This window comes from Bacillus sp. GM2 (assembly GCF_056155945.1).
On record NZ_JBRKSZ010000007.1, the window covers coordinates 1,842,395 to 1,957,737 of the forward strand.

108 protein-coding genes, 1 pseudogene, 1 riboswitch and 1 other annotated feature (2 of these 111 running past the window's edge) are annotated in these 115,343 nt (G+C 48.5%); of the genes and pseudogenes, 2 read left to right on the plus strand and 107 right to left on the minus strand.

Annotation, left to right across the window (positions count from 1 at the left end; genetic code table 11):
* From flgB to ACVC9U_RS10515, 35 genes and pseudogenes are all read right to left on the minus strand, one after another.
* A protein-coding gene (gene flgB, locus ACVC9U_RS10345; RefSeq protein WP_003181758.1) for a flagellar basal body rod protein FlgB crosses the window boundary here: on the minus strand, positions 1-208 show its 5' portion. The gene continues 182 nt to the left of window position 1, outside the view; only the first 208 of its 390 coding nucleotides appear in the window; it begins with the start codon at positions 206-208; its stop codon lies off the left edge, out of view.
* Positions 209-561: 353 nt separating this feature from the next.
* On the minus strand, positions 562-1,341 hold the full coding sequence (gene codY / locus ACVC9U_RS10350; protein ID WP_003181756.1) for a GTP-sensing pleiotropic transcriptional regulator CodY: 780 nt from the start codon (positions 1,339-1,341) through the stop codon (positions 562-564).
* 38 nt (positions 1,342-1,379) lie between these two features.
* Positions 1,380-2,783 carry an HslU--HslV peptidase ATPase subunit gene (gene hslU, locus ACVC9U_RS10355; protein ID WP_020451385.1) on the minus strand — a complete coding sequence of 468 codons (1,404 nt, stop codon included), beginning with the start codon at positions 2,781-2,783 and terminating at the stop codon, positions 1,380-1,382.
* Positions 2,784-2,799: 16 nt separating this feature from the next.
* Positions 2,800-3,345 (minus strand): ATP-dependent protease subunit HslV, encoded by a 546-nt coding sequence (gene hslV, locus ACVC9U_RS10360; RefSeq protein WP_020451384.1) that lies wholly within the window; start codon positions 3,343-3,345, stop codon positions 2,800-2,802.
* A 13-nt stretch (positions 3,346-3,358) separates the two neighbouring features.
* A complete protein-coding gene (gene xerC / locus ACVC9U_RS10365) occupies positions 3,359-4,273 on the minus strand; it encodes a tyrosine recombinase XerC (protein WP_020451383.1) in 915 nt (304 codons plus the stop codon).
* A gap of 66 nt (positions 4,274-4,339) precedes the next feature.
* The gene (gene trmFO, locus ACVC9U_RS10370) at positions 4,340-5,644 is read right to left on the minus strand and encodes an FADH(2)-oxidizing methylenetetrahydrofolate--tRNA-(uracil(54)-C(5))-methyltransferase TrmFO (protein WP_075752845.1); all 1,305 of its coding nucleotides are present in this window, start codon (positions 5,642-5,644) and stop codon (positions 4,340-4,342) included.
* Positions 5,645-5,719: 75 nt separating this feature from the next.
* On the minus strand, positions 5,720-7,795 hold the full coding sequence (topA, locus tag ACVC9U_RS10375) for a type I DNA topoisomerase (protein WP_441390772.1): 2,076 nt from the start codon (positions 7,793-7,795) through the stop codon (positions 5,720-5,722).
* A gap of 204 nt (positions 7,796-7,999) precedes the next feature.
* The gene (dprA, locus tag ACVC9U_RS10380; RefSeq protein ID WP_075752847.1) at positions 8,000-8,902 is read right to left on the minus strand and encodes a DNA-processing protein DprA; all 903 of its coding nucleotides are present in this window, start codon (positions 8,900-8,902) and stop codon (positions 8,000-8,002) included.
* Between the two features lie 112 nt (positions 8,903-9,014).
* On the minus strand, positions 9,015-9,917 hold the full coding sequence (gene sucD / locus ACVC9U_RS10385; protein WP_020451379.1) for a succinate--CoA ligase subunit alpha: 903 nt from the start codon (positions 9,915-9,917) through the stop codon (positions 9,015-9,017).
* 18 nt (positions 9,918-9,935) lie between these two features.
* Positions 9,936-11,096, minus strand: coding sequence for an ADP-forming succinate--CoA ligase subunit beta (sucC, locus tag ACVC9U_RS10390; RefSeq protein WP_075752849.1), 1,161 nt, complete (start codon positions 11,094-11,096; stop codon positions 9,936-9,938).
* A 175-nt stretch (positions 11,097-11,271) separates the two neighbouring features.
* Positions 11,272-11,556 (minus strand): FlhB-like flagellar biosynthesis protein, encoded by a 285-nt coding sequence (locus ACVC9U_RS10395; protein WP_025811381.1) that lies wholly within the window; start codon positions 11,554-11,556, stop codon positions 11,272-11,274.
* Positions 11,553-13,250, minus strand: coding sequence for a hypothetical protein (locus ACVC9U_RS10400; RefSeq protein ID WP_075752851.1), 1,698 nt, complete (start codon positions 13,248-13,250; stop codon positions 11,553-11,555). The genes ACVC9U_RS10395 and ACVC9U_RS10400 overlap by 4 nt, the downstream gene beginning before the upstream one ends.
* A 24-nt stretch (positions 13,251-13,274) precedes the next feature.
* Positions 13,275-14,042 (minus strand): ribonuclease HII, encoded by a 768-nt coding sequence (locus tag ACVC9U_RS10405; RefSeq protein WP_075752853.1) that lies wholly within the window; start codon positions 14,040-14,042, stop codon positions 13,275-13,277.
* A 77-nt stretch (positions 14,043-14,119) separates the two neighbouring features.
* Positions 14,120-14,971 carry a ribosome biogenesis GTPase YlqF gene (gene ylqF, locus ACVC9U_RS10410; protein ID WP_020451374.1) on the minus strand — a complete coding sequence of 284 codons (852 nt, stop codon included), beginning with the start codon at positions 14,969-14,971 and terminating at the stop codon, positions 14,120-14,122.
* A 114-nt stretch (positions 14,972-15,085) separates the two neighbouring features.
* Positions 15,086-15,433, minus strand: a complete 348-nt coding sequence (gene rplS / locus ACVC9U_RS10415) for a 50S ribosomal protein L19 (RefSeq protein WP_003181728.1) — start codon at positions 15,431-15,433, stop codon at positions 15,086-15,088.
* A gap of 138 nt (positions 15,434-15,571) precedes the next feature.
* Complete coding sequence (trmD, locus tag ACVC9U_RS10420) at positions 15,572-16,303, minus strand: tRNA (guanosine(37)-N1)-methyltransferase TrmD (RefSeq protein WP_075752855.1); 732 nt, start codon at positions 16,301-16,303, stop codon at positions 15,572-15,574.
* Positions 16,300-16,824 (minus strand): ribosome maturation factor RimM, encoded by a 525-nt coding sequence (rimM, locus tag ACVC9U_RS10425; RefSeq protein WP_075752857.1) that lies wholly within the window; start codon positions 16,822-16,824, stop codon positions 16,300-16,302. The genes trmD and rimM overlap by 4 nt, the downstream gene beginning before the upstream one ends.
* Before the next feature lie 4 nt (positions 16,825-16,828).
* On the minus strand, positions 16,829-17,215 hold the full coding sequence (locus ACVC9U_RS10430) for a YlqD family protein (RefSeq protein WP_075752859.1): 387 nt from the start codon (positions 17,213-17,215) through the stop codon (positions 16,829-16,831).
* A gap of 137 nt (positions 17,216-17,352) precedes the next feature.
* Complete coding sequence (locus tag ACVC9U_RS10435) at positions 17,353-17,598, minus strand: KH domain-containing protein (RefSeq protein WP_003181721.1); 246 nt, start codon at positions 17,596-17,598, stop codon at positions 17,353-17,355.
* Complete coding sequence (rpsP, locus tag ACVC9U_RS10440; protein ID WP_003181719.1) at positions 17,598-17,870, minus strand: 30S ribosomal protein S16; 273 nt, start codon at positions 17,868-17,870, stop codon at positions 17,598-17,600. Before rpsP ends, ACVC9U_RS10435 begins: the two co-directional genes overlap by 1 nt.
* A gap of 107 nt (positions 17,871-17,977) precedes the next feature.
* A complete protein-coding gene (ffh, locus tag ACVC9U_RS10445) occupies positions 17,978-19,318 on the minus strand; it encodes a signal recognition particle protein (protein ID WP_061576675.1) in 1,341 nt (446 codons plus the stop codon).
* A gap of 15 nt (positions 19,319-19,333) precedes the next feature.
* Positions 19,334-19,657 carry a putative DNA-binding protein gene (locus ACVC9U_RS10450; protein WP_003181715.1) on the minus strand — a complete coding sequence of 108 codons (324 nt, stop codon included), beginning with the start codon at positions 19,655-19,657 and terminating at the stop codon, positions 19,334-19,336.
* Between the two features lie 133 nt (positions 19,658-19,790).
* On the minus strand, positions 19,791-20,777 hold the full coding sequence (gene ftsY, locus ACVC9U_RS10455; RefSeq protein ID WP_003181713.1) for a signal recognition particle-docking protein FtsY: 987 nt from the start codon (positions 20,775-20,777) through the stop codon (positions 19,791-19,793).
* 16 nt (positions 20,778-20,793) lie between these two features.
* A pseudogene (gene smc / locus ACVC9U_RS10460) lies at positions 20,794-24,353 on the minus strand (chromosome segregation protein SMC).
* Positions 24,354-24,452: 99 nt separating this feature from the next.
* Positions 24,453-25,202, minus strand: coding sequence for a ribonuclease III (gene rnc, locus ACVC9U_RS10465; protein ID WP_075752863.1), 750 nt, complete (start codon positions 25,200-25,202; stop codon positions 24,453-24,455).
* 141 nt (positions 25,203-25,343) lie between these two features.
* A complete protein-coding gene (acpP, locus tag ACVC9U_RS10470; RefSeq protein ID WP_003181706.1) occupies positions 25,344-25,577 on the minus strand; it encodes an acyl carrier protein in 234 nt (77 codons plus the stop codon).
* Between the two features lie 76 nt (positions 25,578-25,653).
* Positions 25,654-26,397: a 3-oxoacyl-[acyl-carrier-protein] reductase gene (gene fabG / locus ACVC9U_RS10475; protein WP_023857217.1), complete on the minus strand. Its 744-nt coding sequence runs from the start codon at positions 26,395-26,397 to the stop codon at positions 25,654-25,656.
* Entirely contained in the window at positions 26,384-27,343 is a 960-nt protein-coding gene (gene fabD / locus ACVC9U_RS10480; RefSeq protein ID WP_441390781.1) for an ACP S-malonyltransferase, read from the minus strand. Before fabD ends, fabG begins: the two co-directional genes overlap by 14 nt.
* A 17-nt stretch (positions 27,344-27,360) precedes the next feature.
* Positions 27,361-28,353 (minus strand): phosphate acyltransferase PlsX, encoded by a 993-nt coding sequence (plsX, locus tag ACVC9U_RS10485; RefSeq protein ID WP_003181700.1) that lies wholly within the window; start codon positions 28,351-28,353, stop codon positions 27,361-27,363.
* A gap of 17 nt (positions 28,354-28,370) precedes the next feature.
* A complete protein-coding gene (fapR, locus tag ACVC9U_RS10490) occupies positions 28,371-28,937 on the minus strand; it encodes a transcription factor FapR (RefSeq protein WP_020451360.1) in 567 nt (188 codons plus the stop codon).
* Positions 28,938-29,054: 117 nt separating this feature from the next.
* The gene (recG, locus tag ACVC9U_RS10495; protein ID WP_020451359.1) at positions 29,055-31,103 is read right to left on the minus strand and encodes an ATP-dependent DNA helicase RecG; all 2,049 of its coding nucleotides are present in this window, start codon (positions 31,101-31,103) and stop codon (positions 29,055-29,057) included.
* Positions 31,081-31,983 (minus strand): L-serine ammonia-lyase, iron-sulfur-dependent, subunit alpha, encoded by a 903-nt coding sequence (gene sdaAA / locus ACVC9U_RS10500; protein WP_065644114.1) that lies wholly within the window; start codon positions 31,981-31,983, stop codon positions 31,081-31,083. Before sdaAA ends, recG begins: the two co-directional genes overlap by 23 nt.
* Positions 31,984-32,000: 17 nt before the next feature.
* A complete protein-coding gene (sdaAB, locus tag ACVC9U_RS10505) occupies positions 32,001-32,663 on the minus strand; it encodes an L-serine ammonia-lyase, iron-sulfur-dependent subunit beta (protein WP_080131364.1) in 663 nt (220 codons plus the stop codon).
* Between the two features lie 179 nt (positions 32,664-32,842).
* Positions 32,843-34,516, minus strand: coding sequence for a DAK2 domain-containing protein (locus ACVC9U_RS10510; RefSeq protein ID WP_080131363.1), 1,674 nt, complete (start codon positions 34,514-34,516; stop codon positions 32,843-32,845).
* 17 nt (positions 34,517-34,533) lie between these two features.
* On the minus strand, positions 34,534-34,896 hold the full coding sequence (locus ACVC9U_RS10515; RefSeq protein ID WP_003181687.1) for an Asp23/Gls24 family envelope stress response protein: 363 nt from the start codon (positions 34,894-34,896) through the stop codon (positions 34,534-34,536).
* Between the two features lie 286 nt (positions 34,897-35,182).
* On the opposite strand from ACVC9U_RS10515, the gene rpmB reads away from it, so the two are divergent.
* A complete protein-coding gene (gene rpmB, locus ACVC9U_RS10520; protein ID WP_003181685.1) occupies positions 35,183-35,371 on the plus strand; it encodes a 50S ribosomal protein L28 in 189 nt (62 codons plus the stop codon).
* 122 nt (positions 35,372-35,493) lie between these two features.
* Here rpmB and spoVM read toward each other — a convergent pair whose 3' ends face one another.
* The 17 genes from spoVM to ACVC9U_RS10605 all read right to left on the minus strand — a co-directional run bounded on the left by spoVM (position 35,494) and on the right by ACVC9U_RS10605 (position 53,105).
* Positions 35,494-35,574, minus strand: coding sequence for a stage V sporulation protein SpoVM (spoVM, locus tag ACVC9U_RS10525; protein WP_003221545.1), 81 nt, complete (start codon positions 35,572-35,574; stop codon positions 35,494-35,496).
* 85 nt (positions 35,575-35,659) lie between these two features.
* Positions 35,660-36,304: a thiamine diphosphokinase gene (locus ACVC9U_RS10530; RefSeq protein WP_096748457.1), complete on the minus strand. Its 645-nt coding sequence runs from the start codon at positions 36,302-36,304 to the stop codon at positions 35,660-35,662.
* A gap of 75 nt (positions 36,305-36,379) precedes the next feature.
* Positions 36,380-37,036 (minus strand): ribulose-phosphate 3-epimerase, encoded by a 657-nt coding sequence (gene rpe, locus ACVC9U_RS10535; protein ID WP_039072720.1) that lies wholly within the window; start codon positions 37,034-37,036, stop codon positions 36,380-36,382.
* Between the two features lie 3 nt (positions 37,037-37,039).
* Positions 37,040-37,924: a ribosome small subunit-dependent GTPase A gene (rsgA, locus tag ACVC9U_RS10540; RefSeq protein WP_096748089.1), complete on the minus strand. Its 885-nt coding sequence runs from the start codon at positions 37,922-37,924 to the stop codon at positions 37,040-37,042.
* A gap of 12 nt (positions 37,925-37,936) precedes the next feature.
* On the minus strand, positions 37,937-39,910 hold the full coding sequence (gene pknB, locus ACVC9U_RS10545) for a Stk1 family PASTA domain-containing Ser/Thr kinase (protein ID WP_096748088.1): 1,974 nt from the start codon (positions 39,908-39,910) through the stop codon (positions 37,937-37,939).
* Positions 39,904-40,668, minus strand: a complete 765-nt coding sequence (locus ACVC9U_RS10550; RefSeq protein ID WP_096748456.1) for a Stp1/IreP family PP2C-type Ser/Thr phosphatase — start codon at positions 40,666-40,668, stop codon at positions 39,904-39,906. Before ACVC9U_RS10550 ends, pknB begins: the two co-directional genes overlap by 7 nt.
* 7 nt (positions 40,669-40,675) lie before the next feature.
* Positions 40,676-41,761, minus strand: a complete 1,086-nt coding sequence (rlmN, locus tag ACVC9U_RS10555) for a dual-specificity RNA methyltransferase RlmN (protein WP_217626288.1) — start codon at positions 41,759-41,761, stop codon at positions 40,676-40,678.
* The gene (gene rsmB, locus ACVC9U_RS10560; protein WP_145645631.1) at positions 41,761-43,107 is read right to left on the minus strand and encodes a 16S rRNA (cytosine(967)-C(5))-methyltransferase RsmB; all 1,347 of its coding nucleotides are present in this window, start codon (positions 43,105-43,107) and stop codon (positions 41,761-41,763) included. The genes rlmN and rsmB overlap by 1 nt, the downstream gene beginning before the upstream one ends.
* Complete coding sequence (gene fmt / locus ACVC9U_RS10565; protein ID WP_441390792.1) at positions 43,097-44,047, minus strand: methionyl-tRNA formyltransferase; 951 nt, start codon at positions 44,045-44,047, stop codon at positions 43,097-43,099. The genes rsmB and fmt overlap by 11 nt, the downstream gene beginning before the upstream one ends.
* Before the next feature lie 4 nt (positions 44,048-44,051).
* Positions 44,052-44,534, minus strand: a complete 483-nt coding sequence (gene def / locus ACVC9U_RS10570; RefSeq protein WP_009328532.1) for a peptide deformylase — start codon at positions 44,532-44,534, stop codon at positions 44,052-44,054.
* A 29-nt stretch (positions 44,535-44,563) separates the two neighbouring features.
* Positions 44,564-46,981, minus strand: coding sequence for a primosomal protein N' (gene priA / locus ACVC9U_RS10575; RefSeq protein WP_011197970.1), 2,418 nt, complete (start codon positions 46,979-46,981; stop codon positions 44,564-44,566).
* The gene (gene coaBC / locus ACVC9U_RS10580) at positions 46,978-48,195 is read right to left on the minus strand and encodes a bifunctional phosphopantothenoylcysteine decarboxylase/phosphopantothenate--cysteine ligase CoaBC (RefSeq protein WP_003181663.1); all 1,218 of its coding nucleotides are present in this window, start codon (positions 48,193-48,195) and stop codon (positions 46,978-46,980) included. Before coaBC ends, priA begins: the two co-directional genes overlap by 4 nt.
* An 81-nt stretch (positions 48,196-48,276) precedes the next feature.
* Positions 48,277-48,477, minus strand: coding sequence for a DNA-directed RNA polymerase subunit omega (gene rpoZ / locus ACVC9U_RS10585; protein ID WP_003181661.1), 201 nt, complete (start codon positions 48,475-48,477; stop codon positions 48,277-48,279).
* 2 nt (positions 48,478-48,479) lie between these two features.
* Positions 48,480-49,094, minus strand: a complete 615-nt coding sequence (gmk, locus tag ACVC9U_RS10590; protein WP_003181659.1) for a guanylate kinase — start codon at positions 49,092-49,094, stop codon at positions 48,480-48,482.
* A 7-nt stretch (positions 49,095-49,101) separates the two neighbouring features.
* On the minus strand, positions 49,102-49,371 hold the full coding sequence (gene remA, locus ACVC9U_RS10595; protein ID WP_003181657.1) for an extracellular matrix/biofilm regulator RemA: 270 nt from the start codon (positions 49,369-49,371) through the stop codon (positions 49,102-49,104).
* Between the two features lie 75 nt (positions 49,372-49,446).
* Positions 49,447-50,322 (minus strand): YicC/YloC family endoribonuclease, encoded by an 876-nt coding sequence (locus ACVC9U_RS10600; protein ID WP_003181655.1) that lies wholly within the window; start codon positions 50,320-50,322, stop codon positions 49,447-49,449.
* Between the two features lie 110 nt (positions 50,323-50,432).
* Complete coding sequence (locus ACVC9U_RS10605) at positions 50,433-53,105, minus strand: calcium-translocating P-type ATPase, SERCA-type (protein ID WP_003181653.1); 2,673 nt, start codon at positions 53,103-53,105, stop codon at positions 50,433-50,435.
* Between the two features lie 146 nt (positions 53,106-53,251).
* Here ACVC9U_RS10605 and ACVC9U_RS10610 point away from each other — a divergent pair, with 146 nt between their 5' ends.
* Entirely contained in the window at positions 53,252-54,964 is a 1,713-nt protein-coding gene (locus tag ACVC9U_RS10610) for an Rqc2 family fibronectin-binding protein (RefSeq protein ID WP_009328535.1), read from the plus strand.
* 20 nt (positions 54,965-54,984) lie between these two features.
* Here the strand turns inward: ACVC9U_RS10610 and ACVC9U_RS10615 are convergent, their stop codons facing one another.
* From ACVC9U_RS10615 to ACVC9U_RS10885, 55 genes are all read right to left on the minus strand, one after another.
* Positions 54,985-55,479, minus strand: a complete 495-nt coding sequence (locus ACVC9U_RS10615) for a precorrin-2 dehydrogenase/sirohydrochlorin ferrochelatase family protein (RefSeq protein ID WP_003181648.1) — start codon at positions 55,477-55,479, stop codon at positions 54,985-54,987.
* Positions 55,460-56,245 (minus strand): sirohydrochlorin chelatase, encoded by a 786-nt coding sequence (locus tag ACVC9U_RS10620; protein ID WP_003181646.1) that lies wholly within the window; start codon positions 56,243-56,245, stop codon positions 55,460-55,462. Before ACVC9U_RS10620 ends, ACVC9U_RS10615 begins: the two co-directional genes overlap by 20 nt.
* Position 56,246: 1 nt before the next feature.
* Positions 56,247-57,020 (minus strand): uroporphyrinogen-III C-methyltransferase, encoded by a 774-nt coding sequence (gene cobA, locus ACVC9U_RS10625; protein ID WP_003181644.1) that lies wholly within the window; start codon positions 57,018-57,020, stop codon positions 56,247-56,249.
* Between the two features lie 149 nt (positions 57,021-57,169).
* The gene (gene cysC, locus ACVC9U_RS10630) at positions 57,170-57,763 is read right to left on the minus strand and encodes an adenylyl-sulfate kinase (protein ID WP_441390799.1); all 594 of its coding nucleotides are present in this window, start codon (positions 57,761-57,763) and stop codon (positions 57,170-57,172) included.
* Positions 57,764-57,776: 13 nt separating this feature from the next.
* Entirely contained in the window at positions 57,777-58,913 is a 1,137-nt protein-coding gene (gene sat / locus ACVC9U_RS10635; RefSeq protein ID WP_441390801.1) for a sulfate adenylyltransferase, read from the minus strand.
* A gap of 25 nt (positions 58,914-58,938) precedes the next feature.
* The gene (locus ACVC9U_RS10640; RefSeq protein ID WP_441390803.1) at positions 58,939-60,003 is read right to left on the minus strand and encodes an inorganic phosphate transporter; all 1,065 of its coding nucleotides are present in this window, start codon (positions 60,001-60,003) and stop codon (positions 58,939-58,941) included.
* Between the two features lie 11 nt (positions 60,004-60,014).
* A complete protein-coding gene (locus ACVC9U_RS10645; protein WP_075752904.1) occupies positions 60,015-60,716 on the minus strand; it encodes a phosphoadenylyl-sulfate reductase in 702 nt (233 codons plus the stop codon).
* A gap of 85 nt (positions 60,717-60,801) precedes the next feature.
* Complete coding sequence (locus ACVC9U_RS10650; RefSeq protein ID WP_369878884.1) at positions 60,802-60,918, minus strand: YezD family protein; 117 nt, start codon at positions 60,916-60,918, stop codon at positions 60,802-60,804.
* Between the two features lie 102 nt (positions 60,919-61,020).
* Positions 61,021-61,127, minus strand: a riboswitch (SAM riboswitch).
* A 162-nt stretch (positions 61,128-61,289) separates the two neighbouring features.
* Positions 61,290-61,919, minus strand: coding sequence for an orotate phosphoribosyltransferase (gene pyrE / locus ACVC9U_RS10655; RefSeq protein ID WP_075752906.1), 630 nt, complete (start codon positions 61,917-61,919; stop codon positions 61,290-61,292).
* Positions 61,916-62,635 carry an orotidine-5'-phosphate decarboxylase gene (gene pyrF, locus ACVC9U_RS10660; protein ID WP_145654027.1) on the minus strand — a complete coding sequence of 240 codons (720 nt, stop codon included), beginning with the start codon at positions 62,633-62,635 and terminating at the stop codon, positions 61,916-61,918. Before pyrF ends, pyrE begins: the two co-directional genes overlap by 4 nt.
* Complete coding sequence (locus tag ACVC9U_RS10665) at positions 62,604-63,539, minus strand: dihydroorotate dehydrogenase (RefSeq protein WP_145654035.1); 936 nt, start codon at positions 63,537-63,539, stop codon at positions 62,604-62,606. Before ACVC9U_RS10665 ends, pyrF begins: the two co-directional genes overlap by 32 nt.
* Positions 63,539-64,309: a dihydroorotate dehydrogenase electron transfer subunit gene (locus ACVC9U_RS10670; protein ID WP_441390806.1), complete on the minus strand. Its 771-nt coding sequence runs from the start codon at positions 64,307-64,309 to the stop codon at positions 63,539-63,541. Before ACVC9U_RS10670 ends, ACVC9U_RS10665 begins: the two co-directional genes overlap by 1 nt.
* Positions 64,306-67,518 carry a carbamoyl-phosphate synthase large subunit gene (gene carB, locus ACVC9U_RS10675; protein ID WP_441390808.1) on the minus strand — a complete coding sequence of 1,071 codons (3,213 nt, stop codon included), beginning with the start codon at positions 67,516-67,518 and terminating at the stop codon, positions 64,306-64,308. The genes ACVC9U_RS10670 and carB overlap by 4 nt, the downstream gene beginning before the upstream one ends.
* Positions 67,503-68,597 (minus strand): carbamoyl phosphate synthase small subunit, encoded by a 1,095-nt coding sequence (locus ACVC9U_RS10680; protein WP_075752914.1) that lies wholly within the window; start codon positions 68,595-68,597, stop codon positions 67,503-67,505. The genes carB and ACVC9U_RS10680 overlap by 16 nt, the downstream gene beginning before the upstream one ends.
* A complete protein-coding gene (locus ACVC9U_RS10685) occupies positions 68,594-69,880 on the minus strand; it encodes a dihydroorotase (RefSeq protein ID WP_075752916.1) in 1,287 nt (428 codons plus the stop codon). Before ACVC9U_RS10685 ends, ACVC9U_RS10680 begins: the two co-directional genes overlap by 4 nt.
* Positions 69,864-70,784, minus strand: a complete 921-nt coding sequence (locus ACVC9U_RS10690) for an aspartate carbamoyltransferase catalytic subunit (RefSeq protein ID WP_441390811.1) — start codon at positions 70,782-70,784, stop codon at positions 69,864-69,866. The genes ACVC9U_RS10685 and ACVC9U_RS10690 overlap by 17 nt, the downstream gene beginning before the upstream one ends.
* 144 nt (positions 70,785-70,928) lie before the next feature.
* A complete protein-coding gene (pyrP, locus tag ACVC9U_RS10695; RefSeq protein ID WP_075752920.1) occupies positions 70,929-72,233 on the minus strand; it encodes a uracil permease PyrP in 1,305 nt (434 codons plus the stop codon).
* 195 nt (positions 72,234-72,428) lie between these two features.
* Entirely contained in the window at positions 72,429-72,977 is a 549-nt protein-coding gene (pyrR, locus tag ACVC9U_RS10700) for a bifunctional pyr operon transcriptional regulator/uracil phosphoribosyltransferase PyrR (protein WP_441390813.1), read from the minus strand.
* 176 nt (positions 72,978-73,153) lie between these two features.
* Positions 73,154-74,068: an RluA family pseudouridine synthase gene (locus tag ACVC9U_RS10705; protein ID WP_075752922.1), complete on the minus strand. Its 915-nt coding sequence runs from the start codon at positions 74,066-74,068 to the stop codon at positions 73,154-73,156.
* Between the two features lies 1 nt (position 74,069).
* A complete protein-coding gene (gene lspA, locus ACVC9U_RS10710; protein ID WP_223254792.1) occupies positions 74,070-74,609 on the minus strand; it encodes a signal peptidase II in 540 nt (179 codons plus the stop codon).
* Positions 74,610-74,653: 44 nt separating this feature from the next.
* Positions 74,654-75,019, minus strand: coding sequence for a TraR/DksA family transcriptional regulator (locus ACVC9U_RS10715; protein WP_075752924.1), 366 nt, complete (start codon positions 75,017-75,019; stop codon positions 74,654-74,656).
* A 275-nt stretch (positions 75,020-75,294) separates the two neighbouring features.
* Entirely contained in the window at positions 75,295-78,063 is a 2,769-nt protein-coding gene (ileS, locus tag ACVC9U_RS10720; RefSeq protein WP_075752926.1) for an isoleucine--tRNA ligase, read from the minus strand.
* Between the two features lie 51 nt (positions 78,064-78,114).
* Positions 78,115-78,344: a binding site (T-box leader), on the minus strand.
* A 62-nt stretch (positions 78,345-78,406) separates the two neighbouring features.
* Positions 78,407-78,901 carry a DivIVA domain-containing protein gene (locus tag ACVC9U_RS10725; RefSeq protein WP_020451319.1) on the minus strand — a complete coding sequence of 165 codons (495 nt, stop codon included), beginning with the start codon at positions 78,899-78,901 and terminating at the stop codon, positions 78,407-78,409.
* A 96-nt stretch (positions 78,902-78,997) separates the two neighbouring features.
* On the minus strand, positions 78,998-79,774 hold the full coding sequence (locus ACVC9U_RS10730) for a YlmH family RNA-binding protein (protein WP_075752928.1): 777 nt from the start codon (positions 79,772-79,774) through the stop codon (positions 78,998-79,000).
* Positions 79,775-79,908: 134 nt separating this feature from the next.
* Positions 79,909-80,175 carry a YggT family protein gene (locus tag ACVC9U_RS10735; protein ID WP_252606919.1) on the minus strand — a complete coding sequence of 89 codons (267 nt, stop codon included), beginning with the start codon at positions 80,173-80,175 and terminating at the stop codon, positions 79,909-79,911.
* Between the two features lie 10 nt (positions 80,176-80,185).
* Positions 80,186-80,638 (minus strand): cell division protein SepF, encoded by a 453-nt coding sequence (sepF, locus tag ACVC9U_RS10740; RefSeq protein WP_003181594.1) that lies wholly within the window; start codon positions 80,636-80,638, stop codon positions 80,186-80,188.
* Positions 80,635-81,330 (minus strand): YggS family pyridoxal phosphate-dependent enzyme, encoded by a 696-nt coding sequence (locus ACVC9U_RS10745; protein WP_075752932.1) that lies wholly within the window; start codon positions 81,328-81,330, stop codon positions 80,635-80,637. Before ACVC9U_RS10745 ends, sepF begins: the two co-directional genes overlap by 4 nt.
* A gap of 7 nt (positions 81,331-81,337) precedes the next feature.
* Entirely contained in the window at positions 81,338-82,177 is an 840-nt protein-coding gene (gene pgeF / locus ACVC9U_RS10750) for a peptidoglycan editing factor PgeF (RefSeq protein ID WP_441390818.1), read from the minus strand.
* A gap of 222 nt (positions 82,178-82,399) precedes the next feature.
* Complete coding sequence (locus tag ACVC9U_RS10755; RefSeq protein WP_011197962.1) at positions 82,400-82,633, minus strand: YlmC/YmxH family sporulation protein; 234 nt, start codon at positions 82,631-82,633, stop codon at positions 82,400-82,402.
* Between the two features lie 84 nt (positions 82,634-82,717).
* A complete protein-coding gene (locus tag ACVC9U_RS10760) occupies positions 82,718-83,602 on the minus strand; it encodes a putative RNA methyltransferase (protein WP_231128209.1) in 885 nt (294 codons plus the stop codon).
* Between the two features lie 269 nt (positions 83,603-83,871).
* Positions 83,872-84,669: an ABC transporter ATP-binding protein gene (locus ACVC9U_RS10765; RefSeq protein ID WP_441390821.1), complete on the minus strand. Its 798-nt coding sequence runs from the start codon at positions 84,667-84,669 to the stop codon at positions 83,872-83,874.
* A 133-nt stretch (positions 84,670-84,802) separates the two neighbouring features.
* Positions 84,803-85,582, minus strand: a complete 780-nt coding sequence (sigG, locus tag ACVC9U_RS10770; protein ID WP_075752936.1) for an RNA polymerase sporulation sigma factor SigG — start codon at positions 85,580-85,582, stop codon at positions 84,803-84,805.
* 139 nt (positions 85,583-85,721) lie between these two features.
* On the minus strand, positions 85,722-86,441 hold the full coding sequence (sigE, locus tag ACVC9U_RS10775) for an RNA polymerase sporulation sigma factor SigE (protein ID WP_003181573.1): 720 nt from the start codon (positions 86,439-86,441) through the stop codon (positions 85,722-85,724).
* Between the two features lie 59 nt (positions 86,442-86,500).
* A complete protein-coding gene (spoIIGA, locus tag ACVC9U_RS10780; protein WP_075752938.1) occupies positions 86,501-87,430 on the minus strand; it encodes a sigma-E processing peptidase SpoIIGA in 930 nt (309 codons plus the stop codon).
* Positions 87,431-87,611: 181 nt separating this feature from the next.
* The gene (locus ACVC9U_RS10785) at positions 87,612-91,910 is read right to left on the minus strand and encodes a S8 family serine peptidase (RefSeq protein ID WP_441390824.1); all 4,299 of its coding nucleotides are present in this window, start codon (positions 91,908-91,910) and stop codon (positions 87,612-87,614) included.
* Between the two features lie 192 nt (positions 91,911-92,102).
* Complete coding sequence (locus tag ACVC9U_RS10790) at positions 92,103-93,611, minus strand: S8 family serine peptidase (protein ID WP_075752942.1); 1,509 nt, start codon at positions 93,609-93,611, stop codon at positions 92,103-92,105.
* Between the two features lie 370 nt (positions 93,612-93,981).
* The gene (gene ftsZ / locus ACVC9U_RS10795) at positions 93,982-95,115 is read right to left on the minus strand and encodes a cell division protein FtsZ (RefSeq protein ID WP_075752944.1); all 1,134 of its coding nucleotides are present in this window, start codon (positions 95,113-95,115) and stop codon (positions 93,982-93,984) included.
* 34 nt (positions 95,116-95,149) lie between these two features.
* Positions 95,150-96,448 carry a cell division protein FtsA gene (gene ftsA / locus ACVC9U_RS10800; protein ID WP_075752946.1) on the minus strand — a complete coding sequence of 433 codons (1,299 nt, stop codon included), beginning with the start codon at positions 96,446-96,448 and terminating at the stop codon, positions 95,150-95,152.
* A gap of 183 nt (positions 96,449-96,631) precedes the next feature.
* Positions 96,632-96,985 (minus strand): small basic family protein, encoded by a 354-nt coding sequence (locus ACVC9U_RS10805; protein WP_003181559.1) that lies wholly within the window; start codon positions 96,983-96,985, stop codon positions 96,632-96,634.
* Entirely contained in the window at positions 96,985-97,710 is a 726-nt protein-coding gene (locus ACVC9U_RS10810) for a DUF881 domain-containing protein (protein WP_003181557.1), read from the minus strand. Before ACVC9U_RS10810 ends, ACVC9U_RS10805 begins: the two co-directional genes overlap by 1 nt.
* A 25-nt stretch (positions 97,711-97,735) precedes the next feature.
* Positions 97,736-98,428, minus strand: coding sequence for a DUF881 domain-containing protein (locus tag ACVC9U_RS10815; protein ID WP_003181554.1), 693 nt, complete (start codon positions 98,426-98,428; stop codon positions 97,736-97,738).
* The gene (locus ACVC9U_RS10820) at positions 98,425-99,213 is read right to left on the minus strand and encodes a cell division protein FtsQ/DivIB (RefSeq protein WP_003181552.1); all 789 of its coding nucleotides are present in this window, start codon (positions 99,211-99,213) and stop codon (positions 98,425-98,427) included. The genes ACVC9U_RS10815 and ACVC9U_RS10820 overlap by 4 nt, the downstream gene beginning before the upstream one ends.
* Before the next feature lie 205 nt (positions 99,214-99,418).
* Positions 99,419-100,330, minus strand: coding sequence for a UDP-N-acetylmuramate dehydrogenase (gene murB / locus ACVC9U_RS10825; protein WP_003181550.1), 912 nt, complete (start codon positions 100,328-100,330; stop codon positions 99,419-99,421).
* Between the two features lie 28 nt (positions 100,331-100,358).
* Entirely contained in the window at positions 100,359-101,459 is a 1,101-nt protein-coding gene (murG, locus tag ACVC9U_RS10830) for an undecaprenyldiphospho-muramoylpentapeptide beta-N-acetylglucosaminyltransferase (RefSeq protein ID WP_441390829.1), read from the minus strand.
* A 71-nt stretch (positions 101,460-101,530) separates the two neighbouring features.
* Positions 101,531-102,631 carry a stage V sporulation protein E gene (spoVE, locus tag ACVC9U_RS10835; RefSeq protein ID WP_003181546.1) on the minus strand — a complete coding sequence of 367 codons (1,101 nt, stop codon included), beginning with the start codon at positions 102,629-102,631 and terminating at the stop codon, positions 101,531-101,533.
* A gap of 52 nt (positions 102,632-102,683) precedes the next feature.
* Positions 102,684-104,039: a UDP-N-acetylmuramoyl-L-alanine--D-glutamate ligase gene (gene murD / locus ACVC9U_RS10840; RefSeq protein WP_441390832.1), complete on the minus strand. Its 1,356-nt coding sequence runs from the start codon at positions 104,037-104,039 to the stop codon at positions 102,684-102,686.
* Positions 104,040-105,014 carry a phospho-N-acetylmuramoyl-pentapeptide-transferase gene (mraY, locus tag ACVC9U_RS10845; protein WP_003181543.1) on the minus strand — a complete coding sequence of 325 codons (975 nt, stop codon included), beginning with the start codon at positions 105,012-105,014 and terminating at the stop codon, positions 104,040-104,042.
* A gap of 127 nt (positions 105,015-105,141) precedes the next feature.
* Positions 105,142-106,608 carry a UDP-N-acetylmuramoyl-L-alanyl-D-glutamate--2,6-diaminopimelate ligase gene (locus ACVC9U_RS10850; protein ID WP_003181541.1) on the minus strand — a complete coding sequence of 489 codons (1,467 nt, stop codon included), beginning with the start codon at positions 106,606-106,608 and terminating at the stop codon, positions 105,142-105,144.
* Positions 106,609-106,803: 195 nt separating this feature from the next.
* Complete coding sequence (locus ACVC9U_RS10855; protein ID WP_003181540.1) at positions 106,804-108,738, minus strand: stage V sporulation protein D; 1,935 nt, start codon at positions 108,736-108,738, stop codon at positions 106,804-106,806.
* Positions 108,739-108,880: 142 nt separating this feature from the next.
* Positions 108,881-111,016 (minus strand): penicillin-binding protein, encoded by a 2,136-nt coding sequence (locus tag ACVC9U_RS10860; protein WP_441390835.1) that lies wholly within the window; start codon positions 111,014-111,016, stop codon positions 108,881-108,883.
* Between the two features lie 6 nt (positions 111,017-111,022).
* A complete protein-coding gene (gene ftsL, locus ACVC9U_RS10865) occupies positions 111,023-111,376 on the minus strand; it encodes a cell division protein FtsL (protein ID WP_043927563.1) in 354 nt (117 codons plus the stop codon).
* Positions 111,377-111,407: 31 nt separating this feature from the next.
* Positions 111,408-112,346: a 16S rRNA (cytosine(1402)-N(4))-methyltransferase RsmH gene (gene rsmH / locus ACVC9U_RS10870; RefSeq protein ID WP_216928954.1), complete on the minus strand. Its 939-nt coding sequence runs from the start codon at positions 112,344-112,346 to the stop codon at positions 111,408-111,410.
* 65 nt (positions 112,347-112,411) lie between these two features.
* Positions 112,412-112,843 (minus strand): division/cell wall cluster transcriptional repressor MraZ, encoded by a 432-nt coding sequence (gene mraZ / locus ACVC9U_RS10875; protein WP_009328555.1) that lies wholly within the window; start codon positions 112,841-112,843, stop codon positions 112,412-112,414.
* Between the two features lie 125 nt (positions 112,844-112,968).
* Positions 112,969-114,585 (minus strand): bacillithiol biosynthesis cysteine-adding enzyme BshC, encoded by a 1,617-nt coding sequence (gene bshC / locus ACVC9U_RS10880; RefSeq protein ID WP_003181529.1) that lies wholly within the window; start codon positions 114,583-114,585, stop codon positions 112,969-112,971.
* Between the two features lie 84 nt (positions 114,586-114,669).
* A protein-coding gene (locus ACVC9U_RS10885; RefSeq protein WP_441390839.1) for a 2-dehydropantoate 2-reductase crosses the window boundary here: on the minus strand, positions 114,670-115,343 show its 3' portion. Its footprint extends 208 nt past the window's final position; 674 of the gene's 882 nt are visible here — the last part of the coding sequence; its start codon lies off the right edge, out of view; it ends in the stop codon at positions 114,670-114,672.

The window sequence follows — 115,343 nt, forward strand, 5'->3', positions numbered from 1 at the left end:
TCCCTTTAAAGTCAATGTGTCTATAGTCTGTTTTTATGGCATTAATCCGGGAGGACTCCTCATTCAGCACATTTTTGAAGGATACTTTTTTCGCCTTGTAGTTCGGTGTATCTACATTGGCCAGATTGTTCGTTATGACTTTTTGCTTAATGTTCGCTTGATTCAAGGCTCCCTCTAGTCTATGTATCGTTCCTGAAAATATATCCACCGTCCAAATACCTCCAATCTTTTTCCATCTGTCTTAAAATCTTGTCGAGAATTGTAAAAACCATAAGCCTATTGTAAGGAATAATAGGCTTAAAGTCTATGATCTGGAAGCAAAAAAAAATCGTAAGAAATATCTATTTTATGAATAGGTATTTTGACCTAGATTATAAGAACTATGTAATGTTACGTTCATTAAAGTTTCAAAAAATTATGTTAGTATATCTTTTATTCAAGTAACGCATTGATTTTGCACCGCGTTTTAGTTGTTTTTTGATATGAAAAAATTACGATAATATAGTTTAAAACATGAAATAAAAAAAGCCGCAGAACGGCATGTTCTGCGGCTTTCGCCTTTTAATGAGACTTTAGTTTTTCTAACTCCATCAAAAATTTGTTGTTCAGCACTTTGATGTATGTGCCTTTCATCCCTAGTGACCTTGATTCAATGACACCGGCGCTTTCAAGTTTACGGAGCGCGTTGACAATGACCGAGCGGGTGATGCCGACGCGGTCTGCAATTTTACTAGCGACAAGCAGGCCTTCATTTCCGTCAAGCTCCTCAAAAATATGTTCAATTGCTTCAAGCTCGCTGTAAGATAGTGAACTGATCGCCATTTGAACGACCGCTTTGCTGCGCGCTTCCTCTTCGATCTCTTCCGCTTTCTCTCTGAGAATTTCCATTCCTACGACAGTGGCGCCATATTCGGCAAGGATCAGATCGTCATCCTCGAATTTCTCCTGAAGGCGGGACAGAATCAAGGTGCCCAGTCTTTCGCCTCCTCCGATGATCGGAACGACCGTGGTCAGACCCGCTTGGAACAAATCGCGGTTTTCCACAGGGAAAGCTGTGTATTCGCTGTTGATGTCAAGGTTAGATGACGTTTCCGGAATGTTGAACAGGCTTTTTGTATAATCTTCAGGAAACTGGCGCTCTTCAAGCATTTTTTTCATCCGGTCATTTTCGATCTGCTGGTTGATCGAGAAACCGAGAAGCTTTCCTCTGCGGCTGACGACGAAAATGTTCGAATCAATCACATCGCGAAGCGTTTCGGCCATTTCTTTAAAATTAACCGGCTTCCCTGCCGCATTTTGCAGCATTGCATTAATCTTTCTTGTTTTTTGTAATAAAGCCATAATAAATTGATCCTCCTAAATTACTCTTATTTAATTGTTTATAAAATAAACTGGCTTAAATCCTTATTCTTAGCGATCGAACCAAGCTTTTCTTCAACATATTGAGGCGTGATGACCACTTCCTCCATCGTCACATCCGGAGCCTCGAATGACAGTTCTTCCAAAAGACGTTCCAAAATGGTGTGAAGCCTTCTCGCCCCGATATTGTCTGTGTCCTGGTTCACATGATAAGCCACTTCTGCAATCTTACGAATAGCATCGTCAGAAAATTCAAGAGATATACCTTCCGTCTTCAATAAAGCCTTATACTGCTTAAGAAGAGCGTTGTCAGGCTCAGTTAAGATTTTCACAAAATCATCGATGCTCAGCTTTTGAAGTTCAACGCGGATCGGAAAGCGTCCCTGCAGCTCTGGAATTAGATCTGAAGGCTTCGCCATATGGAATGCACCTGCAGCGATGAACAGCACGTGATCCGTTTTGACCGCACCGTACTTTGTCATGACGGTAGAGCCTTCTACAATCGGAAGAATATCGCGCTGCACACCCTCTCTTGAGACGTCGGCCGATGAAGAAGCACCGCTCTTTTTGGCGATTTTATCGATCTCATCGATAAAGATGATTCCCGACTGTTCGGCTCTCAGGACGGCTTCCTGGGCAGCTTCGTCCATATCGATGAGCTTTGCCGCTTCTTCATTCGTCAGCACTTTTCGCGCTTCCCTGACCGTAAGTTTGCGGCGCTTTTTCTTTTTCGGCATCAGGCTGCTGAGCGCATCCTGCATGTTCATGCCCATCTGTTCCATACCCGAGCCTTGGAGCATATCAAACATGGACGGCTGCTGCTCCTCCACCTCAACGGTGACATAATGGTCTTCAAGCTCGCCGAGAGCAAGCTGATGTGCAATCCGCTTCCGGTTGTTTTCGATATCCGTGTCTTCATGCTTTTCCGCTTCATTCGTCTCTTGATCCTGATTTCCGCCAAACAGCATTTCAAAAGGATTTTTTGCACCCGACTGTTTTTTTCTTCCCGGTACAAGCAGGCGGACGAGGCGTTTATTTGCGTTTTCTTCGGCGATGCCTTTCACTTCGTTCATTTTTTCCTCTTTGACGAGGCGGATTGACGTTTCCACAAGATCCCTGACCATCGATTCTACATCTCTGCCCACATAACCGACTTCCGTGAACTTCGTCGCTTCGATTTTGACGAACGGAGCGCCGACGAGCTTCGCGATTCGTCTTGCAATCTCGGTTTTTCCCACACCTGTCGGACCCATCATCAATATGTTTTTCGGAACGATTTCTTCGCGCAGTTTTTCATCAAGAAGACTTCTTCTGTAGCGGTTCCTCAATGCCACGGCGACCGCTTTTTTCGCATCGAGCTGGCCGACGATGTATTGATCAAGCCTTTCGACGATCTGCCTAGGAGTCAGCGGCTTTTTTTCCATATGCCTCATATCCTTTCTATTCAAGTTCTTCTACAATGATCTGATCGTTCGTATACACACAGATTTCGCCCGCGGTTTCAAGTGAGGCCCTCGCAATCGCTCTTGCGTCAAGCTGGCCGCCTGCATGACGTTTCAGCGCCCTTCCGGCTGCCAGGGCGTAGTTTCCGCCTGAGCCGATCGCCAAAATGCCGTCGTCAGGTTCAATCACCTCGCCTGTTCCGGAAACGAGCAGCATGCTGTCAGCATTCATGACAATCAGCATCGCCTCAAGCTTTCTGAGGACTTTATCGCTTCGCCACTCTTTTGCAAGCTCGACTGCCGCCCGCTGCAAATTGCCGTTGTACTCTTCAAGCTTCGCTTCAAACATTTCAAAGAGCGTGAAAGCGTCCGCAACAGAACCGGCAAAGCCGGCAATGACTTTCCCGTTGAAGAGCTTTCTTACCTTTCTAGCGGTATGCTTCATGACGACAGCCTGACCGAACGTAACCTGGCCGTCTCCCGCCATCGCGCTTTTTCCGTTGTGCTGGACGGCGAATATCGTCGTTGCGTGAAAAGATGACATAAAAGAACCTCCTTTATTTCCCTTTATGTGCCCGAGGGTGATGAGACATATATGTCTTTCTGAGCATATCCTTAGATACATGCGTATACACCTGGGTTGAAGAAAGGTTTGAATGCCCAAGTAGTTCCTGAACGCTCCTGAGATCCGCACCCTCATTTAACAAATGGGTGGCAAAAGTATGGCGGAGCATATGCGGATGTATATGTAATGTACCCGAAGTCTTCTTGACCAGTTCTCCCAAAATGTAACGAACCCCCCTCGGGGTTAAGGGCCCGCCCCTTTGATTCAAAAAAATAAAAGGGCAGGGCTCTTTCGCTTTTAACAGAAGGATGCGTCTTCCATTTTGCAAATACAGATCCAAAGCCTCCCGGGCGAATGAACCAAATGGAATATACCTTTGCTTCCTGCCTTTCCCGTGAACCAAAACCGTATCTAAAAACAGATCCAAATCAGATTCCTTCAGGCTGCAAAGTTCGCTTACCCGCATGCCCGTTGCGTAAAGAAGTTCCAAGAGCGCCTGATTTCTTTGGCCGAGCGGTGTACTCAGGTCCGAAACCTCAAACAGTTCTTCAAGTTCTTTTTCATATAAAAACTTTGGAATCCGTTTATCCTGTTTCGGAAGACTGACAAGCAGAAACGGGTTTTCTTTTACCATCTTTTCCCTTAATAAAAATTTATAGAAGCTTCGCAGAGCCGAAATTTTCTTGCTGATCGTCCTGCGAGTAAGCCCTTTTTCATGCGCTTCCGTCAAGAAAATTCTCACATCCGGATAAGTCACGTCTTCAAAACCTTTTATTCCCTGAACTTGTAAAAAGCGTTCAAAGTCTTCAATGGAAGAAATGTAACCCACAATTGTATATTTTGAATAATTCTTTTCTATTTGTAAATATTCAATGAATAAAGTTAAAAAATTCTTAACATTTGCCATCATTACACCTCTTCGAAAAGGGCTTTTAAATGTTATCACATAACAAGTTCATCTGGCAATGAATAACTATAGCATTTTCGAAATATTTTGAATTGTCTCCAATGCGCGCGAAGCATACTGTTCGTTTCGTTCCTGCTTGTTTTTAATTTTAACCCCCAATTCCTTGAACAGACCGAAGTTCGCATTCATCGGCTGGAAGTTTTTCTTGTTTGTTTCCGTGATGTAATGGGCCATGCTGCCGATCGCTGTTTCATTTGAAAAAGTGACCGGTTCTTTTCCCTGGATGAGCCGAGCCGCATTTATTCCGGCAACAAGACCTGAAGCCGCTGATTCAACATACCCTTCAACACCTGTCATTTGGCCGGCGAAAAACAGATCGTCCCGTTTTTTAAACTGGTAGGTCGCTTTTAAAAGACTCGGCGAGTTGATGAACGTATTTCTGTGCATTACGCCGTAGCGGACGATTTCAGCTTGTTCCAGTCCCGGAATGAGGCGGAGCACTTCCTTTTGGTCGCCCCATTTGAGGTGGGTCTGAAAACCGACGATATTGTAAAGCGTGCCGGCTGCATCATCTTGGCGCAGCTGCACAACGGCGTATGGACGCTTTCCTGTTTTGGGATCTTCGAGTCCGACAGGCTTCATCGGGCCGAACAGCATCGTTTTTTTGCCGCGCTTCGCCATGACTTCAATCGGCATGCAGCCTTCAAAGAAGATTTCCTTTTCAAATTCTTTCAATGGAACGGTTTCCGCAGACACAAGGGCGTCATAAAACCTGTCAAACTCTTCTTCTGTCATCGGACAGTTCAAATACGCTGCCTCCCCTTTGTCATAGCGGGATTTCAAATAGACTTTATCCATGTCAAGGCTGTCTTTCTCAACAATCGGCGCAGCGGCGTCATAAAAGTACAGATAGTCTTCGCCTGTCAGCTCCCGGAGCTTTGCGGAAAGCGCTTCTGACGTCAGCGGTCCTGTCGCAATAATTGTCGGCCCTTCCGGTATTTCCGTGACTTCTTCATTGAGCACGGTCACATTCGGATGATTCTTTACTTTTTCGGTAACGTTTGCGGCAAATTCATGCCTGTCTACGGCAAGCGCACCGCCGGCAGGAACAGAACATTCGTCAGCAGCAGCGATGATGGCCGAGTCAAGAACCCGCATTTCTTCCTTTAATACACCGACAGCGTTCGTTAATGAATTCGCCCGTAGCGAGTTGCTGCAGACAAGTTCTGCAAATTTATCTGTATGGTGTGCCGGCGTTTGCTTAACAGGCCTCATTTCGTATAAACGGACATTGATACCTCGCTTGGCAAGCTGCCATGCCGCTTCGCTTCCGGCAAGTCCTGCACCGATGACATTTACTGTTTGATTCATATTCACATCTCCTAATTTATGAGTTGACTTCATCTTTTAACACAACAAAGAAGGTGAGCAAAGCCCTGCTCACCGCTACTTTTGTTGTTCTTCCTTATAATCGCAATTCACGCACTGCACTTGAACGCCTTTTTTGAGCTTTTTCTCCACAAGCATGTCCTCGCATTTCGGACATTTCCGTTCAAGCGGTTTATCCCATGATACGAATTCGCATTCAGGATAGCGGTCACAGCCGTAAAAAATGCGGCGTTTTTTCGATTTTCGCTCGACGATGTTGCCGGTTTTGCATGAAGGGCATTTGACGCCGATCTCTTTTACAATCGGCTTGGTGTTGCGGCAGTCGGGAAAATTGGAGCAAGCCATAAATTTGCCGTAGCGGCCCATTTTATAGACCATCGGATGGCCGCACTCTTCACAGTCCACACCCGCATACTCCGGTTCGATTTCCACTTCCTGCATCTCGGCTTCCGCTTTTTCAACGCGTTTTTCAAAGTCCTTGTAAAAGGAATCGATGATCTGCACCCATTGAATGTTTCCGTCTTCAACGTCATCGAGCTCTTTCTCCATTTTGGCGGTGAACTCGACATTAATGATCTCAGGGAAAAACTCCATGATCAAGTCAAGCACGATCTGACCGAGCTCAGTCGGGATAAAGCGTTTGTTATCAAGGGCGACATACCCGCGCTTTTGAATTGTGTCAAGCGTCGGCGCGTATGTGGACGGACGGCCGATTCCCAGCTCTTCAAGCGTTTTGACCAGCCTTGCTTCCGTATAGCGCGGAGGCGGCTGTGTGAAGTGCTGTTCGGGCTCGATATCTTTTGAAAGAACGGTGTCGCCTTCAGCGAGATCCGGAAGCATCTTATTCTTCTCTTCCATCTGATCGTCTTTTCCTTCAACGTACACCTTCATGAAACCTGAAAACTTGACTTTACTGCCGTTCGCCCGAAATGTCAACCCGTTGTTTTCAAGATCGACGCTCATCGTATCGAGTGTCGCCGGAGCCATCTGGCTTGCGACAAAGCGCTCCCAGATCAGCTTGTATAGCCGAAGCTGGTCTCTTCCCAATACCGCCTTCAGATCGGAAGGCTTTCTGAGCACCGAGGTCGGCCTGATCGCTTCGTGGGCATCCTGGGCGTTTTCATTCTTTTTGGCAGGCTTTCGCTTGCTCCCCAAAAATTCTTTTCCGTACTGTTCGCCGATGAATGATGCCGCTTCTTCTTGAGCTGTATTCGAGATGCGGGTTGAATCCGTTCTCATATAAGTGATTAACCCGACAGTTCCTTCTTTGCCGAGATCGATTCCTTCATAAAGCTGCTGGGCGATCATCATTGTTTTCTTTGCCCGGAAATTTAATTTACGCGCCGCTTCCTGCTGAAGCGTCGATGTCGTAAACGGGAGCGCAGGGTTCCGCTTACGTTCTTTTTTCGTAACCTTTTTAACCTCAAATTTGTTCCCTTTGATCTGGGAGAGGATTTGCTTTACATCTTCTTCGCTTTTCAACTGGTGCTTTTCGCCGTTTATTCCGAAGAAGCTCGCTTCAAATGTTTCTTTGCCTTTGAGAAAAGACCCTTCAATGGTCCAATATTCTTCAGGTTTAAAATCGTTGATTTCTTTTTCCCTGTCAATGATAAGGCGGAGCGCAACAGATTGGACACGTCCCGCACTCAAGCCTTTTTTTACTTTTTTCCATAAAATCGGGCTGATTTTGTACCCTACAAGGCGGTCCAGAATTCTTCTCGCCTGCTGGGCGTCGACAAGATCCATATTGATCATGCGCGGATGCTTAAATGAATCTTTGATCGCATCTTTTGTAATTTCATTAAATATGACGCGGCAGTCGGAATTCAGGTCCAGATCAAGGCTGTGCGCCAAATGCCACGCGATCGCTTCCCCTTCCCTGTCGGGGTCGGCTGCGAGATAGACTTTTTTTGCCTTTTTGGCGGCCGTTTTTAATTCTTTCAACACGGGGCCTTTCCCGCGGATCGTAATGTATTTTGGTTCAAAGTTCTGCTCGATGTCAACGCCCATCTGGCTTTTCGGCAAGTCTCTGACGTGTCCCATCGAAGCTTTCACTTTATATTTTTTTCCTAAGTATCGCTCAATCGTTTTTGCCTTTGCAGGCGATTCCACGATGACTAAGTATTCGGACATAACATTATCCCCCTCAAGAGGTGTTCTCTCTCTTTTCAATTTAGCCTTTTTATTGTATTCAGCATAATCGTCGTCTATATAATCATTATTTTTACGAAAAGTGTCTGATTTAATCCTTCTATATGTTGAACGCCGATTAAAGCGTTTAAACTTGAAATCCTCACTATTATTAAATATTACAATACGGTTTGTCAAACGATAATTCTAAACAGGTTCCGGATATTGAGTCCGTGAAGGCGACAGTTCGCTCAAAATATCTTCAATATTCAATACGAGTTTCGCCCCTTCCTGGATCAGCCTTGAAGGACCGAAAGAGTTGGCGTCAAAGATCGGACCCGGCACGGCGAACACCTCCCGCCCCTGCTCAAGGGCCTGATATGCTGTGATGAGCGACCCGCTCTTTTCCTTTCCTTGGACGACAACGATTCCTTCCGTTAATCCGCTGATCAGCCGATTTCGCATCGGAAAGTGCCATTTTTGAGGTTTAACGTCGGGAGGGTGCTCTGATACCAGCAGGTGGTTTTCGGCCATTTGACCGGCGAGCTGGCGGTGTTCACGGGGATATATGTTATTGAATCCGCCCGCGATGACGCCGATTGTCCTTCCCTTTGAACGGATGCTCTCCTGATGGGCGAGGCCGTCAATTCCTTTTGCAAGGCCGCTGACGATCGTCCAGCTTTTTTTGCAAAGCTCACTGACAAGGTGAACCGCTGCTCTTTTTCCGTATAATGACGGGCTACGGGTTCCGACGATTCCGATCAGTCTTTGTTCATGGAGAAGTTTAACGTTGCCTTTAAAAAAAAGGACGGGAGGCGGGTCATGAATGGTTTTCAGGCTGGCTGGATAATCGGGGGAACATATGGCGGTCATGCGGACACCGGCCGCTTCGTAAGAACGGATGAGCCGTTTAACATTAGACAGTTCTTGTTCCGCCAGTTTTCGTATGGAGCACAAGTCTGATCTTTTTAATGAATGCTTCGTTAAAAGATGGTTTTTTTCGCCCGTAAGAGACAAGGAAGGATCCTGCTTCCACCACTTGGTCAGCAGAGAAGGGGAGAGTGTGCCGCGAAGGCGGAGCAATATCAAAAGATCGCTGCTGTCGTTCATTCAAAAAACTCCAAACATTTTTAAAACAAAACAATCTGAAAGTACTAAACGATTTAACCAGTTATGAAAAAGCAGGAATAGACCAATCGGACTATTCCCGCTCATGTTAAGATCAGTGTGTTTTACATGTTTCGTAAAGGCCTTTTTCCTTCAGCACTTTAATCAATGTTTCTCCCATGACAGAAGGCGTTTCAGCCACTTCGATACCGCAGGCATTCATCGTTTTGACCTTTTCGTCCGCCGTACCTTTTCCTCCGGAAATGATGGCGCCGGCATGCCCCATGCGCTTGCCGGGAGGCGCTGTTTTTCCTCCGATGAAACCGACGACAGGTTTGGTCATGTTGGCTTTCACCCATTCGGCCGCTTCCTCTTCAGCTGTTCCGCCGATTTCGCCGATCATGATCACCGCATGTGTATCAGGGTCTTCATTAAACGCCTTCAGTACATCGATGAAGTTTGTCCCGTTGACAGGGTCTCCGCCGATCCCCACTGCAGTCGACTGGCCGACTCCTGCTTCTGAAAGCTGATGAACCGCTTCATATGTAAGGGTTCCTGAACGCGACACAACGCCGACATGGCCTTTTTTATGGATATATCCGGGCATGATCCCGATTTTACACTCCTCAGGCGTAATGACTCCCGGACAGTTCGGACCGATGAGCCTTGTTTTCTTGTCTTCCATATACCTTTTCACTTTTACCATATCCAGCACCGGAATGTGCTCAGTAATACAGATGACAAGATCAAGCTCAGCATCTGTCGCTTCCATAATCGCATCGGCCGCAAAAGCCGCAGGAACGTAAATGACAGACGCATTTGCCCCGGTCTGCTTGACTGCCTCTTCGACCGTGTTGAACACAGGCACCCCTTCGACCTCTGTTCCGCCTTTGCCCGGTGTGACTCCGCCGACAATTTTCGTTCCGTATTCAAGCATCTGCTTTGTGTGAAACAAAGCGGTTGAACCCGTTATCCCCTGAACAATGACTTTTGTGTCTTTATTAATAAATACACTCATTTTGGTCCCCTGCCTTTCTTACTTCACTAAGGATACGATTTTCTGCGCGCCGTCAGCCATTGATTCCGCAGACGTAATATTGAGTCCTGAATCATCGAGGATCTTCTTGCCGAGATCGACATTGGTGCCTTCAAGGCGAACGACAAGCGGCAATGTCAGACCGACTTGTTTCGTCGCTTCAACAACGCCTTCTGCAATGACGTCGCATTTCATGATGCCGCCGAAAATATTGACAAAGATCCCTTTGACGTTTTGATCAGACAAAATGATCTTGAACGCTTCCGTTACCTTTTCAGCTGTCGCGCCGCCTCCAACGTCAAGGAAGTTGGCCGGTTCCCCTCCGTAGTGCTTGATAATGTCCATGGTCGACATCGCAAGCCCCGCTCCGTTGACCATGCAGCCGATGTTTCCATCGAGCGAAATATAGCTTAAATCATACTTGGATGCTTCGATTTCCTTCGGATCTTCTTCATCGAGATCTCTGTACTCCAAGATGTCTTTTTGTCTGTATAGCGCATTGCTGTCAAAGTTCAGCTTGGCGTCAAGGGCCATGACTTTTCCGTCCCCTGTGACGACGAGCGGATTGATTTCAGCAATGGAACAGTCTTTTTCAGTAAACGCCTTGTACAGTCCCATCATAAACTTAACGGCTTGGCCGACAAGCTCTTTCGGGATATTGATGGCGAAGGCGATTTTTCTCGCCTGGTAACTCTGCAGTCCGACAGCCGGATCGATCACTTCTTTGACGATTTTTTCCGGCGTTTTTTCAGCGACTTCTTCAATTTCCGTGCCGCCCTCTTCGGATGCCATCAGCACGATGCGTGAAGTCGCCCTGTCAAGAACCAGACCGACATAGTATTCTTTTTTGATATCGCAGCCTTCTTCAATAAGTAAGCGTTTTATTTGTTGGCCGTCGGGACCTGTCTGGTGAGTGACAAGCGTCTTCCCCAACAATTCTTCCGCATAGGCTTTGACTTCTTCTTTTGATTTTGCAATTTTAACCCCGCCAGCTTTACCGCGTCCGCCGGCGTGAATTTGAGCTTTCACGACATAAACCGAGCTGGACAGCGCTTCCGCTGCTTTGACCGCTTCATCTGCTGTAAATGCCACTTTACCTTCCGGAACAGCCACTCCGTATTGTCTGAGTACTTCTTTCCCTTGGTACTCATGGATATTCATTTCCCATCCTCCTAACTTATGTAGCAAAAATAAAAATAGACTGCGCTTTCATTTTATATAATCATAGATCGATTGTCTAGGTTTCGATGAGAAATCGTAAAATCCTTCTAAACATTCACACTTTTATTTTATTAAAAATATAAAATTAATAGAGGAAACGGCTTTTTTTCAAAAGTCATTCCCTCTTTTTCATTTTTTCATCAAGCGTATAGACAAATGAAAAGATCTCGGCGACGATTTCGTAGAGCGCTTCAGGAATGTGATCGTCAAGCTCCAAGTGGCGCATTAATTCGACAAGCGTCGCATCTTCCTGAATCGGAACACCGGCTTTCTGCGCCTCTTCAATGATCTTCTCCGCCGTGTATCCCGATCCTTTGGCAACCACCTTCGGCGCCTTATCCTTCATTTCATCGTAATGAAGCGCAACAGCTCTTCTTAATGGAACAGATTCTTCCTTCATATTTTCACATCCACTGCGCTCTCTGTAATTTGTTCAAAACGGGCGTCCAGAAAAGGAGCAAGCTTCATGTTTTCCCGTTTTTTTGCCGTGACGCCTGACAAGCTGTAGCCCAGTTCTTTCAGGTTTTCCTTTAAAGCGGGGACCAGCGGTGCAAGCAAAGGCTCCAAGTCGAACCCTGTTTCAATTGTAACCGTCATGACGTTTTGCTGGATTAAACAATCGATCACCGTCTCTTCCAAGGCCTCCAACTGAAGGTAAAACATGAGGCGGCACTGGGAAGGGTCGATCTTTCCGTCGTCCTTTTTTTGCCCTTTTAAGAAAACGGTCAAATCCTGGACGCCGTTCTTTGAAAACAAAGGGTACGACAGAAAAAGCTGGCTTTGGGCAGGCTGATCATTCTGCAAAAACAGCTGTCCGTTTAAACGGTGAAAGATTTGGTCCGCTTCCTGTTTTACAGGAGCCGGAAGATCGGAAGCATGCCTCATTTCATTCAGCACGAGCTTTAAAGATTGAAGGCCCTGCTCTTTGAGGACAGCTCCGTTTTCCATCGCTCTCAACAATGAGAGTTCATCTCTGACGCCTAAAAGGTCTTTGATCTTGAGGAGAACGGAAAATACATCGGCTTTATTCGTTAATGCAGGCGCTGTTTCTTTCATGATATGCTGCAATAATTCCGTCTCTTTTGGCGTGAATCCGCCCGGAACGGCCGGAGCTTGTCCCAGAGATCCGCGCGATTCAAGCGCTCTGATGACGCCTGCCGCTTCTTTTACAATATGCGTCCCGTTCGTTTCGGCTTGTGCCGCCAATTTAGCGAACAGGTCTTTAGCTGCCGCGATTTCTGCGATTTGCGGCTTCTGCTGAACAGCTTTTGCTTCTTGTCCTTGGGTGCCGTCGGCGTCAGCTTTTTGCAAAGGATTCCCGACTTCTGACTGAACCTGCGGCTTTAATGGCTGAACGCCCTGCAGTTCTCCTTTTTCGAGTGACCTGACGTGTTCTGCAAGCTTTTGAATCAGCCTTTCGGCATGCACCTCGGTCTCCGCTTGTAAAACAGGCAAAAGCGCCTGCTTCAGCTTTTCCATGCCTGCGGATAGCTGAGCGGCGTTCGTGATCATATCAAACGTTTTCGCAATCTGCTCGTTCAGCGGTACGGGGTTTTTGACGGCCAAAATCGAATCGAGCACGCCGGGATGGACGGGAAGTTCGCGTTTAAGAGCGAACATGACGGCATCGGCGCCTTTTTGGGCGTCAGACTTCGGCAGATTTTCAAGCCACTTGATGGCGGCTCTTAAATCGTTTTCCCTGATCGGCTGCTGCTCCTTCAGCAACGCTCCGACCAGAAAGACAGCTTCCTTCGTCCGCTTCAAAGAAAGCCCGTTCAACAGCTTAAAAGCGGCATCCTGCACTGTCTTCGGGTTTTTGTCAAACGCTTCAACGACCTGAAGGCGGCCTGTCGCTTCATCAGGCTTCTTTTCATACGAAAACCAGTAATGAGCGCCCACTTTCAGGGGTACCTCAAGCTTCCCCTGCCATTTCGTATTGCCGATTTGTATTTCGGCGAACTGCTCGCTGATAAAGCGGAGCACTTTGCCGAGCATCAGTCTTTTCTGATCCGTCTCCGTCCCGCTGATCCGCTGGAGAGGATCAGCTTGTTCAAATTGTTTTCTTAAGCTGTTATGTACATCGTTCAGCATCATCAAAGTCATTCTTCCTCCGGAACGTTATTCATGTGCTTTAACAGGGGCGAACGATCTTCGGTGTATCGGCGACGGGCCGTATTTGGCAAGGGCATGCAGATGCTCTTTTGTTCCGTAGCCTTTATGCTTTTCAAACCCGTAGAGAGGATACTTTTCGGCGTATTCATCCATCAGCCTGTCTCTCGTCACTTTTGCGATGCATGCGCCTGCCGCTATCGATGCGCTTTTGGCATCCCCTTTAATGATCGATGACTGCTCTGTATCGACTGCAAGCGACATGGCGTCGATAAGAAGATAATCCGGAGCGACGTCCAGCGCTTGGACCGCTTTCAGCATCGCCGCTTTCGAGGCTTCATAAATATTCAGCTCATCGATCTCATGGGCGTCCGCGATCCCGACGCCGACTGCTGCGGCTTCTTCCATTATGTATGAATAATAGTCTTCTCTTTTTTGCTTTGACAGTTTTTTCGAATCTGTCAGCCCTAATATTTCACAGTCTTCTTTGAGAATGACAGCGGCGGCAACAACCGGCCCTGCGAGAGGCCCTCTGCCCGCCTCGTCGATTCCGGCGATATATTGATAGCCCCGCGCTCTCAGCGACCGTTCGAAAGACGTCATCACCTGCCACTCTTCCCGCATGGCCGAAAGCCTTTCATTTTTCTTCAGCCAGGCGTCGACAAGCGCTTGGACGCTTTTCCGCCCATCATTTTTGCACTGCTCTATAAAAGGGTCTTTTTCATCACTCACCGATTGAAGATGTTCTTTAATTTCTTTGACGGTTAATGTTTTCACTTTCTCTTCTCCCCTAATGTTCTTATCGGCGCATCTCCTGCAAAAATAAAGGCCCGCTCTTTTAAAAGCGCGCCTTTTTACATATCCTCCGGCTTTTCAAAAGAAAGCGGACCGAACTTTTCGGTGCGGATATCGCGGATGATGACTTCTGTCGTCTTGTCGTAATTAATCTCGCCTCCGGCCATGAGACAGCCGCGTTTTTTTCCGATCTCATCAAAAAGCGCTGCAATCTCTTCTGGAATCTCCTCCAGATCATAGCGCTTTTTTAAGCGCTCAGGGTAATTCTCTTCCAAAAAGCGCAAACCGTAGACGGCGACATCCTGCAAGTTGATAATCGAATCTTTAATTGCGCCTGTTGCCGCAAGCCTCAGCCCGACAAGCTCGTCCTCAAACTTCGGCCATAAAATCCCCGGGGTATCGAGAAGCTCGAGCTCTTTTCCGACCTTCACCCACTGCTGCGCCGTTGTGATCCCGGGTCTGTCGCCCGTTTTGGCAATGTTTTTTTTCGCCAGCCGGTTGATTAAAGTCGATTTGCCGACGTTCGGAATGCCGACGATCAGCGCTCTGATCGCGCGCGGCTTTACACCTTTTGCTTTCATTTTATCAAACTTTTCTTTCAGCAGCTCTTTTGAAGCGGGAAGAATTTGATTGAGCCCCTGCCCGTTGACCGAGTTGATGGCGAGGGAAGGAATTCCGTCTTTTTCAAAGTGCTGCTTCCAAGCCTTTGTCACGGAGGAATCCGCTTTATCCGCTTTGTTGAGCAGCATGATTCTCGGTTTGTTCTTTAAAATCTCTTCAATCATCGGGTTTCTTGAAGACATCGGAATTCTGGCGTCGACCAGTTCGTATACAATGTCGATCAGCTTGAGTTTCTCCGTTACTTCCCGCCTCGCTTTGGCCATATGCCCTGGGAACCATTGGATCACCATTTGTCTGACACCTACTTTCTGTTATTGCTATTCTTTTAATGGTGCGGTGCATATATACTTGTTTGACAAAAAAAGAGCTTGTTATGGTTAACAAGCTCTTTTCGTTCGTTATCATTATCGTCTGATTTCTTTAATACGAGCCGCTTTTCCACGAAGTTCGCGCAAGTAATAAAGTTTCGCACGGCGTACTTTACCATGACGGACAACTTCGATTTTCGCGATTTTCGGTGTGTGCAATGGGAATGTACGCTCAACTCCGACACCGTAAGAAATCTTACGAACTGTGAAAGTTTCGCTGATTCCGCCACCACGACGCTTAATCACGACACCTTCAAAAACCTGGATACGCTCACGGTTACCCTCGACAACTTTAACGTGTACACGTAAAGTATCACCAGGACGGAACGCAGGCAAATCAGTGCGCAATTGTTCTTTTGTGATTTCTTCAATCAATTTTTGCATCGTCTTCAACTCCTTCCAACAGATGCTCTTGCGCGAGTTAACCGGCACAGCGGAACATCGTTTTCAAACTTAAACGAGCGTTCCCGTTCAAGTCACAAGTAGTATCATACCACACCTTTTTCCCGGGTGCAATAGAATCTACCGGTTTTTCCATTCAGAAATCCATTTTCGTTCTTCTTCAGATAAAGGATAGTTTTCCAGAAGGTCGGGCCGCCTTAAAAAAGTGCGCCTGAGAGACTCCTTCCGCCGCCATTCTTTGATTTTCGCATGGTTCCCGCTTGTCAGAACGTCCGGCACCTTCAGGCCTTTGTAATCTGCCGGCCGCGTGTAATGGGGGTGTTCAAGAAGCCCCGTGCTGAAAGAGTCTTCAAGATGCGATTCTTCCTTGCCGAGCACGCCCGGCAAAAGCCGCACAACGCTGTCTGCGATCATCATCGCCGGCAGCTCTCCCCCTGTCAAAACGAAATCTCCGATCGAAATCTCGTCTGTAGACAGGTGCTCTCTGATCCGCTCATCATACCCTTCATAATGCCCGCAAATGAACATTAAATGCTCTTCCTGCGCCAGTTCTTCCGCCTTCTGTTGGGTATAGCGTTCCCCTTGGGGGCAGACGAGGATGATTCTTGGAGACCCTTCGGCTTCAGCCGTCAGCTTTTCGACCGCATCAAAGACAGGCTGCGGTTTCAGCACCATTCCTGCTCCCCCGCCGTATGGATAATCATCAACGGTTTGATGCTTGTTGTCGGAAAAGGCCCGAAAGTTCACCACGCGAAAGCGGACAGCGTCCTTATCCTGGGCTTTTTGCAGAATCGACGAGCCGAGCACGCCTTCAAACATTTCCGGAAAAAGCGTTAAAAAATCGATTTTCATTCGTCAAGTAACCCTTCCATGATATGAATCTTGATCGTTTGATCCGCCACATTAATCTCTTTGACAACGGCGTCGATATAAGGGATGAGCGCGTCTTTCTTTCCCGGTCTGGCCACGACCCAGACATCGTTGGCGCCCGGCGTTAAAATTTCTTTCACCTTGCCGATTAAATCCCCGTCTTCCGAGAAAACATCGCAGCCGATGATTTCGTGAAAGTAGTATTCGTCTTCCGCCAACTGGCTTAATTGGTCTTCGGGAACTTTAATCAAGGCATTCTTGAATTTTTCGGCTTCGGTGAGCGTTTCAACCTCTTTAAACTGCAAAAGGTGGAACTGTTTATGAAGCCTGTGGGCGCTGACGGTCACCTGGACAGGCTCGTCTGTTCCTTCACGAAACAAGTAGAGCGCGTTTCCGGGCTTGTACCGTTCCTCAGGAAAGTCGGTTCTTGAAATGACGCGGACTTCGCCTTTTACCCCATGAGTATTAACAATTTTCCCTACATTAAACCATTGTTTCAGCATTTCTTCACCTCGGACGAATTTCAATGACGATCCCGTCTTTAATCACGATTGTTTTTCCCGTCGTCATATCATGCCAATTATCCCCGACTTCAATGTTCATTAAAGCGTCGATTTCTTTTTCCTTTACTTCGCTGCCAAGCGGCAGTGTGTGGATTTGATTGATTTGAAAAACGATCATTTTAATCTTGTCCTGGCGTTTTTCAATTTCTTTTTTAAATGATTCAGTCGCTGCCGGATTGTGGTGTTCCTTTTCGTGTTTCCTGAGCTGAAAATAGAGCTGGTTGCATTCGCGCTCAAGGATTTCCTTTCGTTCTTCAAAAGAAGCCAGCAGCTTTTTTTTGCTGTTTTCAGTCAAAACCTGCATAACGGTAACACGTTGGATAATTTGCATGGCATCATCACCTACTGTCCCGTGATTTTTCCTTTCCCTGAAATCCGGCAGCCTGGCATAAGCTGACGATCGGAATCGTTCATCTGTTTCTATTTTTCTTACATGTTAAAAAAGGGGGAGGTTTTCACCCTCTCCCCTTAGTCTGCGATCTCAAGTTGAACTTTCTTAGAAGACTGTGCGCCTGCCGCAAATACGACAGAGCGTATCGCTCTTGCAGTGCGCCCTTTTTTGCCGATGATCTTGCCGGTATCCTCTCTGTTGACAGACAGGCGGAACATAATCCGCTCTGGATTTTCCTCTTTGAAAACCTGAACATCATCCGGGTGATCCACAAGCGGCTTGACCAGTGATACAATCAGCTCTTCCAAGTGCAGATCACTCATTATTTGCTTTGTTTAGCGTTGTGGAATTTTTCCATAATGCCTTCTTTTGAGAACAGGTTGCGAACCGTGTCAGACGGTTTAGCTCCTGTTTGAAGCCATTTAAGCGCAAGCTCTTCGTCGATTTTGACTTCCGCTGGTTTTGCAAGCGGGTTGTAAGTTCCGACTGTTTCGATGAAGCGGCCGTCACGCGGTGAACGAGAATCTGCTACAACAATACGATAGAAAGGAGATTTTTTAGCTCCCATACGTTTTAAACGAATTTTTACTGCCATTTTACTAGCACCTCCGAAAATATTTCAACAAGATAGTATATTAACAATGATAAAAGTGTTTGTAAAGTGTTTTTTCTTAACAACGTTTTTATCATCTGAAAACAGGTTTACATGAAGGGCAGTTTAAACCCTTTTTTCTTGCCTTTTGTCATGTTTGTCATCTGTTTCATCATTTTTTTCATTTCTTCAAATTGCTTTAAAAGACGGTTGACTTCCTGGACCGATGTCCCGCTTCCTTTAGCAATCCGTTTGCGCCTGCTTGCATTGATGATCTCAGGCTGCTCTTTTTCCTTCCCGGTCATCGACTTGATGATCGCTTCGATATGGCTGAGCTGTTTTTCATCAACCTTCACGTTTTTTAAGCCTTTCATTTTGCCTGCGCCGGGCATCATTTGAATCAGGTCTTCAAGCGGCCCCATATTGCGGACCTGTCCGAGCTGTTCCAAAAAGTCGTCGAGCGTAAAGCTCATATTTTTCATTTTTTGCTCGAGTTCCTTCGCCTTTTCTTCGTCTACGTTGGCCTGGGCTTTCTCGATAAGGGTGAGCACATCGCCCATTCCGAGTATCCGCGAAGCCATCCGTTCAGGATGAAACGGCTCCAGCGCATCAAGCTTTTCGCCCATTCCGGCGAATTTGATCGGCGTGTTTGTCACGGCGCGGATTGACAAGGCCGCTCCGCCTCTAGTATCGCCGTCAAGCTTCGTCAAGACGACACCTGTCACACCGAGCTGTTCGTTAAAGCTTTTGGCAACATTGACCGCGTCTTGACCCGTCATGGAGTCAACGACAAGGAAAATCTCTTCCGGCTGAGCGGTTTCTTTTACCTGCTCAAGCTCATCCATCAGCTCTTCATCAATATGAAGGCGTCCCGCCGTATCGATGAGAACGTAGTCGTGATGATCTTCTTTCGCCTTTTCGATGGCCTGCTTGGCAATCTCCACCGGACTGACCTTGTCACCCAGTGAAAATACCGGCATATCGAGCTGCTTGCCGAGCGTTTCCAGCTGTTTGATCGCCGCCGGGCGGTAGATGTCTGCTGCCACGAGCAGCGGATTGCGGTTATGTTTTTTGCGAAGCAGGTTGGCAAGCTTTCCAGTCGACGTCGTTTTACCGGCCCCTTGCAGACCGACCATCATGATGACGGTCGGCGGACGCTTTGCAGCGGCAATCTTGCTTTCCTCGCCGCCCATCAGCTCCGTCAGCTCTTCTTTTACCACTTTAATGACCTGCTGTCCGGGCGTCAGGCTTTTCATAACGTCTTGTCCGACAGCTCGTTCGCTTACCTTTTTCACAAAATCTTTCACGACTTTAAAATTGACGTCCGCTTCAAGGAGCGCTAAACGGACTTCGCGCATCATCTCTTTGACGTCTTGCTCCGTTACTTTTCCTTTTCCGCGGATTTTTGAGATCGTTTGCTGCAGTCGGTCGGCTAATCCTTCGAATGCCATATTAAGTGCCGCCTCCTAATCTAATTTCTCAAGCGCATCAATCAGGGACTCCGCCTCAGGCTGACCGTCAGTCAGCTTTCTCAGCGCTTCAAAAATCTTTTTGCGCTCTTGAAATTTTTTAAACAAAAGTAGCTTTTCTTCATATTGCTCAAGCATGGCTTCGGTCCGTTTGATATTGTCATAGACCGCCTGCCTTGAGACATGATATTCTTCAGCTATTTCGCCAAGGGAGAAATCGTCTAAGTAGTAAAGCGACATGTAGCTTTTTTGTTTTGATGTCAACAACGACTGATAGAAATCGAATAAGTAATTCATTCTCGTTGTTTTTTCAAGCGTCATGAGACTCTCCCCTTTGTTAAGTCAAATCCCTTTACGATACACTAGTTTACGCTGAAATATTTGATCTGTCAAGTTTTTATCTTGTCATACCGGACGGCAAAAAAGAAAACCCCCGCAAAGGGGTTTTCCACGCCTACTCTTCTTTCTCGATCAGATCGGAAAACAGGCCGTATACATATGACTCTGCTTCAAACGGCTGCAGGTCATCCATTTTTTCCCCCAGCCCGACAAACTTGACCGGAATCTGCAGCTCATGGCGGATGGCGAGGACGATGCCGCCTTTTGCCGTTCCGTCGAGCTTCGTCAGCACGATGCCTGAGACATCAGTCGCTTTGGAAAATTCGCGCGCCTGTGTCATTGCGTTCTGCCCTGTCGTCGCATCCAGTACGAGCAGCACTTCATGAGGCGCATCAGGCACTTCGCGCTGAATCACGCGCTTTACCTTTTCTAGCTCTTTCATTAAGTTCACTTTATTTTGCAGGCGTCCTGCCGTGTCGCAAAGCAGGACATCGGCGCCGCGCGCTTTCGCGGCTTGAACGGCGTCATAGATAACAGCCGCAGGATCCGAGCCTTCCGCCTGTTTGACGACATGCGCGCCGACGCGCTCTCCCCACACTTCAAGCTGGTCGATCGCGCCGGCCCTGAATGTATCTCCGGCAGCAAGAACGACATTTTTGCCTTCTTTAATGAATTGATGGGCAAGCTTGCCGATCGTCGTCGTTTTGCCGACGCCGTTGACGCCGACGAATAAAATGATGTTTAGGCGGCCGTCTTCGACGCGGAGCTCTGATGCTTCCTGCTCCCCGCCTTCATAGATTTCAACGAGCTTTTCAGAAATGACGGACTGCACCTCTTTCGGGTCCTGAATATTTCTTCGCTTGACCTCGCTCTTCAGCTCGTCAATCAGCTCCATAACAGTCGCAACGCCGACATCAGCGCCGATCAGAACCTCTTCAAGCTCTTCAAAAAAATCCTCGTCCACTTTCCGGTAGCGGGAGACAAGCTCATTGACCCGCTCCTGAAACGTATTTCTCGTTTTCGCCAGGCCTTCTTTAAATTTGCCTGAGACCGAATCGGTCTGCTGTGTGATTTTTTCTTTCAGTTTTTTAAAAAAGCTCATGTCCTGTAACCTCGCTTTATTGAACTAATTCTTTTGTTTCTTCAAGCTTGACTGAGACCAGCTTGGAAACGCCTGATTCCTGCATCGTCACGCCGTAAAGAACATCGGCTTCTTCCATTGTTCCTTTCCGGTGGGTGATGACGATGAACTGGGTTTCATGGCTGTATTTTTTCAAGTATTGGGCAAAGCGGAACACGTTCGCTTCATCAAGGGCCGCCTCGACTTCATCCAGCACGCAGAACGGAACCGGTCTGACTTTGAGGATCGAAAACAGGAGCGCGATCGCCGTCAAGGCCCGTTCCCCGCCGGAAAGCAGGCTCAGGTTCTGCAGCTTTTTGCCCGGAGGCTGGGCGATAATATCGACGCCCGATTGGAGCAGGTCATTCGGATCTGTCAGCTTGAGCTCGGCTCTTCCGCCGCCGAACAGCGCCCGGAAGACGTCTTCAAAATGGGAGCTGATCTGCGCAAATGTTTCCGCAAAACGCTTCGTCATTTCCTCATCCATTTCCTCGATGACCTTAAAGAGCGTATTTTTCGCTTCGAGCAGGTCGTCTTTCTGCTCTGAAAGGAAGAGGTAGCGTTCATTGACCCTTTCGAATTCCTCAATGCTGCCAAGGTTCACCGTTCCCAGCTCTTCGATCGCAAGCTTGATCAGCTTGACGCGCTTCCTCGCTTCTTCAGGGGAAAGCTCCAAAGGATATTTTTCCCTTGCCCCTTCAAATGAAAGGCTGTACTCTTCCCGCAGGAAAGAGAGCAGGTTGTCGAGCTCGACTTCCATGCGGCCGAGCTTGACTTCTTCATCTTTTAAGAGACCGGCCATCTGCTTATACTGGCGCTTCATTTCTTTCAGTTCGAGCTCTTCGGTTTCAAGGCCTTTTTGCAGCTTCATCCGCTGTTCTCTTCTTGAGGCGATGAGCTCTGCGGTTTTATTTTTATCGTTCAGCTTCTTTTTCGCAGCTTCTTCAAGTTTTTCCTCACCGGAAGAATTGGAGGACATCTCTGTCGTTAAGAAAGAAAGATCCTCTTCGGCCACCTTGAGCGCTTCCGCATTCTCGGCATACTCTTCTTCAAGCCTTGCGAGCTTTTCCCGTTCGTTTGCACACGACTGTTCGGTTTTCGCCAGCACCACTTTCAAATCGGTCAGCTCGCTTTGCAACGCTTCTTTCGTCGAGGTCTGCGTCTGTTTCCGCTCCGTCATGGCTTCGATTTCGGAATCAAGGCGCTGCAGCTCGCCGGCGATCGATGCGAGCTTTTCTTCAAGCTCTTCTTTACGCCGCTTCTTGTCTTCGTCCCCTTCAAGCAGAGCCGATTTTTCCTGGTCATAGAGCTCCAAATGGCTGTTGACGTTTTTCTCGGCGATTTCGAGTTCGTACAGACGGCCTTTGATTTCCTGCTGCTCGGATCTTAGGCGTTCTCCGTCCTCCCGAAGTGACTGTAGCTTGGCATCAAGCTCCTGAATGGTCTGCTTCAGGGCTTTCACTTCTTTTTCGAGCAATTCGGTTTTTTCTTCCATCTCGGCGAGGCGTTTTGTCTGGGCTTCCAGTTCCCTGTTTCGTCCCAGAAGCGAGCTGCTTTTTTTCTTGACAGCTCCTCCCGTCATGGAACCGCCCGGATTGACGACATCCCCTTCAAGGGTGACGATCCGGTATCTGTGGCCGAGCCGCTTGGCAAGGTCGTTGGCGCCCTTTAAATGCTCGGTGATCAGCACGGTGCCGAGCAGATTTTGCACGACGCTCCGGTAGGCCGGATCAAATGAAACAAGCTCGCTGGCGATGCCGATGAACGACGGGTTTTCTTTCGCCGTCTCGATGTCTCGCGGCTGGATGCGGCGCTCTTTGATGACGGACAGCGGGAGGAAGGTCGCCCTTCCGAACGAATGCTTTTTCAAATATTGAATCGCCCGTCTGGCGGCGTCTTCATCGTCTGTGACAACATGTTGGGCCGTTGCGCCGAGCGCGATTTCGATCGCTGTTTCATACCGCTCGTCCGTCTTTAACAGCTCTGCAATCGCGCCGCGAATTCCCGGAAGCTCGCTCTTGGCCTTTAATACTTCTTTGACGCCTTGATAAAACCCCGAAAAGTCCTCCTGCATCGCTTCAAGCATTTCCTTTTTAGAGCGCGCCTGCTGAACGTATTGATAAGCCTGGTAAAGGGCGGATTCCTTTTTTTCGTACTGGCTTTTTTTCTGTTCATAGCTTTTTTGCGCGTCCCTGAATGCTTGAATCTGGCTGTGAAGACGCTCGTCCACGAGGCTGAATTCGTGTTCGGTTTTCATCTTTTGGTCGGCGATTTCCTTCCGCTCGCTTAAATATTTTTCATTGTTTTGTGCGAGCCGTTTCTGCTGTGCCGCAGATTGGGTCATTTGGTCTTCAAGAAATTGAAGCTCGTTGCGGACGGAAGCCTGTTCGTTCAACAGCTCGAAATAATCGCTTTTCAGCTGTTCGATTTCTTCCTCTACATTTTCGCTGTATCCGGATAAAGCCTGATTTTTTTCTTTCACCTGTCGGGCAAGCTCTTTTGCTTCAGTCTCGAGCTTTTCAAACACAAGCTTCTGCGCGGCGATTTTCTCTTTCAGGGTTCGCTCTTTTTCACTGCGCTGGACGATCGCTTCTTCAAGCTGAGCTCTGTTTTGCGTGGCGTTTTTTTTGCGTTCCTTCAGCACTTCTTTCCGGCCTTCAAGCTTCTCCAGTTCCTCGCTTGTCAAAAGCAGCACTTGCTGAAGCTCATCGACCGATTCGTCGAGCGCTTGAATTTTGTCTCTTGCCTCTTCGATTTTGGCTTCTTTTGCCTGGATGGCCGCTGAAGAGGACATTTCTTCGTCTTTCGCCTTTTCGACTTTTTGCTGAAGGGCTTCCCATTTTCCGTGAAGCTCTTCGATGTCATACGCCGTTAACGCGATTTCGATTTTTTCAAGCTCATCCTTCTTTTCAAGGTAGTCTTTGGCGATCGATGCCTGCACTTTCAGCGGCTCCACCTGTCCCTCGAGCTCGTGGAGGATGTCTTCGACCCGGTTCAAATTGTCCTGTGTCTCAAACAGCTTGTTTTCGGCTTTTTTCTTTCTCGTTTTGTATTTTAATACGCCGGCCGCTTCTTCGAAGATGCTTCTCCGCTCTTCAGCCTTGCTGCTTAAAATCTCTTCGACTTTGCCTTGGCTGATGATGGAAAACGCTTCTTTTCCAAGCCCTGAATCCATAAAAAGATCGATGATATCTTTCAGGCGGCACGGCTGGTTGTTGATGAGAAATTCGCTTTCCCCGATCTGTAGACTCTTCTCGTCACACTGACTTCGTGAAAATCGATCGGCAAAAAGCGGTCATCGTTGTCAAGCGTCAGCGTCACTTCGGCAAGGTTCAGCTTTTTCCGCGAGTCGCTGCCGGCAAAAATGATATCTTCCATCTTGCCACCCCTGAGCGATTTGGCGGACTGTTCACCGAGCACCCAGCGGATCGCGTCGGTGATGTTGCTTTTTCCGCTGCCGTTCGGGCCGACGACGGCTGTCACGCCTTTTACAAAATCTACAGAAATTCGTTCTGCAAACGATTTAAATCCTATCACGTCTAAACGTTTGAGGAACATGGTGATCCTCCTTATGTATTAAAGTATTACAATTCTATCATAACCCTATGGAAAAGGCTCAAAATACATTGAAATCCCCCTGGTTTTTGCAAGGGGGATTTATTGTTTCATATGGTGTTTTTGCAGCTTCGCGAGCGCTTCTTGAGCGGCATGCTGTTCAGCTTCTTTTTTGGAACGGCCGCTTCCCACCCCAAGTACTTCTCCTTTTAGCGATACATTTGCTTCAAATTCGCGGTTGTGCGCCGGTCCTTTTTCCTGAAGGATTTTATACTCCAGTATGCCTCGCCCGTCGCGCTGTACAAATTCCTGCAGCTGGCTTTTAAAATCCATCACATGAGAAAAAGCACCATCGTCGATTTTAGGGAAAACGTACGCTTTCAGAAAGGCCACGACAGCTTCGAGCCCCTGATCCAGATAGAGCGCACCGATAAAAGCTTCAAACACATCGGCTAAAAGCGCCGGACGCTTTCTTCCTCCAGTCATTTCCTCTCCTTTTCCCAATAGAACTAGCTCTCCGAAAGAAAGCTCGTGGGCCAGGGAAACCAAAGAAGGCTCACATACGATCGCCGCTCTCAATTTCGTCAAATCACCCTCGCTCATCGCCGGGTATTTGGCGTATAAAAATTGAGAAATCGTCAGTTCCAAAACGGCGTCTCCTAAAAATTCAAGCCTCTCATTATCTTCATATGGCTTCTTTCGATGCTCATTCACATAAGATGAATGTGTAAATGCTTGATATAAAAGCTTCTCGTTTTGAAATTGAACCGAAATCCGCTCCTGAAACTTTTTAAACTGCTCCGCTTTCTTTTGAAACATTTTTTTGTCTCTGAAATGTGAATGTTTTGACATAGCAACCTCCATATGGGCACATCAAGTTCACCTCACCTCCTATGAAAAGGCAGGTTCGTGTATCATTGGGCAAAACATTAAAATTAAAGCCGCATTTATAAAGGGATAAAGCCCCGTCTTTAAACGGGACTTTAAAAGAGCTTACTGCTTACTATTTATGTAGTTCACAGCGTCACCGACTGTTGCAATCTTTTCAGCATCTTCGTCAGAAATCTCCATATCAAACTCGTCTTCAAGTTCCATGACAAGCTCAACTACATCAAGGGAATCAGCGCCTAAATCCTCTTTAAAAGAAGCTTCAAGAGTGACGTCGGCTTCATCCACGCCGAGGCGGTCTACGATGATTTTTGTTACACGCTCTAATGCGTCTGCCATAGCTATTCACCTCCCCTCAAGTATTATAGTTGATTCGTTTTTAAAAAACCAGAGATAATTCAATTTTTGATTTCGTTTAAACCATAGCCATTCCGCCGTTGATGTTCAGCGTCTGGCCGGTCATGTAGCTCGCATGGTCAGATGCGAGGAAAACAACGGCGCTGCTGATGTCAGACGGATCGCCGAACCGTGCAAGCGGAATCTGCTTCAGCATTTCGTCTTGAATGTCTTTTGTCAGCTTGTCCGTCATTTCCGTCGAAATAAACCCCGGAGCGATTGCATTAACGGTGATGTTTCTAGACGCAAGCTCTTTCGCCAGCGTTTTCGTCAAGCCGATCACGCCTGATTTAGCCGCGACATAGTTGGCCTGTCCGGCGTTACCGACGACGCCTACAACCGAGGTGATGTTGATGATCCGGCCGCTTCTTTGTTTCATCATCTGTCTTGTCACGGCTTTTGAACAATTGAACACACCTTTTAAGTTTATGTTAATGACGTCGTCCCATTCATCTTCTTTCATTCTCATGAACAGATTGTCTTTTGTAATGCCCGCATTGTTGACAAGGATGTCAAGCGTGCCGAAGCGTCCGACCGCTTCCTTCATCATCGCCTGAACCTCATCCGCATTTGAAACGTCCGCTTTAAAAGCAAACGCATCGCGGCCGAGCGCTTTGATTTCGTCTACGACTTCGTTCGCTTTCGCTTCATTTCCCGCGTAGTTGACGACGACATTCGCTCCGTTTTTCGCCAGGTCCAGGGCGATCGCGCGGCCGATCCCTCTTGAGGCTCCTGTAACAACGGCTGTTTTATTTTCCAGCATTTTCGTTTTCCTCCTTCAACGTTTGAACGGCAAGTTCAATTGTGTTCGGGTCTGACACAGCAATCGTTTTGACTCTGCGGTTCACTTTCTTCACAAGCCCTGACAAAACCTTACCGGGACCGATTTCGATGAACGTCGTCACGCCTTCGTCAATCAGGCGGCTGATTGTTTCTTCAAATCGCACAGGGGAATACAGCTGTTCAATCAGTTTATTCTTAATGTCGTCTTTATCCGTTACAAAGTCGGCTGTTACGTTGGAGACGACCGGAATGGCTGCATCTTTGATCTTGCACGCATCAAGAACTTCACGAAGCTTATCAGCTGCCGGCTTCATCAGTTCGGAATGGAACGGCCCGCTGACTTCAAGAGGGATCGCGCGTTTTGCGCCCTTTTCTTTGGCAAGCTCTGAAGCGAGCTCGACGCCTTTAGCTGTACCCGAGATGACGATCTGCCCGGGGCAGTTCAAATTGGCGAGCTGAACAAGGTTTCCTTCTTCAGAAATTTTGTCCGTCACTTCTTTCAGCGCCTGGCTGTCCATGCCGAGAATGGCCGCCATCGCGCCTTCTCCTGCCGGCACGGCTTCATTCATGAATTCGCCGCGCTTTCTGACGGCATAAACCGCGGCTTTAAACGACAAGGCGCCGGCAGCTACCAATGCGCTGTACTCGCCGAGGCTGTGCCCTGCCGCATAGTCGGCTTTAATGCCGTATTCCTTCAGTTTTTGAAGCGCTGCTGTGCTCGCCGTTAAAAGGCTTGGCTGCGCGTTGTATGTAAGCGTCAGTTCCTTTGCATCCCCTTCAAACATGAGGCTGCTCAGTTTTGTTTCAAGCGTTTGATCCGCTTCTTCAAAAATCTTCTTTGCGTTCGGTTCTTTTTTATACAATTCGTGTCCCATGCCGATATGCTGCGAACCTTGGCCCGGGAATAGAAAAGCAATCTTGCCCATATGTTAAAACCTCCAGACTATTCATCTGCTTTTTGTTGAATTTTTTCTTCGATAAATGCCGCGACATTTTGGCTGACCATCTCTCTGGCCTGGCGGATCGCGTGATAAACGGCGCGTCCGTCAGATGATCCGTGCGCTTTGATGACGGGCGCCTTTAAGCCGAACAATCCGGCTCCGCCGTATTCAGAGTAATCCATTTTCGTTTTCATTTCTTTCAGCTTCGGCTTCAGCGCAGAGGCGGCGAGCTTCGCCGTGAAGCTCGAAGTCAGCGTCGTTCTGAGCATTTTAAAAATGGACAGCGCCGCACCCTCGACCGTTTTCAAGGCAACGTTACCGGTAAAGCCGTCTGTCACGATGACATCAGCGACTCCGTCCAGCATGTCGCGCGCTTCCACATTGCCGATGAAGTTCAAATCGGTTTCCTTTAATTTTTGAAAGGTCTGCTTGGCAAGCTCATTTCCTTTTTTGTCTTCAGTTCCGACGTTTAAAAGTCCGATGCGCGGATTTTTGACGCCCAGCACCTGTTCTCCGTAAACAGATCCCATAATGGCGTATTGAACGAGATGTTCAGGCTTGGCGTCCACATTCGCTCCGACATCAAGAAGGAGAAAGCCGTCTCCGGAGACAGTCGGCAATGTCGGCGCCAACGCAGGCCTTTCAATCCCTTCAATCCGGCCGACGATAAAGAGCCCGGCCGTCATAAGCGCTCCGGTGTTTCCGGCGGAAATGCAGGCATCCGCCCTGCCTTCTGCGACTTCCCCGGCCATCAGAACCATCGATGAATTCTTCTTTCTTCTGACGGCTCTGACAGGTTCGTCTGTCGCCTCGATGACTTCTTCCGCGTGCTTGACAGTGATCCGCCCGTGCTCCGTTAAATGGGCGGCAATTTTTTCCCGGTCGCCGATCAGCGTAATCTCGAGGTCTTCAAAATCTTCGACCGCTTTCATCACGCCTTCAATAACCGCTTTGGGAGCATTGTCTCCTCCCATGGCATCTACAGCAATTTTCATGACTTACGCGCCACCTTCTATGATTGTTTTGAACGATACATGACAAATTCGCCTGAAAACACAGGCTCTTCGGCAACATAGCTGTTCACTTCAACAACCGTTCTGCCTTTATCTTTATCAAGCTTTACGACTTTCGCTTTTGCAACGACCCGTTCGCCTTGCTTGACCTGCCTGGTAAAGCGGATGTCCGCTTTGGCCGTCAATGCGAGCTCATCGTCGATGAGGGCAACGGCGAGCGAGTTGGCCTGGGCAAACAAATGGTGTCCCCTGGCGATTTGATTTCGGCTGAAAACGTGCTCCGTTCTGATCTCCAGAATGGAAATCGCGTGCTCATCCAGCTCCAAATCAATGATCTCGCCAATGACCTCGTCGAGCGGGAGAGACTTGACTTCATCTTCAAGAGATTTCTCGGCAACACTTTTGATTCTTTCTCTCAGTTCAGGTATGGAAAGTTCCAAACGGTCCAAGCGAATCGTCTGAATGCTGACGTTAAATTTCTCCGCTAACTCCTCGTCCGTAATAAACGGGGTCGTACGAATCGTCTGCTGCAGCAATTCTTGGCGTTCTCTCTTACTTTTTCTCATGTTTTTAAACACCATCCGCGCAATTATGACTAGGTACTAATAGTAGTATATAATTTCATAGATTGGAATGCAATCTTTCTTTACCCGCCGACAATAAATTTTCACAGGACTTCCAGGTCAGCTCAGCTTTTCTCCTTCCATCACCCCGCTGTTTTGCAAGTGTTCCCGCAGGCTTTCATATTCGGCATCCGTCCAGAACGCCTTTGAAGAGACAAGTTCTGCAGCGTCTCTTCTTGCCGTTTCCAGCGCGCGGTAGTCGTGAACCATGTCAGCGACTTTAAACTCCGGCATCCCGCTCTGTTTTTTGCCGAAGAAGTCCCCGGGTCCTCTGAGTTCAAGGTCCTTTTCAGAAAGCTCAAAGCCGTCGGTCGTCTCAGACATGATGCTCATGCGCTCTTTGCCCGTTTCAGATTTCGGATCTGCCATCAGGATGCAATACGACTGGTGGTCGCCCCGCCCGACCCGGCCGCGAAGCTGGTGCAGTTGGGAAAGACCGAACCGGTCGGCATCATAGATCAGCATGACCGTCGCATTCGGAACGTTTACGCCGACTTCAACGACGGTTGTGGAAACGAGAATCTGGCATTCGTTTTTGCTGAACTGCCTCATCACCTGTTCTTTCTCGTCATTTGAGAGCTTTCCGTGCATGAGACCGATCTGCCACCTTCCTCTGAAAGCATGGGTCAGCATGCTGTGCACATCGATGGCGTTTTGAACGTCGAGCTTGTCCGATTCTTCGATCAAGGGACAAATCACATATGCCTGTCTGCCTTTTTTCAGTTCTTTTTCGATAAACGCGAGAATTCGTTCGAGCATGTCGTGCTTCACCCAATAAGTCTCGATCCGCTTTCGCCCAGCCGGCATTTCATCGATGACGGACACATCCATTTCCCCGAAAACCGTAATTGCCAGTGTCCTTGGAATCGGCGTCGCCGTCATAAACAAGACATCGGGATCTTTCCCTTTGCTTCTCAGTTTTTTTCTTTGCTCGACACCGAAGCGGTGCTGTTCATCGGTGATCACGAGACCGAGCTGTTTAAAATGGACATCGTCCTGAATAAGGGCGTGCGTCCCCACCAAAATATCAATTTCTCCTTCTTTTAATCTTTCTAAAAGCTCTCTTCTCCTTTTCCCTTTCACAGAGCTTGTTAAAAGCGCAACATTGACATCGTACTGCTCAAAGAGGGATACCAATGAATCGGCGTGCTGTTCCGCCAGTATTTCGGTCGGCACCATCATCGCTCCCTGGAATCCCGAAAGCAGCGAGGCGTATAACGCAATCGCGGCGACGGCCGTTTTGCCTGATCCGACGTCTCCTTGTAAAAGCCGATTCATTTTATACCCTGAAGCCATGTCCCTTAATATGTCGTCGAGCGCTTTCGCCTGCGCGTTTGTCAAAGGAAACGGGAGGCTTTTGACAAACGAATTGACGTCTTCCGTTTTAAAGGTGTGGCTGATTCCGTCGGACGCTTCCCGCTCGAACTTCCGTAAAGCCTGCATTTTCAGCTGAAACAGTAAAAATTCTTCATATACAAAGCGGCGCCGCGCATGTTTTAAAGCTTCCCTCGACTCGGGCTTGTGCATCGCCTTCACCGCCTCCTGGTAAGACAGAAGTTTATAGGCGGTCCTAAGCTTTTCCGGAAGGGGGTCTTCGGCAGACGGCAAATGGCTGCGGACGGCTTCCTGAATCAATTTCCTCATTGTCTTTACGGTGATATTTTCTTTGACGGAGTAAACGGGTTCAATCGACTGGTCACCTTGGTGCGGCCCGTTTTTCAGCTCCTGTACCATCACGGATTGTCTGTGCTTGTCCCATTTTCCGGTTACGGTAACGATCGAACCGATCGCAAGCTTTTTTTTCAAATAAGGCCTGTTAAAACAAACTGCTGTGATCAAATAGTTTCCGACCAATAGCCGGAACGTGAGGCGGCTCCGCTTTTTCCCGTAATAGGCAAGAGAAGGCTCGCTGTGAACCTTCCCTTCTACCGTCACTCGTTCGTCGTGTGCCACTTCTTCCAAATCGCGCAATTCATAATCGTCATATCGGTACGGGAAGTAGTTTAAAAGATCAAGAACCGTATAGATTCCGAGCTCATTTAACGTTTTTTCCGTTTCCGTCCCGACGCCTTTTATAACAGATATACTAAGTTGCAGATTGTGTTCCACGTGCAGCTGACGCTCCTCCGAATATTTTTTTCTCCAATTCTTTGCCCGTCGGTGTTGCAGCAAGACCACCCCGGCCTGTTTCCCTCAGTGCCGTCGGCATCGTCTGCCCGATTTTATACATCGCATCGATCACTTCATCGCATGGAATGCGGCTTGTAATGCCGGCAAGCGCCATATCAGCCGCGACCATCGCGTTGGCTGCGCCCATTGCGTTCCGCTTCACACACGGCACCTCAACGAGCCCTGCGACAGGATCGCAGACTAGACCGAGTACGTTTTTTAAAGCGATGGCCATCGCTTCGGCGCACTGTTCAGGGGTTCCGCCCGCCATTTCGACGATGGCGGCAGCCGCCATGCCCGAGGCCGAGCCGACTTCAGCCTGACAGCCTCCCGCGGCTCCCGAAATGCTCGCATTGTTGGCAACGACGAATCCGAACGCTCCCGATGTAAATAAAAAGCGGACCATCTGCTCTTTCGTCGGCTGAAGTTTCTCTTTTACCGCAAAAAGCGTCCCCGGGACAACGCCGGCCGAACCGGCCGTCGGCGTTGCGCAAATCGTTCCCATCGCAGCGTTGACTTCATTTGTCGCAACCGCTTTGCTGACAGCGTCAAGGATGACATTCCCTGACAGCCCTTTGCCCGATTTGAGGTAGGCTTGAAGCTTAACGGCGTCTCCCCCCGTCAATCCGGAGTGCGACACGACGCCTTCAACACCTTTTTGCACAGCATCTTCCATCACGGTCAAGTTGGCTTCCATCTGCTCGAATATTTCTTCCCGCGTCCGGCCTGACACCTCGATCTCCTGCGCGATCATGATTTCAGAGATGGACACGTTCTTTTCTTTTGTCAGCTGAATTAATTCTTTTACATTTCGAAACATATCGTCTCACCCTCCTTTTAGTCAGCGATCTGGGTCACCTCAATGATGTTCGGCAGCGCTCTCAATTCTTCAAAAACAGCCGGATCGATCGTTTGATCGACCTCAATCGTCATGAGCGCTTCCTGGCCGACGTCTTTGCGGGCCACTTCCATATGGCCGATGTTGATTGCGAACTTTGCAAGCACATTGGCTACGCCTGCAATCGTTCCGTAGCGGTCGTTATGGACGACTAAAATAGCAGGGTGATTTCCCGACAATCTGAGCTCAAAGCCGTTCAGCTCAATGATTTCGATTTTCCCCCCGCCGATTGAGATGCCTGCGAGTTCAAGGGAGCCTTCATCATCAGAGATGAGGATGCGGGCTGTATTGGGATGCGTTGGAACCGCTTCTTCTTCCCGGAACTCGATGGCGATTCCCTTTTCTTCAGCTAGGCGGATCGAATCTTTGATTCTTTCATCAAATGTTTCAAAATCCAAAAGGCCGCCGATGATCGCAACATCTGTTCCATGTCCTTTATACGTCTCGGCAAAAGAACCGTACAATGACACAACGATTTGTTTCGGCTCCCTCCCAAACACGCTTCTGGCGACTCTGCCGATTCTGGCCGCGCCGGCCGTATGAGAACTTGACGGACCGATCATGACGGGCCCGATAATATCAAACACACTTCTGTACTTCATCCTTATCCCCCTTTTACACACAGATTCCCCCGCTGTACGGAGGAAAAAAAGCCGTTTTTTTTAGACTAATCGATCATTCCCCAATTGGCAAGCAGACAACGTCCGAGCGGGCTGATGCTTTAAAAAAAGCCAAAAGAAGAGAAGGGCTTTTATCATCATGCCCTTCTGCCTTTGATCGATTATTCAACAGCCAGAATGTAGGAATACAGCGGCTGTTTTCCGTCGTGCACTTCCACTTCAACGTCTTCGTACGTCTCGCTGATAAAGGCTGCGAGTTCTTCGGCCTCTTCTTCCGGCGCGTCTTCCCCTTTGATCACAGTGACGATTTCACTGTCTTCATCGATCATGCCTGCGAGCAGCTTTTTCGCTGCTGCTAACTGGTCAGATGCCGTCTCAACGATTTTACCGTTTAAGATGCCCATAAAATCGCCTTTTTTAATATCGATGCCGTCAATGTTAGTGTCTCTGACCGCATAGGTGATTTGTCCGCTTTTCACCTCGCCGATCGCACCGAGCATAGCGGCTTGATTCTCGTCCGCTCCAAGGGCCGGGTTGAATGCGAGGAGCGCGGCCATTCCTTGAGGAACGGTCTTCGTCGGGATGACAATCACATGTTGTCCGGCAACATCCGCGGCCTGGTTCGCCGCCATGACAATGTTTGAATTATTCGGCAGAATCAAGACCGTGTCCGCGTTGGCGTCTTTTATCGCCTGAACGATGTCTTCCGTGCTCGGATTCATCGTCTGACCGCCTTCGATGACCTTTGTGGCGCCGATGCTTTCGAAAAGTTCGGCGATTCCTTCTCCCATGGCCACTGTGACGACGCCGTACGGCTGCTTTTCAGCCGGCGCTTTTTCTGCCGGGGCAGCTGCCTCCTGTTTGTTCTGATTGAGAATCGCGCTGTGCTGCTCTCTCATGTTTTCGATTTTCATGTTGATTAAGCTGCCGTATTTTTGCGCATAAGTCATGACTTCCCCCGGATATTCGGCGTGGATGTGCACCTTGGCGATATTTTCGTCTGAGACGACGAGCAGTGAATCACCGAAGCCGCTTAAATCCTGGCGGAACGCATCTTCATTAAAGTTTCTTTTACCGCTGTCGAGCTTTACCATAAATTCCGTGCAATAGCCGAATTCGATGTCTTCTGTATTCATGTGGCTTTGAGCGTTTTTATGGTGCTCCGCGCTGACAAGATCATCCAATGACGGAAGAGCGGCCGCTTTTTCAGAAAGCTTTTCTCCCTTTAAAGAAGCGAGAAACCCTTCATACACGTAAAGAAGCCCTTTTCCGCCGCTGTCGACGACACCGACTTCCTTTAAAACCGGAAGCAGCTCAGGCGTCCGCTCCAATGAAGCCTCCGCTTCATTCACGACGGCTTCCATCACCTTGATGATATCGGTTTCAGTTTGAGCGGTGAGCACTGCTTTTTTTGCCGCATCTTTGGCAACCGTCAAGATCGTGCCTTCGACAGGCTTCATGACGGCCTTGTAGGCAGTGTCCACTCCGGCCTGGAACGCGGCGGCAAATTCTTTCGCGTTAATTTCCGATTTCTGTTCAATCGATTTGCCAAAGCCTCTGAACAGCTGGGATAAAATGACGCCCGAGTTTCCCCGCGCTCCCATCAGAAGCCCTCTTGACAGGCTTTGTGCCACTTTGCCGATATTGGCGGCATCGATCTGCTCCACTTCTTTTGCACCGGATGTCATCGACAGATTCATGTTCGTTCCTGTATCTCCGTCCGGAACCGGAAATACATTTAACGCATCAACTACATTTGCGTTTTGAGACAGATGGCGTGCGCCGTACAGAACCATTTCTGCAAAAGCTTTTCCATCCAGATTTCGTATAGACACTCTTGTTTTCCTCCTAACTACGGGTTCGTCACTCGTACTCCTTGAACGTAAATATTTACGGAATCCACTGCAAGACCCACTGTATGGTCGAGCGTATATTTGACTTTTGTTTGAACATTATGTGCCACTTCTGAAATTTTTGTTCCGTAGCTGACAATGATGTACATGTCAATATGAATACGATCTTCTTCTTGGCGGACGATGACGCCTCTTGCAAAGTTTTCTTTTCTGAGGATTTCAGTCAGTCCGTCTTTAATTTGGTTCTTGGATGCCATACCTACGATCCCGTAGCAGTCGATCGCTGCGCCTCCCGCAACCATGGCGACCACTTCGTTTGATATATCAATCTGTCCGTATTTTGTTCGGAATTCAATGGACACGTTGGTTCCTCCTTTTCGAGTCTCGCTTCTGACCTCTGGTTAACATCATTCTACTATAAGGACCTTCTTTTTAAAAGAACAGGCAGGCTTCTCTCCAAACCTAACCCTACTTATACTACAGCGCGTTCATTTTTTCAAGATGTCAAGGGATTTTTCTTGAAAGCAGAGCAATCAATAGTTGCAAACGGTTTTCAGCTGTGGTAAATTATTAAAGTATCTGAAGCATCACAGGTGATCAACTGATAATGAATGATGATGTTTTTTTTGATAGTTAGGAGGGAAACAAATGGCACGTAAATGCGTTATTACAGGCAGAAAATCACGTTCTGGCAACTCTCGTTCTCACGCGATGAACGCTTCTAAACGCACATGGGGCGCTAACGTTCAAAAAGTGCGCATCCTTGTGAACGGCAAGCCTAAAAAAGTATATGTATCTGCTCGAGCTTTGAAATCTGGAAAAGTTGAGCGTGTATAAGAAAAAATAAACGCCTGCCAAGAGCGACTGTACGCTTTAGGCAGGCGTTTTTTCGTTCTTTTGCTTGCCATCCGGGGAGAGCCCTTTGACCCGCTCCGCAAAAAAAGCGCACCCGGCGCTTCTTAGTCTTTGCGAAACGAGCCAAGCATCGCCCGGACGATTCCCCCTAAAAACTTCGGTAATTTAATGGTGTAAAATTTCATTCCCTTCCCTCCTCAAAGAGTCCGCAACCGCATCCACCTTCAACATCGGATCCCAAACACAAAGCGAGCGGAAGCGCCAGGATATTTAATCAGTGCTTCTTATCATTATTAATATGCCTTCAGAAAACGAAAAAGCACCTTGTGAATGGATGAGTTCGTTACTAATACATAGTGTCGAACCTAGAGCAATATGACACTTATTTAAAGAATACTTAAATCCTTCGAGGGAAAGGTTTTTTACCGTCTCCGTAAACGGCAGGAATGAAATGTACGGTGTTGTTTGATCACGCATGACGGTGTAAGAGCCTTGGGGGTGCATGCTGATCGTATTTTGGCGGTCGATCATGACGGTCTTGACGTTTTGCTTCATCGCGGTGTAAAGGAGATGCAGATTCCCGAGAAAATGGTCTGCTCTGCCTCCCGAAATGCCGAACATTCTAATGCATGAAGGCCGCTGTCCGACCGCCCAGCTCAACGCAAGGTCCAAGTCCGTCTGATCTTTTTCCGCCTGATAAATATGGAGGCGGGGAGCCGCCTTTTCAATCGCTTTTTTTTGCTCGTCTGTGATGCTGTCAAAATCCCCGAACGCTTCATCAGGCACGATCCCCGCTGCCAAAAGGGTTACAGCACCTCTGTCAACCCCGACCCAAAGCGCATCGCCGTCCTGATACTGCAGCAAGTCGGGAATGAGATGATCGGGACCTCCCGCTACAATATTGATCGTTTTCATCGCATTGTCCTTTCTGTAAACGCCGTAAAAAAAGAGCGCAGCTTGAGAAAGCCGGCTCTTTTTCATCGGGAAACCTTACCCAAGCGCACCTTTTATATCGGAAATGGCTTTTTTGCGGTCTTTTTCGTTATAAACGGCAGAGCCCGCAACAAGCAGATTTGCCCCTGCTTCGATACACTGTCTTGCCGTCATTTTGTTGACGCCGCCGTCCACTTCAATCAGCAGGTCGGCGAGCCCTTTTTGCTCGGCCATCTCCTTGACCTGCCTGATTTTCGGCAGGACTGAGGAAATAAACGACTGTCCGCCGAAGCCCGGATTCACTGTCATCAATAGTACGAGATCAAGGTCTTCAAGCACATGCTCGATCTGCTGCACAGGGGTATGCGGATTCAAGACAACACCCGCTTTGACTCCTTGCTCTTTGATGAGCTGGATCGTCCTGTGAAGGTGCGGGCACGCTTCAACATGGACGGACAAAATATCGGCGCCCGCTTTTGCAAAAGCAGGTATATAGCGGTCAGGCGCTTCAATCATTAAATGAACGTCGAGCGGAAGTTCTGTGATCGGGCGGACGGCTTCCACTACAAGCGGCCCGATGGTCAGGTTGGGAACGAAATGGCCGTCCATCACATCGATGTGGATGAAATCGGCGCCGCCTTGTTCAACATCCCGAATCTCTTCCCCTAGACGGGCAAAATCGGCTGAAAGAATCGAAGGAGCAACATATACCATATCTTAATACCTCGGCTTTCTGTCTTTGATCTCTGTTAAAAATTCAACATAATGGTCGTAGCGATACTGGGCGATTTCACCATTTTCCACGGCGCGTTTGACGGCGCAGTTCGGCTCTTTCATATGCAGGCACCCGCGGAACTTGCATTCGGCGCTTTTTTCGCTGATTTCCAAAAACGCAGACCCTAAATCTTCAGCTTCAATACCGGCAAACTCAAGCGAGCTGAAGCCCGGGGTGTCGGCGACGAGCCCGCCGTTTATATCGATCAGCTCCACATGGCGGGTCGTATGCTTTCCCCTTCCCAAGTGAGCGGAAATCCCGGCGGTTTTCAGTTCAAGGTCGGGGCTGATCGCATTTAAAAGCGAAGACTTGCCCACGCCGGACTGGCCGGCGAATACGGTGATTTTGTCTTGAAAATGGGAGACGATGTCTTCGATGCCGCTTCCGTTTTTCATCGATGTCATATAGACGCTGTACCCAATGTTCCGGTAGTCATCGGCATATTGGTGAATCCGCTCTTTGAGCGCGTCATCATCCACGAGGTCCATTTTCGTAATGCATATGATCGGCCTGATGCCACCCGCCTCAACCAGCACTAAAAAACGATCCAATAGCGACGTGCTGAATGTCGGCTCTTTTGCCGAAAACACGAGAACCGCCTGATCCACGTTGCTGATCGGAGGTCTGACCAATTCATTGAATCTGTCTTTAATCTCGAGAATGTAGCCTTCTTTATCGTTATCGGCCTGGTAGACGACATCGTCGCCGACGAGAGGGGTGATTTTATTTTTTCTGAAAACCCCTCTTCCCCTGCACTGAATGATCTGATCACCATCCAAAACATAGTAAAATCCGCTTAATGCTTTAATGATTTTGCCCTCAGGCATATCGCACCTCCCTTATTCATCCTCAGGATATTCAATCGTTTTTGACCTGACTACTTTATCGTTGATCGTTACTTGATAATACCCTTTTTGCCCGGGCGCAATCCTGAATTTAATCGTCCGCTCTGCCGGCGCCGTGATTTTAAAATTTTCATAGACGTCGGAAATGCTGTGTTCTTCATCATCGATCGAAATTTGGACGTTTTGTTCTTCGCCCTCCGCTCCCGGTTCATAAGGGATATCAATTTTCTCGGTCACCGTTTTGACGGGTTTTTTCTCAGGTCCGAGCGAAAACGTAACCTCGACTTTGTCTCCCGGCTTGACGGATGCCCCCGCCCCCGGCTTTTGTTTGATGACCTGACCTTCCGGCACATCTTCAGAATGCGCCTCCTTTTCGACAAGGACAAGCTGATGGTCGTCCAAATAGCCCGAAGCCGCCTGTTTGCTGTATGTTTTTAAATCCCTTAAAGTAATGGCTTCCGGACCGAGGCTGACCGTTAATTTGATCTCGTCGTCGGCGGCAACGATTTCGGTGCCGGCTGCAGGGTCCTGTTCGATGATGGTACCCGCTTCTTCTTCATGGTGCACTTCTTCTGTCTTGATGTTTTTAAAGCCCTTTTGCTCGAGAAGCTTTTTGGCGGCATCGACTTTCTGGCCGACCACATCTTCCACTTCTGTTTTCTCTTTCCCTGAGCTTTTATAAAGCTTAACAGTTGAGCCTTCCTTTACGATATCGCCGGCTGCAGGGTCCGTTTTCACGATCAGCCCTTCTTCAATTTTATCGTCGGCAATGTCTTCAGCATTCGGATCCACTTCAAACCCTTCGTCTTCAAGCTTGATGACGGCTTCTTCATACTCAAGGCCTGCTACATCGGGAACGGCTACATCTTTTGGAATAAAGAGCGACGGAAACACCGTCAAAGCCAAGACGGCTGACACAACGAGAACGAAAAACACCGTCAGCAATATAAGCGGCCATTTCTTTCTTTTTTTCTTCTTGTTTGCTTTTGACTGCTTCTTCTTTTCTTTCTTTGATAACGGAGCCGCTTCCGCTTCTCCGTCGCCGGACTTGTCGCCGCTCTCGTCTTCCGGCAGGTTTTTGATGATCGGAACAGCTTTCGTCATCTCATCATCAGCTGGAATCGTGAATCGCTTTTCGTTGAGCCTGTCCGGGTCGAAAGCCGTTTTTAAATCGGATTCCATCTCTTCGGCCGCTTCATAGCGGTGGAATGGATCTTTTGCCATCGCTTTCAGGACGATGTTTTCTATGCTTTGCGGCACAGCCGGGTTCCACCTTTTCACCGACGGCGTTTCTGATTGCAGATGCTTCAGCGCGATGCTGACCGCCGATTCTCCTTCAAACGGCATACGCGCCGTCAGCAGCTCGAAAAGCACGATGCCGAGCGAGTAGATATCGGATTTTTTCGTAGACAATCCGCCTCTCGCCTGTTCGGGCGACAAATAATGGACAGAGCCCAAAACCGAGTTGGTGTGCGTGATGGTCGTCGAACTGAGCGCCATGGCGATGCCGAAATCGGTCACTTTAATGTGGCCCATATGGTCGATCAAAATGTTGTGGGGCTTAATATCCCGGTGAACAATCTGGTTATCATGGGCGTGTGCGATGGCGGATACGATCTGCTCCATGATTTGGACCGCTTCTTTTGGATGAAGCGGGCCTGTTCGGTTTATGTATTCTTTCAGGGTCATCCCCTCGACATACTCCATCACGATATAATAGATGTCATCTTCTTCTCCGACATCATAAATGCTGACGATATTCGGGTGGTCGAGGCTTGCAGCGGACTGCGCTTCCCTTCTGAACCGCCTGATAAAATCGGCATCGTGAACGAAGTCAAACCGCAGCACTTTTATCGCGACTTCACGGTCGAGGATGATGTCCAGCGCTAAATAAACGTTCGCCATCCCCCCGCCGCCGATGGCGCGCAGGATTTCGTAACGTCCGCTGATCCGTCTGCCGATTAACACTTGTCTTCACCTTCTTCTATTTGAGAAGGAAGTTCCAATAGCGCGACGGTGATATTGTCCTCGCCGCCGTTGTTATTGGCCAGCTGAACGAGCTGTTCCGCTTTCTCCTCCGCAGAAGAAAGAGCTGTCAGCATATCCTTCAGTGACTCATCGTCTACTTTATTCGTCAGCCCGTCAGAGCATAATAGAACTTGATCGCCCGGTTCGATTTCAAAAGTATGGGCTTCAACCTTCACTTCCGGATCAGTGCCAAGCGCTTTTGTCAGCACGTTCTTCCGCGGATGGTGTTCGGCATCTTCCTTCGAAATCCCCCCTGTCCGCACGAGTTCATTGACAAGCGAGTGATCTTCCGTCAGCTGTATGAAATGGCCGCCTTGCAGGAGATAGCAGCGGCTGTCTCCGATATGGGCGACTGTCAGCGTTTTTCCCGTGTATAAAGCGCAGACGACCGTTGTTCCCATTCCCTGGCACTCTTCATGCGCCCTCGCATGGTCGAAAAGTTTTTGGTTGACGGCTGAAATCTGCTCTTTCAGCCAAGCTTCGCATTCAGCCGGCGAAGCCGGGACTTCTTCGGTTTCCTCCCAGATATCCCGAAGGGCTGAGACGGCCATCCTGCTGGCAACGTCGCCGGCCAGATGACCTCCCATTCCATCGCAGACAACAGCTAAAACCAGTCCGTTTTTTTCTGTGAAAATGCCGGCATCGTCTTCATTGTGCTGGCGTATTTTTCCCCTGTCCGTTTTTAAGGCTGTTTTCAACCTTGATTCACCTCGTCTCTTCCTGGCGCTCCTTTGCACGAAGCTGTCCGCAGGCAGCGTCAATATCATGGCCTTGCTCTCTTCTGATCGTGACATTTACTCCATGAGACTTTAATGTTTTTTCAAAGGCGAAAATCTGTTCTTTCGGTGTTCTGACATAGTCTCGTTCAGGTACATAGTTGACCGGAATCAAGTTGACGTGGCATTTGATTCCTTTTAGCAATTCAGCCAGCTCTTCCGCGTGTTCAACCTGATCGTTAACACCGCCGAAAAGCCCGTATTCAAACGTAACCCTTCTGCCGGTTTTCTTAATGTAGTAATCGACCGCTTTCATCAGCTCCGGCAGCTTGTAGGCTCTGTTGATCGGCATCAGCCGGCTTCTGATCTCAGTGTTCGGGGCGTGCAGAGAAATCGCAAAGTTGATCTGCAGCTTCTCGTCTGCAAACTCATAGATTTTCGGAATGATCCCGCTCGTTGATACGGTGATATGGCGCGCCCCGATATTCAGCCCTTTATCATGGTTGACGATTTTCAGGAATGCAAGCATTTCCTGAAAATTATCGAACGGCTCGCCGATTCCCATAATGACGATGGAACTGACGCGTTCATCTGTTTCATCAAGCGCCTGCTGCACTTTGACAACCTGTGCGACGATCTCTCCGGCTTCCAGGTTCCGCTTTAAGCCGCCGAGGGTCGACGCGCAAAACGTACAGCCGATTCGGCAGCCCACCTGTGTCGTTACACAAACAGAATTGCCATATTCGTGCCGCATTAATACGGTTTCGATCGTGTAGCCGTCATGAAGCTCAAATAAAAACTTCATTGTTCCATCTTGTGAAGTCTGCTTGACGGCCGTTTTCAGTGTCGTTAATACGAAATGCTCGTTCAGCTTTGTCCGCAGCTCTTTTGAAAGGTTTGTCATCTTTTCAAATGACGTGACTCTCTTTTCGTAAAGCCATTCGAATATTTGCGCGGCGCGGAAAGGCTTTTCGCCGTTTTCCGAAAGCCAGTTTTTCAGTTCTTCTATTTCAAAAGAATAGATGGACGGTCTTTCTGCCCGCAATTCTTTTCTTACTTTTTGTTTCGATTCCATTATTGTGATCCCTTCTTTCTCATGCTGCAAATAAAGAAGCCGTCCGTTCCGAAGTAGTGGGGAAGGATTTGAATGCTTCCATCCTTGACATACGGCGCCGCTTTTTCGGGCAGCCGCTCGGCGAGGGTGGGGTCTGCTTCAAATTCGTCGTGTTCTTTCAAAAAAGCATGCATGACTTGTTCATTTTCGGTCGGGTCCATTGTGCATGTGCTGTAGACCAATGTCCCGCCTGTTTTCAATAAAGGTGCGATTTCGTTTAAAATCGCCAGCTGAATCCCAGCGAGACGCGCGCTGTCTTCGGGCGTTTTGCTGTATTTGAGATCCGGTTTTCTGCGGATGACACCGAAGCCCGAACACGGAGCGTCGACGAGAATCCGGTCAAACTGCTCCGGTTCGAAGGCTTCGCCGGCTTTTCTGGCATCCAGCGTTCTTGCTTCAATGTTGGAAAGCCCGATCCGGCCTGCCGCTTCTTTGATCAGCTTTACTTTATGCTGATGAAGGTCAAGGGAAATGATCTTTCCCGTATCTTCGAGCAGTTCGCCGATATGAGTGGATTTTCCTCCCGGCGCTGCGCAGGCGTCCAGCACCGTTTCTCCCCGTTCAGGACCGAGGGCTCGCGCTACCAGCATTGAGCTTTCATCTTGTATGGTGACTTCGCCTTCTTTGAAAAAAGGAGTGGACGCAATCGTTCCTTTTTGCAGTTTGACAGCGTCTTCGGACAAGTCGCCTTCTTCCGCCTCAATCCCCGCTTCATTCAGGCGGGAAAGAAGCGTATCCCGGTCGTGTTTCAGCCTGTTGACGCGGATCGTCTGCTTCGGCGGGATCATGTGAATCCGGCAGATTTGTTCTGCCGCTTCGAACCCGTAGGCATCGGTCCATTCCCTGACAAGCCATTCCGGATGGCTTGTCTCAACCGCAAGGCGTTCAACCGGGTCGGCAATATCAGCAAAAGAAGGCACGCCTTCTCTCTGAACAGAGCGCAGAACGCCGTTAACAAATGAAGAAATTCCTTTATGCCCGCGTTTTTTAGCGATTTCAACAGCTTCAAAAAGGGCGGCCCGGTCAGGGATTTTCTCCAGGTATTCCATCTGGTACAGCGACATTCTCAACAGATGGATGACCCAGTCTTTCACTTTTTCCGGCTTTTTAATAAACGGCTTCAGCATATAATCGAGCGCCAGCTTGTTTTGAAGGGTGCCGTAAACGAGTTCTGTCAAAAGGCCTCTGTCTTTGTCGCTTAAATCGTTCGCTTTCATGACAGACTGAAGCAAAAGATTGCTGTATGCCTGATTCTGGTCAAGCTTAATCAGTGCATCAAGCGCGACTTCCCTCACATTATTTTTCATCGCTATGACCCAATTTCATTCCGGCTTGAAGACCCGCTCCCCTGACAAAATCTTCGGCCTTCATTCTTTTTTTGCCCGCAGGCTGCACTTCCGTTAATTTTAACGCGGTGCCATTTCCGGTAGCGACGACAATGCCGTCTTTTTCAACGGAGACGATTTCTCCCGGCTCTGCCTGTTTTAAGGCTTCGCATTTTTTCGCAGCCCATACTTTCAGCGTCTGGCCGTTTAAGACCGTGTATGCGACAGGCCAAGGATTCAAGCCTCTGACTTGGTTGTACAGGACTTCGCCGGGCTTAGACCAGTCGATCAGTTCCTGCTCGCGTTTAATGTTCGGCGCGTATGTCGCTTTCTGTTCATCCTGTTTTTCCGGGGTTACCGAACCGTCAATGATTCTCGGAACCGTTTCGGAAAGAAGCGCAGCTCCGGCCTTGCTCAGCTTATCGTGGAGCGTGCCGACATTATCTGTTTCTTCGATGTCAACTTCAACCTTGGCGAGCATATCGCCTGCATCCAATTTTTCGACCATGTACATGATCGTCACGCCTGTTTTCTCTTTGCCTTCCAGAATGGCGTAATGGATCGGGGCTCCTCCGCGCAGCTCCGGCAGAAGAGAGGCATGGACATTGATACAGCCGTATTTCGGATAATCGAGGAGCTTTTTCGGCAGGATCTGTCCGAATGCCGCCGTTACGATTAAATCGGGTTCAAGCGCCAAAATCTTGTCCGTTTCCGCTTCTTCCCTCACTTTCTCAGGCTGGAGCACGGGAATGCCGCGGCGCAGCGCTTCCTCCTTGACAGGCGGCGGAGTCATCACCTTTTTTCTGCCTTTCGGGCGGTCAGGCTGGGTGACGACACCCACTACCTCATAGCCGTCATCAATCAATGTGCCGAGCACCGGGACGGAAAAATCCGGCGTTCCCATAAAAACGATCCTTGTCATCCAATCATCCTTCCATTTCCTCAAGTTCTTCCGCATCATAATAGCGCGTTACTTTTGATGTGAATAAAATACCGTCCAAATGGTCGATTTCGTGCAGCAGCGCACGCGCCAAAAAGCCCTCAGCTTCAATCGTAAACGGTTTCCCGCGGCGGTCGAACGCCTTGACCTTTACATAATCGGAACGCTTCACTTCACCGTATAGATCAGGAAAGCTCAAACAGCCTTCAGGACCCGTTTGTTCACCGCTCTCTTCGATGACCTCCGGGTTGACCAGTTCAATTCTTCCCGTGTCATCGCCGATATCGACGACTGCCGCTCTTTTTGAAACGCCGATTTGCGGAGCGGCCAGTCCGACTCCGTCCAGCTCAAGCATCGTATCATACATATTGTCGAGTAGTTTCTTTAATGATTTATCAAAAGACGCAACGGGTTCGGCAGGGGTTTCAAGAACCTCCGCCGGATACGTTACGATCGGTTTTACTGCCAATCTAAAAGCCCTCCATCACACTGTTATTTTTACATCATCATATATGGATTCATGTCGATCGAAATCGCCAATTGCTTTTGTTCAATGTCTCGTTTGTAATGATCCATAATGTTTTTAAGCAACGATGTAAGCTGGTTTTCCTGTTTGTATTTTATCACGCATTGATAGCGATATCTATCTTTAATCCTGGCGATCGGAGATGCGACAGGGCCGAGAATCTTCGCCTCGCTTGAAATGTTCTTTTTTAAATAGGTGGCGATTTTTTCAGTCACGAGTGCCGCCTTCGTCACTTCCTCGTGCGATACGCTGACCAGCGCCAAATAATAATATGGAGGATAGGCCTGTTCCCTTCTGTGCAGCATCTCCTGCCGGAAGAATGTTTCATAATCATGCGTTTTTGTGAGCTGAATGCTGTAATGGGACGGTGTGTACGTCTGAATGATCACCTTGCCCGGCTTTTCGTGGCGCCCCGCTCTTCCGCTCACCTGCGTCATCAGCTGGAACGTTTTTTCAGCGGCTCTGAAATCGGGGATGTGAAGCATCGTATCCGCGCTCAAGACACCGACGAGCGTGACGTTTTCGAAATCGAGCCCTTTGGCGATCATCTGCGTTCCAAGCAGGATATCGGCTTCGCCTCTGCCAAAGGATGTGAGCAGCTTTTCATGCGCTCCCTTTCTTGAGGTTGTATCGACATCCATGCGGATCACCCTTGCAGCCGGCAGAACCTTCGTCAATTCTTCTTCGACCCGCTGTGTGCCTGTACCAAAGTAGCGGATATGCTCGCTTCCGCATTCGGGGCAGCTTGACGGCATGCCGGTTTCATAGCCGCAGTAATGGCACTTCAGACGCTGTCCATACCTGTGGTACGTCAATGAAATTTCACAATGAGGACACTGGATGACATATCCGCAGTCCCTGCACATGACAAATGAGGAATAGCCTCTTTTGTTTAAAAACAGAACGGCCTGCTCTCCTTTTTCAAGAGTTTCCTCAAGCCCGGCCATTAAGTCTTTGGAAAACATCGAGCGGTTTCCGCTGCGCAGTTCCTCTCTCATATCGACGAGAGACACGTCAGGCATGACTTGGTGATTGACGCGGTGCTTGAGAGAAAGAAGCTTGTACACGCCTTTTTTCGCCCTCGCGAACGATTCGAGCGTCGGCGTCGCACTGCCGAGCACGACCGGACACCGGTGGTATTTGGCCCTTTGAATCGCCGCTTCTTTCGCATGGTATCTCGGCATCTCCTCCTGCTTGTACGATGTTTCGTGCTCTTCATCAATTATAATCATGCCGAGATTTTCAAACGGCGCGAAAATCGCCGAGCGCGCCCCGACGACAAGCCGGACTTCTTTGCGGTGGATTTTCCGCCATTCATCATATTTTTCTCCTGTTGAAAGCCCGCTGTGCAGTACGGCTACCTGCGAGCCAAAGCGCCCTTTAAAGCGGTTGACCATCTGCGGCGTCAGGGAAATTTCCGGAACGAGAACGATCGCTTCTTTGCCGGCTTCCAGCACCTTTTCGATCGATTGCAGATAGACTTCCGTTTTTCCGCTTCCGGTCACTCCGTGAAGAAGAAACACATCGTGCCGCTTTTCTTCGATTGCATCCGCTATCGCCTCGTAGGCCTGCGCCTGCTCTTCAGTCAGCGGAAGCGGTTCGGTTTTTTTGAACATTCTGTCCTGATAAGGATCCCTGTAAACCTCCTCTTCGCTTTCCTTTAACAGCCCCTTGTCGATGAGCGCTTTCAAGGACGCGGAAGAGCCCCCCGTTTTGTCGATCAGATCCTTTGCCGGAACAGCGCCGCCCTCTTTGCGGTCGATGAAAAACTGAAGGATCGCTTTTTGTTTGACAGCTTGCGGAGAGAGGCCGGCAAGCGCTTCTTTTAAATGTTCTTTCGCGCAAAGGGGGGCGATCATTCTCCGCATTTTTTTGTTTGTTTTCTGCTTTACTTTATACGCCACTTCAAGATTGCCTTCTTGAACCTGGCGCTGAATCAGCTTTAATGTTCCGTGGTCATTTATATCGGAATAAGAAAGCGTCTCTTTTTGCGAGAACAAGGTTTTTAGCGGTTCGGGAAGCGGTTTATCGCCGATCACCTTGATTTCTTTGCCGTATTTTGCTTTCATAGCCGCGGGGAGCATCGCCTGCAAAGCCGTAATTTTAAAAGAAAGTGTTTTTTCTGTCAGCCAGTCTGACAGCTCAAGCAGCTCCTCCGTCAAAACGGGCGCCAGATCAAGGATATCCTCGATATCCTTAACCGAACGGCCGGCAAGCTCCGACGATTCTTTCACGCTGGTGACAAATCCCTGGATTTTGCGGGCGCCGAACGGAACGATCACGCGCATCCCTTTTTTAATCATACCTTTGAATTTGTCGGGGATGCGGTAATCAAACGGTCTGTCGATATTTTTCGTTGTAACATCGACGATCACTTCAGCGAAGTTCATGAAGACGTCCCGCTCCGTCCGGCAAGCTCAGCGGCTTCCTTCAAGACTGCGGCGGCAACCTCCCGCTTTGACATTAGAGGATGCGCCGTCTTTTTGCCGTCTCGATGAAACACCGTCACGATGTTGGTTTCCGTTCCAAAACCGGCGCCTTCAGCCGTGATATTGTTAGCGACAATCATATCGAGATTTTTCGTCTCCAGCTTTTGTTTGGCATAGTCTTCGACGTGCTGCGTTTCGGCTGCAAAGCCGACCAAGATTTGCTTTGTTTTCCGCTCTCCCAGCGCTTTTAAAATATCCTTCGTCCGTTCAAGCTCAATGACGAGGCCGCCGTCCTTTTTCTTCATTTTTTGATCGTGGACATGTTTTGGCCTGTAATCAGCGACAGCTGCTGTTTTAATGACGATGTCGCTCTCATCGAAAACAGACAGAGCCGCTTGATACATATCTTCTGCGGACTGAACATGAATCACGTCGACCCCTGCGGGATCATCAAGCGATGTCGGGCCTGCAATCAGCGTCACGTGCGCTCCCATTCGTGCCGCTTCCTCAGCGAAAGCATAGCCCATTTTCCCTGTCGAACGGTTGGAGAAAAAGCGGACGGGATCGACTTGTTCTCTTGTCGGCCCCGCTGTAATTACGACGCGCTTTCCTTCAAGCAAACCGCTTTTTTCGCTTGAAAAATACGACTCTGCCAACTGGACGATCCGCTCAGGCTCTTCCAGTCTGCCTTTGCCGATATAGCCGCACGCAAGGTAGCCTTCACTCGGTTCGATAAACCGGTAGCCGTCTTTGTAAAGAACGCTGATGTTCCGCTGAACGGCCGGGTGGTCGTACATATGAACGTTCATCGCCGGAGCGATCCACACCGGCGCTGTCGTCGCCAAAAGCGTCGTCGTCAGCATGTCGTCAGCGATGCCTGAGGCGAGTTTTCCGATCACATTGGCCGTAGCCGGAGCAACGATCACGAGATCCGCCCAATCTGCGGCATCGATATGGGCGATGACACGGGGATTCGGTTCTTCGAACGTATTGGTATATACTTCATTGCGCGAAAGCGCCTGAAAGGTGAGCGGAGACACAAATTCACAGGCGGATTTTGTCATGATGACTTTCACATTGGCTCCTGCCTGCACGAGCTTGCTCGTTAAGGCGGCCGCTTTGTATACCGCGATTCCTCCGCTTACTCCCAGCAGGATGTTGCGATTTTTCAGCATCGTATTTCTCCCCCTTATGTTCTGTTCGCCAGCCCTGAAAAAAATAACAACCTAGTGTATAGGTTGCTATTTTTAAGGCTATTAGCGATTTTCCTTTTCGAATGTAAGCAGTCCGGCATCAATTTCTTCCAATGCTTTGCCTACAAATTTATGCGACTTCGGATTTTCGATCTGCGCGTCTTTGTTCATCTGCATTTCGCGGGCGCGCCGTGCGGATACGGTAACGAGCGTGTATTTTGAATCCAGTTTGTTCATTAAAGAGTCAATTGACGGATCTAGCATATTTATTCAACCTCCAGCATTTTCTTATATCTTGGAGCAACTCGGTCGCGCCGTAAATGTTCGGCGAGAACGATTGCTTTGATTCTTTCGCACGCAAGCTCAATGCTGTCATTTTCGACAACATAGTCATAGGCGTCCATCAGTTCGATTTCTTCCTTCGCCGCTTTCATCCGGTTTTCGATCAGGGCTTCTGTTTCTGTCCCTCTTGTGACAATCCGGTTTTTCAATTCGGCGAGGCTCGGAGGCGCCAAAAAGATAAACAAGCCTTCAGGAAATGCCTTTCTGACTTGCAGCGCACCCTGGACTTCGATTTCAAGAAAAACGTCCCTTCCGCTTTCAAGCGTCTGTTCGACGTAGTCAACGGGTGTTCCGTAATAGTTGCCGACATATTCGGCCCATTCGAGCAGCTTGTTGTTCTCGATCATCTCTTCGAACTCTTCGCGCGTCTTAAAAAAGTAGTCGACGCCGTCTCTTTCGCCTTGACGCGGTTTTCTTGTCGTCACCGAAATCGAATATTCAAATTTTGTGTCCTCCTGAGCAAACAGCGCCTGCCTGACTGTTCCTTTTCCGACGCCGGAAGGGCCGGAGAGAACGATTAACAAACCTCTTTCTTTCATAAAGCTCTTATCCCTGCCCTTCATCCATAATTTCTTCTTTAACGGAAAGCCTTTGTGCTACTGTCTCAGGCTGGACGGCAGATAAGATGATATGGTCACTGTCCATAATGACAACCGCACGGGTTCTTCTTCCATATGTAGCATCTATAAGCATGCCGCGGTCTCTGGCATCCTGGATCATCCGCTTAATAGGCGCGGACTCAGGACTCACAATCGAGATCAGCCGATTCGCGGATATGATATTTCCAAAGCCGATATTGATCAGTTTAATCGTCATCCTATACGTTCCCCCTGTACTTGGACGTCTCTAGTTTAACCTGCAGAGAACATCCGTAAACAATACGCACAATCGCTATTCTATATTTTGCACTTGTTCTTTTATTTTTTCAATAGAGCTTTTCATTTCGACCACATGTTTTGTGATCTGGTGATCATTCGCTTTTGAACCGATCGTGTTCGCTTCACGGTTGAGCTCCTGGACGAGGAAATCGAGCTTTCTCCCCGCGGCTCCTCCCGCTTTGCAAATATCGCGGAACTGGCGGAAATGGCTTTTCAGCCTCGTCACTTCTTCCGTGATATCCGAACGGTCTGCAAACAGTGCGACTTCCGTCAGCAGGCGGCTTTCATCGAGACCGTCTGTTGACCATTCTTCAAGCCGCGCCTCAAGGCGTTCCCGATAGTGGTCGACGACCTTGGGAGCAAGCTCTGCGATGTCGTCTGTCAGCTTTTCAAGCCTTTCAATATGCTGAAGGCAGTCGTCCTTCAGCCTCAGCCCTTCCGCTTCGCGCATGCTGCACAATTCTAGAACGGCAGCCTCGACCGCTTCCAGAAGAACCTCTTCAAGCTTGTCATTTTGGATTGGCTCTTCTTCAACTTGGATGACATGCTCAAACTGAAAGGCGTCTTGAAGCGTGATGTCTCCAGAAAGCCCGCAGCGGTCTTTCATTTCGCGCGCGGCTTTCTGGTACTCTTCAAGCAGCGGCCAGTCAACCTGGATTTTCCGGGTGACCAGAGCCTCGTCGTCAACGGAAACAAACAGCTCCAGCCGCCCCCTTTGTATATGTTTAAAAATCGTTTGCTTTATTTTGTCTTCTAAATAGAGCAAAGGTCTTGGCATGCGGGCGTTTACTTCTTTAAACCGATAGTTGACAGATTTCAGCTCAACAGCTGCTGTCAGCCCATCCTTCGTTTTGCTCGCGCTGCCGAAACCGGTCATACTCCGTATCATAAAACACACCCAATTCCGTATAAGTGAAAAAGACTTTCTTTGATTTAAATTTACGCAAGATGAAAAGGCAATAGAAACCTCTATTACCTTTAAGATTATATCATACAAGCCTATTTTTTTCTTGTCAAAAGTGACCCGGCCAGTAAAAAAGTTGGAATCGCTGACATTCCGACAATCAGGAGCCAGTCTGCCATTAAAATCGGAACCGTATGGAAAATCGGCTGCAGCGGCGGATAATAAATAACGACAAGCATTAAAAGAATCGAAGATAATACTGCGCCGAGCAAATAAATGTTTTCAAACGGATTGCGGTCAAAGATGGACCGCTCGCTTCGGCAGTCGAACACGTGGATCAGCTGCGCAAGGACGAGCGTTGCAAATGCAACCGTCTGTGCATACTCAAGCGCTTCTGGATTGCGGTTATAAATGAACATAAACGCCCCGAGTGTCGCGATTCCGATTAAGAATCCGCGCGATACGACCTTCCAGCCGAGCCCCCTTGCAAACACGCCTTCTTTCGGACTCCGCGGCTTTCTCTGCATCACATCGTCCTCAGGCTGATCCATGCCGAGCGCCATGGCAGGCAGGCCGTCCGTTACAAGGTTGACCCACAGAATCTGTATCGGGACAAGCGGCAGCGGCAGAGCGAGCAGCATTGCAAACAGCATGACCAAAATTTCGCCGACATTGGATGCGAGCAAGTATCTGATGAACTTTCTAATATTTTCATAGATATTGCGTCCTTCCTTGATGGCCGATTTAATCGTTGCAAAATTATCATCGACAAGGATGAGTGAGGACGCCTCCTTGGCGACATCCGTTCCCGTAATCCCCATCGATATGCCGATATCCGCCTGTTTAATCGCAGGGGCATCATTGACTCCGTCTCCCGTCATGGCGACGATGTGGCCGTTTTCCTGGTAGGCGGTCACGATCTTCAGCTTATGTTCGGGCGACACCCTTGCAAATACGTAAACATCGTCAACAATTTCCGCCAATTCTTCCTGCGAGAGTTCGTTCAGCATCTGGCCGTCCATGACCTTTCCGCGCGGAGGCAGCAATCCGAGATCTTTTGCAATCGCCGTCGCCGTTATCACATGGTCCCCGGTGATCATGACCGTTTTGATCCCCGCTTCCCGGCATTCTTTAATCGCTGTTTTCACTTCGGGCCGCGGCGGATCGATCATCCCTAACAGCCCGATGAAAGTTAAGCCTGACTCCGCTTTTTCGAGCGGGGGATTTTCTGTATCTTTGATCGGTTTATACGCGACGGCAATCGTTCTCAGCGCCTGTGACGCAAGAGTTTCCAGCGCCGCGCTTGTTTCAGCGAGCCTTTCCTTTGTGAAGATTTCTCGCTTTTCTTCTGTCAGCGTATGCGACGAACGCTTCATCAATACATCCGGCGCGCCCTTTGTAATGACAAAGCGCTTGCCGCTCTTGTCTTCCACAATGACAGACATCATTTTCCGCGTTGAATCAAACGGAAACTCCTCGATGATTTTAAAATGTTCATCAACATATTTGTCCGTAAAGCCTGCTTTTCGAGCCGCCGTCAGCAAAGCCCCTTCGGTGGGATCGCCATCAAGACGAAACTCCCCGTCTTTTTCGATAATCGAAGATGAATTGCATAATGCGCCGAACAATAGTACCTGCTGGAGCGGTTTATGATGCTTTGCTTGCACATCGCGCCCGTTCATGCTGAAAGAGCCTTCAGGCTCATAGCCGATCCCTGACACGTTCCATATCTTCCCGCCTGACCAGACATGGGTGACCGTCATTTTGTTCTGCGTCATCGTCCCGGTTTTATCGGAGCAAATAATGGACGCGCAGCCGAGCGTCTCAACCGCGGGCAGCTTCCTGACGATCGACTTTTGCCTGATCATCCGCTGCACGCCGAGAGACAGAGCGACCGTGACAATGGCAGGCAGCCCTTCAGGTATGGCAGCGACGGCAAGGGAAACTCCCGCTAAAAACATGCTGTATAAATCATGCCCCTGAATGACGCCGGCAGCAACGACAAGCAGTGTCAGGAACAAAGCGGCGACAATCAAAATTTTGCCGAGCTCTTCAAGCCTTCTTTGCAGCGGGGTCGCCGTATTCCCGGCAGATTCAAGCATATCGGCGATTTTCCCCATCGCAGAGTTCATACCCGTACCGATGACGACGCCGATTCCGCTCCCCCTTGTGACAAGCGTTCCCATGAAAGCCATATTCTTCAGATCGCCCAGCGATACATCTGACGCCTGAAAAGCATCTGCCTGTTTGGACACGGGGAGCGATTCACCTGTAAGGGCCGATTCTTCTATTTCAAGGCTCTTTGTCTCGACAAGTCTGAGATCGGCGCCGATTCTGTCTCCGCTTGCAAAACGGACAACATCTCCCGGGACAAGCTCTTTGGAAGGAATTTTCACCCAATTCCCCTCCCGGAGCACAGCCACTTGAGGAGCTGACAGTTCTTTCAAAGCCTCGAGCGACCTTTCCGCCCGCCTCTCCTGAAAGAATCCGAGAATGCCGTTAACAAAGATGATCGCGATGATCGCGATGGCGTCAATGTATTCGCCGAGGAAACCCGAAATCAACGTGGCCGCAAGCAAAACAAGAACCATGAAATCTTTGAATTGAGAAAAAAACAATGCGACCGCCGATGTTTTTTCCCCTTCCTGAAGTTCGTTTGTTCCGTGTCTTTCCAGCCGCTTTCCGGCCTCTTTTTCTGTTAGACCTTTGTCGATGGACGTTTTTGTTATATTTAACAATTCGGTTTGTCCCATCTCGTGCCATTTCATTGAATCGTCCACTCCTCCTGCCCTAAAGGTTGCTTTTGGTGTATCCATCTCTATAAGTCAATTTATTCAGACTCGTCCCAAATCATGCTATAATTATTGAATGGACGTTTTACGAAGAGGATTAACGAGAAAAGGGAGTTTTTCATATGTCTTTTGACGGCATTTTTACATACGGAATGATCGAGGAATTAAATGAGGCGATTCGAGGCGGACGGATCGCAAAAATCCACCAGCCGTTTAAGCACGAGCTAGTGTTTCATATCAGGGCAAACGGGAAGAACCGCAAATTGCTGCTCTCCGCCCATCCGAGTTATGCGCGGGTACACCTGACAAACGAAACCTACGACAACCCGAGCACCCCTCCGATGTTCTGCATGCTCCTCCGCAAACATCTGGAAGGCGGCTTTATCGACCAAGTCGAGCAAATCGGCATGGACAGAATGATGGTCTTTCATATCAGGAGCCGGAACGAAATCGGCGACACGCTGACAAGAAAGCTGATGGTCGAAATCATGGGCAGGCACAGCAACATCGTGTTAACAGACGGAGAAAAAGACGTCATCATCGACAGTTTGAAGCATCTGTCACCTGCGATGAACAGCTACCGCACCGTGCTCCCGGGATACGATTACATTCTCCCTCCCGCGCAGAACAAATTGTCTCCGCTTGAAGCGGAGACTGAAGATATTCTCCGCCATCTGAATTTCCAGGAAGGCAAACTTGACAGGCAGATCGTCGATACCTTCTCCGGCGTCTCGCCTCTGTTTGCGAAGGAAGCCGTCTTTCGCGCGGGTCTAGCCAACAGGGCGACACTGCCAAACGTCTTGACGGAGATGTTCAGCGAAATCAAAAGCCGGCGTTTTCAGCCCCAGCTTGTCACCACAGAAGACGGAAAAGAATATTTTTACCTTCTTGAGCTGACCCATATAAAAGGAGACAACAGGCCCTTTCATACGCTGAGCGAACTTCTTGACCGCTACTATTTCGGAAAAGCGGAGCGTGACCGCGTCAAACAGCAGGCTCACGATTTAGAGCGTTTCGCGGCAAACGAAAAGAAAAAGAACGAAAATAAAATCAAAAAGCTGAAAAAAACGCTTGAGCAGTCCGAACACGCGCAAGACTATCAGCTGTACGGAGAGCTGTTGACAGCGAACCTGTACCAGCTGAAAAAAGGGGACAAAGAGGCGAAGGTCATCAACTACTATGATGAAAACGGCGGAGAAATCACGATTCCGCTCAATCCTAATAAAACGCCTTCTGAAAATGCACAAAGCTATTTTACAAAATATCAAAAAGCGAAAAATTCGGTAGAAGTCGTGAAGGAGCAGATCAAATTGGCAGAAGAGGAAATCGCTTATTTCGACCAGCTGATTCAGCAGCTTTCATCTGCCTCACCGAAAGATATAACCGAAATTCGCGAAGAGCTCGCCGAAGGAAAATACTTGCGGGCCAAGCAGCAAGGGGGCCAGAAGAAACAGAAAAAACAGGCGCCGACGCTCGAAGCATATGAGTCCAGCTCAGGAGAAACGATTCTCGTCGGCAAAAACAACAAGCAGAACGAATATTTAACGATGAAGCTTGCCGCCCGCGACCACATCTGGCTTCACACAAAAGATATTCCGGGGTCGCACGTCGTCATTCAATCGACCGATCCGGACGAGCAAACCATTCTGGAAGCGGCGCAGATCGCTGCATATTACAGCAAAGCGAAAAACTCCGCTTCGGTTCCCGTCGACTATACAAAAATACGCCACGTCAAAAAACCGAATGGCGCAAAACCGGGGTTTGTCACCTACGACAGCCAGCAAACCGTTTTTGTAACACCTGATGAAGACTTGATCATCAAGCTGAAAAAATAATAATGCCAAAAGCCTGAACCTCAAGGGTTCAGGCCTCTTCTTTTTCGGAAAAGCTCGTCGATCTCTTGGACGAGCTCATCATCGATCAAATCATCGATCTGTCCGGCCAGCCTGATCGTGTGGCGCGGGCTGGCTCCGTTTGTTGAGACGGATATGGTTATGTTTCCTCTGTTGATTATTTTTGGAACATATACATTTCCCAGCTCCGCTTCACTCGCAACATTGACGAGCTGCTCAGGAGCTGCCGATGCGGCTAGACGCTTGTTTGCCTCATGGTCATCGGTCGCAAGAATGATCAGAAATGCATTCTTGAAATCACCGGGTTCCGCCTTTTTCTTCTTCCATTCGATGCCGTGTTCGTTAATCAATCCGAGCATCTCTTCTGATGCTTCAGGGCTGATGACGGTCGCGGATGCACCTTCTGCCAGCACCGTTTTCAGCCGCCGCGCCGCAATCTTCCCCCCGCCCGCAATGACTGCGGCTTTGCCTTTCATGTTAATGTGCAGCGGCAGCATCTGATGCTCCTGTAAAATCAAAGCGGCCGGCTTTGTTGATAACCGCTTCCTCTACGCGGTGCAAAAAGGCGTTTTTTACATGGGGGTGGAAGCCGAGGTAATCCGTCAGCACGACATTCGGATTCGTTTCTTTCAGCTTTGCGGTTTCCCTTTCAATCTCGTTCATCAGCATACCGGTGAACAGCAGATACGGAACGATGAATGTCGTTTTTCCGTCCCGTTCTTTAAGCTGTTTAAACACATCCAGGTAGTGCGGCTCACAGGCTGTCATAAAGCAGGGAATGACCTCATCCACTGGTGTGAGGTCTCTCAGCCGTTCGCAAATATCATAAACATCCCGTTTGACATCCGGATCAGAGCTTCCCCTTCCGATCAACACGACTCTTGCATGTTCATATGGCGTCCCCGTTTCTTCGATCCTTGTAAAAACCGCTTTGACGACTTCCTGATCGACGCCGATCGGCTTTCCGTAAGCGACGCTGACGGAAGGGTACTGTGAGGAAGCACGGGCAAGCTCTTCAGGGATGTCCCTTTTGGCATGCGCGGCTGTCAAGAGGAGAAGCGGCACGGCCGCGATATGCGTCGCCCCCTTTTCCACACACGCTTTAAAGCCGGTTTCGATATCCGGTGCCGCCAATTCCAAAAAAGATATTTCCTGAATGGGGGCGGACATGTTTTCTTTGCAGCTCTCCAAAAAAGCGGCTGCTTCTGTTTGGGCTCTTTTCAGACGGCTTCCATGGCCGATATATAAAATCGCTTGTTTCATATTAAAGCGCCTCGCTTAATGCCGGATCTTTCAGCTCAGGTTCAAACCAGCTTAACTGCGAGCTGAATTGAACGACATCCCCGATGACAATCAGGCTCGGGTTTTCAATCTTTTCGCTTTCGACTGTACCGGCAAGCGTTTCAACCGTGCAAAGCACCGTTTTTTGTTTGTCTGTCGTTCCCCAATGGATGAAAGCGGCTGGCGTTGACGGGTCTCTGCCGTTTTCGATCAGAAGCCTTTCAATTTGCTTCACGTTTTTAATCCCCATATAAATGACAAGCGTATCGATCCCTGTGGCTAACGCTTTCCACTTCTCTTCAAAGTTTTCTTCTTTTTGATAATGGCCTGTCACGAAAGCAACGTTTGAACTCGCTTCCCGGTGTGTCACCGGAATGCCCGCATAAGCAGCGGCAGCTATTCCCGAGGTGATTCCCGGCACGATTTCAAAAGCAACCCCGTGCTCAGCGAGGGTTTGCGCTTCCTCGCCGCCTCTGCCGAATACGAAAGGATCGCCGCCTTTCAGCCTGACAACGGTTTTCCCTTTTTTCGCATACTTGACGAGAAAATGATTGATCGTTTCCTGTTTCATCATGTGGTAGTCCGGAAGCTTTCCGCAGTAGATGAGATCCGCTCCCTCCTTGGCGTGCTGTAAAATCTGTTTATTCACAAGCCTGTCATACAAAATGACATCGGCTGTCTGGATGGCTTTTAAAGCTTTGATCGTCAGTAAATCGGGGTCTCCAGGACCTGCCCCAACGATATATACTTTCCCCATCTTAGATCTCCCCCGATCTGATCAACGTCTTCTTCAATTCATTATAAATCATAAAGAAAGCGTTTGGTGCCTGAAAATATCACAAAAACCAAACGTTTTCTTTATGAAATAGGAAAGTGCATGTGCAGCACTTTCCTATTACCCGCATTTTATTTCGTTTGATCTTTCACGTATTGGACGAGCTGATTTTTGCACTCTTCCCGGTTATGTGCGCCTGTATCAAGGACAAGCTCAGGCGTTTCAGGCTCTTCATAAGGCGAATCGATCCCCGTGAAAAATGGAATTTCTCCGTTTCTCGCTTTTTTGTACAAGCCTTTCGGGTCGCGCTCCTCGCACGTCGCCAAATCGCATTTCACATAGACCTCGTGAAACTCATCTTCCTCGACGAGCTGTCTGACAAGCCCTCGGTCTTCTTTAAAAGGGGAAATGAACGCCGTAATGACGATCGTCCCCTGTTCGACAAAGAGCTTCGCGACCTCGCCGATCCGGCGGATGTTTTCCTTCCGGTCTTCATCGGAAAACCCGAGGTCCTTGTTCAGCCCGTGCCTGACGTTGTCGCCGTCGAGCACCGTGACCTGGTAGCCTTGTTCAAACAACTCACGCGCTGCAGCGTTGGCAATCGTTGATTTTCCTGAACCGCTCAAGCCCGTCAGCCAAACGATCGAGCTTTTATGTTTATTTTTCTCATGATATTCCCGTTTTGTAATGGACGCTTCATGCCAGACAATACCTTTATTTACCAAGAGATGCTCCCCCTTAAGAAACCCCGGCCGTTAAGCCTTTGATTAATGTTTGAATGACTTCTGGACGGCTGAATGTGCTCGGCGGGAACTCGCCGTTTCTCAGCATGCCCCTCACCTTTGTGCCGGACAAAATGACATGATGTTCTTTGCTGTGAGGGCACGTTTTCGCCGTCGCCATTGAACCGCAGACATTGCAGTAGAAGCTGTGTTCGAATTTCAGCGGCGTAATGCCGATCTCTTCCGGTGCGAACTGATCGAACAGCTCCTGCGCTTCATATGTGCCGTAGTAATCGCCGACTCCGGCATGGTCTCTTCCGACGATAAAGTGCGTGCATCCGTAGTTCTTTCTGACAAGCGCATGGAAGATCGCTTCCTTCGGCCCCGCATAGCGCATCGCCGCCGGAAAAACGCCGAGAAAGACGCGGTCTTTCGGATAGTAGCCGTCAAGCAGCACCTGATAGCTTTCCATGCGGACATCAGCCGGAATATCGTCTGATTTTGTTTCCCCGACGAGCGGATTGAGGAAAAGGCCGTCTACCGTCTCGAGCGCCGTTTTTTGAATGTATTCGTGCGCTCTGTGAACCGGATTTCTCGTCTGGAATCCGACAATCGTTTTCCAGCCGAGTTCTGCGAATTTTTTTCTTGTTTCCAGAGGTTCGAATGTGTGCGCCGGGAATTGCTTGACGCTCCGTTTAATGAGAGTGATCGGCCCGCCCACATAAACGCTGCCGCGGTCAAACAATTTTTTGACGCCCGGATGTTCGAGTTCGTCGGTTTTATAGATATTGACGGCTTCCGTTTTCTTGTCCGGCGTATAGATATCTTCGATCTCAATGACGCCGTAGGTTTCCCCATTATAGGTAAGGCGGACGGTGTCACCCGCTTTTAAGCTTAAAGCTTTTTGCTCGTCAACAGGCAGAGTGATCGGAAGCGTCCATACTTCGCCGCTTGATAGTCTCATATTTTCGAAAACGGACAGATAGTCTTTCTCTGTCATAAAGCCTTGGAGCGGGCTGTACGCACCGATTCCGATCAGCTCCAAATCTGAAAAAGCCATTACATCAAGCTCAATTTCATGTGCGATGTGTTGAAAATCGTATGCTTCATTGACGCGGTTAACCAATACACCGCCGTGTGGTGCTAAACTCATAAACTTGTTTCCCCCTACTTTGTGTTTAAATTCCTCCGCCTTGTTCATGGACGGAGCTGTGCTCTTTTTTGACCGCTCTCATCAGGCTGATCGTTCCGACAGATGCCAGCAGAACGCTTGTGACAACAATAAGAGCGTAGTAGTCTCCTTTTAATAAAAGGCTGACCAGCATATAAGATAGGCTTAATGAAAGGAACGGCGAGACGACCCATACTTTCAGCATCGTTTTGACCACTTGTTTATGAAAGACGTTGCCGCCGTTTTTTGCCATTCCCATCCCTATAATAGAAGATGATGTGACTTGCGCAAGCGGAACCGGTAAACCGAAAATTGAACTGGTAATGACAAGCCCGGCCCCCGTTCCGGAAAGGATGATTCCCTCTCCTTTTGAAAACCTCGTAATCTTTTTGCCGTTTGTTTCAAGAACGCGCCTGCCCAGTAAAAGGGCGCCCAGCGCGACAAACAGCCCGCCGTAGAGCGTTCCTTCCCCGACTGTCAAAACATGCGCCGCCACCAGAGGTCCGACAGCATTTGCGACATTGTTCATGCCTGCTGAGAAGGCTTCAAAAAACCCGGTGATCAACAGAATCACCGCCAAAACCTTTGCTTTCTTTCCCGAGGCTGGACGTTTGATCGTTTTTTTCATGATGTTTGCCACCGCAAATGTAAATGTAAAAGCGACGATTGGTACAACGACCCAAAATGAGACGATGATAAGCAAAGATTTCACATACAAAACCTGGTAAGCGACACCTACTCCGACAACAGATCCGACCGTCACTTCACTTGTCGAAAGCGGGATGCCGAGTACATTTGCGATAAAGAGCGACAGTGCCGCCGATCCGATAATAATGCAGACGATTTCAAGCGAAATCACCCGTTCGGGAATGATGCCTGAGCTGATCGTTTTCACGACGTTTCCTCCGCCGATGACAGCGCCCGAGAGAACGCCTGCTGCACAGATTATTAGTGCGTGAAACTTCTTTTTGACGGCTTCAGATCCATAGGCGATTCCCATTGAAGCAGCTGCACCGCTCGCTCCGATATTCATCGCAAAAAACATGCTAAATAAAATGGCGGCAAGTTCCATGACTCATCTCCTTACTCGTGTAATCCACATTCTGTTTTAGCCGATCCGTTCCAGCGGCCTGATCGAAGATCATCCATTGTGAAGGCCGGAGAGGTGCACGGAGCGCAGCCGATGCTCGGGTAGCCTTGATCATGAAGCGGATTGTACGGGAGATCGTGCTTTGTCACATATCTCCAAATATCCTTCCACGTCCAATGAATGAGCGGACAAACTTTGATAGACTTGAATTTTTCGTCTTTGTTCAAAAAGTTCGTTTTGCTCCGCCCGGGCGATTGCTCGCGGCGCAGGCCCGACAGCCACGCCGGGTAGCCTGAAAGCGTCTCGCGGAGAGGAATGACCTTCCTCATTTCACAGCAGGAATTCGGAGCGGTCTTCCATAGTTCGTCCCCATATTCTTTCGCCTGCTCTTCGACGGTAAGCTCCGGTGTTTTCATGATAATCTGAAGGCCTGGATATCGTTCTTTGACAGCGTCGATCGTTTCATACGTTTCTTTAAAATGAAGTCCCGTATCAAGAAAAACGATGACCGCATCTTTTTTCACCTTATAAATCAAATCGATCAGGACGATTCCCTCAATTCCGAAGCTGCACGCATATACAAGCTGATTTCCGTAATGTCCGTACGCCCATTTCAAGACGGACAGCGCTCCTTTATAAGAGTCATCTTCCTGAAAAGAGATATTCGGTTCCTCCCATGTGCTGTAAGTAAAAATTTTCGGTTCCCCCTTTTTTCGCCAACAAAAAAACGGCTTCCAGCAGAAAAAAACTGTGAAAACCGCCTCTAGTTTGTCTAGTCAGCTATTTCAATCTTATTTTTTCATTTTTTTCGATTTGAATGACTTTGCCGTCCTGAACAACGAATGTGATCGATCCGTAATTCATGTCTTTCAGCATGTCTTTCATTTTGATGATCACCTTTTCAAGCTGTTCATCTGTCTTCACTTCTAGCTCCTCCTCTGCCCCTAAAAATTAAAATCTTTCTTCCAAATTTGAAAGAAAGACGAGGAACTCCGCTATTCCTTATCTCTCAAAATGAGGGCATTTTGCTGGAAGTAGCACCTTACGCTTCACACGCAGGTTGCCGGGTTTCATCGGACCAGTCCCTCCACCGCTCTTGATAAGTTTGCTTTTGTTATTTTAAAATTTTAGCACAATTCGAACAAAAGTCAACCCGACTTTTTTTATAGGATTAATAAAAAATAAAAATAATCCGTTTTTACTATTTTTAAATCTGTAAAAAGACGCAAAAAAGCCGTTCTCCCATTAGGAGAATACGGCTTTTTTCATTAGTCCATCCAAGACTTGCTTTCAGGGTCTGTCTTCCATTCTTTCAGTTTGGCGGCATCCTGTTCGCTGATATATCCGCCGGCAAGCGCAGCCTCTGTCAATGTATCGTAATCAGTCAGCGTGCGGTATTCAACGCCCGCTTCGCTGAAGGCGGCGGCGGCTTTAGGAAGTCCGTAAGTGAAAATGGCGGCGACACCGAGCACTTCGCATCCCGCTTCTGTGAGAGCGGCTGCCGCTTCAAGGACGCTTCCTCCCGTTGAAATTAAATCTTCAATCACAACAACTTTCTGTCCTTTTACAACGGCGCCTTCAATTTGGTTTCCTTTGCCGTGCGCCTTCGGTTTGCTTCTGACGTAGCACATCGGCAGGCTCAGCCTGTCGGCGGCAAGCGCGGCATGGGGGATTCCCGCAGTTGCCGTACCGGCGATCATTTCGGCTCCGGGAAACTTGTCTTGAATCAGTCCGGCAAGCCCTGAAGCTATATCATCCCTTACTTCCGGATATGAAAGCGTCAAACGATTGTCGCAGTAGATGGGCGACAGGATGCCGCTCGCCCATGTAAACGGCTCGTTCGGGCGCAGGAAAACCGCTTTGATTCTTAATAAATGGTTTGCAATGTCTGTTTTCATGCCTTCGTTCCCTCCCACTCATGTCCTATTCTTCTGTAGGCTGACACAGGATCTTCCGCCTGGGTAATCGAACGGCCGACAACGATCGCCGACACGCCTTTTTCCCTTGCGTAGCCAGGCGTCGCCACCCGGACCTGGTCGTTGTTTTTGTCATCCGCCATGCGAATTCCGGGTGTCACGGTCAGAAAATCTAAAGACGCGGCCCGGTAAATGTGTTCGGCTTCATGGACGGAGCAGACGACTCCGTCAAGTCCGCTTTTTTCAGCCAGCTGGCTGTAGTGAACAACTGTATCGAGAAGCGGCGTTTCAATCAGCAGCTCATGCTGAAGCATTTCAGAAGAGGTGCTTGTCAGCTGGGTCACAGCAATTAATAAAGGGCGTTTCCGGCCTGCCGGAGTCCCCGCTTCAAGGCCTTCAAGCGCCGACTCCATCATTTGCTTTCCGCCTGCTGCGTGCACATTGACAAGGCTGACGCCAAACCCCGCCAGCCTTTTCATCGCCTTGTATACGGTCGTTGGAATGTCGTGGCATTTTAGATCGAGGAAAATGCGGCAGCCGCGCTCCTGCAACTTTTCAAGGATGGCCGGCCCTTCCTGATAAAAAAGCTCCATGCCCACCTTCACGAAAAGCTCTTCTCCATGAAACCGGTCCAAAAACGCATATGTTTCCTGTGCTGATGCAAAATCAAGCGCGATGATGGGCGGCGTATGTTTCATCCTTCCAGCTCCTTCCGATACACTCGTTCAACGAACGGTATCCGTATTTTTCTAAAACGCGCGGCAAGTCGGCGATGATTTCGGGACAAACAAACGGATTAACAAAGTTTGCCGTACCGACGGCGACTGCGCTCGCACCCGCCAGCAAAAACTCAAGCACATCTTCCGCTGACTGGACACCGCCCATGCCGATGATCGGAATGCTGACTTTCTGGCTGACTTCATGCACCATTCTGATGGCCACCGGTTTAACGGCAGGGCCTGATAATCCGCCGGTTTTGTTCGCCAAGATCGGCTTTCCCGTTTTTAAGTCGAGCCGCATCCCGATCAGCGTGTTGATCATCGTCAAACCGTCCGCTCCCGCTTCTTCTATGGCAAGAGCGATGTCGGTAATGTTCGCGACATTCGGCGACAGCTTCACATAGACGGGAACGCTCGCAACCTCTTTCACCGCTTTCGTCAGCTCACTGGCCATTTCCGGCTGCGTACCGAAGGCGATACCTCCCGTTTTCACGTTAGGGCAGGAAATATTCAGCTCGAGCGCATGAACGTTCGGCGCTTTGCTGATTTCTTCAGCCACTTCAACATAATCGTCGATCTGCGAGCCGGCGACATTGGCGATAATCGGTGTATCGAACTGTTCGAGCCACGGCAATTCGCGTTCCATGACAGCCTCTAATCCCGGATTTTGCAGACCGATGGCATTTAGCATGCCGGCTTGTGTCTCGGCGACGCGCGGCGTCGGATTCCCGAAGCGCGGTTCGCTCGTCGTCGCTTTAATCATGATCGCACCGAGACGTGAAAGATCGTAAAAGCTCGCAAATTCTCTCCCGAATCCGAAGCAGCCTGAAGCCGGCATGATCGGATTTTTTAATTGAAGGCCCGGCAAATTGACTTCAAGGATCATAACAGCACCTCCTGAGCTTTGAAAACAGGGCCGTCAAGGCATACCTTCACATAAGACGTTTCGCTTTCTTCCGTATGGCAGACACAGGCAAAGCAAGCGCCGATCCCGCATCCCATGCGCTCTTCCATCGACAGATAAACCTCTTTATCCGGATAGCGCTGTTTTAAAGCTTTCAGCATCGGCGTCGGTCCGCAAGCCATTATGCAGTCAAACTGAAGCCCCTCGTTTTCAATGATATCTGTAACAAACCCCTTTGAACCTCGGGTGCCGTCTGCGGTTGCCACATACACCCGGCCGAAACGGCTGAATTCCTGTTCGTAAAAGACATCTTTTGCAGAAGCAAATCCTAGCACATGGATCGCGTGCACCCCTCTATTTGTCAGCTGTTTGCTCAGCTCGTAAAGCGGCGGAACACCGATCCCCCCTCCGACGAGAAGAGCCGTTTTCCCCGGTTCAAGCGATTCAGCCGGAAAACCGTTGCCGAGCGGACCAAGGACATCGATCTGATCTCCTTCCTGTTTTAATGACAGGAGGCTCGTGCCTTCCCCATCCTTGCGAAAGATGATGGTCACCTGCCGTGTGGCTTTGTTGACAGCGGCGATACTGATCGGCCGCCTCAAAAGCGGCGTGAGGGAATCTGAGACCTTGATGTGAAGGAACTGGCCGGGAGCGCCGCAAACTTCGGCAATCTCCCCTTCCAGCACCATTTGATAAATATGATCCGCGATACACTTGTTTGAACGGACTGTCATATACCCTTTTCTCATCTGACGGCCGCCTTTTGCTCGATTTTAATCGCCGGCATATGATCGGCGCGGAAGCTCATGCTTTCAAGCACCCGCAAAATCGCTTCCGCCGTATCAAGGGATGTCAGGCAGGCCACGCCGTTTTCAACGGATTCGCGTCTGATTCTGAAGCCGTCCCTTGCCGGCTGCTTCCCTTTTGTCAGCGTATTGACGACGAACTGCGCTTCCCCGTTTCGAATGACATCAAGGAGATTTGTGCCTTCTTCGCCGATTTTCCCGACAGTTTTAACAGGTACGGATGCGTCTCTTAAATAGCCGGCCGTTCCTTCCGTAGCCAATATTTTATAGCCGATCGCATGGAACCGCTTGGCGATCAATAGTCCTTCCTCTTTATCTTTATCAGCAACTGTCAGGAGAACGGAGCCGTAGTTCGGAATTTGGATGCCTGAAGCGATCAGCCCTTTGTATAGCGCTTTTTCCAAAGTGCTGTCTTTGCCCATGACTTCCCCGGTCGATTTCATTTCCGGTCCGAGCGTGATATCCACTCTTCTCAGCTTTGCAAACGAGAAGACCGGCACTTTCACATATACGCCTTCCTGCTCTTTTTGGAGGCCTTCTGTATAACCCATATCAGCAAGCTTCCCGCCGAGAATCACTTTTGTTGCGAGATTGGCCATCGGTATGCCGGTGATTTTGCTGAGAAACGGCACCGTGCGGCTCGACCTCGGGTTGACTTCAAGGACGTAAACCTCATCTTTTGAAAGGACAAACTGAATGTTGAGCAGGCCGACGATGTTTAAGCCTTTTGCAAGCGTAATCGTGTATGCTTCAATCTTTTTCTTGATGTCCTCTGAAAGGGATTGCGGCGGGTAAACGGCAATCGAATCCCCCGAGTGGACGCCCGCCCGTTCGATGTGCTCCATAATCCCCGGAATGACGACCGTTTCACCGTCAGAAATGGCGTCCACTTCAATTTCTTTTCCGGTCAAATATTTATCGATCAGGACAGGGTGCTGCGGATTGATTTTCACTGCATTCTCCATATAATGGAGAAGCTCTGCTTCCTGGTAGACAATTTCCATCGCACGTCCCCCAAGTACATACGATGGGCGGACAAGCACCGGATAGCCGATGTTTGCTGCGATTTCAACGGCGCCTTCCACAGATGTCGCCGTTTTTCCGAGCGGCTGAGGTACATGCAGCGTTTCAAGCGTCTGTTCGAACTTGTCGCGGTCCTCGGCGCGGTCCAAATCTTCAAGGGATGTTCCGAGAATAGCAACGCCCCGCTCCGCGAGCTCGTCGGCAAGGTTGATCGCAGTCTGTCCGCCAAACTGAACGACGACGCCTTTCGGCTGCTCCAAATCGATGATATGCATGACATCTTCAACAGTAAGCGGCTCAAAGTAGAGCTTGTCGGAGATGCTGAAGTCCGTTGAAACCGTCTCAGGATTGTTGTTGATAATGATTGCTTCATAGCCGGCTTCTTTGATCGCCCAGACCGAATGCACGGTCGCATAATCGAATTCGACCCCCTGGCCGATCCGGATCGGACCCGAGCCAAGAACGATGACGCTGTTTTTGTCCGTTCTGACCGATTCGTTTTCTTCTTCATACGTACTGTAGAAATACGGTGTCTCCGATTCAAATTCAGCCGCGCATGTATCAACCATTTTATAAACAGGCATAATGCCTGCTTCTTTTCTAAGATCATAAAGCTTTCGTTCAGACATCTCCCAGAGAAGGCTGATAAAGCGGTCTGAAAAACCGAGCTCTTTCGCTTCTTTTAAAAGACCGAGGTCGCCGCGCCCGGCTTTCAGCTTCTCTTCAAAGCGAATGATTCCCTCAAGCTTGTGCAGGAAGAACAGGTCAATTGCCGAAAATTCGTGGAGATCGCTGACTGTGTATCCTCTTCTAAACGCTTCGGCCAAGTAAAAGAGCCGTTCGTCTCCCGCTTTTTTAATCCGTTTTTCAAGCACTTCATTCGAGATCTCACCGGCATCTTTCAGTTCCAAGTGGTAGACATCCGCTTCAAGAGAACGGACCGCTTTAAGGAGAGATTCCTCCCACGTTCTTCCGATCGCCATCACTTCGCCCGTCGCTTTCATCTGTGTGCCGAGCCTGCGGTTTGCCGATTCGAATTTATCAAACGGCCAGCGCGGTATTTTTGAAACGACATAGTCGAGTGCAGGTTCGAAAGATGCGTACGTTTTTCCTGTAACAGGATTCATCATTTCGTCAAGAGACAAACCGACGGCAATTTTGGCGGCAAGCTTTGCGATCGGATAGCCCGTCGCTTTTGAGGCAAGCGCTGATGAACGGCTGACCCGCGGGTTTACCTCGATGATGTAGTACTGAAAGCTGTCCGGGTCAAGCGCCAGTTGAACGTTACAGCCGCCTTCGATTTCAAGCGCGCGGATGATTTTCAGCGATACATTGCGAAGCATTTGGTATTCGCGGTCGCTCAGCGTCTGGCTCGGCGCGACAACGATGCTGTCCCCGGTATGAATCCCGACCGGATCGATGTTTTCCATATTGCAGACGACGATTGCGTGATCGCTCGAGTCTCTCATGACTTCATACTCGATTTCTTTGTAGCCGGCGATGCTCTTTTCAAGCAGACATTGATGAACCGGGCTCATTTTTAAGCCGTTTTCAACGATTTCCTTCAGCTCGTCTTCGTTTGAGCAGATGCCTCCGCCTGTTCCGCCAAGCGTGTATGCCGGCCGGACGATGACGGGGAAGCCGATGCGCCCGACAAACTCGCGCGCTTCCTCGAGCGAGTGGATGATCTCGCTTTCCGGAACCGGTTCATTCAACTCATTCATCAGAGTTCTGAACAAGTCGCGGTCCTCCGCTTGTTGGATCGCCGCCAATTTCGTGCCGAGCACTTCAACACCGCACTCAGCCAGAATGCCGTGCTCGGACAGTTCGACCGCCAAGTTGAGGCCCGTCTGCCCGCCCAATGTCGGCAAAATGGCGTCCGGCCGCTCTTTGCGGATGATCCGTGTTAAAAATTCAAGCGTCAGCGGTTCGATATAAACGCGGTCGGCCATTTCCGTATCCGTCATGATTGTCGCAGGATTCGAGTTGACGAGAATGACTTCATAGCCTTCTTCTTTTAAAGCGAGGCAGGCCTGTGTACCCGCATAATCAAATTCCGCCGCCTGCCCGATAATAATCGGCCCTGATCCGATCACCAAAATCTTTTTGATATCTACGCGTTTAGGCATACCGCTTCCCCTTCTTTCTCTGTAGTTTCAATCATGTGTAAAAATTGATCAAATAAATGGTTGGCGTCTTCCGGTCCCGGTGAGGCTTCCGGATGGTATTGAACCGTGAAAGCCGGCTCGTGTTTATGTTTAAGCCCTTCGATTGTGTCGTCATTAATCGCCACATGCGTCACTTCAAGCGGCGTGTTTTCAACGGACGATACGGTATAGCCGTGGTTTTGAGCCGTAATTGATACTCTCCCGGTTGCAAGCTCTTTAACCGGATGGTTTGAACCGCGGTGTCCGAATTTCATTTTCGCCGTCTTTGCTCCGCAGGCGAGGGCAAACAGCTGATGGCCGAGACAGATGCCGAACAATGGAACCTTGCCGAGAATGTTTTGAATCATCGCAATCGCTTCAGGTACGTCCGTTGGATCTCCGGGTCCGTTTGACAGCATTACACCGTCAGGCTTCAGCTGCATCACTTCTTCTGCCGTTACATTGTGAGGAACGACGATCACATCGCATTTGCGCTTGTTCAGCTCTCTTAAGATGCCGTGCTTCATTCCGAAATCGACAAGCACGATTCGCTTCCCTCTCCCAGGGCTCGGATATGCCGTTTTTGTTGAAACTTGGCTGACCTGATCGGTCGGAAGGTTCGTTTCTTTCAGCTTTTGAACCAAAGTCTCAGCATCTTCTTCCGGGCCGGCAAATACCCCTTTCAGCGTACCTGCCGTTCTGATCATTCTTGTCAGCTTTCTCGTGTCAATCCCTGAGAGTCCCGGGATGTTCTTCATTTTTAAATATTCATCAAGTGTATAAGCAGAGCGCCAGTTTGACGGAAGTTGACATAACTCTTTTACGATAAACCCTTTCACATAAGGGGTGATGGATTCAAAGTCGTCTCTGTTGATCCCGTAGTTCCCGATCAGCGGGTAGGTCAGTGTGACAATTTGTCCGCAGTATGACGGGTCTGAGAGGATTTCTTGATAGCCTGTCATCCCCGTGTTGAAGACGACTTCTCCCATGGTGTTTTCCAGGCTGCCGAATGCTTCCCCTTCAAAAATCGTTCCGTTTTCTAGTACAAGACGTCTTTTCATTTTACAAGTCTCCCCTCTTGGTAAACGAGTTTTCCCTTTGCCATTGTCATAACCGGCCAGCCGAAGCAGCTGATGCCGTCAAACGGCGTGTTTTTCCCTTTAGAAAGAAAGGTGCTTTTGTCAATTTTTTCTTCGCGTTCAAGATCAATGAGCGTAATATCCGCAGACCGTCCGGCTTCAAGCTTCCCGTAAGGAAGTCCGAACGCCTCGCAAGGTTTGACCGTCATATAATCGTGCAGCTGTTTCAGCGTCCATTTCCCCGTTTTGACAAAGTGCGTGTAAAGGAGCGGAAAAGCCGTCTCCAAGCCGACAATTCCAAATGGCGCAAGGCTCATGGTCTGTTGTTTTTCTTCTTCTGTATGAGGGGCATGATCCGTTGCGATAAAATCGATTGTTCCGTCTCTAAGCCCCTCAAGGAGCGCTTCCCTGTCTTCCGGACTTCTGAGCGGCGGATTCATTTTATAATTTGTATCAAGACCGGGAATGTCGCTGTCTGAAAGGAGCAGATGGTGCGGCGTCACTTCCGCTGTCACGCGGATTCCCGCTTTTTTGGCATCGCGGACGACCCTGACCGATTCCTTCGTGCTGATATGACAGACGTGGTAATGGCAGCCTGCCGCTTCGGCAAGAAGCACGTCCCTTGCGATGTGAACCGCTTCGCACACTGAAGGAATCCCGTTTAAACCGTTGGCTTTGGCAAATTCCCCATCGTGTACACTGCCGCCGTAGATCAGTGAATTGTCTTCACAGTGAGCGACGATCGCTTTATCGATCGAAGCCGCTTTTTTCATCGCTTCATACATCATCCCCGCCGTTTGAATGCCGACGCCGTCATCGGTAAACGCGAACGCACCTGCGTCTTTCAGCCCTTCGAAATCGGTCATTTCCTGGCCTGTTTGTCTGATGGTGATGGAAGCATACGGGAGCACTCTGACAGATGCCGTTTCGTCAATGCGGTTGACGAGCCACTCCATCTGCTCTTTCGTATCGGGGACAGGCCGCGTATTCGGCATTGCGGCGACAGTTGTAAATCCGCCTCTCGCCGCGGCTTTTGCACCTGTTTCGATCGTTTCTTTCTTCTCGCCGCCCGGCTCTCTGAAGTGAACGTGAAGGTCAACAAGCCCCGGCGAGACGAAAAGCCCATCCGCATCGATGACCGTTTCTCCCAAAGCGGCCTCAAGGCTTCCGATTTCGCTGATTGCATCGCCTTCAATCCTGATATCGCGCTGTACTTTTTCACCTTTTTCGTCGAGTATGAAGCCGTTTTTAATTAAATAAGACATAAGCCTGTTCTCCCCTTTTTTTGTTTTCGCCGTTTAGAAGCGCTCTTTTTAAAACCGCCATTCTGATATATACACCGTTTTCCATTTGTTTGAAAATTCTCGACTGAGCTGATTCGACCAGTGCACTGTCAATCTCGACACCTCTGTTGACAGGCGCAGGGTGCATGATGACCGCGTCTTTTTTCAGGAGCTCCGCCCGCTTGAGCGACAATCCGAAAGTTTCAAGATAATCCCGTTCTGCCGCCTTTTTCTCATGGCGTTCGTGCTGAATTCGGAGAAGCATCACCACATCCGAATTCGCGACCGCTTCGTCAGGCGACACGTATGTCCCGTAGGGATTGTCTTCATCCCGCCATTCGTCCGGACCTGAGAAAAGAACCTTTGCTCCGAGCCTTGTCAGCACTTCGGCATTCGATCTTGCCACTCTGCTGTGTTTGATATCTCCGTGTATAGATACCGTCAGTCCGGCAAATCCGCCCCATTCCTCATGAATCGTCAGCAAATCGAGCAAAGATTGAGTGGGATGCTGACCGCAGCCGTCTCCGGCATTGATCACCGGAATGCCGACGTGTCCGATAAGTTCATCATAATAATGATCCTGAAAGTGTCTGATCACACATACATCGGCGCCGATGGATTCGAGTGTCTTGACGGTATCGTACAATGATTCTCCTTTTTGTACGCTTGTTGAAACACCGTCCAGGTTCAACACATTCATGCCGAGTTTCTTTTCAGCCACTTCGAAGCTGAAGCGCGTTCTTGTGCTCGGTTCAAAAAACAGATTGGCAGCAAATTTTCCGGAGAGGACGGACTCGGACTTTCCTTTTTTCAGCTCTCTCGCCTCTTCAATCAGCTCGTGAATATCCTCAAGACTAAGCTCATTCATTGCGGTCAAGTGTTTCATTTTTACTCCCCCTCAGGCTTTAAATTTCCCGTAAAAAACCCCAAGCCACAACGGCTTGGGGTACAGTGAACCAGAGAATGCGCTTTTTTGCACTTCTCTCTCCGCAACCCTTTCAAGCCTCTCTGGACTTCATTTAAAAGGTTTTTAAATATGTTCTTCTATTTCAATCCCGTCCTGATCTCCCTTTGATTCAGGCAGGACAAGGTTTAAAACCACTCCGACGATCGCTGCAAGCGCCATGCTTGACAGCTCGAACCCTGAGATTTTGATAAATGCGCCGCCCACTCCGATGACGAGAATGACGGATGAGATGATCAGGTTTCGCTTGTTTTCCAAGTCAATTTTGTTATCGATCAGCATGCGCAGTCCGCTTGATGCGATGATGCCGAACAGCAGGAAGGAAACGCCTCCCATGACTGCAGAAGGGACAGAGCTGATCAGGGCCGAAATTTTGCCGATAAACCCGAAGCACAGTGCAATGACAGCCGCTCCGCCGATGACAAATACGCTGAATACTCTTGTGATAGCGAGTACGCCGATGTTTTCTCCGTATGTCGTTGTCGGCGGTCCGCCGATGCATGATGCCAGCATCGTTGCGACGCTGTCGCCGAAAATCGAGCGGTGAAGCCCGGGCTTCTTAATGAAATCCTGACCGACGACTTTGCTTAATACCATTTGGTGGCCGATATGTTCTGACATTGTCACGAAAGCAACGGGCACCATGGCGATTCCGATTCCGACAGCCGCCGCGCTCGGTGTATAGTCGACAAACGGAAGCACGAAATCAGGAACAGCAAACCATTTGGCGTCAAGAACCATCTGGAAGTCGACAATTCCCTGGGTCAGGGCGAACAAGTATCCGCCGATAATTCCGATCAAGACCGGAATCAGGCTGAAAAACCCTCTTAAGAAAATCGCGCAGATTATGGTGAGCGCGAGTGTGAATCCTGCGACGCCAAAATGTTTTGCGCTGTAGACGAGCTCTTTTGCTCCAGAATCTTCATACATGGCCATATTGACTGCCGTGCTTGCCAGCCCGAGGCCGATGACGATAATAACCGGACCGACGACAACAGGCGGCAGGAGCCTCATCAGCCAGTCCGTTCCAAGCTGCTGGATGAGAAGGGCGATCAGCCCGTAGGCGATGCCTGCCATAAATGCGCCGATCATGGCCGCACCAGGGCCTCCGGCGGCTTTTGCCGCGATAATCGGTGCAATAAATGCAAAGGATGAACCTAAGTAAGCCGGGATCTGTCCTTTTGTAATCAAGAGATATGCAAGCGTTCCTAGCCCGCTTGTAATAAGGGCCACGCCCGGGCTTAAGCCTACAAGCTTTGGCACGAGGATCGTCGCCCCGAACATGGCAAACAGATGCTGCAGGCTGAAAGTTATCCAATTCAAAGGTTTTGGTACTTCTCTGACACCGAGGTTCACTTTTTTCTGACTCATATTTTTTCCTCCTGATGGTTGACTCACTGTCTATGATGTCTTCATATCCTGAAAAGATTGCGCCCATTAAAAAAGCCTCTTTGCTTAAATTTGCGCAAAGAGGCAGACAAAGATCCGCCGCATAGTGAGGCGGCTATCTTTCGTTCTATCCCTCTTTGCAAACTCACTGGAATGCATTTAAAAAAGGATTGTCATTCACTTTTTATAAATCGCCGCAAGGTCGCGTTCGTCAACTTCTTCCAATTGAACCATGACCTTTTCGGTTTTCGATGTCGGGATGTTTTTCCCGATATAGTCGGCTCTGATCGGCAGCTCTCTGTGGCCGCGGTCGACAAGCACCGCGAGCTGGATGGATGAAGGCCGCCCGACATCGACGAGCGCATCCATGGCCGCTCTGACCGTCCGTCCAGTGTAAAGCACGTCATCGACGACGATCACCTTTTGATCGGTGATGTCCGCCGGAATGTCCGCTCCTTTGACAAGCGGCTCTTCATTGGACGTTTTTTTGGAGAGATCATCCCTGTAAAGGGTGATGTCAAGCTCTCCTACGGTGACTTTGTTTCCTTCGATTTGCTCAATCCGTTCGGCAAGCCGTTTGGCCAGATAAATGCCTCTCGTTTTGATTCCGACTAGGATACAGTTGTTCATTCCCTTGTTTCGTTCAATCATTTCGTGGGCGATTCTTGTGAGCGCCCTTCTGATCGCCTGTTCGTCAAGCACAACAGCCTTTTCTTGTTCTTGCATGGCCAGCACCCCGTATCTTTTAAAGGATAAAACAAAAACCCCTTCTGCATAAAGGCAGAGAGGGGTCTTTAAACGAATTCATTGATTCGCTTGTCCGGTATCCTTCTCAGCCTCTCTGGACTGTGTTAAAGAATCTGATTTAACTGCATTTATTATTTCAAAAAAGAAAACGTCTGTCAACGTTTATTTCGAATTTTGTCGAGGAGATTTTTCATGTCGTCAGGCAGAGGCGCCTCAAATTCAACATATTCTCCCGTACGCGGATGGTCAAATCCCAATACGCCCGCATGCAGCACCTGGCCGTTGAAATCGACCGTCTTTTTCGGGCCGTATTTCGGATCTCCCGCCAGAGGAAAACCGATATATTTCATATGCACGCGAATTTGATGGGTTCGCCCCGTTTCAAGCTGGCATTCAACAACAGTGAAATCGTCGAACCGTTCGATCACTTCAAAATGAGTGACGGCATGCTTTCCATTTTCCCTTGTGACCGTCATACTCTGCCTGTCTTTTTTATCCCTGCCGATCGGCGCGTCGATCGTCCCGTGGTCATGCGGGATGACGCCGTGGACAAGCGCGGTGTATTTTCTCGTCACCGTTTTGTTGACAAGCTGATTCACGAGCGACTCATGCGCCATGTCGTTTTTGGCAACCATCAACAGGCCTGAAGTGTCCTTGTCAATCCGGTGGACGATGCCCGGCCTCATCACGCCGTTGATGCCTGACAGATCGTCACAATGCGCCATCAAACCGTTGACAAGCGTCCCCGTCAGATGGCCGGGAGCCGGATGAACCACCATTCCGCGCGGCTTGTTGACGACCAGGACGTCCTGATCCTCGTAATAAATATCAAGATCCATCGGTTCAGCCGTGACATCCAGCGGTTCCGGTTCGGGAACATGGACTGACACCGCATCCCCTTCCTGAACTTTATAATTGGCTTTGACCGCATTTCCGTTCACCAGCACGCGGTCTTCTTTAATCCACTGCTGCACCTGAGTCCGCGACCAATCCGCTTCAACTGCGGTCAAGTACTTGTCAATCCGTTCACCTTTATGTTCTTCATGAACGGTCATATCAAAATGCTCCATGTTACAGCTCCTTCTTCTTCTTTCCGTCTAACAGCATTTGTATAAATAAGAGCAGGACACCGACACATAAAGATGAATCGGCAATGTTGAAAATCGGATAATGATAATTGACGATCGTCACGTGTATAAAATCGACAACTTCTTGCCTGAACACGCGGTCGATAAAATTGCCGACAGCACCGCCAAGCATCAATCCGAGAGCGGTTCCGAGCAGGATTTGTCCTTTGGCATGTTTTTGAATGTAGTAAACAATGCCGATGATAACCGCCGTGGTAATGATGTAAAAAAACCACATCTGTCCGGCCAAAATGCCCCATGCCGCGCCTGTATTCCTGTGCGACGTAATTTGAAAGAAACCGTCGATGACGGGGATGCTTTCACCGTACTCCATTTTGCTGACGACCAGCCATTTTGTAAATTGATCGATACCGATAATGAGCACTGCAATTATGTAATAAGGCACAAACCGTTCCTCCAGTTTCTGTTTCTCTTCATTTAAGCATTTTAACAAGAAAAAGAAAAGGAGTAAAGGAATATTCATTGACATCCTGAAAGAGGGCAAAAGCCCTCCCCTCTTGCAGAATGTTATGAGTAGAGCGCCCGGTTGAACGTCTCATCCGTCTCAGCCCAAATAGGAAGCGTCTTTTTTTCAAACTGGGCATGATATAAAAAATCGTTCGCGGTGCGCGCCGTCGGCAGAATAGCCATTTTTTCCAGCGGAATTGCCTGATTCGTTTCTTCGCAAATGCCGTATGTTCCGTTTTCGATTTTTGAAAGGGCCAAAAGCACATCCTGAAGCTCTTCTTTGACATGATACATAAGTGTTGCCTGCTGATACGAATTGATGCCTTGAGAATCCTGCTGAAAAAAGGAGTATTCAAAAAGCCTTGCTTCCAGTTCTTCCTTCATTTGAAGAAGTTCGGTATGAATTGCCGCCAGCTGATCGTTCACGCCTACATCAACTCCTGCTCTTATCGTTTGTGACCTTAGTGTTACCGACAAAGCCGGTATCCAAGCCCAAAAGATTTTTCCTGACGTACAAAACGATGTCAGCAATGGCATCCTTTCTCCGGCCTTTCACAGGATGTGATGGCGGCAGCGTTCAGGCAGGACGCCTGGCGGTTAGCTGCCATCCTTTTTATATTCGCGAACACTTACTTAGCAGGCCTGATAGGGTTTGGCGGCATACTAAAAGCGGTTCGGAAAAACTCCGAACCGCTTCGTGGTTAATTTTGATAATACGTCTTCACAATTCCGGCACAGCGAGGGCAAAGCTCCGGATGATCGGCATCCTGGCCGATTTCTTTGGAAACCATGCGGCACCGCTCACAAGTCTCGCCTTCTGCCTGAGCAACGACGATTTTTCCTGTTTCAAATGTCTGCGCATCTTCAGGCGCTTCGGCTTCCGTTCCGCCGATGGCAAGCTCTGACACGATGAACAGCTGTTTGACGTCTTCCTTGATCGAAGAAAGCAGCGCTTTTGCTTCTTCATTTGGATACAGCGTCAAGCTCGCAACCGAAGATTTTCCGATGATCTTTTCATTACGCGCTGTTTCAAGCGCTTTAAGAACATCGTCGCGAAGCTTCATGAAGCTGTCGAACTTTTCTTCCGTCTCTTTTGCATTTGGAATGTCTCTTGTTTCCGGCATATCGGTAAGCTGCACGCTTTTTTCCGATACGAATGTGAAGTGGCTCCACATTTCGTCAGCAGTATGCGGCAGGATCGGCGCGATCAGCTTGACAAGCGCAAGCAGCGTTTCGTAAAAAACGGTCTGCATGCTGCGGCGGTCTTTATGATCGGCGTGTTCAATATAAACGACGTCTTTGGCAAAATCCATATAGAACGAGCTGAGCTCGATCGCGCAGAAGTTGTGGACAGCATGGTAGATGACCGCAAAATCGTATTCTTCATATGCTTTTTTGACTTTTTCAATAAGGCTGTTCAGTTTGATCAAAATGTACTGATCGACTTCGCGAAGTTCTTCCACAGCGATTGCATCTTTCGCCGGGTCAAAATCGGCAATGTTTCCGTGAAGGAAACGGAACGTGTTGCGGATCTTCCGGTACACTTCTGCGACTTGCTTTAAGATCGCGTCAGATACGCGGACATCTGCTTGATAGTCGACAGACGCAACCCACAGCCTTAAAATATCGGCCCCGAACTGATTCATGATTTTTGCCGGAACAACGACATTGCCGAGCGATTTGCTCATTTTGCGGCCTTCTCCGTCAAGGGCAAAACCGTGTGACAGCACACCTTTATAAGGTGCTTTACCCGTTACGGCAACGGCTGTCGAAATCGATGAGTTAAACCAGCCGCGGTATTGGTCAGAACCTTCCAGATACAAGTCCGCAGGTCTTACAAGATCATCGCGCTCTTCCAGTACGGCCTGATGTGACGAACCTGAATCAAACCAGACATCCATGATGTCCTGTTCCTTTGTGAACTTGCCGTTCGGACTTCCCGGGTGAGTAAAGCCTTCCGGAAGCAGTTCATTCGCTTCTTTTTCAAACCAAATGTTCGAACCGTGCTCCCTGAATAGTTCAGAAACGTGGTCGATCGTTTCATCCGTGATGATCGGCTCCCCGTTTTCGGCATAAAATACCGGAATCGGCACGCCCCATGCGCGCTGTCTTGAGATACACCAGTCGCCGCGGTCGCGGATCATATTGTAGAGGCGCGTTTCGCCCCATTCAGGCACCCATTTTGTTTCTTTCACCGCGTCAAGAAGCTCGTCTCTAAAGTCTTTGATAGAAGCGAACCATTGGGAGGTCGCACGGAAAATGGTCGGTTTTTTCGTTCTCCAGTCGTGCGGATAGGAGTGGGTGATGAAATCGAGCTTCAGCAAAGCGCCTTTTTCTTCGAGCTGTTCTGTAATCGGCTTGTTGGCCTGATCGTAAAACAGTCCTTCAAAACCAGGGGCTTCGCTCGTCATATGTCCTTTTTCATCAACCGGGCAAAGCACGTCAAGTCCGTATTTCTGACCGATGTTAAAGTCGTCTTCCCCGTGTCCCGGAGCAGTATGGACGCAGCCTGTACCGGCATCTGTTGTTACGTGTTCACCGAGCATGACAAGCGAATCTCTGCCGTATAAAGGATGAACCGCGACAATATGCTCCAGGTCTTTTCCTTTAACGGTTTGAACGACTTCATGATCTTCAAAGCCGATCGCTTTTGCCACGCTTTCAATCAACGCGCTTGCCATCACATAGCGCGCGCCTCCGGCAGCAACGACGCTGTACTCCAATTCAGGGTGTACGGCGATGCCGAGGTTGGCCGGGATCGTCCACGGCGTTGTCGTCCAGATGACGATTTTTTCGCCGTTTGTTAATACACCTTTTCCATCTTTTACATCAAATGCAACATAGATAGACGGCGAGCGTTTATCATGGTATTCGATTTCAGCTTCAGCCAGAGCGGATTCGCTTGAAGGGGACCAGTAAACCGGCTTCTTCCCTTTGTAAATATAGCCTTTTTTCGCCATTTCGCCGAATACTTTAATTTGCTGCGCTTCAAACTCCGGCTTAAGCGTCACGTATGGGTTTTCCCAATCTCCTCTGACACCGAGCCGCTTAAATTGCGTTTTTTGGCCTTCGATTTGCTGCCATGCATATTCTTCGCAAAGCTTGCGGAATTCGGCTACCGTCATTTCTTTGCGCTTCACTTTTTTGTTTTTCGTGAGCGCTGTTTCAATCGGCAGGCCGTGTGTATCCCAGCCCGGAACGTACGGTGCATGATAGCCGCTCATCGATCTCGAACGGACGATGAAGTCCTTCAGTACTTTGTTAAGCGCATGGCCCATATGAATATCGCCGTTCGCATACGGAGGTCCGTCATGAAGCACGAACATCGGCCGGCCTTCGGTTCGCTTCTGAACGAGGCTGTAAATGTCCATATCTTCCCATTTCCCCTGAATTTCAGGTTCACGGTTCGGCAGGTTTCCTCTCATCGGAAAATCTGTTTTCGGCATTAAGAGCGTGTCTTTATAATCCATTACCATTCCTCCAAAACATCTTTTCTAAAACAAAAAAAGCCTTTTCATCCCATAAGGGACGAGAAGGCTTTGATCTCGCGGTACCACCCTTTTAGACAAGCCGATTCGGCTTATCCGCTCAAACATCGTAACGTGATGGGACGTCCTTTCCTACTGGACGGTTCAGAAAGGAAACTTGAGGGCTGATTCACAACGATTCCAACAATCCCGGGCTTACACCGCCCCCGGGTCGCTTTTATTGTTCTCAGAAATCAATGTCTGTCCCTCTCAAACGTTTTTCACTCAATTTATGAACGTATTATATGCGAACGGATGACGATATGTCAAGAACGTAAATGAAATTCTATTCTTTTTCATCCATGACGGCGTCTACTTCGTATTCAAGCAAATGATCCCAGTCGTCGTTTTTCAACAGGTCAAGCTGCGCTTCGATCAGCATTTGGAAACGGGTTCTGAACACTTTTGACTGCTTTTTCAGCTCTTCGATTTCCATCGCGATCTTTCTCGATTTTGAAAGAGACTCATTAATGATCCGGTCAGCGTTTTTCTCAGCTTCACGGATGATGAGCTTCGCTTCTTTCTCGGAATTGCGCTTTACGTCTTCTGCTGCTTCCTGTGCGACAAGGATCGATTTATTCAACGTCTCTTCGATCGTCGAAAAATGGCCGAGACGTTCGTCAAGCTCGTTCACCTTTGATTCAAGCTCATTTTTTTTGCGCAGAATGATCTCATAATCCTTTCTCACCTGGGCCAGGAACTCGTTCACTTCATCTTCGTCATAGCCGCGGAACGCTTTTGTAAATGTTTTATTATGAATGTCATTTGGCGTCAAAGGCATGCTGCCCACCTCCATTATTTTTCTTTATGTACACTTGTCCTAGTCAACATTATAAAGCAAAATTCGACCTGGCGGAGAAAAAACTGTTAAAACGCGTCATTTTTGTTTTTCAAACGTCAATCTCCATTTGCCCTTCTTCGTTTTGCCGTCAATGTTTTTCATCCTGAAGCGGCCAAACCCCCGGATCGAAACCATATCCCCTTCCGCCAGTGCATATGAAGGGTCTTCGATGACTTTCCAGTTCACCTTCACGAGGCCATTTTTCACGAGAACCTGTGCTTTTTGCCGGGATTGCCTGCTCATTGCCGAGCAAATCGCATCAAGCCTCAAAGATGAAACCGTATCATCCCTTATTTCGACATCCTGCTCCGGTACTTTAAGCTTTGAAAGCGGAATTTTTTCAAGGGAAACTTTCACCTTGCCGATTTGTGTCAGCTGGGTGAAAACAAAATCAGCGACTTCTTCCGAACAGATAAACTGCCATGTCCCGTCCGAAAAGATCAGGTCGCCGAACTTTTGGCGCCTCAATCCGATGCCCATCATTGAGCCGAGAAGCTCGCGATGCTCGATGGAGGCGAATTTTTGCGGATAGATGACTTCCCAGCCCTGAAGCTGAAAATCTTCGGCAGACGGCTCGGCATATTCAGGGAATAGTAAAGCCCTCTTTCGTTCGGCCTCAGGGAAGCCCCCGAAAAATTCAAGCCTCACTTCGTCCGACTGACCGATGACAGATTGCAGGATCACCTGTTCCCGCGGATCCAAAAAATCGGTCAGCTTCATCCGGTACTGTTCCGCCACGATTCTTTTCCACTCAAGAGCCTGGTCGATAAACGGCTCTTCGTCTTTTCTGAAATGCTGGTAAATATCGCTCATTCTCTTTCCTTTCTATGTAAAGAGGCCTGGCCTACAGCCAAGCCCGATACTCGGCCCGCAAAGATTGAAGGCACGCTCCTGAACCACGGCGCCGCTGCCACCGGCAAGTCTTACGGGAGATCGGCATAATGTCTTTAAAAAGCGCCGAGCATTCTAAAAACCGCAAGAAGCCCTGCATCTGCGAACCGCAGGATGAAAATCGCCACAATCGGAGAAATATCAATCATCCCGAGCGGAGGAATGATCCTTCTGAACGGTTCGAGATAAGGCTCGCAAAGTGAAGCAAGCACCCGGCCGAATGAAGACTCCCTTGCATTAGGCACCCAAGACATAAAAATGTAAATAATGAGCGCAAACGAATAAACGGTTATAAGCGTGCTTAAAATTTGATAAAGTAGGATCATCTGCGATTTACCACCTCTGATGTTCTTCTTCTATGAGCTCGGAAATCGTGCCGGAAACATCGACGTTCTCAGGCGTGCATAAAAAGATGTCCGCTCCGATCCGCTGAATATCGCCGCCGAGAGCATATACAGTTCCGCTCAAGAAATCAACGATTCTTTTCGCCTGATCGTGCTGGATGCGCTGCAGGTTCACGACGACGGCGCGTCGGTTTTTGATATGGTCTGCGATTTCCTGGGCTTCCGCGTACACCCGAGGCTCACTTAACACTACTTTAGAAGATTTCTGAACGCTTTGCAAACTTACGACATTCTGCTTCCCAGCCGCTTTAGACTGGTAGGCGGTTCTGTCTTTTGATTCATGCTCTTCAGGGATTTCCTCCCTGTCTGTTTCAATATACTCGTATTCGTATTCCTCATCATCCAAGGAAAAAAAGTTTTTAAATTTGTTTTTCAAACTCATGATTGTCCACCTCCAGTTTCATTTCCGACTAAGGAAGATCCGATTCTGACGAATGTCGCGCCTTCCTCGACTGCGATCGTATAGTCATTAGACATACCCATCGAAAGCTCGCTGCACGGGGCGTTCCATTGACCGAGCCCGCGAACCTCGTCGCGCAGCTCTCTCAGCAAGCGAAAACAGCTTCTGATTACCGTCTCGTCATCCGTAAAAGGAGCCATCGTCATTAATCCCGCAATCCGGATGTTTTCATATGCAGACAGTTTTTTTACAAAAGGAAGAACCTCTTCTTTTGCCATGCCGTGTTTTGAAGATTCAAGGGATGTGTTGACCTGAACAAAACAGTCAATCGGTTTTTTTGCCCTCTTCTGAATCTCGTCGGCCAATGAAAGCCTGTCTAAAGAATGGATATATGAGACATGATCGATGATTGCTTTTACCTTTCTCGTCTGCAGGGTTCCGATAAAATGCCATACCGGTTCGCTGTCTTTCAAAGCGTCGAGCTTGTGAAGCAGTCCGGTATCGCGGTTTTCTCCCAAATGTCTGATTCCTGCATCAAGCGCTGCCTGCGCCCGTTCCGGGGAAACATATTTCGTGACAGCGATGACGGATATTTCGTCGGGCGTTCTTCCCGCTTTGATACACGCTTCGTTGATCCTGTCATTTATATGTCGTAAATTGCTTTTCACATCCACCTGTAAGCTATACCTCCTTTAATCCGATGAAGGACATCATCCGTCCGGTTTTTCCCCGGTCTCTCCGATGGGAGAAAAACAGTGAATGCTCGCAGCTCGTACAAAGGGAACTCACCTTGATCTGGCCGTTTGGAATTCCGGCGTGTACAAGCAGCTGCCTGTTCACTTCTTTTAATTCGAGACGGTACTCCCCTTCTTTTATCGTCAAAAAGGCTTTGTCTTCTCGCTGAAGAGGAAGATTCCTGATTTTGTCTATTACATGATCGTCGACAGTGTAGCAGCACGAGCCGATCGCAGGCCCGATCACGGCGTGGATGTCTGCGGGATTTGATCCTTCCCGGCTGACCCACGTGTCAACCATGCTGGCTGCGATCCCGAGCGCGGTGCCTTTCCAGCCCGCGTGAGCGATTCCGGCCAGCGAGCGGACCGGATCGTAAAAATAAACAGGAACGCAGTCGGCAAAGCAAAGCGCCAAAAACAGGTTTGGCCTGTCTGTATAAAGTCCGTCCGTAGCCTTCAGCGCCGTATCGTATCGGAAAGCGCCGCTGGCGCGATCGCTATCCGTCACTTTTTGAATCCGGTCTTCATGCGTCTGATCGGCAAATACCCAGTCGTGCAGATCGGTTTTTAAGTTGTCGGCAATCTGTTTTCTGTTATTGATGACATGCTGTTCATGATCCTGAACGTGCAGCCCTGTATTCAGTGAGTGAAAAGGCGGTTCGCTTTCTCCGCCGTTTTTTGTCGTAAATCCGGCTGTGACGGAACCGCCGGTTTCCGCCGTCTGATTCCATTCCTCAATCAAAAGCATTGACGGAGCATCAAGACGAAAGGGGTTATATGTATTCATGGTGATCAGCCTTTCGACAAACATCGTAGTCTTTCATCATATCGCTCCTATTTTAACACATCTTGATGCATTCGTTTAGTTTCGTTTCAAAAAACTAAACGAAATGTATTGTTTGCAACATTTATCGCCGTTTTTGCAGACGGTCTCACCGTATACAATAATGTTGAAAAAGCAGGCGGATAAGGGCCCGCCGATTGATCAGGCATCATCTCATATGCTTGATCAGCTTAAACGCACAAGAATCACATCTTCTCCAATTTTAACAATATTTCGCCACGGAATGACGATTTCCTCTTCTTTTCCGAAAAATCCGAAAACTTTCCCCGTTCCTCCGATGACAATCGCCTGTATTTTGCCTGTCGTTACATTAATATCGATATCGCCGATGCTGCCGAGCTTTTTCCCGTTTGATACGTTAACGACATCTTTTATCTGGAAATCAGAAATGTTCATCATGTCCACCGCACGCCTCCTCTGATCAAATGTCCTTTTAAGATTATATGAAAGGCAGTCCTTTATTTAGACTGCCTTTTCAGTGGTTTATTTCGTTTTTTTCCTGCCGGCTAAAATATCGAGATGGACGGTCATAACAGCGGATTCCTTCTTTAGAAAGGCATTGATCCGCTCCTTTTGCGCGCGCCATGATAAAGGCGTCATCTTGATGAGCGGCGGGAGCTGGATTCGGTCTAAACGTTTGCTGTAGGCGATCTCCGTTCTGTCGATCAGATCAAAATGAGACGCGAAGCGCTCAGCCGTATCCTCGCTCGTATAGGCTTGTTTGTCCGAGCCGTCGTACAAAAATCTCCTCAGTTCTTTCAGATGGCCGCTTCTCGGAATCACTTTCAAAACGATGCCGTCATCCGATAACAGCCGCTCGAATTCCGCGTAATTAGAAGGCGACAATATATTGAGGATCGCGTCGAATGAACGATTCCGAAACGGTGCGGCAGCCAGATCGGCGACACACCAGATCGCCTCTCTTTCTTGCTTAGCCGCCGATACAATCCCGGCTTTCGCCAAATCCAGCCCGACTCCAAGGACAGGCGTTCCGAAACGCGCTTCTAGCGTTTCAGCGATTCGCGTCAAATGCGAACCTTCCCCGCAGCCGGCATCGAGGATCCTGACAAAATTGCAAAACGGCAGGCCGGCTTGTTTAAGACGGTCTGTCAACGCGCCTCTCATCGGTTCAAAAAAGCCGGCGGCTGCTAACATTCTTCTGGCTTCAAATAAATCTATATCATATTTAACAGAAGGAGAATGCGTCGCGACATTGACATACCCTCCTTTTGCGATATCAAACGTATGTCTGTTTGAACATATAAGGCTTTTTAACTCGCTGATCGCCATGTTCGCGGCGCATAGCGGGCACTGAAACATCGTTTCATGCTCCTTCATAAGCGCTGCTCTTTTTAATTTTTTATTCATCATTGTTACACCTCATTCATTCGTATTTAGATCAATGAAAAAGGCATAGACAAATAAACCCGCTCCTTCGGCATTTTTAAAGCCATAGGTGTGGATGGGCTAAGCGTTTGTCTATACCTTTCATTATCTGTAGCGAATGAATTGAATGATCATAATGATGAACTCCCCTAAAACATGACGTTCTTTATTATCTTACCAGCTTCTTTAAGATGATAAAGCTGAAAAAGAGCCTCCATAATAGAAGGAGGCTCCCAAACACATCCGAAGCTTTAAACATTGAGGTTTGCAGTTTTTTTCTTGGACAAGTACGGCCGATCTTCCGTCCATACCGCCTGGACGGGCATATCGAAAAATTCGGACAGAACCTCGCCGGACATCATCTCTCTTGTCTTTCCCAACGCAAACACTTCCCCTTTTTTTAACAGCAGGGTTTGGCTGAAAGCGGGGAGAATTTCTTCTGCATGGTGAGTAACGTAAAGCATGGACGGCGCACTGTCTTTCTTGGCAATTTGTTCAACCGTATCCAGCACCTGCTCCCTCGCGATAAAATCTAGACCGGTGACAGGTTCGTCGAGAATCAGCAGCTCAGGATCGGCCATCAAGGCCCTTGCGATCAGCACCTTTTGCTTTTCTCCCTGGGAGAGCGTTTCATATCTCCTGTCCGCATAGCGGATGGAGCCGAATTCCTCCAAGAGGGCGACCGCTTTCTCTCTGACAGACTGTGAAGGCGATTCATAAAGGCCGATCGAAGCGAAAGCGCCGCTTAAGACAATTTCAAATGCACTGTCTTCAGGATACAGCTTCTGCTGCAGAGCCGCTGACACAAGGCCGATTTTTTGGCGAAGCTTTTCGTTCAGCTCCGTTTTTCCAAATTCGCGTCCTAACACGGTGACATTTCCTGTTGTCGGAAAATAATAAGCGCACAGCATGTTCAACAGAGCGGTTTTGCCGGCCCCGTTCAATCCGTATAGCGCCCAGTGCTCCCCCTTTTCCACCGTCCAATTAATATCCTTTAATATCCACTCTCCGTTTCGTTTTAGTGAAGCATTCTCAAGCTGCAAAACCATATGAAGTCCTCCTTTTATGTAAATATTCTGATAAATTAAAATATAATTCTTTTATTATAGCTTATTTATATAACAAAGTGAATGAGAGATTTTCCATTTTTAGCATGTGAAAAGCCGCAGATTGACTGCGGCTTTAGTGAATGTTCTTATTCATTTGTTTAATGGCGGCTTTTTCCAGCCTTGAGACCTGGGCTTGGGAGATTCCGATCTCATCAGCGACTTCCATTTGCGTCTTGCCTTGGAAGAAGCGTTTTCTGAGGATCATTTTTTCCCGTTCGTTCAGCCGTCTCATGCCTTCTTTTAAGGCGAGCTCTTCGATCCATTGCGAATCCTTGTTGCGCTCATCGCTGATTTGATCCATGACATAAATCGGATCTCCTCCGTCATTGTAAATCGGCTCAAACAAAGATACGGGATCTTGAATAGCGTCAAGCGCAAAAACGATTTCTTCATGGGACACTTCAAGCTCTTTAGCGATCTCCTGAGCCGTCGGCTCCCTGCTTGTCTCACTGATCAGCCGTTCTCTCACTTGCAGCGCCTTGTACGCGATATCCCTGAGTGACCGTGAGACGCGGATCGGGTTGTTATCGCGCAAATATCTGCGGATTTCTCCGATGATCATTGGTACAGCATATGTTGAAAACTTAACATTGTGGCTCAGATCAAAATTATCAATTGATTTCATTAGTCCGATGCAGCCGACTTGGAATAAGTCATCAACATACTCTCCTCTGTTGTTAAACCTTTGAATGACGCTTAAGACAAGGCGCAAATTACCGTTAACAAGCTTTTCTCTTGCTGTCGTGTCTCCTTTATCCTGCATTTGCTTGAACAACTTTCTCATCTCTTCGTTCTTCAGTACGGGCAGTTTTGATGTATCAACCCCGCAGATTTCAACTTTATTTCTCGACACTTTTTTCCCTCCCTACAGGAGCTGCTGTACAAAGTTCAGTATCTCCTCGGGTGGGAAAAATATGCATCGTTAATTTCCAAAAATAAGAAGATCAAGTCGAAAACCCTTGGCTGTCAACACTTCAAATTTCATAAAAAAATTAAACCATTTTGTTGAATTCTTTTCGCAGCCTTTTAATAATTCTTTTTTCAAGCCGGGAAATATAGGACTGGGAGATGCCGAGCATATCGGCAACGTCTTTTTGCGTTTTTTCTTCTCCTCCGACAAGCCCGAAGCGGAGCTCCATGATCTGTTTTTCTCTGTCATTGAGCTGTTCAAGTGCTTTTTTCAAAAGCTTCTTATCAACGTTTGCTTCGATATCTTTTGTAATAATGTCGTTTTCTGTTCCGAGCACATCTGAGAGAAGAAGTTCATTTCCGTCCCAATCAATGTTCAGCGGTTCATCGAATGATACCTCTGAGCGAATTTTATTGTTTCTTCTTAAATACATCAAAATTTCATTTTCAATACATCTGGAAGCATATGTAGCCAGTTTGATTTTTTTCTCGGGATTAAAGGTATTCACCGCTTTGATAAGGCCGATCGTGCCGATGGAGATTAAATCCTCGATATTGATGCCGGTATTTTCAAATTTTCTCGCGATGTAGACGACCAGCCTGAGATTTCGTTCAATCAAAATCGCCCGTGCCGCCTGATCACCATCAGGCAGCTTATGGAGAAGCACCTGCTCTTCATCTTTTGACAATGGCGGGGGCAGCGCTTCGCTTCCGCCGATATAATAAATTTCGTCGCTTTTCAGCCCCAGTTTCATTAAAAGTTTGTACCACAGATAGGTTAACCTTAATTTTAGTTTTTTCATCTTCCTCCCCCTTCTAAATAAACGTCTTCAGGAGTATGATAATGTAACAGACTGCGAGTTTAAGAAACGTGTTTGACCGGGTTTCCGGCCAGCATTTTCGGATGGACGATGGCGTCAAATTCGCCGTCCGCGGAAAGCGGTGATGTGCTGATGCCAATCAGGCATTTCGGCGCTTCAATCACCTCCTTTTCCGAAAAAATGAGCACATGATCCGGCTTTAGGCAGAGCAGAAACTGATGCTGATGGCCGACCCCGCGGTACGGAATCAGGCGGACCCGCCCGATATACGGGAGTGTTTCATCAAGTTTGCCGACGGCATCAAGCGGGCTCATTTCCTTGATGATCACACTCGCTTCTTCTCCCAATACACCTTTCAATTTTTCAATATTGACGATCATGACGGGCGTTTTTGTGATCGGATCGTAAAGCTGGTTTCCGGAGTCAATCAATCCGGTGAAATGAAGCGTATGTTCATCAATGCCGGTCTCTAGGCGGACGCGTTCTTCATATTGAATTTTCTTCGCTTCAGCATCTTCAAAACGCCTTTTTGAAAACAGCCATACAGCCGGAAAACCCGCACCGACAAACAGCCAGCTGACCGGGTCTCCAAAACCGGACCAATTCGTCATAAAGACGCCGTTTTCCATGATCGAATCCGTTTCAAGCAAAGAATGCGCTCCAATAATCCCTCCTCCCATTAAGAAAGTGGCAAAATAAAAAGAAAACAAATTTTGCAAAAAAAACCGGAACCGCTTAAAACCAAATGTCACAAAAACGATCACAACCGAAAACGACAGTTTGCCTGCAGGATGAAGGACGTACGGCGAAAAAGGTGTAAACATAAACAGAACGATGCTTGACGCGACAAACGCCCCTAAGATCAGCCTCCGCTTTTTAACCCTTCGCTTTAAAATAAATGCGGTCATCATTAAAAGCAGCAAGTCAAAACAAAAGTTTAACAGCCATATCGCATCTAAATAGATTTCCACATCCTTCCCCTTTCTTTGGGCTCGATGACCTTAGTGTGTTTTCCTAAGTATAAATCAAGCCCAAAGGTAAAGTCTGTCAATTAATGTTGCGCAAATCGTACATTTTTTGAAGTTTTCGTACTGAATTTGTCGATCATAAAACGAAAAAAACGCTGCCATTGAAGACAGCGCCTTTTCACCTTTATTTCAGCTTTTCATTGATGTACAGTTTGCCTTTTGCCGTTTGTCTCGTTTCATTGCCGTAATCATCCCGGACGGTGACCTCGATTTCCGCTCCTTTTGCTTTTGCGGTTGAAGTCGCAGTCCAATATCCTTCATACTTGCCTTTTGAGACTTCTCTGATCGGCAGCTCTGTTACGTTTTGGGCGGCTGTTTTGAAATTGGTAAGCGGCATTCTGATCACAAAGACAGCATCCAAATCAGCGGCGCTTTCAAACTCGATTTTCACGGTTTCTCCCGTTTTGAGCTCGAGGTCTTCAGCCGGTTTCAAGCCGGTGATTTGCGGCGCTTCAAAGTTGACATCCACCTTCACTTTTTTGGTCGTTTTGTTGCCTGCCGCATCTGCTGCCGTTACTTTGATTTCATTTTGGCCGTTGTCAAGCATAATCCTCGCAGAATATTCGCCATTGTCAACAGCCGCTTTTTTGCCGTTCACATGAACTGATTCCAAGTGGTCGTCTGATACTGTTCCTTTCACGGTGACAGTCTCTTTATTGAGTTTTGAGCCGCTTTTCGGCGTGTCGATCGTAAGCTTCGGCTTTTTCTGGTCAAGGACGATCCGGACCGGTTCTGAAGCATCCGTCGTTCCGGAAGCCGATGACGATTTGGCGGTGATCACATTTTCTCCTTTATTCAGCGGAATCTCTTTTGAGAAAGTGCCGTCTGCCCCCGTTTCCGCCGTTCCGGCTTCTTCATCCCCGTTAAAGAGATGAACGGTCGTATTCGGAGACGATGATCCTTCGATGACAGTGTTCTTTTTGTTGGTGATGAATCCGTCTTTAGGAGACGTGATCATAGGCACCGCCAATTCATAGTCGACCAAAGCGCGGATCATGAAGTTGCCTTGGTCTGATGGCGCTTTCGACCATGAGCCGTCCGTATACTGCCAGTTGCGGCCGGAATATTCCCCGTCTTCGTCTGTAGCAAGTCCAGGTGAGTTGGCCAGATCCTCTGTCTGGACGTACACGAGGTAAAAGTCTTTTCCGACGAGGATGCCTTCATCACCTAAATCAACGGTCGTCCATTCGCCTGTGCGGAGCGCTTCAGCCTTGAACGGACCGGCGAGTTTTTTGCCCGGAGATCCTTTTTCACCCGACGCATCGTAGACCTCGACTGCAAAATCAGTGCCGCCCGGATCCGGGAATTCTGTATCCCAGAATTTGAACAAGCCGCCTTTCAGCATGGCTTTTTCCTGCCCGTTTTCGAGCGTCATTTTAACAGCCAGCCCGTTGCCGGATTCATAGAAAGCCCAGGCGTTTTCCCCGGTTCCGTCATCATAGCCTATTTCCCCCGGATAGCCGATGAAAGGATCGAGCTCGATATCTTTCGAGACATCTCCTTTTAAATCAACGGAAAACTCGCTGCTGTAATATCCGTTTGCAGAGACCTTTACCGTATACGAGCCTTCATAGGCCGTTAATGAATAGCTTCCGTCGCCGTCCGTCTGAACCGGTTTTATGGATGCATCTTCAACGATATACAGCTTTGCATGTCGGACGGGTTCACCCGTTTTTTTGTTTTTTATCGTTCCGGTGAGCGTCCCTTTCTTCAGTTCTTTTAAGACAAAGTCTGCCGTCGTCGTCTTGTCGGCCTCGATTTTTACGGTTTGGGCATTTGATTCATATCCGTACGCTTCTGCTTTCAGCGTATACGTTCCAGGTGCATGAGCCAAGCTGTATGCGCCTGTTGCCTGGTTGGAATATGTCGATTTGCCCGTCTCCAGCACGCTGACCTGAGCCCGCACCGGAAGAACTGCAGGAGCTGCTTTTTTCGTCTCAGAATATTTTTGAACGGCTTCTGCCGGTTTTGCTTTTTTCGGATCAATCGTTTGTTTCTTCGTTTTCTTATCCTTTATTTTGGCCGGCTGTTTTTCAACGCCCAGGCGTTTTTTCGTGCCGGCGCTCTTCACTTCCTTCACAAGCGCTACATCATCGATATAGAGCCCGTCACCCTCAATGCTGTCGTCAGATTGAAGGTTGAACATAATCTTAATCGTCTGTCCCCCGTATTCCGACAAATCGATCTGTCCGTCTTTCCATTCTGACGTCCTGCCGCTGTACTCAGCAGCCGGGATCCATTCATCTTTCCCTTCAGGTTGTACATAAACGAAGCCGTAATCGAAGTCCTCTTCAATATCATGCCAATATTTGTATGTGAGATAAAGCTTTTGATTTTTTGGAACGCTGACAGGAGGCATGAGAAGATTCATATTGGCCGAACTTTCATACGGCCCTGTCAGATTTGTTGCAAATACGTTTTTTCCCGATGCTGCGGCATTCGGGCCTGACTGAGGAATACCGCGCTCCCATGAATTCTTCACACCTGATGTGATCCAGCCGTTGGCGGCATTCTCGAAATCTTGTTTATACCCTGTGGTCACAGCCGGAGAAATCGGGATTTCGTACACTTTGGATTCCGTTTTGTTTCCTCCGAAATCGGTGACAATCCATTTGTAGGAAAGCGCTTTCCCTTGAGAAACGGATACGGCCGCCTCGTACGTTCCTTTTTTATAGTCGCCTGAAGTTTGTTTGGCAGCGATCGTCACCCAATCGGAATCATCGGTTTTATAGCTCAATTTGACCGATATGATGCTGACATCGTCTTCCACATCAACTGTAAGAGGCGTTTCCGAGCCTGAGTAAATTTCGTTGATCTCTTGATGGTTTAAAACCGGCGGATTTTTGTCTTCGCCTTCTTTTCCGACTTGCCCTTCCGCTTTGCCCAACCCTTCTGTGACGGCGGACACCGCGTCAAATACGTTCACGAGCCCGTGGCCGTATCCGTTGTTCGGCGATTCGGTAAATTTGCTGTCTGTGAGCGGTGTTGCGGTTTTCATCAAAATCTTTTCGATTTCATCAACGGTGATCGACGAATCGGCCTGCTTGATAAGAGCGGCCGCGGCTGCGACATGCGGTCCTGCCATTGAAGTGCCGTCCCAGCCGTCTTGATAGCCGCTTCCAGGCACAGAAGAGCGAATGTTGACACCAGGTGCCGTTATTTCAGGCTTTGTCTCATCATACGGAGAAGGACCTTGAAGTGAAAAATCGGCTAAGCGATTATCGATGTCTGTCGCACCGGTCGCGAACGCTTCGGGGTAGTTTGCCGGATTGGCAATCGAAGCAGGTCCTCCCGGATTGGTGAAATCGGCGTTCCCCGCAGAGAACTCAGGGAAGATGCCTGCAGCACGCCACGCTTTTACGATATCCCTGTAAAACTCATCAATCCCGGCTCCCCCAGACCACGAGTTATTGACAACATCCGGAGCCATTTCAGGGTGCGGGTTGCCATCTTTATCTTTCGGCGCCAAAATCCATTCACCCGCTGCAATCAGGTCTTCGTCCGTTCCGCCGTCATCCGAAAAAGCTTTCACGGCAATCCACTTTGCACCCGGCGCCACACCGATTTGGTTTTGGCCGTCAGGCTCTGAGCCGACCATCGTCCCGGTTACATGCGTGCCGTGCTCCAGGTCGTCCAAAGGTTCAGAAGCGCCAGAAACCGCATCATACCAGCTGAATTCGTGATCAGGCTGATCAGGATGCTGCGGGTCATATCCGCGGTATTTTTCTTTTAAGGCCGGATGATCCCACTGCACACCCGTATCAATTGACGCGACAACCGTGCCCGTTCCGTCATATCCCAATTTCCAGGCTTTTGGCGCGTCGACTCGATTGATATTCCATTCGATTTCTTTTTCATCTTTAGCGGCCGATTTTTTCACAGACTGTTTAGCCGGTTTGATCAGCTGCCTTTTTTCGTTCGGGAGCACTTTCTCTACTTCCGGAAAAGCTGCTACTTGTTCCATGACCTCTTTCGTCGCATGAACGGCCATGCCGTTAACAATATAATAGGATCGGATTTTTTTTACTTTTCCTTGTTTTTCCTGATTTTTCAAATAACGTTTCAAATCGCTTTGCGTCTCATCCGCTTTGACTCTTAAAGCGGAGACAACAGCCGAGCGCTTTTGATATTCTGTTTTAGCCGCGCTCAGCGACTTTTTCTTCGCATTCTTTTCCGCCTGCTTGGCCACTTTTGGTGTATCGACTTGATCTTTCAGTTTAATCAAAAATGTGACTTGATCTTCTTTTTTGAACTGTTTGACGAGAGATTTCGAAATTTTTTCCTTCCCTGCAGCTGCTTGTTCTTTCATCGAAGTAAGCGCAGGCTTTGCCGCGGCATCTGAAACGGCGGGCATGAATAGCGAGCCGATTAATAAACCGCTTAAAATGGTGGAAAACGCCTTTTTTCTCAGCTTTCTTTTCAAATGAACATCCCCCTTTTTTATGAAATTGGCTGGATTTGTCCGTCCTCCTCTCCCTGTGGATGCCTTGTCTGACCTTGATGTAACTTAAATATAGTAAAAACTGGTTAATTTTTTTGTCGGTATTTGTCAAGGTCATGTTTAAAATTAGATAAAAAAAGGACAAAACCGTTAAAGCGGTTTTGTCCATTTTTATCATTTTGTTTTTTTAGCCGCGTCAAAAGCTTTTAAAGCGTTGACTAAGCCGTATCCGTAGCCGTTGTTCGGCGATTTTTCAAACGTTTTGTCAGTCAGAGGCGTCGCCGTATTCAGCAGGATGCGCTCAATTTCATCGACTGTGAGATCCGGATTGGCTTCCCTCATTAAAGCGACGATGCCGGATACATGCGGGGTCGCCATCGATGTCCCGTTCATTGCAGCATATTTGTGTCCCGGATAAGCAGAGCGGATGCTGACGCCCGGTGCCGAAATATCGGGCTTGATTTCGTCATATGGCGAAGGCCCTTGCAATGAAAAATCGGCTAACGCGTTTGCGCTGTCAACTGCGCCTATCGCAAAAGATTGCGGATAGTTGGACGGATTCTCAACTGAACCCGGTCCGCCCGGTTCCAATTCGCTGACATTACCTGCTGCGAATGCAGGAAAGATATCAGCTGCCCGCCAAGCTTTGACAATATCCAAATACCATTCATTGAGTCCGCGTTCCCCCGCCCAAGAATTGTTGACGACATCGGGAGCCTTTTCAGGATGCGCTTTTCCTTTTGTATCTTTCGGGGCCAAAATCCATTCTCCTGCAGCCAAAAGGGATTTTTCGTCTCCGCCGTCCTCTGAAAAGGCTTTGACAGCGATCCATTTCGCAGTCGGTGCGACACCGATCTGGTTTTTGCCGCCGGCTTCTGAGCCGACCATCGTGCCTGTCACATGTGTGCCGTGGCCCAAGTCGTCATATGGCGTTTTCTTATTGCTTACCGCATCAAACCAGTTGAACTCATTGTCTGGACTGTTCGGTTTAGAAGGGTTATAGCCTCTGTACTTTGTCTTCAACGCCGGATGATCCCACTCAACGCCGGTGTCAATCGAAGCGACGACGGCTCCTTTGCCTTTATAGCGCTTTTTCCAGACATCAGGCGCATGAACCTGCTCAATGTTGGAAGCAGGGGAACGATCCGTGGACGTTTTCGATTCTACCGTAGGTTTTTCAGTGTTGCCAAGCTTAATTTTTTGATTTGGCAGCACTTTTTCAACCTCCGGAAATGAAGCCGCTTTTTCCATAACATCCTTTGTCGCCGTCACAGCGATGCCGTTTACAATATAGAAAGATTCCACTTGCTTTGCTGTTCCTTTTTTCTCTTCTTTTTCCAAAAACGATTTTAAGTCTTTTTGCGTTCTCTCAGCTTTTGTACGCAGGGACGTCAGCACGGCCGAACGTTTGATTTCTTTCACTTTTTTCACTGTCATCACGCTTGCTTTCGCCCGGTTTTCAGCCGCTGTTGCCGCTTGCTGAAGATTCGCCTGGTTTTTCATTTTGATTAAAAAAGTCACTTTATCTTCTTTCTCAAAACGTTTGTAAAGAGCGCTTGATATTTTGCTTTGTTCCTTGGCCTTCGCTGCCGTACCTGTTTCAGCCTGCACAGCAGCCGGAGCGAGAAGTGAACCGATGAGTGCAGCGCACATGAATGTGCGGAATAATGGCTTTTTCTTCACATGACATCCTCCTTTAAGCAATAGCAAATATAGTCGTTTCTTGCGTTTCTTTGTCTAGAAACAGAAACTATTAATAATGGTAAAAGAAAAGACTTATAGATATTGTCGTATTTTGTCATTTTTCCTCTGTCAGTTTGTAAATTCGTTCTTTTTACATATGACTTGTTCACCGTCATAGTTCGGACAGATGACAAGACGAAAGGAAAATCCGTGCATTCGGGAGAAAAGAGAGAGGTTAGATGCAAGGCTTTTGAGGGAGGCGCTTCGATCAGGATGACAATTGATGCTTTTGGAGGGGAGAATCCGTTTCCAGCGCATAAAAAAAGCCGCCGACTTCTTGTCGGCAGCTTTCCAATGTATTGTAGACGTTTTAGCGTTTATTGCGGTTTCTTAAGAAAGTCGGGATGTCAAGCGTATCCTCGGCAGGCTGAGATGGGCTGCGGTGCGGCATGCTTGGCTCCTCGCGCTTCGGCTCCCGTTTCGGAGCAGGCTGATGATGCTGTTTTAAGCCTTGGTTTAAAGGTCTCTGCGGCTTAGATGCATCTTGATCCTGTTCGATAAAGCCGGTCGCGATGACCGTAACGACGATTTCGTCTTTCAAGTTTTCATTGATGACAGATCCGAAGATCATGTTGACGTCCTGGTCAGATGCAGCTGCCACAATGTCCGCCGCTTCCTGAACTTCGTAAAGGCTTAAGTTGGTTCCGCCTGTAATGTTCATCAGCACGCCTTGGGCGCCGTCAATCGCCGTTTCAAGCAGCGGGCTGGAAACAGCTTTTTTAGCGGCTTCTGCAGCGCGGTTCTCACCTGTCGCTACCCCGATACCCATCAGTGCAGAACCTTTGTTGGACATGATCGTTTTAACGTCGGCAAAGTCAAGGTTGATCAGTCCAGGTGTTGCGATCAGGTCTGAAATGCCCTGAACACCTTGGCGGAGAACGTTGTCCGCTTCGCGGAACGCTTCAAGCATCGGTGTGTTTTTATCGACGATTTCAAGAAGACGGTCATTCGGAATGACGATCAGGGTGTCGACGGCTTCCTTCATTGCTGAAATACCGCCTGCCGCCTGAAGCTGTCTTTTTCTTCCTTCAAAGGTAAACGGCCTTGTGACAACGCCGACAGTCAATGCGCCCAGATCTTTTGCGATTTGTGCGATGACAGGTGCCGCGCCCGTTCCTGTTCCGCCGCCCATTCCGGCTGTGACGAACACCATGTCTGCACCTTTCAGCGCTTCTTCAATTTGTTCTTTGCTTTCCTCTGCGGCTTTTTTGCCGACTTCCGGATTGGCTCCGGCGCCGAGCCCGCGTGTCAGCTTCGCACCAATCTGCATTTTCGTTTCCGCTTTTGACAGGTTGAGAGCCTGGGCATCCGTGTTGACTGCGATAAACTCGACTCCCTGAACGTCATTTTCGATCATCCGATTGACGGCATTGTTACCGCCGCCACCTACTCCTATTACTTTAATCGATGCTAAGCCGTCTATATTTGTTTCAAACTCTAACATGCTAAATCCTCCTAATCCGTCGAATGACTAATCTCTATTCCCAAAAGAAGTTAAATATTTTCTTCATTTTGCTCGGCTTTTTCTCAGCTTGAGCGTGCTGCTTGGATTTTGGCTTCGGTCGCTGCTGCACTTCTTTTTGATGTGTTGCCGCGACTTCCTGAACCGCTTGTTCCGGCATCTTAAACCCTACTTTTCTGCCTTGGATTTTTGCGTTGCGGTAAGCGAATTGGATGAGGCCGACTCCTGTCATGTATTGAGGTTCTCTTACACCGATATAATTCGGGATAGCCACTCTGACGTTATTTTGAAGAACATCCTGTGCGAGGCTGAGGACACCCGGCATTCCAGCCTGTCCCCCTGTAAGCACAAACCCTCCCGGCAATTCTTTTATTCCCATGTTTCGCAGTTCCTCTGCCACGAATAAAAAGATTTCTTCGAGCCTGGCTTCTATAATGTCTGCCACTTCCCGCTGAGAAAAGGTCTGCTTTTGGTCTGTTCCGATCACGGCGACTTCAAATGTTTCCTCTTCCGACGCTTCTTCATAGAAAGCATGTCCAAACTGCTTCTTCACCCGCTCAGCTTCGTCTGTGGAAGTGCGCAATCCGATTGAAATATCCTTGGTGATGTTTTCTCCTCCCAGGGGTATGACGCGGGTCGCAAGAAGATGGCCGTCCTCAAATACGGCAACCGTTGTCGATCCTCCCCCGATGTCGATTAAAGCCACTCCGAGGTTTTTTTCGTCCTTTGATAAAGCGACAGATCCGGCAGCCAGCGGCTGAAGGCAAATATCCGTTATTTCAATTCCCGCTCTTTCCACACAGCGCAGCAGGTTATGTAAAATCGTTTTAGAACCCGTGATCAGCGACCCTTCCACTTCAAGGCGGACGCCGAGCATCTTTTTCGGATCTGTGATATCGCCTCTGCCGTCAACGATAAACTGTCTCGGAATCACATCAACGATCAGCTGTTCAGGCGGGATGGAAACGACTTGAGCGGCCTCCATCACCCGGCGCACGTCTTCAACGTGGATCTCTTTATTCTCGCTTGAGACAGCCACAACACCGTTCGTATCTTGAATATGGATGTAGTTCCCGTTAACCCCGACGATCGCGTGGGTCAGCGGAAAACCTATCATTCTTTCTGCTTGTTCAAACGCTTTTTTTATAGAATGAACCGTTTCATCTATATCAACGATTGATCCTTTTTTCAGCCCCTCTGAGGGAACATTTCCGACTCCGATAATGTTAAGAGAATCGTCTGACATTTCACCGACGATCACTTTAATATTGGACGTACCGATGTCTAGACTAACGTAAAGTTCATTGTTGTTCATTCTATGGCACCTCCTCACATTTCAGTCAATTCTATTCTATTATTTGCCGAACAACAATACAATGAATCTGGTTTTACAAGTGTGTAACAATCAATACAAACCAATACGCTTCGTTTTTAGTTTTAGGATTACTGTGAATATTCGTGATATCCTATGTATATCCTCTTTTAAATCCGATTTTTTTTAATTTTTTCTCCTCGAGGCCGTCCATTTGGCGAGCAGTATTCTTCTGATGACCGCGATGTTTTGGAAAAGCCTCACGCCAAATGCAAACATCCCGACTAAATACAAGTCTACACCAAGATGAACGCCCAGAAAAGCCAAACTTATGGCGAGAATAATATTGAAGAAAAAGCCCGTCACAAAAACTAGTTCATCGTATACACTTTCCAAATGGGCCCTTATTCCCCCGATCAAAGTATCAAGGGATGCAAGAATCGCCAGGGACAAATAATTTGAGTATTCATCCGGAATGGTGAAGTTCGTGCTGAACCCGATTGTAATTCCGAGCAAAAGCCCTAAAACCGGAAGCCACATTAGGAATTCTCTCCTTTTGATTTTTCGAGCGGTTTCAATGGCGCAACTTGCATTGAACCTTCGTAAGCTTTGATTTTGATTTGTTTTTCAGGCCTTTTGATTTGCAAATCCAGATTTTCTCCCGCGAACAGATCCTGCAGGGATGAAGCATTCATTCGGCTATATAGTTTATCGGCGTTTTTGCCGATGACTTTTACCGTTATCGGATAGTTGTCCAAAGGATAACCGTCTATTTTGGTTGTTCCGTTGATATCGCGGATCACCGTCGTGTTGACAACCCTTCTGTCGTTGATGGATATTTCTTCCGCTTCATACATATTCAGTTCATTAATCAGCTTTTTCAGAAGGTCGGGAGGGGGATTTTGAATCGATTCCCCTGTCAATTCTTCCGAGAAGAGCTGAGAAATGGTGATGATGATTCCGTTCCCTGTGACATCTGTGAAGCCGGCCTGTTTTTTTAAGTTTTGAAGCGTTTCATTCAACGCTTTTGTCCGCGAGGTTTCTTCTTGATGACTGTATGTGTTCAGCATTTTTTCATACTTGTCAATTTCGCTGATCAGATCAAGCTGTTTTTTCTGTTCTTCCTTCAAGTCCTCCCTGAGGTCCCAAATGTCCCGCGTATCGCGGACCTTCGGCGCCTTCAGCGAATTGAACTGCACGGACAGCATAATGCCGAAAATGAGCATCAAGATGCTCAAACTGATGAAACGATTATTTTTCTTCAATGTCCGCCCACCAACTTTTCAACGTTCATTCCCCTTGCTTCAAAAGGGGCTCCATCTCGATATTATCTTGTTTTTCGATGCTGACTGAAATATGATCGCGGCTCAGCTGGTCCACAAGCCCTCCTGCAATGTTCAGCGCCGGCATCAGCACATCCGCATCCCCGATGGCCGAAATAACAAACGGCGCCGGATACTGGTTGCCGTCAACCGTGATGACAGGGCCGTTGCACGATATGTAGGAATGATGTGTCACGCGCTGTCCGTTGATCGACACCGCGGCCGCCCCGGAAATCCACAGCTCATTGAGCAGGCGGAAAATGTGGCTTTCATGGACGATATAGTTGTTGACATTCTCACCCTCTGGGATGTACGAAGCGTCTTTCAGTGTCACCTTGATTCCTTCGCCCTGAACGCCGATTTCCCCGACGAACATTCTGTACCTTTCAACATCTTCAACAATATTGTAATACTCTTTTTTTTCCTTTTTCAAAGCCGTCTCTGTTTTCTGTACTTCCTGCTGTTTTTTGTAAAGCTCCTGTTCCAGCTTCTTATTTTGCTTTTCTTGGGAAATCAGCCGGTCGCGCAGGGAATATTCCTCTTTCCAATTTTCAGCAGTTTCTTCATGGTCTTTGTTTTCCCTGGCGAATTGATAGGAGAAAGACAGCAGGAAGCCGAGGACAAGCATGGCGAGTGAAAGATTGACTGTGTGCCTCTTCAATTTCCGTCTCCCTTTTTGCTTTCATCCGTTTTTTTCAGAGGTTCAAAATAAGTCGCGACTTCCATATGGATAATGCCTTTTTCCCCTTTCGGCAGCTCTTTTACGATCGCCGGATAGCTGTTCATTTTCTGTCCGAACGTTTTCAGCGAAGCTGTCACGATATAGCCGTCGTTCATATACAGTTTGATCAGCCAAGGGTTTGATTTTTGAGGCGTATAGTTGATCTCGGAAATCGATTTTTTCACGGAATCGGAAAGCTTGTTCAGCTGTTTTGCCATTTGAACGAGCTTTTCGTCTTCCTCCCAGTTATTAAGGGTTGGTCCGATGTCAGTCGGCGTCACCTCTTCAGGAAGCACCGTGCCGTTTTCAAGCACGGAGTAGTACACATTATGTTTTTGCAAAAACGCAATGCTTTTATACTCTTCGATGGAGATGGCGATTTTGTTGGGCAGTTGTTTAGAAATTTCGGCTTTTTTGATCAGTTTATTCTGCTCGATCTTTTCTGCGGCTTTTTGCTTGCTCAGACTCCAAAATTCCGTCTGTCCTTTATGGATTGAAGAAAGGGAAATGATCTGTTCCTTTGAAACGTTTTTGTTTCCTTTGATCTCTACCTTCGAGACTTTGCTGATCGGCGTCTGCAGGTAAATGATGATCAGCATCATCGTGAAAAAGAGCAGAATAAAGGTGATCAGCCGGCGGTTTGCCTTTTGCTTTCGCTGTTCTTTAATTTTGGGAATACGTTCTTCTATATTCACTACTTTTTCTTTATCAATACCGGGTTTCACGTAGGCTCACCTCAGGTTAATAAAGCAGACAAAAAGACTTTTATTTGCTTATTTTTGTTCGAAAAAAGACGCGCTTTTCGACATATGAAAGCACGGGGGCAAGCTAAAAAGCTTCCGTTTAGCGAAACAAACGACATACTAGGATGCCGTTTGCTTGTTTGTTTCATACATTATATCATAAGGCGATCTGAAGTAGAGAGGCCGTTTACCGTTTTTCTCCGATAATTTCGACCTCAGTGTGCATGTCGATATCGTATTTTTCCTTAATCGTTTTCTGAATGAATGCAATCAAATCAAGGACGTCTTTCGCTGTTGCGCCGCCTGCGTTGACAATGAAATTGCCGTGCATCTCCGAAACCTTTGCCCCGCCGATCTGATGGCCTTTCAAACCAGCCTCTTCAACTAGCCGGCCCGCATGTTCAGGCAGCGGGTTTCTGAAGATGCTGCCTGCGCAAGGGTTGGACACAGGCTGCGTTTCTTTTCGGTAGTCTTTGTTTTTCTGCATCTGCGCGACGATCTGATCGCGTTCTTTTTGCTCCAATTGGAGAACGGCTTCAAGACAAATGCCCGGCCGCTTGTTTTGAAGGATGGATGTGCGGTAGCTGAACGCCATCTCTTCATTCGTCAGCCATTCGATCGTTCCGTCTTCAAAAAGGATCAATGCTTTCACCAATACTTTGCTGATATCTGAGCCGTGGGCGCCGGCATTCATGTAAACCGCTCCGCCGACCGAACCAGGAATGCCTGCGGCAAATTCAAGGCCGGAAAGCCCTTTTTTGCTGATGCCTGTCGCAAGCCTTACGACAGAGTAGCCGCCGCCGACTGTTACTTGCTCGCCGTCGATTTCCATATGGTCGAGTCCCTGGCCGAGCTTGATGACGACGCCTCTTATCCCTTCATCGAGAACGAGAAGATTCGAGCCTCTGCCGATGGCCGTCCACTTGACGCCGTGCTTCTTGACAACCTTCATCGTATCTTTGACAGCTTGAATGTCTTTCGGAATCACCAGCACGTCAGCCGGTCCTCCGATTTTAATCGTTGTATGGTTGCTGAGCGGCTCGTTTTCCAGAACTTTGCCGACTTCAAGTTCTTTTAATTCTTGTATCACCTTATCCATCGAAAACCTCCACAATCCTTCTGTCTTATCATTTTGCATGATGTTTCAATTCTTTCAGCACATTGTACAAGCGTTCCGCAGCGTCCGGCACGCCAAGCGATTTCGCGCGGATCTTCATCTCTTCCAACGTCTTTTCGTCTTGTAAAATATGATCGATCGCCTGAATTAAGCGGTCTCCATTAAGCTCTGATTCTTTTAAAACGACAGCGGCGTTCTGCTCCCCGAGTGAGCGTGCGTTTACTTCCTGGTGGTTGGCCGTAACATACGGACTCGGAATCAGAACGCTTGGAATGCCGAGCGCGGTGATTTCCGCTATTGTCGTTGCCCCTGCGCGGCCCACGACGACATCGAACGCTTTTAAGTACTCGGGCATTTGATGGAGAAACGGCTGGACGACCATATTCAGAGCGGCGCCTTCTTTTTCAAGCGCAGCTGTGACTTTATCATAGTGAACTTCCCCTGTGACATAAAGAACCTGGTAATCCCGCTTTTTTAATTCGTTTTGCATCGCAATGACCGCTTCATTGATCGGAGCGGCACCGCGGCTGCCTCCGAAAATAAGGACCGTTTTTTTGCCCTCTGCAAGACCCAAAGCGGTCAGGGAACGGCCCCCTTTTATAGAGACGACTTCAGACGCCCTCGGGTTTCCTGTAAAAACAACTTTTTCTGCAGGAAAATGTGTTTTCGCTTCATCAAAACAAATCGCTACCTTATCAACATATTTGGATAAAAACTTATTGGTGAGTCCGGGAAGGCTGTTTTGTTCGTGGATAATCGTCGGAATCCCCAGTTTTGAAGCGGCGTATACGACGGGGCCGCACACGTAGCCGCCCGTGCCGATCACGGCATCCGGCTTGAACCGTTTTAATTCTTCTTTGCATTCTTTTACACCCTTTAAAAAGCGCATGACGGTTTTGACGTTTTCAAATGAAAGTTTTCTTTTAAAACCCGTAATTTCAATCGCTTTGAAAGGGATCCCTTCCCGCTCGACGATATTTTTCTCCAGGCCTTTTTCGGTTCCGATATATAAAAACTCAACATCTTCGTGATGCCGTTTCACTTCCTTAATAAACGCAAGGGCGGGGTAAATATGGCCGCCCGTTCCGCCTCCGCTAACAACAATCCGCATCTGTTCTCCCCCTTAATCCTTATGTACACGCCGATAACCCTGCTATCTCGCAACAGGGTTATCGCCAAAATCTAGTATCTAGAATACCTGCTGACATTCAGCAGCACGCCGACCGCCATGAGCATCAAGGTCAGTGATGAACCGCCATAGCTTAAAAACGGAAGCGTAATGCCTGTAACAGGAATCAAGCCAGTCACGACTCCGATATTGATCATAACCTGAATCGCTATCATCGAAATGACGCCGACGGCGACAAAACTGCCGTATAAATCGGGCGCACCGAGCGCGATTCTGATGCCTCTCCATAATAGAACGCTGAAGAGCAAAAGAATCAGCGATCCGCCGATAAAGCCGAGCTCCTCTGATAAAATCGCAAAAATAAAATCTGTCTGCGGCTCAGGCAGATAGAAAAACTTTTGCCTGCTCTGGCCGAGGCCGAGGCCGAACAGCCCGCCGGGCCCCACCGCATAAAGAGACTGAATGATTTGAAAGCCGCTTCCTAAAGGGTCCTCCCAAGGGTTCAAGTATGAAGTGATCCTTTTGATCCGGTACGGCGCCGACAGCACAAGGCCGACAAAACCGCTCAGTCCGATCAGGCCGAGAAAAACGAAGTGCGAAATTCTCGCCCCCGCGACAAAGATCATAATGATGCATGTGCCGACCATCACGGTTCCTGTTCCGAGGTCAGGCTGCATCATGATGATCAGAAAAGCTGAAAAGACAATGCCCAGCGCCGGCACAAAGCCTTTTCTAAACGACGTAATATTCTTTTGCTTTTCAGATAAAAACTTGGCCAAAAATGCGATCATCGCGAGTTTCATAAACTCGGACGGCTGAATGCTGAAAGCGCCGACTCCGATCCAGCTCCTCGACCCGTTCCGTTCCATGCCGATCCCGGGAACCAGGACAATGATGAGCAGAAAGAAACATACAATGATCAGTATTTTCGCATAAGTCCTCCACGTCCAGTAGTCGACGTTCATGATGAAAAACATGGCGATGACCCCGATGCCGGCAAACAAAAGCTGCCGTTTCGCAAAGAAAAAGGAGTCGTCGTATTTGTAAGTCGCCCATACTGCACTGGCGCTGTATACCATAATCAGTCCGATTGTTAAAAGCAATAGCGTAATGATAACCAGCAAAAAATCCGGTGACGTTTTTTTTGTTTGCAAAGCCGAACACCCCAAGCTCTAATTCTTAGGGCTATCTTTACGAGACAAGCCCTTATTTAAGCATATGCACGGCGTTTACAAACATGTCACCACGTTCTTCAAATGTTTTGTACTGATCCCAGCTTGCGCAGGCCGGGGACAGAAGAATGACATCTCCTTCGTCTGACAGGCTGAACGCCGCAGTTGCTGCTTGTTCAACATTATCGACACGTTTAACCTGTTGTATTCCCATTTCTTCGGCCAGCTTCTCAAACTTCGGCGCGGTCTCGCCGAAAGTGATCACCGCTTTTACAAAAGACATATGCGGCTTTAGTTCATCAAATTCATTTCCGCGGTCAAGCCCCCCTGCCAGCAAAATGACCGGCTTTTGAAAGGCGGACAGCGCTTTTTTCGTCGCAAGAATGTTTGTCGCTTTGCTGTCATTGTAAAACAGTCTGTTTTTGATCGTCGCGACGTATTGCATCCTGTGCTTAACACCTGTAAAGCTCGTCAGCACCTTACGGACGGCCGCGTCGGAAACGCCTGCTGTTTTAACGATGCAAAGGGCGGCCAAAATGTTCTCCAAATTGTGCTCTCCCGGCAAAACGACGTCTTCCAGCGGCATGACCGGTTCGCCGTTAAACATGATTGCGCCGTCTTTCACGCACGCTCCGCGCTCAAGTGTCCGGCGGACCGAAAAATACACCTTCTCCGCTTTTGAACACTCCGCGAGCCGGACGACTGTCTCATCGTCCAAATTGACAACGGCAACGTCTGTTTCCGATTGATTTCGATAGACCTGCTGTTTGGCAAGCTCATAATTTTGGCGCGAATGGTGATAATCGAGATGGGCATCAAATACGTTTAATAATAATCCAATCTTCGGTCTGAATTGATAAGTCCCCATGAGCTGAAAACTCGACAGCTCTGTCACGATCCATTCGTCTCCGCTGGCCTGATTGGCCACTTCGCTTGCCGCCGTACCGATATTCCCAGCAACGAGCGCTTTTTTCGAATCGGCCTTCAGCATTTCATAAACAAGCGTTGTCGTTGTCGTCTTTCCGTTTGAACCGGTAATGCCGATGAACGGAGCATCTGTCAGATGATAGGCGAGTTCAACCTCCGTCCAGACCGGGATACCCCGCTTCAGCGCTTCTTCGACCATCACGTTTTCATAGCGGATGCCCGGATTTTTAATCAGAATGTCGATCGAATGAAGATCAAACAGTTCCGTCGGATGAGAGCCGCAGACGACTTCCACCCCTTTTTCCGCGAGAATCCGCGCAGGTTCATTTTCCTCAAAAGGCAGCTGGTCATTCACGACAACCTTTACGCCTTTCTCATGAAGGATCGAAGCGGCAGCATATCCGCTTTTCGCCAGCCCCAGTACGAGCACATTTTGATTTTGCAATAAATCTTGAGTATCCACTTATAACCACACCTCGATGTAAATTCCTAAGACGGCAAGCAGAAGCCCCGCTGTCCAAAAAGTGACGACAACTCTCCACTCAGACCATCCGACAAGCTCGTAGTGATGGTGAAGAGGGCTCATTTTGAAAATTCGTTTGCCGGTCGTTTTAAATGAAATGACCTGCAAAATGACGGACAGCGTTTCAATGACGAATACACCGCCGATGATAACAAGCAGGATTTCCAGTTTCGTTAAAATCGCGATCGTCACAATCGCGCCGCCGAGGGCAAGCGACCCTGTATCTCCCATAAAGACTTTCGCGGGGTGCGCGTTAAACACAAGAAATCCTAACACCGCTCCGACAACGGCAACCGCGAAAATTGCGACATCGTATTGCGACTGGTTCCACGCCAAAATCGCAAACGCACCGAACGCGATGGCAGCTGTACCCGACAACAGACCGTCAAGCCCGTCAGTCAGGTTGACGGCATTTGAACCGCCGACAAGCATAAAGATGACGAGCACTGGATAAATCCAGCCGAAGTCAAACGACAGCTCTGTTCCCGGAATGCGGATGTCAGTCGGCATTCCTTGGAAGTGGTAGACGGCATAGAATACGAGAGCAATCACGATCTGACCGATCAGTTTTTGTTTGGATGTGAGTCCAAGGTTGCGCTTCATCACGACTTTAATATAATCATCCAGAAAGCCGAGCAGACCGTATCCAACCGTAACAAACAAGAGGAGGATCATGTTCATGCTGACTTCGGAAAATTTCATCGTCATAACAATGGTCGTCGCGATAATCGACAATATGATCATGACGCCGCCCATCGTCGGCGTTCCCGATTTTTTCTGATGGGATTTCGGACCTTCCTCACGGATGCTCTGCCCGAATTTCAGCCTTCTTAAAAACGGAATGAAAATCGGAGATAAAAGAACGCTGATTAAAAAGCCCATGATAATGGTAAATAAAATTACTTGTTCGAGCATCGTTCTTCTCTCCTTTCCGCATGATATAAGAAGCAGCATACGCATTTATCATATTCACTGTTTTTTTTCATATGTTGATTTATTTCATCCATCATTTCAACAACTCTTTCCTGTAGTTCTTTTTCGATTATTTCAGCTCAAGAATGGCTCTTTTGGCCACCTCAGCGTCATCAAAATCAAAGGTTTGACCGCCGATCTGCTGGTAAGTTTCATGGCCTTTGCCTGCAATCAGGACGACATCGCCTTTTTTGGCGTTTGCAATTGCAAAAAAGATCGCTTGCTCGCGGTTGACGATGCTGTGATAGTAAGCTCCTTTTACGCCTTCCTCCATATCGTTTAAAATGGCGAGCGGGTTTTCGCTTCTCGGGTTATCGGCTGTAAAGACGGGTTCATCAGCAAGGTCAACGGCGATCTTCGCCATTTTCGGACGCTTCGTCTTATCGCGGTCTCCACCGCAGCCGACGACGACAAACAGCTTTCCTTCCGTTAAGCCTCTGCACGTATTCAAGACATTTTCGAGGCTGTCAGGGGTATGGGCATAATCGACGATCACCGGGAAGTCCTGGCCTGCGTCCACAAGCTCAAATCTTCCTCTGACCCCTTTCAGCCCTTCAATTCCTTCTGTAATCGTGGCAAACGGGATATCCGCTGCAATCGCGATCGCGGCAGCCGTTAAAACATTGTAGACGTTAAACAGGCCGACAAGCGGAATCGTCACTTGTGCAGAACCTTTTGGCGTCACCAGGTCAAAGGTTGTCCCTTTCGGAGCCATTTTGATATTTTCAGCCATGACATCGGCATCGTTTTGAATTCCGTATGTCAAAAGATGTGCTGACGTCACTTGGGCGAAATAGGCTGAAGCAGGGTCATCCGCATTCAGCACGGCCCACTTCGGTGTTTCGTGGTTAAAGGATCCGCCGAGCTGAGAGAAAAGCAGACTTTTCGCATGTTTATATTCTTCCATTGTCTCGTGGTAGTCGAGGTGGTCCTGGGTCAGGTTTGTAAATGCGGCGATATCGTAATCACACCCGTGGACCCGGCCCATGTGGAGAGCGTGTGAAGATACTTCCATGACGGCTGTATCCACACCCTGATCAACCATTTTTCTAAACGTTTTTTGAAGTGTGACGCTTTCCGGCGTCGTATTTTTCGCCTCGAACGTTTCGTCGTGGATTTTCGTGTACATCGTGCCGATCAGTCCTGTACGGCTCCCGGCTTTTCTAAAGATCTCCTCCACCATGTGAGAAGTCGATGTCTTGCCGTTCGTGCCTGTAATTCCGATCAGCCTCAGCTGCTTTGTCGGCTGGCCGTAAAAAGCGTCCGACAGCACGGCAAGCGCTCTCTTCGTATGACGGATGATAATCACCGGCACATCGGCGTCCACTTCCCTTTCCGCCACAATGGCGGCGGCCCCTTTTTCAGCGGCTTGGCGGGCGTAGTCATGCCCGTCGACTGTATAGCCTTTTATACAAACAAAAAGACTCCCTGTCTTGACTTCCCTGGAGTCCATCTCAATTGAAGTTATATCAGGGTCTTCTTGGCCGGCATAGGAAGGTGCATTTTTTAAATATGTAAGAAGCTTTGTCAATTTCATCGTATCAAACCTCTCAAGTCTCATCATTCTTCATTCGTTGTCATATTGATTCGCCGCACGAGCTTCGTGCAGACATACAGTTCATATTTTAGCGTAAAAAAGAGGATACATCCAGCTAATCCTTTAAAATCGATATATTTTTTAGGAGGAACGGCCCCGGACATCAGCAGGCAGCCGCTCCTATATTGAAACGAATTAATCAGAGGCTCCGTCATCGCTGTCAAGATAAATGCGAATCGTCGATCCTTCTTTTACTTTTTCGCCCGGCTTAGGGGACTGCTGAACGACGACATCGCCTTCTCCGGAAGCCTTCAGCCTGAGGTTGATCAGCAATGGTTCAAGCTCTGTCACGGAAAGCCCTATAAGGTTCGGGACCTCGATCAGCTTTTTGTCCAGCCATTGATATTCGCGTTCGATCTGATCTTTCCGCTTCTTAACGCCGAGCTGCGGAAGACTGTCTCTCATGATGTTTCCGACGATCGGCGCTGCAACCGTACCCCCGAATTGAATCGTTCCTTTCGGGTTGTCGACGGCGACGTAGACGACAATGCTCGGATCATCTGAAGGAGCCGTTCCGATAAATGAGACGATGTGGTTGTTTTTTAAATATTTTCCGTCCTTTACTTTTTGCGCCGTACCGGTTTTGCCGCCGACCCGGTAGCCGTCGACAAAAGCGTTCCGCCCCGTCCCCTGGGCGACAACGCTCTCCAGCGCGTAGCGGATCTGTTTGGATGTCTCTTCAGAAATCACTTTTCTTTTGGCGATCGGCGTCTGTTTTTTCACTGTTTGTTTTGTCACGGGATCAATCCACTCTTTGGCAATATACGGCGTATACAGCGTTCCGCCGTTAACAGCCGCAGAAACGGCCGTGACCTGCTGGATCGGTGTCACCGATACCCCCTGCCCGAAAGCTGTTGTCGCCTGCTCTACGGGGCCGACGCGGTCAAGAGGGAATAGGATGCCTGTTCCTTCGCCTTGCAGATCGATCCCGGTTTTTTGTCCGAAGCCGAAACTTTTAATGTAGGTGAACAGTTTTTCTTTGCCGAGCCGCTGACCAAGCTCAACAAATCCCGGGTTGCACGAATTTTGGACGACTTCAAGAAACGATTGTGCGCCGTGTCCGCCGCGCTTCCAGCATTTCAGCCTCGCGCCGTCCACTTCAACGGAACCTTTATCATAGAATTGATCTTTTTGGAGGTTGACTTTGTTTTCCTCCAAAGCTGCGGCAAGCGTGATGATTTTAAAAGTAGAACCCGGCTCATATGTGCTCCATACAGGCAGGTTCCGGTTATAGACTTTGGGATCGATTGATTGGTAGTTTGCGGGATCAAAGTCCGGCCGGCTGACCATCGCCAATATCTCCCCGTTTTTCGGATTCATCGCAACACCGACCATACCGTCCGGATTATACTTCGCTTCTGCGATATCAAATTCCCGCTCCATGATCGTCTGCACCTTTGAATCGATCGTCAGCTTCATATCAAGCCCGTCTTTCGGCGGGGTATAGTCATCCGCCTCCCCAGGCATTCTCTTGCCTTTTGCATCGGAATAAAATTTCACATAGCCCTTTTCGCCCTTCAGCTCTTTGTCATAAAAGGCTTCAAGGCCGAGCAGACCCTGGTTGTCAATGCCCGCAAATCCGAGCACATGGGACAGATAGCTGCCGAACGGATAATGGCGGATCGAGTCTTCTGCGATGTATACGCCTTTCAAATTGAGATCTCTGACTTCTTTTGCTTTCTCGTGGGAAATCTTCCGGCCCTCGGGATTGATCCTTTCAATCGACGTTTTTTTCGTGACATGTTTATACGCTTTTTCTTCCGACATATTCAAAACGCTGGCCAGCAGTCTGCTCGTTTTGATCGGATTTTCAACTTGCTTCGGAACAACCAAAACCGATGGCGCGCTTTGGTTTGTTGCCAGCTTGACGCCGTTCCTGTCCAATATTTCGCCCCTTTCCGGCTCAAAAGGAAGGTTCCGGCTCCAAGAATCTTTTGCTAAAGTCGTCAGTTTATCCCCGAGAACGAACTGAACGTATCCGAGCCTTGTATCAATAATCAAAAAGATGATCACACCAAAAAGCAGAACGAATATTAAACGTTTTCTGACCGTTACATTGGAAACGCGCAAGAGACCGTTCACTCCTTATTTAGGCTTGTTTCATTTTATGCCTCGGAGCGTTTTGATAGAACGGCCCGATTTTTCATCTATTCAAGGCGGCCGCGTCCAAACGGAAGGCTATCGACTTTGAGCCGATAGCCTTTGACGGGATCTATTCGTTTTTCAATCTGACTTTCACGACTGAATTTGCTTTTAATTCTTTGCCTGCTTTTACATTTTGACTCTTCACATAGCCCTGGCCGCTCGTTTCGATATGAATGCCTGCCATGGCGCCGAAGCGGAGGGCGTCCCGTTTTGACCAGCCTGTCATATCTGGGAGTGTGATTTTCCCGTCGGTTTTCAGGAAGACCCGTTGGTTCGGCAGGACGGCTTCGCCCGCTTTCGGGTACTGTTCTTTCACAGCCAAGCCATCGCCGATCGTAACGGGAACAAGGCTGCTGCCTTGCGCCTCTTTTGCGGCGGATTCGGCTCGTTTGCCGGAGAAATCAGGCATTTTCAGCTGTTTTTCTTCCTGCTTTTCTTCTTTTTCAGTCTCTTTCGGTGTGATATTTAAGTAGTGAAGACTGTTTTTCATCACCGGATTGAAAATTTTTGACACCGGAGCAGAGCCTGTTTCCGTAGCTTTTAATTGCGGCTGCTGCACGGCCACATAAACGAGAAGCTGCGGATCGTCCTTCGGGGCCATGCCCATGAAGGAGAACACGTAGTTTTCGCGGCCGGTCAAATATCTGCCGTCTTCTCCGGCAATTTGCGCCGTACCGGTTTTTCCGGCGACATCAAATCCTTCGATCTTGTACGGCTGCCCCGTTCCTTTTTCAGATGTGACGACTTTTCCCAACAGCTCGCGCACTTCTTTTGCCGTTTTGGCAGAGATCGGCTGGCCGACTTGTTCCGGTTTATTTTGATAAATCGTTTTGTTTTTGTCAGAATCAACGACATGATCGATCACATAAGGCTTCATCATTTTTCCGTTATTGGCGATCGCCGTCGCGGCCTGAAGCTGCTGGATTGGCGTGACAGCAGAGCTCTGTCCAAAAGCCGTCGACACTTTATCCCGCAAATATTCAAAGTTGATTTTGCTGTTCGCTTCCCCAGGCAGGTCAATCCCCGTTTTGTCGTAAAAATGGAATTTCCGCAAATATTGATTGAACCGGTCCGTGCCGAGTTTATCGTTGGCAAGGATCGCAAACGCGACGTTTGAGGAGCGTTCAACACCTTCATTAAAAGTGATCGGGCCCCAGCCGTTTCCACCGTTATGGTCTTTGATCGGCTTATCTTTTTTAGAAACCGAATATGATCCAGACTTGTATTGTTCTCCTCCATTATATACGCCTTCTTGGATGGCCGCCGCCAATGTGAAAATCTTCATCGTCGAGCCCGGCTCAAAGCTGTAGGAGACAAGGTCGTTGTAATAGTTCGTGACATCGCGCACGTTCGGGTTGAAGCTCGGCCTTTGCCCCATCGCGAGCACTTTGCCCGTTTTCGGATCAACAACCGCCGCCATGATCTTCTTCGGCTTGTATTCTTTTTGGACGGTCGTCATGCTGTCTTCCAAAAACGCCTGGATTTTTTGATCGATCGTCAAATACACGTTGTCTCCGTTGTTTGGCGCTTTAATACTTTCGTTGCTGTTCGGCAGGCGCCAGCCCGTTCTGTCGGTATCGTACGTCATGTATCCGTCCGTTTCTTTCAAATAATCGTTCAGCGTTTTTTCAAGGCCCATCATGCCTTGCATTTCACCTGTTTTTGCATTGATCTGTGAATAGCCGATGAGATTGGAAGCGAAGATTCCGTTTGGATAGTAGCGCTTCGTATCGCGTGTGAACACGATGCCCGGCAGCTTCAGCTTTTCGATTTTTTCTTTTTGGGCGTATGTCAAATCCCGACCCGCCGATCCGAATTCAACCTGAAACGCTCCTTTTTTATTGAGAATATCGAGCACTTTCCCCTCATCCATGCCGAGAATCGGCGCAAGCTTTTCAGCCGTCAGCTGCTTGTCTTTCACGTATTGAGGTTCCATCTTTTTGCTCATAATCGCAACGAGCTTATATGTCGAAGTGTCTTCGGCAAGCACTTTTCCGTTCCGGTCAAGGATCGATCCCCGGTGGGCTTCGATCGTCCGCTTTTTCTCATACTGTTCGTTCGCCTTCTGTGCAAGCACTTCGCCGTTCACTTTTCCCGTCGCTTGAATAAACGCAAATCGTCCTACGATAACAAAGAAAAAGAGGGCAAAACAAATACTGAGTATTGCCGCTCCTCTGTTCATGAATTTATTTTTTTTCGGCATTGTGCATCATTCCTGTATGTCTTTCACTTTTTTATCACCTAATTTAAGGCCTTTTTTCCGGGCGATGTCCATGATACGATCCGGCTCTTTCAGCATATCGGCTTCTTTTTCGAGGTCATCAACTCTGCTGCTTTCCGTTTCAACCTTCTTTTCGAGCTTTTGAATTTCAATATTGGTCTGATACGCGGCGAAAGCCTTTGAAATCATAAATAGTGAAGCGCTGAGTACAGCCAGGGCAAAAAGCACAATCAGTACCTTTTCCCCAAGCGTTATCGATGCTCTTCTCCGGATGATAACGGATTGTTCTGCACTGTTTGTCTGTCGTTGCTGTTTTTCTACTTTATAAGCCAAATTGCTCATAGACTGATGACCTCCTTTTAATTCGTACAGCTCACTCTCGTGCTTTTTCCGCGATGCGCAGCTTCGCTGAGCGCGCACGGTTATTGTGTTCAAGCTCCTCTTCGGAAGCTGTGATCGGCTTTCTGTTGACTAACTTTAATTTCGGTTCAAACTCCTTGGGGATCACGGGCAGTCCGTGAGGCAGTTCAGGAGGCGATGACATCTCTTTAAATGTCGATTTGCAGATCCGGTCTTCCAGCGAGTGGAATGTGATGACCGATACTCTTCCGCCCGGCTTCAGCACCTCAATCGCCTGCAAAAGCGCTTCTTCAAATACCCTCAATTCATCGTTTACCGCAATTCGAATCGCCTGGAAGATCCGTTTAGCCGGATGCCCGCCGCTTCTTCTTGCCGGTGCGGGAATCGCCTCTTTGATGATATCGACAAGCTGGCCTGTTGTTTCAATAGGCGATTGTTCTCTTGCTTTTTCGATTTTCCTGGCAATTTGCTTGCTGAACTTCTCTTCTCCGTATTTAAAGAAGATTTTCACGAGATCCTCATAAGGCCATTCATTGACGACTTCCTTTGCCGAAAGGCCCGCCGACTGGTCCATTCGCATATCAAGAGGTGCATCATGATGATAGCTGAAGCCCCTTTCGGGTGTATCCAGCTGAGGAGATGAGACGCCTAAATCAAATAAAACACCGTCCACTTTCGTGATGCCGATTTCGTTTAGACGGTCTTTTAAATACCGAAAATTGCTTTTTATGAAAACGACTTGTCCTTCATAATCCGCCAGTTTTTCCTTCGCATGGCGGAGTGCGGTTTCATCCTGGTCAAAAGCGACCAATTTGCCTTTTTCAGACAGCTGTGAAAGCAAATACTCGCTGTGACCGGCACCGCCTAATGTGCAGTCTACATATGTACCGTCTTCTTTTACATTTAAACCATCAACTGTTTCTTTTAATAATACTGTTGTATGCTCAAACATTTCTTTACTTGTCCCACCTTTTTCAAATGAACTGATTGCAGAAGCGCCGCATGCGCAAAGATTCATTATATATCAAATCCGATCATGTTTTCAGCTATTTCGGCAAATGAATCTTCCTGCTCTTCTACGTATTGTTCCCAAATCTCTTTGCTCCACAATTCAATTCGATTTGAAACTCCGATGACCACGCATTCCTTCTCAAGCTTTGCATAATTTAACAGCGGTGATGCAATGTTGATCCGGCCCTGCTTGTCCAATTCGCATTCGGTGGCTCCGGAGAAAAAAAAGCGGGTAAAAGCGCGTGCATCTTTCTTCGTAAGAGGAAGGGCCTTCAGTTTTTCTTCGATGAGTTTCCATTCGGACATCGGGTAGCCAAACAGGCACTGATCAAGCCCGCGCGTCAGAACGAACTGCTCGCCGAGGCCTTCTCTGAATTTCGCCGGAACGATCATGCGGCCTTTTGAATCAATCGTATGCTGGTATTCACCCATAAACATGATCTCGGTCCCCACTTTCGTTCCTCAACTCACCACTATCCACCACTTCTCTCCACAAATTTATTTTACACTGTTTTAGAACAAAAAAAAACCCTGAACTACTCAGGGTTTTTTAAAAAATTATTTCAAAGTTTGACAACTTGATGCATGTTTTGAAATGAATATGGCAAATCCTTGTATTTTTCCAAGAAATCCGGACCGTATTTGTTCAAATAATACACGATGTTCCAAATTCTCTCCTGGGGAGCGTCTAAAGGTTTGATGCTTGTTTGAATTTTGTCAAAATCACGCAAAATATAGTTTTCTTTTTCTTCAATCCTTCTGATGACTGTTTTCTCCAAAAATTGGAGCTGATCTTGAATGAAGCCCGCGTTTTTTTCTAAAAGGGGGCCGAGGCTGCCGTCGATTTCGAGGGCTTCGGCGCGCACTGCGGAATGAATGTTTTCGATTTTTTCTTTCGCCTGTTTGACCGAATCGGTAAATCCGTTCGGAACCTTATCTTGAAAATACTGCTCTTTTTTGGCCCGCGCTCCCTTTTCAATCGATTCGCGGAGTTCGATTCCCCGTTCGTCCAGCTTTTTTTCGATGTGCCGTTCAAGGAATGTAACCTGAAGCCTCGGTACGACAGGCGGCATTTTATAGCCCATGACCTGAAAAGCGCCTTTCAGCTCGCCCCAATAATTGATCTCTCCGGGACCGGCGATGAACGCCAATGTCGGTAGAAGATATTCCTGCATGAGCGGCCGGGTTACGACATTATTGCTGAACGCTTCCGGGTTCTGGCAGATCAAATCGCAAAGCTCTGCTTCAGACCACTGAAGATGAAGCTCTTTTATAAAAAACGCGCCGTTTTCTTTTTCAATTAAAAACCGCTCGCCGTCGCGCTCATAAAAAATGTTCGCATGTTGTGCGGCCCCTTCGATAATCGGTGTGTAACCCAGTTGTTTCATCAATTCCTGCTGCCGTTTGACAGAGTCGGTCAGCTCATCGTTTTTGTCCAGCAGCTGCCGGAAAAAGCGCGCTTCAAGGTTTCTGATGCCCGGGTCTCCGGAATTCAAAAGGATCAAGCCGTCTTGTTCAAACATGTCAGCAACAAGAAATTCGAAAAAATCGGTAAAAGAAAGAGACTGCCTTAAACATCGGCGCAAATGGCCGAGAAGATCATTCGTATACTCCGTTTCTTCAAATGAAGCAAAAATCCCGTCCAGCCACTTTTCAGCTTTCTCGGCATCGAGCGCCGTTTTTGCCGCCTGGCTTTTTTTCCAGTGGGACTGCGGGAGCTTGTGCTTTTTCACCTTGCCGCCGTCAGAAATGTAGACGTGATTGATTTCTTCCAGATCATGGTCTTCCCCCGCAACCCAGAATACCGGAATGACCGGAACGTTCAGCTCTTGTTCTTTTTGCTTTGCTAATAAAAGGATCGATACGATTTTATGTATAGTGTAAAGAGGACCCGTTAAAAGGCCGGCCTGCTGCCCTCCGACAACGACGACGCTTTTCGGATCGCGAAGGCGTTCGATTGTTTCATTCATGGTTGCCGATTGAAATTTGCGGTGATAGTCGAGCAAATAGTCTGCTAACGCATCGCGGTCATACGTCCGGGAGGAAAGGTCATCCAAACGGACACTCCAACTTTCATTGCTTAGGCCGTAATCAAAAAACGGCTCTATCTCCTTTTTTCCATTTATATAGTCTCGTACAAAAGGGTTTTGACTTTGTATGGAAAGTTCAGTAAGCTGCATCTCTAGAACTTCCTTTCTCCAGTAAATAGTTAGCTATCCGAAACGAGTATAGCACGTTATGCGATTCGGTCAAAAGATTTAGCTTCATTCGTTTTCAAGCGCCTTGATGCTGCGATATAAAAAGGTAAGGTGCGGGGCGGGCTCTCCTGACTCTTTTGCCCGCTTCAGCAGATAGCCGATGATCGCATCCGCTTCCGTTTTTCTTTCTGCCAGCACATCGGCAAGCATTGAGGACGTGTTGCTTTTCGTCCGGCGGCAGACGGAAAGAACATGGTCCCACGCTGCCTGGCGATCTTCAAGTTCCAAAATCCGGCTCGCTTCTTCAAAGACGAACTTCATATAGGCCCCATACATCGGCTCCTCAAGCAGCGCGCCGTTTTTCACCCGCAAAAGAGCCGTCAGCGGATTGATGCACGCATTGACAATCAATTTTTCGGCGAGGGGCTTATACCAGTCTTCGCACCAAATAAAAGGGAACGCTTCATGCACCGAAGCGAGCTCTTTTTTCAGCCGGGCGGCGGATTGGCTTCGGAACGCGCTCCATTTTACGGCCCCTTTTCCCGTGTGCCGGAATGTACGGTCATCCACCCTGACAGCTCCGTGTTCCACAGATCCCGTATAGATGCGGTGGCCCGTCTGCCATTTTTCAAGCACGGGAATATGCGCCATTCCATTTTGCAGGAACATGATGTCAAGAGGAGCCGCCTGCTCCAGCTCAGACAGAACGGCTCCGAGCTGATGCTCCTTTACGGCAACAA

What these genes read in the sequence shown, in the direction of transcription:
- remA (WP_003181657.1), bottom strand. Translation starts at nt 49,371, where the DNA reads ATGACGATTAAACTGATCAATATCGGCTTTGGAAATATCATATCCGCG.
- murG (WP_441390829.1), bottom strand. Translation starts at nt 101,459, where the DNA reads ATGCGGATTGTTGTTAGCGGAGGCGGAACGGGCGGCCATATTTACCCC.
- pyrP (WP_075752920.1), bottom strand. Translation starts at nt 72,233, where the DNA reads ATGAGTCAGAAAAAAGTGAACCTCGGTGTCAGAGAAGTACCAAAACCT.
- trmFO (WP_075752845.1), bottom strand. Translation starts at nt 5,644, where the DNA reads ATGAATCAAACAGTAAATGTCATCGGTGCAGGACTTGCCGGAAGCGAA.
- pyrF (WP_145654027.1), bottom strand. Translation starts at nt 62,635, where the DNA reads ATGAAACATACGCCGCCCATCATCGCGCTTGATTTTGCATCAGCACAG.
- priA (WP_011197970.1), bottom strand. Translation starts at nt 46,981, where the DNA reads ATGAACTTCGCTGAAGTGATCGTCGATGTTACAACGAAAAATATCGAC.
- rpsP (WP_003181719.1), bottom strand. Translation starts at nt 17,870, where the DNA reads ATGGCAGTAAAAATTCGTTTAAAACGTATGGGAGCTAAAAAATCTCCT.
- ACVC9U_RS10760 (WP_231128209.1), bottom strand. Translation starts at nt 83,602, where the DNA reads ATGAATAAAAAATTAAAAAGAGCAGCGCTTATGAAGGAGCATGAAACG.
- rsgA (WP_096748089.1), bottom strand. Translation starts at nt 37,924, where the DNA reads ATGCCTGAGGGCAAAATCATTAAAGCATTAAGCGGATTTTACTATGTT.
- ACVC9U_RS10600 (WP_003181655.1), bottom strand. Translation starts at nt 50,322, where the DNA reads ATGATACGGAGTATGACCGGTTTCGGCAGCGCGAGCAAAACGAAGGAT.
- ACVC9U_RS10805 (WP_003181559.1), bottom strand. Translation starts at nt 96,985, where the DNA reads ATGTGGCTTCCGGTTTTAGGGCTTTTGCTCGGAATTACAATCGGGTTC.
- spoVM (WP_003221545.1), bottom strand. Translation starts at nt 35,574, where the DNA reads ATGAAATTTTACACCATTAAATTACCGAAGTTTTTAGGGGGAATCGTC.
- rpe (WP_039072720.1), bottom strand. Translation starts at nt 37,036, where the DNA reads ATGGTATATGTTGCTCCTTCGATTCTTTCAGCCGATTTTGCCCGTCTA.
- ACVC9U_RS10610 (WP_009328535.1), top strand. Translation starts at nt 53,252, where the DNA reads ATGTCTTTTGACGGCATTTTTACATACGGAATGATCGAGGAATTAAAT.
- lspA (WP_223254792.1), bottom strand. Translation starts at nt 74,609, where the DNA reads ATGAATATTCCTTTACTCCTTTTCTTTTTCTTGTTAAAATGCTTAAAT.
- ylqF (WP_020451374.1), bottom strand. Translation starts at nt 14,971, where the DNA reads ATGGTGATCCAATGGTTCCCAGGGCATATGGCCAAAGCGAGGCGGGAA.
- rlmN (WP_217626288.1), bottom strand. Translation starts at nt 41,761, where the DNA reads ATGGAATCGAAACAAAAAGTAAGAAAAGAATTGCGGGCAGAAAGACCG.
- sdaAA (WP_065644114.1), bottom strand. Translation starts at nt 31,983, where the DNA reads ATGTTTCGAAATGTAAAAGAATTAATTCAGCTGACAAAAGAAAAGAAC.
- coaBC (WP_003181663.1), bottom strand. Translation starts at nt 48,195, where the DNA reads ATGCTGAAAAATCGCAACATCCTGCTGGGAGTAAGCGGAGGAATCGCG.
- ACVC9U_RS10670 (WP_441390806.1), bottom strand. Translation starts at nt 64,309, where the DNA reads ATGAGAAAAGGGTATATGACAGTCCGTTCAAACAAGTGTATCGCGGAT.
- sdaAB (WP_080131364.1), bottom strand. Translation starts at nt 32,663, where the DNA reads ATGAAGTACAGAAGTGTGTTTGATATTATCGGGCCCGTCATGATCGGT.
- rnc (WP_075752863.1), bottom strand. Translation starts at nt 25,202, where the DNA reads ATGTCAAAACATTCACATTTCAGAGACAAAAAAATGTTTCAAAAGAAA.
- ACVC9U_RS10725 (WP_020451319.1), bottom strand. Translation starts at nt 78,901, where the DNA reads ATGCCTTTGACGCCAAATGACATTCATAATAAAACATTTACAAAAGCG.
- codY (WP_003181756.1), bottom strand. Translation starts at nt 1,341, where the DNA reads ATGGCTTTATTACAAAAAACAAGAAAGATTAATGCAATGCTGCAAAAT.
- pyrE (WP_075752906.1), bottom strand. Translation starts at nt 61,919, where the DNA reads ATGAAAACAGACATTGCAAACCATTTATTAAGAATCAAAGCGGTTTTC.
- trmD (WP_075752855.1), bottom strand. Translation starts at nt 16,303, where the DNA reads ATGAAAATCGATTTTTTAACGCTTTTTCCGGAAATGTTTGAAGGCGTG.
- ACVC9U_RS10435 (WP_003181721.1), bottom strand. Translation starts at nt 17,598, where the DNA reads ATGAGTGATCTGCACTTGGAAGAGCTGATTGTATCACTGGTCAAGCCG.
- gmk (WP_003181659.1), bottom strand. Translation starts at nt 49,094, where the DNA reads ATGAAAGAAAGAGGTTTGTTAATCGTTCTCTCCGGCCCTTCCGGCGTC.
- rplS (WP_003181728.1), bottom strand. Translation starts at nt 15,433, where the DNA reads ATGCAAAAATTGATTGAAGAAATCACAAAAGAACAATTGCGCACTGAT.
- xerC (WP_020451383.1), bottom strand. Translation starts at nt 4,273, where the DNA reads ATGGCAAATGTTAAGAATTTTTTAACTTTATTCATTGAATATTTACAA.
- ACVC9U_RS10690 (WP_441390811.1), bottom strand. Translation starts at nt 70,784, where the DNA reads ATGAAACACTTGACCGCAATGAATGAGCTTAGTCTTGAGGATATTCAC.
- ACVC9U_RS10615 (WP_003181648.1), bottom strand. Translation starts at nt 55,479, where the DNA reads ATGCTGCCGCTGCACATTAACATGAAAGGCAAAGCCGCAGTCATTGCG.
- rsmH (WP_216928954.1), bottom strand. Translation starts at nt 112,346, where the DNA reads ATGTTTGAGCATACAACAGTATTATTAAAAGAAACAGTTGATGGTTTA.
- rpoZ (WP_003181661.1), bottom strand. Translation starts at nt 48,477, where the DNA reads ATGCTAGATCCGTCAATTGACTCTTTAATGAACAAACTGGATTCAAAA.
- rpmB (WP_003181685.1), top strand. Translation starts at nt 35,183, where the DNA reads ATGGCACGTAAATGCGTTATTACAGGCAGAAAATCACGTTCTGGCAAC.
- ACVC9U_RS10430 (WP_075752859.1), bottom strand. Translation starts at nt 17,215, where the DNA reads ATGCAAATTATCCAACGTGTTACCGTTATGCAGGTTTTGACTGAAAAC.
- ACVC9U_RS10705 (WP_075752922.1), bottom strand. Translation starts at nt 74,068, where the DNA reads ATGGAGCATTTTGATATGACCGTTCATGAAGAACATAAAGGTGAACGG.
- ACVC9U_RS10860 (WP_441390835.1), bottom strand. Translation starts at nt 111,016, where the DNA reads ATGCCGAAAAAAAATAAATTCATGAACAGAGGAGCGGCAATACTCAGT.
- ftsY (WP_003181713.1), bottom strand. Translation starts at nt 20,777, where the DNA reads ATGAGCTTTTTTAAAAAACTGAAAGAAAAAATCACACAGCAGACCGAT.
- ACVC9U_RS10605 (WP_003181653.1), bottom strand. Translation starts at nt 53,105, where the DNA reads ATGAAATGGCACGAGATGGGACAAACCGAATTGTTAAATATAACAAAA.
- pyrR (WP_441390813.1), bottom strand. Translation starts at nt 72,977, where the DNA reads ATGCAAGAACAAGAAAAGGCTGTTGTGCTTGACGAACAGGCGATCAGA.
- sepF (WP_003181594.1), bottom strand. Translation starts at nt 80,638, where the DNA reads ATGAGTTTGAAAAACAAATTTAAAAACTTTTTTTCCTTGGATGATGAG.
- sucD (WP_020451379.1), bottom strand. Translation starts at nt 9,917, where the DNA reads ATGAGTGTATTTATTAATAAAGACACAAAAGTCATTGTTCAGGGGATA.
- dprA (WP_075752847.1), bottom strand. Translation starts at nt 8,902, where the DNA reads ATGAACGACAGCAGCGATCTTTTGATATTGCTCCGCCTTCGCGGCACA.
- fmt (WP_441390792.1), bottom strand. Translation starts at nt 44,047, where the DNA reads ATGACAAGGATCGTTTTTATGGGAACGCCGGATTTTTCCGTCCCGGTG.
- ACVC9U_RS10395 (WP_025811381.1), bottom strand. Translation starts at nt 11,556, where the DNA reads ATGAAGGAAGAATCTGTTCCATTAAGAAGAGCTGTTGCGCTTCATTAC.
- ACVC9U_RS10640 (WP_441390803.1), bottom strand. Translation starts at nt 60,003, where the DNA reads ATGGAACTTGCCGCCATTTTATTTAGCATGTTTTTTGCGATGAATATC.
- bshC (WP_003181529.1), bottom strand. Translation starts at nt 114,585, where the DNA reads ATGCAGCTTACTGAACTTTCCATACAAAGTCAAAACCCTTTTGTACGA.
- ACVC9U_RS10680 (WP_075752914.1), bottom strand. Translation starts at nt 68,597, where the DNA reads ATGAAAAGACGTCTTGTACTAGAAAACGGAACGATTTTTGAAGGGGAA.
- ACVC9U_RS10765 (WP_441390821.1), bottom strand. Translation starts at nt 84,669, where the DNA reads ATGGTTTTGCAGCTTGAGAATGCTTCACTAAAACGAAACGGAGAGTGG.
- mraY (WP_003181543.1), bottom strand. Translation starts at nt 105,014, where the DNA reads ATGCTCGAACAAGTAATTTTATTTACCATTATCATGGGCTTTTTAATC.
- ACVC9U_RS10530 (WP_096748457.1), bottom strand. Translation starts at nt 36,304, where the DNA reads ATGAAAACGATCAATATTGTAGCGGGAGGTCCCGATCATCTCATTCCC.
- rsmB (WP_145645631.1), bottom strand. Translation starts at nt 43,107, where the DNA reads ATGAAAAATAATGTGAGGGAAGTCGCGCTTGATGCACTGATTAAGCTT.
- fabD (WP_441390781.1), bottom strand. Translation starts at nt 27,343, where the DNA reads ATGGGCAAGATTGCTTTTCTATTCCCGGGCCAAGGTTCGCAGCATATC.
- carB (WP_441390808.1), bottom strand. Translation starts at nt 67,518, where the DNA reads ATGCCTAAACGCGTAGATATCAAAAAGATTTTGGTGATCGGATCAGGG.
- rimM (WP_075752857.1), bottom strand. Translation starts at nt 16,824, where the DNA reads ATGCTGAAACAATGGTTTAATGTAGGGAAAATTGTTAATACTCATGGG.
- sat (WP_441390801.1), bottom strand. Translation starts at nt 58,913, where the DNA reads ATGAGTTTAGCACCACACGGCGGTGTATTGGTTAACCGCGTCAATGAA.
- ftsL (WP_043927563.1), bottom strand. Translation starts at nt 111,376, where the DNA reads ATGAGCAATTTGGCTTATAAAGTAGAAAAACAGCAACGACAGACAAAC.
- cobA (WP_003181644.1), bottom strand. Translation starts at nt 57,020, where the DNA reads ATGGGGAAAGTATATATCGTTGGGGCAGGTCCTGGAGACCCCGATTTA.
- acpP (WP_003181706.1), bottom strand. Translation starts at nt 25,577, where the DNA reads ATGGCAGACGCATTAGAGCGTGTAACAAAAATCATCGTAGACCGCCTC.
- fapR (WP_020451360.1), bottom strand. Translation starts at nt 28,937, where the DNA reads ATGAGAAAAAGTAAGAGAGAACGCCAAGAATTGCTGCAGCAGACGATT.
- mraZ (WP_009328555.1), bottom strand. Translation starts at nt 112,843, where the DNA reads ATGTTTATGGGTGAATACCAGCATACGATTGATTCAAAAGGCCGCATG.
- ftsZ (WP_075752944.1), bottom strand. Translation starts at nt 95,115, where the DNA reads ATGTTAGAGTTTGAAACAAATATAGACGGCTTAGCATCGATTAAAGTA.
- plsX (WP_003181700.1), bottom strand. Translation starts at nt 28,353, where the DNA reads ATGAAAATTGCTGTAGATGCCATGGGAGGAGACAATGCTCCCAAAGCG.
- fabG (WP_023857217.1), bottom strand. Translation starts at nt 26,397, where the DNA reads ATGCTGGAAAATAAAACAGCCGTTGTTACAGGAGCCTCAAGAGGGATC.
- ffh (WP_061576675.1), bottom strand. Translation starts at nt 19,318, where the DNA reads ATGGCATTCGAAGGATTAGCCGACCGACTGCAGCAAACGATCTCAAAA.
- ACVC9U_RS10620 (WP_003181646.1), bottom strand. Translation starts at nt 56,245, where the DNA reads ATGAAACAAGCGATTTTATATATCGGCCATGGAAGCCGTCTGAAAAGA.
- ACVC9U_RS10450 (WP_003181715.1), bottom strand. Translation starts at nt 19,657, where the DNA reads ATGACGCTTGAAAAAACAACGAGAATGAATTACTTATTCGATTTCTAT.
- hslV (WP_020451384.1), bottom strand. Translation starts at nt 3,345, where the DNA reads ATGTCATCTTTTCACGCAACGACGATATTCGCCGTCCAGCACAACGGA.
- sucC (WP_075752849.1), bottom strand. Translation starts at nt 11,096, where the DNA reads ATGAATATCCATGAGTACCAAGGGAAAGAAGTACTCAGACAATACGGA.
- topA (WP_441390772.1), bottom strand. Translation starts at nt 7,795, where the DNA reads ATGTCCGAATACTTAGTCATCGTGGAATCGCCTGCAAAGGCAAAAACG.
- pgeF (WP_441390818.1), bottom strand. Translation starts at nt 82,177, where the DNA reads ATGAATACATATAACCCCTTTCGTCTTGATGCTCCGTCAATGCTTTTG.
- ACVC9U_RS10850 (WP_003181541.1), bottom strand. Translation starts at nt 106,608, where the DNA reads ATGAAATTGACAAAGCTTCTTACATATTTAAAAAATGCACCTTCCTAT.
- ftsA (WP_075752946.1), bottom strand. Translation starts at nt 96,448, where the DNA reads ATGAACAACAATGAACTTTACGTTAGTCTAGACATCGGTACGTCCAAT.
- ACVC9U_RS10730 (WP_075752928.1), bottom strand. Translation starts at nt 79,774, where the DNA reads ATGAGCGATATTTACCAGCATTTCAGAAAAGACGAAGAGCCGTTTATC.
- ACVC9U_RS10400 (WP_075752851.1), bottom strand. Translation starts at nt 13,250, where the DNA reads ATGATGCTGAACGATGTACATAACAGCTTAAGAAAACAATTTGAACAA.
- sigE (WP_003181573.1), bottom strand. Translation starts at nt 86,441, where the DNA reads ATGAAAAAACTAAAATTAAGGTTAACCTATCTGTGGTACAAACTTTTA.
- ACVC9U_RS10755 (WP_011197962.1), bottom strand. Translation starts at nt 82,633, where the DNA reads ATGATGAACATTTCTGATTTCCAGATAAAAGATGTCGTTAACGTATCA.
- ileS (WP_075752926.1), bottom strand. Translation starts at nt 78,063, where the DNA reads ATGGATTATAAAGACACGCTCTTAATGCCGAAAACAGATTTTCCGATG.
- murB (WP_003181550.1), bottom strand. Translation starts at nt 100,330, where the DNA reads ATGGATAAGGTGATACAAGAATTAAAAGAACTTGAAGTCGGCAAAGTT.
- hslU (WP_020451385.1), bottom strand. Translation starts at nt 2,783, where the DNA reads ATGGAAAAAAAGCCGCTGACTCCTAGGCAGATCGTCGAAAGGCTTGAT.
- ACVC9U_RS10685 (WP_075752916.1), bottom strand. Translation starts at nt 69,880, where the DNA reads ATGTCTTATTTAATTAAAAACGGCTTCATACTCGACGAAAAAGGTGAA.